106 protein-coding genes and 1 tRNA gene (1 of these 107 running past the window's edge) are annotated in these 115,343 nt (G+C 42.2%); 61 read left to right on the top strand and 46 right to left on the bottom strand.

Annotated elements, in window-relative coordinates; genetic code table 11:
- The 9 genes from LZG71_RS15480 to LZG71_RS15440 form a co-directional block, all read left to right on the top strand.
- Positions 1 to 369: the 3' portion of a sugar ABC transporter ATP-binding protein gene (locus LZG71_RS15480; protein WP_233821830.1), read on the top strand. 1,119 nt of this gene lie to the left of the window's left edge; only the last 369 of its 1,488 coding nucleotides appear in the window; its start codon lies beyond the left edge, outside the window; it ends in the stop codon at positions 367 to 369.
- Between the two features lie 68 nt (positions 370 to 437).
- A complete protein-coding gene (locus LZG71_RS15475) occupies positions 438 to 1,385 on the top strand; it encodes an ABC transporter permease (protein WP_233821829.1) in 948 nt (315 codons plus the stop codon).
- A gap of 154 nt (positions 1,386 to 1,539) precedes the next feature.
- On the top strand, positions 1,540 to 2,472 hold the full coding sequence (locus tag LZG71_RS15470; RefSeq protein WP_233821827.1) for a sugar ABC transporter substrate-binding protein: 933 nt from the start codon (positions 1,540 to 1,542) through the stop codon (positions 2,470 to 2,472).
- Positions 2,473 to 2,651: 179 nt separating this feature from the next.
- Complete coding sequence (locus tag LZG71_RS15465; protein ID WP_233821825.1) at positions 2,652 to 3,344, top strand: hypothetical protein; 693 nt, start codon at positions 2,652 to 2,654, stop codon at positions 3,342 to 3,344.
- 78 nt (positions 3,345 to 3,422) lie between these two features.
- The gene (locus LZG71_RS15460; RefSeq protein ID WP_233821823.1) at positions 3,423 to 4,427 is read left to right on the top strand and encodes a TolB family protein; all 1,005 of its coding nucleotides are present in this window, start codon (positions 3,423 to 3,425) and stop codon (positions 4,425 to 4,427) included.
- Positions 4,428 to 4,589: 162 nt separating this feature from the next.
- On the top strand, positions 4,590 to 5,141 hold the full coding sequence (locus LZG71_RS15455) for a hypothetical protein (protein ID WP_233821821.1): 552 nt from the start codon (positions 4,590 to 4,592) through the stop codon (positions 5,139 to 5,141).
- Complete coding sequence (locus LZG71_RS15450; RefSeq protein WP_233821819.1) at positions 5,138 to 5,833, top strand: hypothetical protein; 696 nt, start codon at positions 5,138 to 5,140, stop codon at positions 5,831 to 5,833. The genes LZG71_RS15455 and LZG71_RS15450 overlap by 4 nt, the downstream gene beginning before the upstream one ends.
- A 109-nt stretch (positions 5,834 to 5,942) precedes the next feature.
- A complete protein-coding gene (locus LZG71_RS15445) occupies positions 5,943 to 7,310 on the top strand; it encodes a Gfo/Idh/MocA family protein (RefSeq protein WP_233821817.1) in 1,368 nt (455 codons plus the stop codon).
- Positions 7,311 to 7,600: 290 nt separating this feature from the next.
- The gene (locus tag LZG71_RS15440) at positions 7,601 to 8,176 is read left to right on the top strand and encodes a DUF4136 domain-containing protein (protein ID WP_233821814.1); all 576 of its coding nucleotides are present in this window, start codon (positions 7,601 to 7,603) and stop codon (positions 8,174 to 8,176) included.
- A 58-nt stretch (positions 8,177 to 8,234) separates the two neighbouring features.
- Here LZG71_RS15440 and LZG71_RS15435 read toward each other — a convergent pair whose 3' ends face one another.
- Positions 8,235 to 9,026: a DUF2490 domain-containing protein gene (locus tag LZG71_RS15435; RefSeq protein ID WP_233821812.1), complete on the bottom strand. Its 792-nt coding sequence runs from the start codon at positions 9,024 to 9,026 to the stop codon at positions 8,235 to 8,237.
- 154 nt (positions 9,027 to 9,180) lie between these two features.
- Positions 9,181 to 10,635 carry a hypothetical protein gene (locus tag LZG71_RS15430; RefSeq protein WP_233821808.1) on the bottom strand — a complete coding sequence of 485 codons (1,455 nt, stop codon included), beginning with the start codon at positions 10,633 to 10,635 and terminating at the stop codon, positions 9,181 to 9,183.
- 221 nt (positions 10,636 to 10,856) lie between these two features.
- Here LZG71_RS15430 and LZG71_RS15425 point away from each other — a divergent pair, with 221 nt between their 5' ends.
- Complete coding sequence (locus LZG71_RS15425; RefSeq protein ID WP_233821806.1) at positions 10,857 to 13,811, top strand: FAD-binding and (Fe-S)-binding domain-containing protein; 2,955 nt, start codon at positions 10,857 to 10,859, stop codon at positions 13,809 to 13,811.
- Positions 13,812 to 13,833: 22 nt separating this feature from the next.
- Here LZG71_RS15425 and LZG71_RS15420 read toward each other — a convergent pair whose 3' ends face one another.
- From LZG71_RS15420 to LZG71_RS15410, 3 genes are all read right to left on the bottom strand, one after another.
- Positions 13,834 to 14,214 carry a type II toxin-antitoxin system HigA family antitoxin gene (locus LZG71_RS15420; protein ID WP_233821804.1) on the bottom strand — a complete coding sequence of 127 codons (381 nt, stop codon included), beginning with the start codon at positions 14,212 to 14,214 and terminating at the stop codon, positions 13,834 to 13,836.
- 19 nt (positions 14,215 to 14,233) lie between these two features.
- Positions 14,234 to 14,527 (bottom strand): type II toxin-antitoxin system HigB family toxin, encoded by a 294-nt coding sequence (locus LZG71_RS15415; protein WP_233821802.1) that lies wholly within the window; start codon positions 14,525 to 14,527, stop codon positions 14,234 to 14,236.
- A gap of 207 nt (positions 14,528 to 14,734) precedes the next feature.
- On the bottom strand, positions 14,735 to 14,989 hold the full coding sequence (locus tag LZG71_RS15410) for a YrdB family protein (protein WP_233821795.1): 255 nt from the start codon (positions 14,987 to 14,989) through the stop codon (positions 14,735 to 14,737).
- A 224-nt stretch (positions 14,990 to 15,213) separates the two neighbouring features.
- Here LZG71_RS15410 and LZG71_RS15405 point away from each other — a divergent pair, with 224 nt between their 5' ends.
- From LZG71_RS15405 to LZG71_RS15385, 5 genes are all read left to right on the top strand, one after another.
- Positions 15,214 to 15,975 (top strand): hypothetical protein, encoded by a 762-nt coding sequence (locus LZG71_RS15405; protein WP_233821793.1) that lies wholly within the window; start codon positions 15,214 to 15,216, stop codon positions 15,973 to 15,975.
- A 299-nt stretch (positions 15,976 to 16,274) separates the two neighbouring features.
- Positions 16,275 to 18,731: a bifunctional aspartate kinase/homoserine dehydrogenase I gene (gene thrA, locus LZG71_RS15400; RefSeq protein WP_233821791.1), complete on the top strand. Its 2,457-nt coding sequence runs from the start codon at positions 16,275 to 16,277 to the stop codon at positions 18,729 to 18,731.
- Between the two features lie 96 nt (positions 18,732 to 18,827).
- Positions 18,828 to 19,766 (top strand): homoserine kinase, encoded by a 939-nt coding sequence (locus tag LZG71_RS15395; RefSeq protein ID WP_233821789.1) that lies wholly within the window; start codon positions 18,828 to 18,830, stop codon positions 19,764 to 19,766.
- A 90-nt stretch (positions 19,767 to 19,856) separates the two neighbouring features.
- The gene (locus tag LZG71_RS15390; protein ID WP_233821787.1) at positions 19,857 to 20,183 is read left to right on the top strand and encodes an iron-sulfur cluster assembly accessory protein; all 327 of its coding nucleotides are present in this window, start codon (positions 19,857 to 19,859) and stop codon (positions 20,181 to 20,183) included.
- A gap of 162 nt (positions 20,184 to 20,345) precedes the next feature.
- Positions 20,346 to 21,245 carry a sugar phosphate nucleotidyltransferase gene (locus LZG71_RS15385; protein WP_233821785.1) on the top strand — a complete coding sequence of 300 codons (900 nt, stop codon included), beginning with the start codon at positions 20,346 to 20,348 and terminating at the stop codon, positions 21,243 to 21,245.
- A 96-nt stretch (positions 21,246 to 21,341) separates the two neighbouring features.
- Here the strand turns inward: LZG71_RS15385 and LZG71_RS15380 are convergent, their stop codons facing one another.
- The 4 genes from LZG71_RS15380 to modA all read right to left on the bottom strand — a co-directional run bounded on the left by LZG71_RS15380 (position 21,342) and on the right by modA (position 24,591).
- The gene (locus tag LZG71_RS15380) at positions 21,342 to 22,019 is read right to left on the bottom strand and encodes a GDSL-type esterase/lipase family protein (protein ID WP_233821783.1); all 678 of its coding nucleotides are present in this window, start codon (positions 22,017 to 22,019) and stop codon (positions 21,342 to 21,344) included.
- A gap of 114 nt (positions 22,020 to 22,133) precedes the next feature.
- Positions 22,134 to 23,021 (bottom strand): ABC transporter ATP-binding protein, encoded by an 888-nt coding sequence (locus tag LZG71_RS15375; RefSeq protein ID WP_233821781.1) that lies wholly within the window; start codon positions 23,019 to 23,021, stop codon positions 22,134 to 22,136.
- A complete protein-coding gene (modB, locus tag LZG71_RS15370; protein ID WP_233821779.1) occupies positions 23,002 to 23,676 on the bottom strand; it encodes a molybdate ABC transporter permease subunit in 675 nt (224 codons plus the stop codon). The genes LZG71_RS15375 and modB overlap by 20 nt, the downstream gene beginning before the upstream one ends.
- A gap of 162 nt (positions 23,677 to 23,838) precedes the next feature.
- Positions 23,839 to 24,591, bottom strand: coding sequence for a molybdate ABC transporter substrate-binding protein (gene modA, locus LZG71_RS15365; protein ID WP_233821777.1), 753 nt, complete (start codon positions 24,589 to 24,591; stop codon positions 23,839 to 23,841).
- Between the two features lie 233 nt (positions 24,592 to 24,824).
- Between modA and LZG71_RS15360 the strand changes: the two genes are divergently transcribed.
- The 4 genes from LZG71_RS15360 to LZG71_RS15345 all read left to right on the top strand — a co-directional run bounded on the left by LZG71_RS15360 (position 24,825) and on the right by LZG71_RS15345 (position 29,128).
- Positions 24,825 to 25,985 carry a pyridoxal phosphate-dependent aminotransferase gene (locus LZG71_RS15360; protein WP_233821775.1) on the top strand — a complete coding sequence of 387 codons (1,161 nt, stop codon included), beginning with the start codon at positions 24,825 to 24,827 and terminating at the stop codon, positions 25,983 to 25,985.
- A gap of 131 nt (positions 25,986 to 26,116) precedes the next feature.
- Complete coding sequence (locus LZG71_RS15355) at positions 26,117 to 26,974, top strand: prephenate dehydrogenase (protein ID WP_233821773.1); 858 nt, start codon at positions 26,117 to 26,119, stop codon at positions 26,972 to 26,974.
- 53 nt (positions 26,975 to 27,027) lie between these two features.
- Positions 27,028 to 27,597, top strand: a complete 570-nt coding sequence (locus LZG71_RS15350; RefSeq protein ID WP_233821771.1) for a Uma2 family endonuclease — start codon at positions 27,028 to 27,030, stop codon at positions 27,595 to 27,597.
- Between the two features lie 184 nt (positions 27,598 to 27,781).
- The gene (locus LZG71_RS15345; protein WP_233821769.1) at positions 27,782 to 29,128 is read left to right on the top strand and encodes a TlpA disulfide reductase family protein; all 1,347 of its coding nucleotides are present in this window, start codon (positions 27,782 to 27,784) and stop codon (positions 29,126 to 29,128) included.
- A 116-nt stretch (positions 29,129 to 29,244) separates the two neighbouring features.
- Here LZG71_RS15345 and LZG71_RS15340 read toward each other — a convergent pair whose 3' ends face one another.
- The 5 genes from LZG71_RS15340 to LZG71_RS15320 form a co-directional block, all read right to left on the bottom strand.
- Positions 29,245 to 32,418, bottom strand: a complete 3,174-nt coding sequence (locus LZG71_RS15340; protein WP_233821767.1) for a S41 family peptidase — start codon at positions 32,416 to 32,418, stop codon at positions 29,245 to 29,247.
- A gap of 222 nt (positions 32,419 to 32,640) precedes the next feature.
- Positions 32,641 to 34,038: a Gfo/Idh/MocA family protein gene (locus LZG71_RS15335; RefSeq protein ID WP_233821765.1), complete on the bottom strand. Its 1,398-nt coding sequence runs from the start codon at positions 34,036 to 34,038 to the stop codon at positions 32,641 to 32,643.
- A gap of 95 nt (positions 34,039 to 34,133) precedes the next feature.
- Positions 34,134 to 35,270 (bottom strand): mevalonate kinase, encoded by a 1,137-nt coding sequence (locus LZG71_RS15330; protein ID WP_409013633.1) that lies wholly within the window; start codon positions 35,268 to 35,270, stop codon positions 34,134 to 34,136.
- 233 nt (positions 35,271 to 35,503) lie between these two features.
- Entirely contained in the window at positions 35,504 to 36,502 is a 999-nt protein-coding gene (locus LZG71_RS15325) for a LacI family DNA-binding transcriptional regulator (protein WP_233821763.1), read from the bottom strand.
- Between the two features lie 152 nt (positions 36,503 to 36,654).
- Positions 36,655 to 39,144: a YfhO family protein gene (locus LZG71_RS15320; protein WP_233821761.1), complete on the bottom strand. Its 2,490-nt coding sequence runs from the start codon at positions 39,142 to 39,144 to the stop codon at positions 36,655 to 36,657.
- Positions 39,145 to 39,462: 318 nt separating this feature from the next.
- On the opposite strand from LZG71_RS15320, the gene pfkA reads away from it, so the two are divergent.
- Positions 39,463 to 40,437 (top strand): 6-phosphofructokinase, encoded by a 975-nt coding sequence (pfkA, locus tag LZG71_RS15315; RefSeq protein ID WP_233821759.1) that lies wholly within the window; start codon positions 39,463 to 39,465, stop codon positions 40,435 to 40,437.
- A 117-nt stretch (positions 40,438 to 40,554) separates the two neighbouring features.
- Here pfkA and LZG71_RS15310 read toward each other — a convergent pair whose 3' ends face one another.
- Entirely contained in the window at positions 40,555 to 41,328 is a 774-nt protein-coding gene (locus LZG71_RS15310; RefSeq protein ID WP_233821756.1) for a YdcF family protein, read from the bottom strand.
- Positions 41,329 to 41,433: 105 nt separating this feature from the next.
- On the opposite strand from LZG71_RS15310, the gene LZG71_RS15305 reads away from it, so the two are divergent.
- Positions 41,434 to 42,840 (top strand): TlpA family protein disulfide reductase, encoded by a 1,407-nt coding sequence (locus LZG71_RS15305; protein ID WP_233821754.1) that lies wholly within the window; start codon positions 41,434 to 41,436, stop codon positions 42,838 to 42,840.
- 102 nt (positions 42,841 to 42,942) lie between these two features.
- On the opposite strand, the gene LZG71_RS15300 is transcribed toward LZG71_RS15305, so the two are convergent.
- Positions 42,943 to 44,043 carry a lactonase family protein gene (locus tag LZG71_RS15300; protein ID WP_233821752.1) on the bottom strand — a complete coding sequence of 367 codons (1,101 nt, stop codon included), beginning with the start codon at positions 44,041 to 44,043 and terminating at the stop codon, positions 42,943 to 42,945.
- A gap of 90 nt (positions 44,044 to 44,133) precedes the next feature.
- Here LZG71_RS15300 and LZG71_RS15295 point away from each other — a divergent pair, with 90 nt between their 5' ends.
- From LZG71_RS15295 to LZG71_RS15240, 12 genes are all read left to right on the top strand, one after another.
- The gene (locus LZG71_RS15295; RefSeq protein WP_233821750.1) at positions 44,134 to 44,472 is read left to right on the top strand and encodes a tRNA-binding protein; all 339 of its coding nucleotides are present in this window, start codon (positions 44,134 to 44,136) and stop codon (positions 44,470 to 44,472) included.
- A gap of 74 nt (positions 44,473 to 44,546) precedes the next feature.
- A complete protein-coding gene (locus tag LZG71_RS15290; protein WP_233821748.1) occupies positions 44,547 to 46,778 on the top strand; it encodes a cation-translocating P-type ATPase in 2,232 nt (743 codons plus the stop codon).
- Positions 46,779 to 46,860: 82 nt separating this feature from the next.
- Positions 46,861 to 48,021, top strand: coding sequence for an alginate lyase family protein (locus LZG71_RS15285; protein WP_233821746.1), 1,161 nt, complete (start codon positions 46,861 to 46,863; stop codon positions 48,019 to 48,021).
- 97 nt (positions 48,022 to 48,118) lie between these two features.
- Positions 48,119 to 48,685, top strand: coding sequence for a Uma2 family endonuclease (locus tag LZG71_RS15280; protein WP_233821744.1), 567 nt, complete (start codon positions 48,119 to 48,121; stop codon positions 48,683 to 48,685).
- A gap of 95 nt (positions 48,686 to 48,780) precedes the next feature.
- On the top strand, positions 48,781 to 48,990 hold the full coding sequence (locus LZG71_RS15275) for a heavy-metal-associated domain-containing protein (protein ID WP_233821742.1): 210 nt from the start codon (positions 48,781 to 48,783) through the stop codon (positions 48,988 to 48,990).
- Between the two features lie 89 nt (positions 48,991 to 49,079).
- The gene (locus LZG71_RS15270) at positions 49,080 to 49,544 is read left to right on the top strand and encodes a hypothetical protein (RefSeq protein WP_233821740.1); all 465 of its coding nucleotides are present in this window, start codon (positions 49,080 to 49,082) and stop codon (positions 49,542 to 49,544) included.
- Between the two features lie 84 nt (positions 49,545 to 49,628).
- On the top strand, positions 49,629 to 51,863 hold the full coding sequence (locus LZG71_RS15265; RefSeq protein ID WP_233821738.1) for a TonB-dependent receptor domain-containing protein: 2,235 nt from the start codon (positions 49,629 to 49,631) through the stop codon (positions 51,861 to 51,863).
- A 111-nt stretch (positions 51,864 to 51,974) separates the two neighbouring features.
- Entirely contained in the window at positions 51,975 to 52,556 is a 582-nt protein-coding gene (locus tag LZG71_RS15260) for an AraC family transcriptional regulator (protein ID WP_233821736.1), read from the top strand.
- Between the two features lie 36 nt (positions 52,557 to 52,592).
- Positions 52,593 to 52,829 (top strand): heavy metal-binding domain-containing protein, encoded by a 237-nt coding sequence (locus LZG71_RS15255; RefSeq protein WP_233821734.1) that lies wholly within the window; start codon positions 52,593 to 52,595, stop codon positions 52,827 to 52,829.
- Between the two features lie 27 nt (positions 52,830 to 52,856).
- Positions 52,857 to 53,198, top strand: a complete 342-nt coding sequence (locus tag LZG71_RS15250) for a heavy-metal-associated domain-containing protein (protein ID WP_233821732.1) — start codon at positions 52,857 to 52,859, stop codon at positions 53,196 to 53,198.
- A gap of 90 nt (positions 53,199 to 53,288) precedes the next feature.
- A complete protein-coding gene (locus tag LZG71_RS15245) occupies positions 53,289 to 54,674 on the top strand; it encodes a hypothetical protein (protein ID WP_233821730.1) in 1,386 nt (461 codons plus the stop codon).
- A 59-nt stretch (positions 54,675 to 54,733) separates the two neighbouring features.
- Complete coding sequence (locus LZG71_RS15240) at positions 54,734 to 55,477, top strand: class I SAM-dependent methyltransferase (protein WP_233821728.1); 744 nt, start codon at positions 54,734 to 54,736, stop codon at positions 55,475 to 55,477.
- Positions 55,478 to 55,479: 2 nt separating this feature from the next.
- Here LZG71_RS15240 and LZG71_RS15235 read toward each other — a convergent pair whose 3' ends face one another.
- From LZG71_RS15235 to LZG71_RS15220, 4 genes are all read right to left on the bottom strand, one after another.
- Complete coding sequence (locus LZG71_RS15235) at positions 55,480 to 55,989, bottom strand: DUF6691 family protein (RefSeq protein ID WP_233821726.1); 510 nt, start codon at positions 55,987 to 55,989, stop codon at positions 55,480 to 55,482.
- 111 nt (positions 55,990 to 56,100) lie between these two features.
- Positions 56,101 to 56,679 carry a YeeE/YedE family protein gene (locus LZG71_RS15230; protein ID WP_233821724.1) on the bottom strand — a complete coding sequence of 193 codons (579 nt, stop codon included), beginning with the start codon at positions 56,677 to 56,679 and terminating at the stop codon, positions 56,101 to 56,103.
- A gap of 192 nt (positions 56,680 to 56,871) precedes the next feature.
- A complete protein-coding gene (locus LZG71_RS15225; RefSeq protein WP_233821721.1) occupies positions 56,872 to 58,254 on the bottom strand; it encodes a rhodanese-like domain-containing protein in 1,383 nt (460 codons plus the stop codon).
- A 151-nt stretch (positions 58,255 to 58,405) separates the two neighbouring features.
- The gene (locus LZG71_RS15220) at positions 58,406 to 59,791 is read right to left on the bottom strand and encodes an MATE family efflux transporter (protein ID WP_233821720.1); all 1,386 of its coding nucleotides are present in this window, start codon (positions 59,789 to 59,791) and stop codon (positions 58,406 to 58,408) included.
- Between the two features lie 315 nt (positions 59,792 to 60,106).
- Between LZG71_RS15220 and hflX the strand changes: the two genes are divergently transcribed.
- The 3 genes from hflX to LZG71_RS15205 all read left to right on the top strand — a co-directional run bounded on the left by hflX (position 60,107) and on the right by LZG71_RS15205 (position 61,828).
- Positions 60,107 to 61,348 (top strand): GTPase HflX, encoded by a 1,242-nt coding sequence (gene hflX / locus LZG71_RS15215; RefSeq protein WP_233821718.1) that lies wholly within the window; start codon positions 60,107 to 60,109, stop codon positions 61,346 to 61,348.
- A gap of 52 nt (positions 61,349 to 61,400) precedes the next feature.
- Positions 61,401 to 61,472 (top strand) — tRNA-Arg (locus tag LZG71_RS15210).
- A 113-nt stretch (positions 61,473 to 61,585) separates the two neighbouring features.
- Positions 61,586 to 61,828 (top strand): hypothetical protein, encoded by a 243-nt coding sequence (locus tag LZG71_RS15205; protein ID WP_233821716.1) that lies wholly within the window; start codon positions 61,586 to 61,588, stop codon positions 61,826 to 61,828.
- Between the two features lie 337 nt (positions 61,829 to 62,165).
- Here the strand turns inward: LZG71_RS15205 and LZG71_RS15200 are convergent, their stop codons facing one another.
- On the bottom strand, positions 62,166 to 62,753 hold the full coding sequence (locus LZG71_RS15200; RefSeq protein ID WP_233821714.1) for a DUF4276 family protein: 588 nt from the start codon (positions 62,751 to 62,753) through the stop codon (positions 62,166 to 62,168).
- 5 nt (positions 62,754 to 62,758) lie between these two features.
- The gene (locus LZG71_RS15195; protein WP_233821712.1) at positions 62,759 to 63,958 is read right to left on the bottom strand and encodes an AAA family ATPase; all 1,200 of its coding nucleotides are present in this window, start codon (positions 63,956 to 63,958) and stop codon (positions 62,759 to 62,761) included.
- A 599-nt stretch (positions 63,959 to 64,557) separates the two neighbouring features.
- On the opposite strand from LZG71_RS15195, the gene LZG71_RS15190 reads away from it, so the two are divergent.
- Both LZG71_RS15190 and LZG71_RS15185 read left to right on the top strand, forming a co-directional pair.
- A complete protein-coding gene (locus LZG71_RS15190; protein ID WP_233821711.1) occupies positions 64,558 to 65,151 on the top strand; it encodes an HD family hydrolase in 594 nt (197 codons plus the stop codon).
- A gap of 264 nt (positions 65,152 to 65,415) precedes the next feature.
- A complete protein-coding gene (locus tag LZG71_RS15185; protein ID WP_233821709.1) occupies positions 65,416 to 66,060 on the top strand; it encodes a response regulator transcription factor in 645 nt (214 codons plus the stop codon).
- A 66-nt stretch (positions 66,061 to 66,126) separates the two neighbouring features.
- Here LZG71_RS15185 and LZG71_RS15180 read toward each other — a convergent pair whose 3' ends face one another.
- Positions 66,127 to 70,359 (bottom strand): T9SS type A sorting domain-containing protein, encoded by a 4,233-nt coding sequence (locus LZG71_RS15180; RefSeq protein ID WP_233821707.1) that lies wholly within the window; start codon positions 70,357 to 70,359, stop codon positions 66,127 to 66,129.
- Between the two features lie 308 nt (positions 70,360 to 70,667).
- On the opposite strand from LZG71_RS15180, the gene LZG71_RS15175 reads away from it, so the two are divergent.
- Complete coding sequence (locus tag LZG71_RS15175) at positions 70,668 to 71,864, top strand: L,D-transpeptidase family protein (protein WP_233821705.1); 1,197 nt, start codon at positions 70,668 to 70,670, stop codon at positions 71,862 to 71,864.
- On the opposite strand, the gene LZG71_RS15170 is transcribed toward LZG71_RS15175, so the two are convergent.
- Positions 71,822 to 72,607: a murein L,D-transpeptidase catalytic domain family protein gene (locus tag LZG71_RS15170; RefSeq protein ID WP_233821702.1), complete on the bottom strand. Its 786-nt coding sequence runs from the start codon at positions 72,605 to 72,607 to the stop codon at positions 71,822 to 71,824. The genes LZG71_RS15175 and LZG71_RS15170 overlap by 43 nt on opposite strands.
- A gap of 438 nt (positions 72,608 to 73,045) precedes the next feature.
- On the opposite strand from LZG71_RS15170, the gene LZG71_RS15165 reads away from it, so the two are divergent.
- The 3 genes from LZG71_RS15165 to LZG71_RS15155 all read left to right on the top strand — a co-directional run bounded on the left by LZG71_RS15165 (position 73,046) and on the right by LZG71_RS15155 (position 76,151).
- Positions 73,046 to 73,564: a DinB family protein gene (locus tag LZG71_RS15165; protein WP_233821701.1), complete on the top strand. Its 519-nt coding sequence runs from the start codon at positions 73,046 to 73,048 to the stop codon at positions 73,562 to 73,564.
- 463 nt (positions 73,565 to 74,027) lie between these two features.
- The gene (locus LZG71_RS15160; RefSeq protein ID WP_233821699.1) at positions 74,028 to 74,594 is read left to right on the top strand and encodes a serine protease; all 567 of its coding nucleotides are present in this window, start codon (positions 74,028 to 74,030) and stop codon (positions 74,592 to 74,594) included.
- A gap of 48 nt (positions 74,595 to 74,642) precedes the next feature.
- Positions 74,643 to 76,151 (top strand): flotillin family protein, encoded by a 1,509-nt coding sequence (locus LZG71_RS15155; protein WP_233821697.1) that lies wholly within the window; start codon positions 74,643 to 74,645, stop codon positions 76,149 to 76,151.
- A gap of 106 nt (positions 76,152 to 76,257) precedes the next feature.
- On the opposite strand, the gene LZG71_RS15150 is transcribed toward LZG71_RS15155, so the two are convergent.
- From LZG71_RS15150 to LZG71_RS15120, 7 genes are all read right to left on the bottom strand, one after another.
- The gene (locus LZG71_RS15150) at positions 76,258 to 78,426 is read right to left on the bottom strand and encodes a cation:proton antiporter (protein WP_233821695.1); all 2,169 of its coding nucleotides are present in this window, start codon (positions 78,424 to 78,426) and stop codon (positions 76,258 to 76,260) included.
- Positions 78,427 to 78,431: 5 nt separating this feature from the next.
- Positions 78,432 to 79,247, bottom strand: coding sequence for a carbonic anhydrase (locus tag LZG71_RS15145; protein WP_233821694.1), 816 nt, complete (start codon positions 79,245 to 79,247; stop codon positions 78,432 to 78,434).
- 621 nt (positions 79,248 to 79,868) lie between these two features.
- Complete coding sequence (locus tag LZG71_RS15140; RefSeq protein ID WP_233821692.1) at positions 79,869 to 80,156, bottom strand: YciI family protein; 288 nt, start codon at positions 80,154 to 80,156, stop codon at positions 79,869 to 79,871.
- 182 nt (positions 80,157 to 80,338) lie between these two features.
- Complete coding sequence (locus LZG71_RS15135; RefSeq protein WP_233821690.1) at positions 80,339 to 81,256, bottom strand: hypothetical protein; 918 nt, start codon at positions 81,254 to 81,256, stop codon at positions 80,339 to 80,341.
- 2 nt (positions 81,257 to 81,258) lie between these two features.
- Positions 81,259 to 82,386 carry a ParB N-terminal domain-containing protein gene (locus LZG71_RS15130; protein WP_233821688.1) on the bottom strand — a complete coding sequence of 376 codons (1,128 nt, stop codon included), beginning with the start codon at positions 82,384 to 82,386 and terminating at the stop codon, positions 81,259 to 81,261.
- A gap of 9 nt (positions 82,387 to 82,395) precedes the next feature.
- The gene (locus LZG71_RS15125; protein WP_233821687.1) at positions 82,396 to 83,289 is read right to left on the bottom strand and encodes a DNA adenine methylase; all 894 of its coding nucleotides are present in this window, start codon (positions 83,287 to 83,289) and stop codon (positions 82,396 to 82,398) included.
- Positions 83,290 to 83,403: 114 nt separating this feature from the next.
- A complete protein-coding gene (locus LZG71_RS15120; protein WP_233821685.1) occupies positions 83,404 to 84,888 on the bottom strand; it encodes a ParB/Srx family N-terminal domain-containing protein in 1,485 nt (494 codons plus the stop codon).
- A gap of 429 nt (positions 84,889 to 85,317) precedes the next feature.
- Here LZG71_RS15120 and LZG71_RS15115 point away from each other — a divergent pair, with 429 nt between their 5' ends.
- From LZG71_RS15115 to LZG71_RS15105, 3 genes are all read left to right on the top strand, one after another.
- Positions 85,318 to 86,097, top strand: a complete 780-nt coding sequence (locus LZG71_RS15115; protein ID WP_233821683.1) for a GDSL-type esterase/lipase family protein — start codon at positions 85,318 to 85,320, stop codon at positions 86,095 to 86,097.
- A 65-nt stretch (positions 86,098 to 86,162) separates the two neighbouring features.
- Positions 86,163 to 86,435: a DUF4174 domain-containing protein gene (locus LZG71_RS15110; protein WP_233821681.1), complete on the top strand. Its 273-nt coding sequence runs from the start codon at positions 86,163 to 86,165 to the stop codon at positions 86,433 to 86,435.
- A gap of 139 nt (positions 86,436 to 86,574) precedes the next feature.
- Positions 86,575 to 87,408 carry a GNAT family N-acetyltransferase gene (locus LZG71_RS15105; RefSeq protein ID WP_233821679.1) on the top strand — a complete coding sequence of 278 codons (834 nt, stop codon included), beginning with the start codon at positions 86,575 to 86,577 and terminating at the stop codon, positions 87,406 to 87,408.
- A 23-nt stretch (positions 87,409 to 87,431) separates the two neighbouring features.
- Here the strand turns inward: LZG71_RS15105 and LZG71_RS15100 are convergent, their stop codons facing one another.
- From LZG71_RS15100 to LZG71_RS15090, 3 genes are read right to left on the bottom strand one after another with little or no spacing between them, the layout of a single operon-like run.
- Entirely contained in the window at positions 87,432 to 87,812 is a 381-nt protein-coding gene (locus LZG71_RS15100) for a DUF983 domain-containing protein (RefSeq protein ID WP_233821676.1), read from the bottom strand.
- A 34-nt stretch (positions 87,813 to 87,846) separates the two neighbouring features.
- Positions 87,847 to 88,194, bottom strand: coding sequence for an MmcQ/YjbR family DNA-binding protein (locus LZG71_RS15095; protein ID WP_233821674.1), 348 nt, complete (start codon positions 88,192 to 88,194; stop codon positions 87,847 to 87,849).
- A gap of 21 nt (positions 88,195 to 88,215) precedes the next feature.
- Entirely contained in the window at positions 88,216 to 88,713 is a 498-nt protein-coding gene (locus LZG71_RS15090; RefSeq protein ID WP_233821672.1) for a hypothetical protein, read from the bottom strand.
- Between the two features lie 159 nt (positions 88,714 to 88,872).
- On the opposite strand from LZG71_RS15090, the gene LZG71_RS15085 reads away from it, so the two are divergent.
- Positions 88,873 to 91,248, top strand: coding sequence for an ABC transporter permease (locus LZG71_RS15085; RefSeq protein ID WP_233821670.1), 2,376 nt, complete (start codon positions 88,873 to 88,875; stop codon positions 91,246 to 91,248).
- Between the two features lie 100 nt (positions 91,249 to 91,348).
- Here LZG71_RS15085 and LZG71_RS15080 read toward each other — a convergent pair whose 3' ends face one another.
- Positions 91,349 to 91,582, bottom strand: a complete 234-nt coding sequence (locus tag LZG71_RS15080; RefSeq protein WP_233821668.1) for a hypothetical protein — start codon at positions 91,580 to 91,582, stop codon at positions 91,349 to 91,351.
- A gap of 322 nt (positions 91,583 to 91,904) precedes the next feature.
- Between LZG71_RS15080 and nhaA the strand changes: the two genes are divergently transcribed.
- On the top strand, positions 91,905 to 93,080 hold the full coding sequence (gene nhaA / locus LZG71_RS15075; protein WP_233821666.1) for a Na+/H+ antiporter NhaA: 1,176 nt from the start codon (positions 91,905 to 91,907) through the stop codon (positions 93,078 to 93,080).
- Between the two features lie 199 nt (positions 93,081 to 93,279).
- Here the strand turns inward: nhaA and LZG71_RS15070 are convergent, their stop codons facing one another.
- The 3 genes from LZG71_RS15070 to LZG71_RS15060 all read right to left on the bottom strand — a co-directional run bounded on the left by LZG71_RS15070 (position 93,280) and on the right by LZG71_RS15060 (position 95,106).
- Positions 93,280 to 94,509 (bottom strand): multidrug effflux MFS transporter, encoded by a 1,230-nt coding sequence (locus LZG71_RS15070; RefSeq protein WP_233821664.1) that lies wholly within the window; start codon positions 94,507 to 94,509, stop codon positions 93,280 to 93,282.
- Positions 94,510 to 94,670: 161 nt separating this feature from the next.
- Positions 94,671 to 94,865, bottom strand: coding sequence for a hypothetical protein (locus LZG71_RS15065; protein WP_233821662.1), 195 nt, complete (start codon positions 94,863 to 94,865; stop codon positions 94,671 to 94,673).
- Positions 94,866 to 94,893: 28 nt separating this feature from the next.
- Entirely contained in the window at positions 94,894 to 95,106 is a 213-nt protein-coding gene (locus LZG71_RS15060; RefSeq protein WP_233821661.1) for a hypothetical protein, read from the bottom strand.
- Positions 95,107 to 95,497: 391 nt separating this feature from the next.
- On the opposite strand from LZG71_RS15060, the gene LZG71_RS15055 reads away from it, so the two are divergent.
- The 10 genes from LZG71_RS15055 (at position 95,498) to LZG71_RS15010 (ending at position 104,492) form a co-directional block, all read left to right on the top strand.
- Entirely contained in the window at positions 95,498 to 95,863 is a 366-nt protein-coding gene (locus LZG71_RS15055; protein ID WP_233821659.1) for a hypothetical protein, read from the top strand.
- Between the two features lie 162 nt (positions 95,864 to 96,025).
- Positions 96,026 to 96,856, top strand: a complete 831-nt coding sequence (locus LZG71_RS15050) for a carboxypeptidase-like regulatory domain-containing protein (RefSeq protein ID WP_233821657.1) — start codon at positions 96,026 to 96,028, stop codon at positions 96,854 to 96,856.
- Positions 96,857 to 96,955: 99 nt separating this feature from the next.
- Positions 96,956 to 98,173 carry a TonB-dependent receptor gene (locus LZG71_RS15045; protein ID WP_233821655.1) on the top strand — a complete coding sequence of 406 codons (1,218 nt, stop codon included), beginning with the start codon at positions 96,956 to 96,958 and terminating at the stop codon, positions 98,171 to 98,173.
- A 41-nt stretch (positions 98,174 to 98,214) separates the two neighbouring features.
- The gene (locus LZG71_RS15040; protein ID WP_233821653.1) at positions 98,215 to 98,868 is read left to right on the top strand and encodes a hypothetical protein; all 654 of its coding nucleotides are present in this window, start codon (positions 98,215 to 98,217) and stop codon (positions 98,866 to 98,868) included.
- Positions 98,869 to 98,973: 105 nt separating this feature from the next.
- Positions 98,974 to 100,053 carry a sensor histidine kinase gene (locus tag LZG71_RS15035; RefSeq protein WP_233821651.1) on the top strand — a complete coding sequence of 360 codons (1,080 nt, stop codon included), beginning with the start codon at positions 98,974 to 98,976 and terminating at the stop codon, positions 100,051 to 100,053.
- 25 nt (positions 100,054 to 100,078) lie between these two features.
- Positions 100,079 to 100,831, top strand: coding sequence for a LytTR family DNA-binding domain-containing protein (locus tag LZG71_RS15030; RefSeq protein ID WP_233821649.1), 753 nt, complete (start codon positions 100,079 to 100,081; stop codon positions 100,829 to 100,831).
- Positions 100,832 to 101,033: 202 nt separating this feature from the next.
- Positions 101,034 to 101,807, top strand: coding sequence for a Ku protein (locus tag LZG71_RS15025; RefSeq protein WP_233821647.1), 774 nt, complete (start codon positions 101,034 to 101,036; stop codon positions 101,805 to 101,807).
- Positions 101,804 to 102,343: a DNA polymerase ligase N-terminal domain-containing protein gene (locus LZG71_RS15020; RefSeq protein ID WP_233821645.1), complete on the top strand. Its 540-nt coding sequence runs from the start codon at positions 101,804 to 101,806 to the stop codon at positions 102,341 to 102,343. The genes LZG71_RS15025 and LZG71_RS15020 overlap by 4 nt, the downstream gene beginning before the upstream one ends.
- Complete coding sequence (ligD, locus tag LZG71_RS15015) at positions 102,340 to 103,239, top strand: non-homologous end-joining DNA ligase (protein ID WP_233821643.1); 900 nt, start codon at positions 102,340 to 102,342, stop codon at positions 103,237 to 103,239. Before LZG71_RS15020 ends, ligD begins: the two co-directional genes overlap by 4 nt.
- Before the next feature lie 104 nt (positions 103,240 to 103,343).
- Positions 103,344 to 104,492, top strand: a complete 1,149-nt coding sequence (locus LZG71_RS15010; RefSeq protein ID WP_233821641.1) for a glycoside hydrolase family 18 protein — start codon at positions 103,344 to 103,346, stop codon at positions 104,490 to 104,492.
- 7 nt (positions 104,493 to 104,499) lie between these two features.
- On the opposite strand, the gene LZG71_RS15005 is transcribed toward LZG71_RS15010, so the two are convergent.
- A complete protein-coding gene (locus tag LZG71_RS15005) occupies positions 104,500 to 105,222 on the bottom strand; it encodes an endonuclease V (RefSeq protein ID WP_233821639.1) in 723 nt (240 codons plus the stop codon).
- A gap of 96 nt (positions 105,223 to 105,318) precedes the next feature.
- On the opposite strand from LZG71_RS15005, the gene LZG71_RS15000 reads away from it, so the two are divergent.
- Positions 105,319 to 105,825, top strand: a complete 507-nt coding sequence (locus LZG71_RS15000; RefSeq protein ID WP_233821637.1) for a hypothetical protein — start codon at positions 105,319 to 105,321, stop codon at positions 105,823 to 105,825.
- Positions 105,826 to 105,965: 140 nt separating this feature from the next.
- Positions 105,966 to 108,743, top strand: a complete 2,778-nt coding sequence (locus tag LZG71_RS14995) for a DUF5686 and carboxypeptidase regulatory-like domain-containing protein (protein WP_233821635.1) — start codon at positions 105,966 to 105,968, stop codon at positions 108,741 to 108,743.
- Between the two features lie 155 nt (positions 108,744 to 108,898).
- On the opposite strand, the gene LZG71_RS14990 is transcribed toward LZG71_RS14995, so the two are convergent.
- Positions 108,899 to 109,108, bottom strand: a complete 210-nt coding sequence (locus LZG71_RS14990) for an alkylphosphonate utilization protein (RefSeq protein ID WP_233821633.1) — start codon at positions 109,106 to 109,108, stop codon at positions 108,899 to 108,901.
- Positions 109,109 to 109,328: 220 nt separating this feature from the next.
- Between LZG71_RS14990 and LZG71_RS14985 the strand changes: the two genes are divergently transcribed.
- On the top strand, positions 109,329 to 109,994 hold the full coding sequence (locus tag LZG71_RS14985; RefSeq protein ID WP_233821631.1) for an NAD(P)-dependent oxidoreductase: 666 nt from the start codon (positions 109,329 to 109,331) through the stop codon (positions 109,992 to 109,994).
- A 99-nt stretch (positions 109,995 to 110,093) separates the two neighbouring features.
- Here the strand turns inward: LZG71_RS14985 and hxlA are convergent, their stop codons facing one another.
- Both hxlA and hxlB read right to left on the bottom strand, forming a co-directional pair.
- Positions 110,094 to 110,726 (bottom strand): 3-hexulose-6-phosphate synthase, encoded by a 633-nt coding sequence (hxlA, locus tag LZG71_RS14980; protein ID WP_233821629.1) that lies wholly within the window; start codon positions 110,724 to 110,726, stop codon positions 110,094 to 110,096.
- Between the two features lie 132 nt (positions 110,727 to 110,858).
- Positions 110,859 to 111,443 (bottom strand): 6-phospho-3-hexuloisomerase, encoded by a 585-nt coding sequence (gene hxlB, locus LZG71_RS14975; RefSeq protein ID WP_233821627.1) that lies wholly within the window; start codon positions 111,441 to 111,443, stop codon positions 110,859 to 110,861.
- Between the two features lie 165 nt (positions 111,444 to 111,608).
- Here hxlB and LZG71_RS14970 point away from each other — a divergent pair, with 165 nt between their 5' ends.
- On the top strand, positions 111,609 to 112,469 hold the full coding sequence (locus LZG71_RS14970) for a helix-turn-helix domain-containing protein (RefSeq protein WP_233821625.1): 861 nt from the start codon (positions 111,609 to 111,611) through the stop codon (positions 112,467 to 112,469).
- A gap of 150 nt (positions 112,470 to 112,619) precedes the next feature.
- Here the strand turns inward: LZG71_RS14970 and LZG71_RS14965 are convergent, their stop codons facing one another.
- From LZG71_RS14965 to LZG71_RS14950, 4 genes are all read right to left on the bottom strand, one after another.
- Positions 112,620 to 113,225 (bottom strand): mobile mystery protein B, encoded by a 606-nt coding sequence (locus LZG71_RS14965; protein WP_233821623.1) that lies wholly within the window; start codon positions 113,223 to 113,225, stop codon positions 112,620 to 112,622.
- Positions 113,216 to 113,680, bottom strand: a complete 465-nt coding sequence (locus LZG71_RS14960) for a mobile mystery protein A (RefSeq protein WP_233821621.1) — start codon at positions 113,678 to 113,680, stop codon at positions 113,216 to 113,218. Before LZG71_RS14960 ends, LZG71_RS14965 begins: the two co-directional genes overlap by 10 nt.
- A gap of 187 nt (positions 113,681 to 113,867) precedes the next feature.
- Entirely contained in the window at positions 113,868 to 114,200 is a 333-nt protein-coding gene (locus tag LZG71_RS14955; protein ID WP_233821619.1) for a DUF6984 family protein, read from the bottom strand.
- 2 nt (positions 114,201 to 114,202) lie between these two features.
- The gene (locus LZG71_RS14950) at positions 114,203 to 115,240 is read right to left on the bottom strand and encodes a hypothetical protein (protein WP_233821617.1); all 1,038 of its coding nucleotides are present in this window, start codon (positions 115,238 to 115,240) and stop codon (positions 114,203 to 114,205) included.
- Positions 115,241 to 115,343: the final 103 nt, after the last annotated feature.

Here is a 115,343-nt window from a genome sequence, read left to right as displayed (position 1 = left end):
AATACGGTCACTGAGGCGATGGTTGAAAATTTAAAAGTGAAATCATCCGGAGTCAATCAAAAAGTGACACATTTGAGTGGAGGGAATCAGCAAAAAGTCGTCATTGGAAAAGTACTGCTGTCTTCTCCAAAGGTCATCATTCTGGATGAACCGACGCGTGGAGTGGACGTTGGAGCGAAATTTGAAATATACAAATTGATTCATGATTTGGCTGCAAAAGGCATCGCTGTCATTATGATTTCTTCCGAATTACCTGAAATTTTGGGTATGAGTGACCGAATTTTGGTTTTGTCAAAAGGAAAACAAACTGCGATGTTATCCAAGGAAGAAGCCACGCAGGAATTGATTATGAAGTATGCGGTTGAATAGCTTCTAGCTGTCAGCGATTAGCTGTTACCTGCTTTTACGAACAAGATATAAAACTAACCTAATATTTAGTGAGAAGTAACATTCAGGCACAGTTCAGGAATTTTGGTCAGTATGGGATTTTTGTGGCTTTTGTGATTATCTGTCTGGTTCTGGCATTTAGCACGCCCAGGTTTTTTACGATATCCAATCTGATGACGATCGGAAACCAGGTTTCCATCAATGCGCTGTTGGCTTTTGGAGTAACGTTTGTGATCATTACTGGCGGCATCGACTTGTCGCTGGGATCGATGGTGGCAGTTACTGGAGTGGTTGCAGCTACGTTTGCACATCCGGATACCTACCCGGTTGTAGTTCCAATTTTTATCGGACTAGCGGCTGGCTCAGCAATTGGTGCTTTCAACGGCTTGGTGATTACAAAAAGCAAGGTGCCGCCATTCATTGTAACATTAGGCACCATGACAATCGGTCGCGGTTTAGCACTCATTTTCAGTAAAGGTCGGCCCGTTTCCAATCTGTCAGACTCCTTTAATTTCATAGGTGGAGGTAATCTTTTTGGTATTCCATTCCCTATTATTATCCTGATTATCGCCTTTATCGTTTGCTCCATTATTTTGAATAAAACAATTCTTGGACGATACATGTATGCCGTAGGCGGAAACGAACCAGCTGCCAGGGCTTCCGGTATCAGAGTGAACAACGTGAAGATGTGGGTATATACCATTTGCGGATTACTTTCTGCAATGGGAGGAATTTTGCTTACTTCGAGAATCACAACCGGTCAGCCAAATGCCGGCGCAGGTTTTGAACTGGATGCGATTGCCGCCGCGATTATCGGTGGAACGAGTACATCTGGTGGAACTGGCACGATGACCGGAACATTAATCGGCGCTCTGTTAATCGGTGTGATCAGCAATAGCCTGGATTTGTTGAACGTAACATCCTATTATCAGCAGGTTGTGATGGGCGCCATTATCATTGGGGCAGTGGTTTTGGATAGTATGGGGAAGGAGGGGTAGGGCATGGGGTTAAGGGCATGGGGAAAAAGGGAGGAAGGAGGATGGAGAAATGGACAGCCCTAGCTTGCCCAACGGACATTCATCCCTGAGCATCGGGCAACGCCCGATGAACTCGTTAATGAAAAATCAATACAAATCATTCAATATCAATACAATGAAAAATATTTGTTTATCAGGATTGTTGTTTTTGTCCATATTGATGACGGGTTGTAATCAATCAAAAACAGATGATTCGGGAGGAAAAAAACTCGTGATTGGCGCCACCATGCTCAGTATGCAAAATGAGTTTGTGGTGAATGTGGCTGATGCTATGGAAGCAAAGGCCAAGGAATTAGGGGCTGAGCTTGTTTTGGTGGATGCCGAGCGATCGGCATTGAAACAGGTGGAACAAGTTGAAAGTTTTATTGCGCAAGGTGTTGATGCCATTATTCTGAACCCTTGCGAAGTAGAAGCAAGTTCTCCGGCAGTAAAACTGGCGCTGGACGCTAAAATTCCGATCATCAATGTCAACTCTGAAACATCAACAGCACCTACCGCTTTTGTCGGTTCAGACGATGAAGAGTCGGCCCGGATCGCCATGAAATACATTTCTGAGAAATTGGGCGGAAAAGGAAATATTTTAATGATGCACGGCTTTATGGGACAAGCTGCACAGATCAAACGCGATAAAGGTGCCAAAGAAATACTAAAAGCAACGCCCGGTTTGAAATTGCTTGCGGAACAATCCGGAGAATGGGATCGTGCCAAGGCAATGTCGCTGACCGAGAACTGGATTCAATCATACGGATCAAAGGTGAATGCAATTTTTGCCCAAAACGATGAAATGGGGATGGGTGCAGTGAAAGCACTTGAAGCAGCTGGATTGAAAGGAAAAATTTTGGTAGTAAGCGTGGATGCGATCCCAGATGCTTTGCAGGCTGTAAAAAAAGGGGCATTGGATGCCACGGTATTTCAGGATGCCAAACAACAGGGCGGACAAGCAATAGAAGCGGCCGTAAAAGCTGCCAAAGGAGAAAAGGTGGAAGCCAGTTTATTGATCCCGTTCAAGTTGGTAACGAAGGAGAATGTTGGGGAGTTTTTGAAGTGAAACTCTGAATTACATTCATCGGAATAAGATTTAGTCCATGTTTAACCGCATGGACTTTTTTGTTTTAGCACACTTTTCAATAGATTCTCATAAAAAAACACTGGAAAGTTCATATACGGTTACAACCAATTTGCAGGCACTTGCGTCTCCTGAATACTGATTTACTTAAACACTTAGCAATGAAAAATACAGTACTAGCAGCCATGCTTTCTTTGGCTTTTTTAGGAACAGGATGCCTTAATACCGATCCCCTAGAACCTGAAATTATTATTGATCCGGTAGAATTGATACGTGTCAGCCACGATACGATTACTGCCGGAGGGCATCTTGGGGTTGAAATTGCTGCAAATGCGGAGCAGGTTTATACCTCACTTCAAAAAATTCAGACTAGAACAGGCCTCCAATATGTGAACGTTGTAAGCAATATTTTTACGAATGTGAATCAGCTGGATAACCGCATACACCTGTACCAATCTATTTTGCTGGACGAACAAAAGGGTACGGATTCTGGTATTCAGATCACCTTTGAAGCAGGAAAAGTAAAAAGTATTTACCTCAATAGTGGGAGTAAACTCACACAATGGCCATTGAAAGAAAATGCATCAACTTCTGTTCGCATAGGTGATCAGGCAAATGGTCTATACAGCAAATTGGTAAACATTCAGGGCAAGAGCTCCTATGCCAATAAATTCGAGCGGATTTCTTTATTTACAAAGGAACTGGCGTCGGAGTACGATCCCATCATGACCCAATCACCGCAATGGTACTTCCGCTTTACTGTTGAACCTAAATTATTCGAGCATGTAGATATCAAGTTGGAAAATGGTAAGGTTAAATATCTGGTTGTGAGTAGATATAAAGATCCATCGTAGTTTATAATATCTTTTCTTTGAGCAACGGAACAGTGCTATTTTCGTAATTTTTGCAAATCATCATCAACAGCTAAGTTCATGAAAAAGTTATTTTTGATAGGCACTCTATTCCTTTTTAATGGTTGCTTTCTTGAAAGTCCGGATAAAAAGAACGGGAAATTCTTAGAGGACGTGGTTAATTTGGAAGAATTTAATTCTGCATTTGACGATTACAATTCAGATTTACCATACAACAGATATGGTCAAACGCATTTAATTTTTTCTTCGAAAAGATATAACAAAGACTTTCTAAATCTGGTGTATTTCAATGCGGAACTTACTTACAACAAGGATTTGGCGTTGAGAAAATTTTCAGGAAATGGCGCTGTTAAGTATGATTTTGCTGAGTATGGTGCTCTTTCCAGTCTTGCATCCCGCGCCAATGGAGATTTCAACGTTTATGGCCCGAAGTCGCTTTCATTTAGTCAGGATTTGGTTTCTTATGGCGATGGTGCTAAGGATTTGTTACTGTTCTATGCAGATGATTCACAGGGTGATATGGAAATAAAGTACATTAGAAGCAATAAGGACGGAATTACCGGACCTGAGAAGTTTTCTCTGCTTAATTCTCCACAGGATGACGGTTATCCCAGTTTCTCCCATTATGGTGACAAGGTATATTTTAGCTCCAACCGTGAGGGGAGCTTTGATATTTACGAGTTATCAATTCCACGAAAGGAATCGGAACGCATTACGGTAGAAAGTTTGGTCTCTCCAAAAGATTATCAATTGAGAAAAATTGAAGAATTATCAGGAGCACACGACGATAAATGCCCCTATTTCTATAACAATACACTGGTTTTCGTTTCTGATAGGCCAGATGGACAGGGAGGATTCGATATTTATTATTCAAAACTGGAAGCTGGAAAGTGGTCAAAACCTGTTAATGCAGGGAGTCGGATAAACACGCCGCACAACGAGTACAGACCAATCTTGCCAACCTTAACTCATTTCTCTTATCCTTTGATGCTGTTTTCTTCGGATCGCCCTAGCGGAAAAGGCGGGTATGATCTGTACATGACTGGTCTTAAAGAGGATTTTTGAGATAAAATTTGCTGTTCTAATTTTTTGCAAACTGCTGGTTGTGAGTAGATATAAGGATTGATAGTAGTCCATATTTAGTTATTCAGTGAGCATCAAATTTGGGTGCATTAATTTTTGATTTGCAAATCGCAAATCGTAAATTGCAAATCAAAAATCAATAAAATGAAAGATCATAAAGGAATGAGGCCACAGGACATTGTAGTTTTATTAGCAATTGTGGCAATTCAAAAAAAGAACTGGGCAGGGACAGGGGTGAAATTTATATACCCCATTCAAAACAAAAATCTGGCAGAGCTACTTAATATAAGTTCAGCAGAGATATCAGCATCTATCAATAGGTCATTTTACGCCGGTTTAATTGAAGACAGCCCGTTTAAACAAGTGTTTATGCAATCCTTTTTAGAATTTCTTATATATGGATTAAAATATGCTTTTCCTGTTAAACCGGGAATCCTTGTTAGAGGTATACCAACCGCACATTCAGCGGAACCCCTACAAGCGAAACTGTCTTTTCAGGAAGAAATAATTTGGGAATATGCCGAAGGGAATGTTCGTGGTCAGGCGATTGTTCCTCTTTATCATACAGTACCCGAAATTGTTGGCAAAGATAAGCTATTATATGAGCTTTTGGCTTTAACGGATTCGCTACGGATCGGTGGCGCAAGAGAAAGAGAGTTGGCAATTGAAGAACTAAAAAATCGCTTTTTCCAATGATCTATAACAAACATTTGTATGTTAAAAGGATTAGAGAAATTGCCGTGAGGCTGGATCATCTGTTACAGGATGTTGTTTTTGTCGGGGGAGCAGTCGTTGCACTATATGCGGATGATCCTGCCGCTGCTGAGGTAAGACCTACTGATGATATAGATATTGTTGTCGGGATTACAACAAGAGGTGCTTTTTCAATATTTGAAGAGAAAATACGTCAATTGGGCTTCAAAAATGTGACAGACTCTACTTTTATTGGACGGTATAAAATCAATGAAATAATTGTGGACGTGATGCCAATTAATGAAGACGTTTTAGGATTCAGTAACAAATGGTATACGGAAGGTATTGAAAAAAGTTTTTGGTATGAGATTGATAATGACGTTTCTATACGATTAATGCCATTTCATTATTTTATAGCATCCAAAATAGAAGCGCATAATTCACGAAACAAAGGGGATTTACGACAGAGTAAAGATTTTGAAGACATTGTTTATTCATTTGATAACAAGCTAGATCCATTAACAGATTTGCAACAGGCTTCCGGAGATGTTGGCGCTTACTTAAAGGAAGAAATGAATAATCTGATGGAAGATCTAAATTTTCATGAAGGGGTTTATTACAACATGAATTCTGCCAATGCTTCTTCAAGAACAGCTCGGCTTAAACGTATTTGGTCAGCTTTCCTGGCAGATTAGAGATGGAGAAATAATTTGCTCAAATAGTAAACCCACCCCAAAAACGTCTTTTATCAGCGGCTGCTTTTCAGTCGCTTTTTTTATTCCCAAACCAATCACACGACCTAACATGAATTCTTTCAATATTAATCGGCGTCAGTTTTTGTATGGCGCTACGGCTACGCTTGCTTTGTCGACTTTCGGAGCGCGTGGAATGGATCTGATAAACCCGGCAAAGCCTTGGCGTGTCGGACTCATTGGAACAGGCTGGTACGGGAAAAGTGACCTTTTTAGACTTATTCAGGTTGTGCCGGTTGAAGTGATCGCTCTTTGTGATGTAGATAAAAATCAGTTGAATGAGGCCGGGAAACTGGTCAGCCAGCGACAGAAATCGGGAAAAACACCAAAACTATACGGAGATTATAACAAAATGCTGGCTGAAAATGAGCTGGATATTGTGCTTGTAGGTTCACCCGATCACTGGCATGCTTTGCAGATGATTGACTCGGTGAAGGCCGGCGCTCACGTGTACGTTCAAAAACCGATCAGCGTGGATGTGATGGAAGGTGAGGCAATGGTTGCCGCTGCCCGCAAATACAAAAAAGTAGTTCAGGTAGGTACGCAGAGAAAGAGCACGCCGCACTTGATAGATGCAAAAAAGAATATTGTGGATGCGGGACTGCTCGGTAAAATCTCCCATGTGGAAATGTGCTGCTACTATCACATGCGCAACAACGGCAATCCACCTGTAAAACCAGTGCCGGACTTTTTGGATTACGAAAGGTGGACGGGACCGGCTCCATTAAGACCTTATGACGACATCCCGCACATTCGCTGGTGGCGCACCTTTATGGAATATGGGAACGGTATTACAGGTGATATGTGTGTACACATGTTTGATACGGTTCGCTGGATGTTGAAACTGGGCTGGCCTACCAAAATTAGTTCGCAGGGTGGTATTTACGTTCAGAAAGAAGGCAAGTCCAATATATCAGATACACAATCCGCTATTTTCGAATATCCTGAATTAAACTGCGTGTGGCAGCACCGTACTTGGGGAACGCCTAACAATCCGGATTATCCCTGGTCGTTTACCTTGTACGGAGAAAAGGGAACGCTGTGGGCTAGTACGATGTCGTATGATTTTATCCCGCAAGGAAAAGGAGAAAAAATCCATAAGGATGTAGTTTATGAAAAGGAAAAATATCCTGAGGATGTAAAGGAAGAGCGTATCGAATTGAATGCAGCACCGGCAACAAGACTTCACATGCTTGATTTTCTCAGCGCGATCGACAATAGTACGAAACCGATTGCCGATATAGAAGAAGGTCACATATCGACAGCAAGTTGTATTCTGGCCAATTTGTCTATGAAAACAGGACGCGCTTTGGTATATGATCCTGTTAAAAAGGAAGTGGTTGGAGATAGAGAAGCAACAGCACTATTGTCACGTGCTTACCGTGATCCTTACAAGCATCCGGATTACAGAAACGTGTAAAGCAAATAAGCAGAATTGAAAACGCAATGGAAGCAAGGTCTTTCATTGTGTTTTTTTGTTTTAGCCTTAATATACCTGGATTCTTGCCGTCGGGAATTTGCAACAATTTTAGCGTCCATTGCGTATTCAGTTGCATCCATTGCGTTGAATATTTTGGAGTTAAAATAAATTTTCGAACCCGTATACCAACAACATATGTTAGAAGTTTTATAGATATCTTTTTCAGGCGTTTAAACCTTTTGCCCTCGGGAAGTGTCAGATAATTGTTAAACCAATAATAAAACATCAGCATGAAAAACATAGTGAAGTTGACAAAATCCGCCTTGGTGGTGGTAGTGGCGGGAATTCTGTTTATGGCGTGCAGCCAGGCTCTTCAGGTGAGTTATGATCATGATTCATCAGTTAATCTTAAGCAGTTCAAAACATTTAAAGTAGAGTCGGAGCGTACCATGGAAGAAGATCCGTTACTGGGTAGTGAACTCAACAGGAGAAGACTTGGTGACGCAGTGGTGGAAGTTATGAAAGGAAAAGGTTATACACTTGACCAGAACAATCCTGAGATTATTGTTCGTTTTATGACAGACGTGAAAGATCGTCAGCAGGTTCGTTCCAATAACATGTACTCGCCTTATATGTGGTGGTATGGTGGTGGCAACAACATCTCTACTTACAACTATCAGGAAAGTCGTTTCATCCTTAACATCTATCAAAAAAGTAGTGAAAAGATGATCTGGCAGGGATGGGCATCAGGAAAGGTTAAAGCACCAACCAAAAAAGATGATAGGGAAACGATGGTCAAAAATACGATGGCCGACATCCTGAGAACTTTCCCTGAAGCTACGCAGGATACCTACACTAGAAAGTAAAATTTAGATAAGCAAAATGGAGGTGATGGAAACATTGCCTCTTTTTTTATGCTGCAATTTAATGATGCCGGGAGAAAGGATTTTGAATTAGCACATCGAAAGCGAGATAAGAAACAGGCTCAAAATGGCTTCCAGGTTTAAATTGTTCCATTACACCAAGGTCAACAACAATGTCCTGTTCCTGAAAAAAATGACGGAAGTAGACGGAAAAGCGGTCTTCTGTGAAATGGTAGTTCGACCATTGATGATCCCGGGCCGAAGGGGTATTGATCGTGTATTCGTCCACGGCGCTGAGGAACTCGTTGGCACCGATAATAAAGTTGGATTTTTTCTGATTAAGCGGAAGGCTGGCTTGCGCTTTTAGTCTGAGCCTGAGTTCAAATGGAGTTGATGAAGGTTTCCAGCCCGGCGAATAAAACGTTCTGAATTCTGGCCGGAATGAGTAATTCATAGCAAGTTTGCCGAGTTGCTGCTTGTAATATACACGGGCATAGTATCTCAATTCCCATCTGTATGCCTGATCCTGAGCATCGTAAGGAGGTTCTTCGTTGTATTTATTTTGATAACGAATACTGCTGCAAATAGATGCCTGCCATTGCGAACTGAATTTGTACTGAAATTCATGATTGTAAACGGCAATACTTTGTTTTTGTAACGGATGCCAATTATCCGGATCACTCATTCTTGCTCCGCCAAGATAAGCGGTCAGCGTCCACTTTGGATTCAATTGCTGACTAAATCCCACGGCTCCCCAGGTTGCAATTTGGGTGTCGTCCAGTCCGGGTGGAGATATTTGTGAAAAAGCTGTGAATGAAAAAAGACAGATTACGGCAATAGAAAAAAGCTTCATGCAAAATGATGTCAGGTACATTATTTTAAAACATACCTGACATCAAAAAGTTGTTCCTGAAAACGCATTTTAACCGTAAATTAATCTTATCAGGCTACTAAACCCGAATTACGCATTAGCTCATGGTCCGAAATATCATTTTGCGTAATCCGGGTTAAAGAGCCTTTTGGATCGTTGTGTCAAGAGTCTTGTTGTTTGGAAATTCCTGAGGGATCCACCGATCCACAATTTTTCCCTGTGCATCCAGCACCAAAAAAGGATAGCGGATGTCAATTGCATATTTGTCTTTGAGCAGATCAACATTTTCGTCTGAGGCCCATAAATGTTTGGTGTCTGCACGTTCGGTAGCATATTGTTTCCACATATGTAAAGGTACTCCCGAGGTTACCAGTACGTATGCAAATGTAACTTTGCCTTTATATTTTTCTTCCAAAGCTTTTAACGCAGGCTCATGCTGACCAATGCTGAATGCGAATACCATGCAAACCGGTTTCCCTTTTAACTGACTCACGGCAAAAGCAGTGCTGTCTTTATCCAAAAGCGTTATCTCAGGTGAAGCAGCTCCGGGTTGCAACGATTCTTTGGTTGTGATCAGTTTGGCGATGTACGTACCATACTCCGAATTGGGGAAAGTGGTATTATAATCCGTCAGAAGTGCTTTGGCAGTTTCAACGCCCGGTATCGCTGTTGCAGCATAATTGAGCCAGTATGTAAGCAAATATTCCTTTTGTTTCGGATTGTTCTGCAACTTTTCTTTGCTGAAAGCATATACATCTTTCAACGCCTCTGGACTTATTTCATAATTTGTAGCTGCCGTCAGCGGGAATTTTCTTGTAGACGGAATGAGTGACCAGTTACGAAGTTCGTCACGGTATGACTGGCTCAGCAAGGCATCATCAGGCAAAATTTTGAATTCGTTCAGCGTCAAATCTTCCAGTTCTTTCCGCTGAGCAGGATCCAGGGTTGTAACCCGGTTTCTCCGCATGATCTTTTCCTGAATCAATCTTCTGATTACGGCCGGTTCGGTTTCAGTGGTAGCGGTAATGTATGCATCAAAAGCGGGAATGGCCGGATTAGCAGCTTTGAATTTCTGAAAAGCATCCTGGCGAATCTGTTTCAGACTGTCGCTCTGCTGTACCACACTCTTGTTTTCGATTTGTGCAGGTTTGTAGCCGAATACCGGCAAATATTGATATTGGTTTTCAAGAAAGTGGTTTTGCAGGAAAGTCTGATATGCTGCATTTTTTCCTGTAAAAGTTACTTCTGCCGTACCCGGAAAGGTGGCAATCAGGTCGTCGCCAGGCTGTAAAAAAAGCATTCTGTTTTTGCTTACACCACCGCCGCTGTATTGCAATCGCATCATTTTAGGTTCGTTGAGCTGAACTTCTACTTTTTCAGTAAGGGTTTCCATCAGATTGACCGATGCAATTGTTTCCAGCTTTGCATCTGCAAGTCCAATGCCCAGATTGGGGTGGAAATGAACATCTTCCAGGATGAGTGTTACGGTCGCCTGAAAATTTTTGGGTGTGGTGATGGTTATGCTTGCGTTCTTCTGCGCAAATGAATGCAAACTAACAAGGCACAGAAGCAGTATACTTATCTTTTTCATTGATTTCGCAGTTGGTAATAATGGAATGAATCTATTCTGGTGTAAAAAGTGTGCCAATATACGTAACTATGTCATTTAGCAGGAGGATACTGAATAGCAGCCGTGCAGTTTGGTGTTATACAGATTCTAAATACGTCTGAAGTAAGTGATTTGTCTCACATTTTTCAGTTGGATTACCTTTCGTTCAAGTAATTTAGCTATCCAATTTTCTGAGTTTCCGGATGAACCGCATATCCCAATTTCAATTCAATAGTTTTCAATCCCAATTTGAAGGCGAACTTTATTTTGACGACTCCACTTTACATTCCGCGCAAAAGGCAATTTATGCCACTGATGCATCTGTATATCAGGAAATGCCGATGGCAGTTGCATTGCCAAGAACAGTGGATGCAATTAAAAAGCTCATTCAATTTGCCAATGAACAAAAGCTGACCCTTATACCGAGAGCAGCAGGAACGTCTCTGGCAGGGCAGGTAGTAGGAAACGGTATTGTGGTGGATATTTCCAAACACTTTGGAGCCATTCTGGAAGTGAATAAAGAGGAGAAATGGGTACGTGTCCAACCAGGTGTAATACGTGATGATCTTAACAAACATCTTGCTCAGTACGGGCTGCTTTTTGGTCCGGAAACTTCTACGGCAAGCCGGGCTATGATTGGTGGCATGATCGGGAATAATTCCTGCGGACTGCATTCCATTACCTGGGGTAGTACTCGTGACCATTTGCTGGAAGTGAAAGCGTTACTATCTGACGGATCGGAAACTACTTTTAAAAATCAGACGACAACGGAATACATTCAGCGGGTTTCAGGGAAGCAAATTGAAAGCAAAAGGGAACAGGCGATTCTGGCCGGGATGTGGGGTATGTTGTCCAATCCGGTAGATAAGGAATTGATAAGAAAGCAATTTGCCAAACCGACTGTCACACGCCGAAACTCAGGTTATGCGCTTGACGCATTGGTAGATGGTTATGAAAAAGATCAGGTCAATCTTTGTAATCTGATTGCAGGTTCGGAAGGAACATTGTGTTTTGTAACTGAGGCCAAAATCGCACTCGTCGATGTGATGCCCATCTACGTAGGTGTAGTGTGTGTGCATGCCAATTCCCTCGCCGAGTCGTTGCATGCGAATCGTGTTGCAATGAAACACCAGCCGAAAGCCTCCGAGCTGGTTGATCGCTATATCATGGATTTTACAAAAAACCATAAAGTATATTCTCAGAATCGGTTTTTCATTGAAGGTGATCCGGCCGCATTGCTGATGGTTGAATTCTGGGGCAATACAATGGAAGAAGTTCAGGCACAATCAGATCCACTTGTAGCAGAATTGAAGCAAGCCGGACTTGGTTATGCATATCCTGTTTTGTTTGGAGATGAAGCCAACAAGGCTTGGGAAATTAGAAAAGCAGGTTTGGGACTAATCCGAAATCTACCGGGAGATACGCAGCCGGTAAATTTAATTGAAGATTGTGCCGTGGCAGTAGAAGATTTGCCGGAATATATAGCAGACCTTGAATTGTTGCTAGCGGAGCATCAATTACACGCATCATATTATGCGCATGCCGGTGCGGGAGAGCTGCATGTTGAACCGATGATAAATCTCAAAACAAGTGAGGGTAAACAAAAATTCAGGGATGTACTTGCTGATACGGCCAAACTTGTAAAAAAATACAACGGGGCACTTTCCGGAGAACATGGCGATGGTCGTCTTCGGGGAGAATTTATTCCGTATATGATGGGAGAGGAGGTGTATGAGATGTTCAGACAGGTGAAAAAGATATGGGATCCCAATGGTATTTTCAATGCCAATAAAATTGTGGATACGCCTCCAATGAATGAATTTCTGCGTTACGGGCAAGATCAACCCGCTACTGTTTTACCCACAACCTTTGATTTTTCACGGCAGGAAAGCATGCTTCGGATGGCCGAAAAGTGCAGCGGTTCTGGCGATTGCAGAAAAACCGAGTTGACCGGCGGAACGATGTGCCCAAGTTATATGGCTACCCGCAGCGAACGGGATACAACCCGCGCTCGTGCAAATATGCTCAGGAGATATCTGACACCGGATACCAGCAAAAACACGTCTCAGGAAATGGTAAAGGAAGTTCTGGATCTGTGCCTCTCTTGTAAAGGCTGTAAATCGGAGTGCCCTTCCAGCGTGGATGTGGGTAAAATGAAGGCTGAGTTTACCCAACAATATTATGAAACGCACGGTATTCCCATGCGTAGTAAACTGATCGCCAATTTTTCAAAACAAATGAAACTGGCTTCTATTGCACCCTGGGCATTCAACGGTGTGTTCGGAAATACCGCATTAAGGAAAGTTGCCAATAAAATGGTGGGTTTTCATCCTGATCGCTCTATGCCGCATTTGGACAGCACAACCTTTAAAAGCTGGTACAATAAGCGGAAACGTACCCAGAGCTTAACTCCACATACCCAAAACCGAAGGGTTTACATTTTCTGTGATGAGTTCACCAACTACAATGATGCGCAGGTTGGGCAAAAGGCGGTGTTGTTGTTGGAAAAACTAGGTTATGAAGTCATTATTCCTGAGCACACAGAATCGGGGCGCTCCTATTTGTCAAAGGGGTTTGTGAAAGAAGCCCAGAAACTGGCAATCCAAAATGTTGATTTGCTGAAAGATTTGATCACTTATGATGCACCGTTGGTAGGTATAGAGCCCTCCGCAATCCTTTCATTTCGGGATGAATACATTGATCTCGTTCCTGAAAATATGTGTGATGCAGCAGTTAAAATTTCAGAAAATGCCCTGCTTTTTGAAGAGTTTATCGCAAGGGAAATTGATGCCAAAAGAATCAATAAAAGTGTATTCTCAACTGAAAAACGGTTGATTAAACTGCACGGGCATTGTCACCAAAAGGCCTTATCCACGATGAGTGCTTCGAAAAAGGCGCTTTCATTGCCGGAGAATTATCATGTTCAGCTGATTCCATCCGGATGTTGCGGAATGGCCGGTTCATTCGGGTATGAGGAGGAGCATTACGAGGTTTCTATGAAAATAGGGGAGTTGGTGTTATTCCCGACGGTACGGCAACAGCCGGAAGAAGTGATTATTGCTGCTCCCGGAACCAGCTGTCGCCACCAGATCAAAGACGGTACAGGACGCGTAGCAAAGCATCCTGTTGAGATTTTGTGGGAAGCTGTGAAAGAGTGAGTTATTAAATAATTTAGAGATTTTATCTTAGTTCATATTCTGCGATTAATGCGTCAGCAGGTATATGGAGTAATTTACTGAACTTACGAACCATTGTAAGGGAGAGAGCTTGTTTATAATTCAAAACTTTGCTTACTGTACCTTTATCACCGTACTCGTTTGCCAGGTCAACAGATTTGTAACCAAAATCTTCCATTCTGATTTTGATTAATTCTATCGGATCAACCTCGGGTAGGTCGCTCGTTTTTTGTTCATAGTCAGCAATGAGATGAGCTAATAACATCTTCTCTTTATGCTCATTTGAATTATGAAGGGCATATTTGATTTCCTGATAGCGGGCAAGTGCATTTTCGTACTCTTGGTCGGTCTCAATTAAAAACCACTCTGATTTTATCTTTTTCATAAATGTAATGGAAAGGTGTTCATATAGTTGAGGCATCAACACGATCATACTCACTGTGTGTTCCTATAAATCTCACTTCCACTATTGCATCCTGATAGTCTATTTCAACAATCAACCGATATTTATTACCAACTATCTTGAATCTGGCTCTGTTACCTGGAATTACAGACGCCTGAGGAAAATCTTCCAAAACGTCGGATCCTTTCTTCCAACTAGCGCTTTTGACAACTGTTTTCCAACTTTGTAAGCTTTTTCCAGAGTCGGAATGCTTCTTTGCAAATTGATCTAGTTTGCGAGCCTGAATAATGATCATCTCGTAAATGATTTAATTACTGGTGATTTCGAGCTTGTAATCGTTTAACTGACTTTCAGTTTCATTTAAAAATCACATTACAGTAACACCAAACAAATGTCTTCAATAGTTGGTGTTTTACCAACTATTGAAGACATTTTTATTTTCTAACTTGCGAGAAGTGCAATCTTTAAGAATTTATATTATTGTCGGCTAATCACAAAGTTTCTACTTCGTTCCCCGCACACTTTGCATGATCGTATCTGCTTTTACTACACCAATGGTGTCAGAAGCAACCGTGTCTGAGGCTGGCGCATTGGTTTCTGATGGTGTTTCAGATTCTGTGAAGTTTTCGTCGTGATTAAAAAAACCTCCCCAAAATGCAATGATCATCAAAACAATACCTACGCCCAAAATCCATTTCCAAACATTTTTGGTGTTCTTGGTAGCTCTGGCTTCTTTATCTGTTTCTTGCCTGTTCATGACGTTACTGATTTAGTTTGCATAACACAGCTACCATTTTTGTACCAATCCGGTTTTCTGCGTATACAGGATATTTTTGTGAAATTCTGTTGATAAAATTACCCTACGCGAAGTATTTGAAAAGAATCATACTAAAACAACTTGGATTGAAGTTACTTTATGGAAAAATTGTCATCAGGAAGAGCCAAGGCTTTTGTCCAAACTAAAAAATAAGTTTACCATTTATGAAATTTCGCCGTTACCACATATTTCTATTTGTTTTATCTGCATTGTCCATATCTAAAAGTTTTGCACAGAATGATAAAAGGAGCTTTTTATCTGTAACGGCAGGGTACAGTCTGCCGGTTGGAGAATTGGCTCGTGAAAAACTCGATGACCCCTTCGCCGGGCTTACTGGTTCAGGATATTACGGACAGGCCAGTTACGATTTTAGGGTTACACGCTGGCTTGGTTTGAAGCTTTCGGGAAGTATGAATCTCAACAAAACAAAGCCAGAACCAATTATAGAACGTGCAAATGAATCGGTAGAGCAGATTAAACCGTTGATCAATGAAACCAGCAATCACAGTTGGCAATCCAACGTTTCGAAATGGAAATTTAATGCTGTGATGTTGGGGCCGGCTTTGTATCTGAATTTTAATAAGGTACAGTTTGAGGCTCATGTTCAGGGTGGATACGTACAAGTTACTTCCCCAACGGTTGACATGACCGGGGCTTTTGAGTCCGGACAAAACAACATTACAGTTAGATTATCGCCGGCCTCCACAAAAGATTTTGGTGTCGGAGCAGGAGCAAGCCTCAGAATACCGATGGGCAATACATTGTATTTTCATGTTTCCGGAGATTTTCTGGCAACCGAGGCGGAGTTGAAAGATGTTGCAATCGCAGTCAATGTGGGCAACTATCCTCAATTTGCTGTACCGATCAATGAAAAACGTTTTGTCGGCGTAGCCAATGTTGGAGTCGGTTTTGGAATTATGTTCTAAAAATATAGCCATTCATTTGGTGTTTAAAAGCGGATCAGTTGTACACTGAATCCGCTTCATTTATTTAAAGTGGCCTGTTTAGTTTTGATTCTCCATCTCTTTCAAATGACTATCTGCTTATAATTTCATAGGAAAAACCTTGTCATAAGCTATCAACTGATAGTTTTAGTTGAACATTGCATTTCAGCTGCGTTATGAAGGTAGCGGCGAATGAATTGTTATATTTGCAGAAAATATTTAAGCAAAGTGGCTGTTAGCCATTTATTTCTCAATCTGCGATAATTCGAATATAGCTTTAAATGAAGGTTCTCAAATTTGGCGGCACATCTGTCGGTACTGTTGACAGTATAAAAACGGTCATCGATATTCTTGAAAATAATCTTGCAAATGGCGAACAGGTAGCCGTAGTTTTTTCAGCAATGGGAGGCGTAACCAACCGCCTGATCGAGATTGGGAAGATGGCTGCTGCCGGGAATGCCGAATATATAGAATTCCTTAAAGTAGTTGAAGAACGTCATTTTGCGGTGGTTCGCGGGATGATCAACGTGAAACATCAGAGCAGTACATTCGCTGCCGTTCGCGGACTTTTTAATGAACTGGGAGATATTCTCAGGGGAGTTTCCTGGATCAGGGAATTGTCAGAACGGACGCTGGATCTGATCATGAGTTTTGGAGAAAGGCTATCTACGCTGGTTATTTCAGAGATTTTGAAAAGTCGCGGTGTTTCTGCTGAATTCTGCGATGCGCGTAACATCATTCACACCAATGCCACCTACGGCATGGGCGATGTGGATTTTGAAATAACCAACAAACAAATTCTGGAATACTTTGCCAAAACCACTGCTCTGCAATGTGTAACAGGTTTCATTGCGTCTACCGGAGACAGTATTACTACAACACTCGGAAGGGGTGGATCTGACTACACGGCATCTATTATAGCTGCTGCTTTGGATGCCAGTGTGATAGAAATATGGACTGATGTGGATGGCATGATGACCGCAGACCCGAGAAAGGTGGCAAATGCTTTCACAATTCCTTCTATTTCCTACGCTGAGGCAATGGAATTGTCGCACTTTGGAGCCAAGGTAATTTATCCACCTAGTCTGCAACCTGCATTTGCTAAAAATATTACATTAAAAGTTCTCAATACCTTTAATACAGACTTTATTGGCACATTTGTACAAAAAGCTGCTGATAAAAAAGACTATCCAATTACAGGGATTTCGTCGATAGATGAAATTGCATTGGTTAATATCCAGGGAAGCGGGATGATTGGCGTTGCTGGTATTTCCGGTCGGCTTTTTACGGCTTTGTCGGTGAACGATATCAGTGTAATCCTGATCTCTCAGGCATCTTCCGAGCATTCCATATGTTTTTCTATTGATCCGAAAAATGCTCTGAAAGCACGTGAAGTGCTTGAAAAAGAATTTTCTCATGAAATTTCAGTAGGTCATATAGATGGTATTTCCATCGAAAAAAATCTTTCCATCATTGCCATTGTCGGTGAGGGAATGAAAAAAAGCACCGGGGTATCTGGTAAACTTTTCTCTGTTTTAGGTAAAAACGGTATAAACGTTGTCGCTACGGCACAAGGGTCATCGGAGCTAAATATCTCTGTGGTGATCTCGAAAAGCGATTTGTCCAAGGCGTTGAACTCCATTCACGGTGTATTCTTCCAGTCAGAAACCCGCTCGTTGAACCTTTTCATTGTAGGGGTAGGTCTTATTGGTGGAACACTTCTTGAACAGATTCAAAATCAGACTCAATATTTGCGTGAAGAAAAACTGCTGAACCTGAATATTGCCGGACTTTCGAATACCAAAAAAATGCTTCTGGATCCGGATGGTATCGGTTCCGAGCATTGGAAAGAGCGAATTAGCGAGGAAGGTGTAAAAACCAGTTTGCCTGCTTTTGTACAGCGCATGATCGAGCTTAACCTGCCGAATAGTGTTTTTGTAGATTGTACCTCCGATAAGGATATTGTACAATATTATAACATGCTTCTAGATGCCAGTATTTCAGTAGTTACGCCTAACAAAGTGGCAAACTCAGGCACATATGCTGAATACATCGCTTTACAGCGCACGGCTCTGAAACGCGGCGTTAAATTTTTATACGAAACCAATGTAGGAGCTGGTTTGCCGATTATCAATACCATTCAGGGATTGATGGCAAGCGGTGACAAGTTTTTAAAAATCGAGGCAATTCTTTCCGGAACGCTTTCATTTATATTCAATTCTTTCGGGCCGGGCATTCGATTTGTGGATGTGGTGAAAGAAGCAAAAGCAAAAGGTTTTACCGAACCTGATCCAAGAGATGATTTGAGCGGTGCTGACGTGGCCCGGAAAATTCTTATTCTGGCAAGAGAAGTCGGCGTTCCTTTGGAAGCTGCTGACGTTCATGTGGCTCAGCTATTGCCACCCAACTGCCTGGCTGCGCCCACAGTCGAGGATTTCTTCCAGGAGCTGATTGTTTCAGATGGTTATTTTGGAACACTGCAATCGGAAGCCGAAGCGAAAGGTGAAAAATTGAGATACATTGCCACGCTCGAAAACGGAAAAGCAACTGTGGAACTGAGGACCGTGGATGCGGCACATCCTTTCTACACCTTGTCGGGAAGTGATAATATTGTGTCGTTCACTACGGAAAGATATAAGGACCGCCCGTTGGTGATCAAAGGTCCGGGTGCCGGAGCTGAGGTAACAGCCTCTGGTGTCTTTGCGGACATTATGAGTATCAGTAGCTATTTGGGGTAGTTTGATAAGGTTGAAATTCGTTGCGGTCTTTGCGTAATCTTTGATGCTTTGCGTGAAACCTTGAAATCTTAATTTCAGTGTATTAACTAGTTTACAGTGAACTATATAAAAGCTTTTGCACCTGCTACGGTGGCCAATGTAGCCTGCGGGTTTGATATTTTTGGTTTTGCAATTCAGGAACCTGGTGATACGGTTGAGATACGTCGTAGAGATGAACCTGGCATCGTTATAAAAAACATCACCGGAGACGAAGGAAGATTACCTCGGGCTGCTGAAAAAAATGCGGTTACGGTGGTGATGCTTCATCTGTTGAAACATCTGGGCATTACAGATTTTGGCTGCGAGGTAACATTACACAAAAATATGCCGCTAGGCAGTGGAATGGGATCCAGTGCTGCAAGTGCGGTAGCAGGAGTAGTGGCGATGAACGAGCTTCTTGGCAATCCTTTGACTCGTGAAGAATTACTTCGCTTTGCCATGGAAGGCGAACGCATTGCGTCAGGTTCCGCACATGCCGATAATGTTGGTCCGTCTCTTTTGGGTGGTTTTGTGGTGATTAGAAGTTACACACCACTGGATATTTTTTCAATTCCGGTGCCGGAAGATCTGTATTGCACCTTGGTTCATCCTGATATTGAAATCAATACAAAAGACGCCCGGTACATTCTTCGTAACGAGGTGTCTCTGAAAAATACGATTGCTCAAATGGGGAACGTAGCCGGATTGGTAGCTGGTCTGATGAAATCGGATTATGACCTGATCAGCCGCTCCATGGTCGATGTGATCATTGAGCCTGTAAGGTCTATTCTTATCCCGGAATTTAATGAGGTAAAAAAGGCGGCGATTGACAATGGAGCATTAGGATGTAGCATTTCGGGAGCTGGTCCGTCCATGTTTGCGCTTTCAAAAGGAATGGATAATGCCAGGAAAGCAGGTGAAGCAATGAAGCAAACTTTCGCGAATGCAGGGATAGATTCCACCATGCATTTGTCGGGAATAAATCAGGGTGGAGCGATTGTGCTGGAAAGAAACTAATATCGAAAAATCACTTTTTTGAGCTTCCTGTGAACTTTCTTAAATGTTAAGGACGTTTATATTTTGCAATCATAAAACAATACATTGATTATGGTAACTGTAAGCGAAACAGCCAAAAATAAAATTGTAGAATTACGTAACGCAGAAGGCCATCAGGACGATTATCAGATCCGCGTTGGTGTTCTGGGCGGCGGGTGTTCAGGTCTTACCTATAATCTTGAATTTAATTCAGCCACACAACCGAATGATATGATTTTTGAAGACAAGGGTGTAAAGATCATTGTCGACAAAAAGAGCATTTTATATCTGGCCGGTACTATACTTGAATTTTCAGATGGTTTGAATGGCAAGGGTTTTCAGTTTGTGAATCCAAACGCTACCAGAACATGTGGCTGCGGTGAAAGTTTCGCCGTTTAACATATTTTAAAAATATTTATTTAATGAAACGCGCCGTGAAATTTCACGGCGCGTTTCATTAATAGGAATGAATCCGGTTAATTTGTGCCCGCTAATCAACGTTAGTGGATCAATTCGTAAAATGTTTTTGCACTATACGCAATTCTCAATTATTTGAAATTAATGAAACCAACACTTTTAATTCTGGCAGCCGGTATTGGCAGTCGTTACGGAGGTATCAAACAACTTGATCAGTTTGGCCCAAATGGAGAAACCATTATCGATTATTCTTTATATGATGCAATAAGAAGCGGTTTTGGAAAGGTAGTTTTCATCGTGCGTGAAGAAATACTTGAAAGCTCGAAAGCGCTTTTTTCTCCAAAACTGGAAGGTAAGATCGACTTCGATTTTGCAATTCAAGGCGTACAATCCTATGTTCCGGAAGATTTGGGTAAGGTGGATCGTGTAAAACCATGGGGAACCGGGCATGCGACTTTGTGCGCATGGGAGCAGACGGACACGCCATTCGCTGTGATCAATGCAGATGATTTCTATGGTCGCGAGGCTTTCGAAACCATGGCAAATTTTCTTCAAAATGACACAAATGATAATCAGCATGCCATGATTGGCTACGAGCTGAAACGTACACTTTCGGAAAACGGTACGGTATCAAGAGGTGTGTGTATAGAGAGAGCCGATCAGAATCTTGAATCTGTAATTGAACGTACCAAGATTTTTGAAAAAGATGGTAAAATCTATTTCGAGGAAAACGAAGAGCTGACAGAACTTGCGCCGGAAACACCCGTTTCTATGAACTTCTGGGGTTTTAAACCTTCTATGTTTCCGATTACCAAGGATCTTTTTGAAATATATGCAAGAGAGAATTTGAACACACCTAAGGCTGAGTTCTACATTCCTACGGTCATGACACATATCATCAAAAATGGTCTGGGCGACTGCCGTGTATTCAGGAGTAAATCCGACTGGTTTGGCGTTACTTATCCGGAGGACAAACCGACTGTACAAGCTGCATTGACGCCTTTACACGAAAATGGTGTTTATCCTGCCAAGCTTTGGGAGTAGTTTAAAGTGCTTATAAGCAAAACTTAGTTGAGTTAAAAAGGGAGAATCGGGTGCTGAATCCGGTTCTCCCTTTTACTTCCTGCTTTTTAACAAATTTTACTTCTTCAAAAGCGCTTCCATCATTCTCTCCGCCAGAAACTTGTTTCCTTCATCCGTCAGGTGAACACGATCAGAAGTCAAAACACCTTTTTCTTTATTTTCAGGATTGTTTTTAAGCAGGTAATCACCAAAGTATTTTCTCAAATCACAAAGTTCTACACTGTTTTTAGCTGCTATATCTCTGATCAGCTTTGAATAGTAATTCAAATCACCATCCTGAGCGTTGGAGTTGTCATTTCTTTCACCGATCACCGTAGGCGTACAAATGATTACCCGAATGTTTTGTGCTTTCATTTTTTTGATCAGTGCATCGTAGAACTTCACATATTTGTCGGCATCGGTACCGGTTCCATGAGAAGTTTTATGCCAAACATCGTTGATTCCCACATAAATAAATACCACGTCAGGCTTTTTGGAAAGAACATCATCTTCCAGACGAAGGTATAAATCATATATTTTGTTGCCGCCAATACCGGCACCACTTAACTCATATTGACCTGACTGACCTTTTGCTTTCAGCGTTTCCGTCATTTGGGTGATGTAGCCAGTCGGACCCACACCTGCTTGCGTTATGGAGTCACCAAAGAAAATAACCTTTAATGGTTTATCCTGACGCATGGCTAACAATGGCACAGCAATAAGGGCAATTTGAAGTAGCTTGTAAAAGCGTTGCATAATGTAATTGTGAGTTTAGTTTTTGAGAAAAGACGTGTTGGTTGAAAAGTTACCCTGAGGTTTAACGATGAATTCGCAACGATCTACTGCTTAGAAGGCAGTTGCTCTATGCGTTCAGATGATCCGGATTTTGTTAACATCAAAGTGATACGGAATGGTAAATGAACAACCCGGTTGTACAACTGATGCCTGACTTAGTGGCAATTCAAATCGATGTATCTTATGGTTGACTAATGCGTGAACGAGTAAATGATCTTGCATAGGCTCAGTAGAAATTACTTCGCCATAAATTGCAATATCATTTGAATCAGCTTGTTTAGACATGTAAACTTCCGAGGGCGTTCCGCGGCTGACAATTTTGCCATTATCAAAAACAGCAACCTGATCTGCCATCCGAAAAATCTCGGCGAGGTCGTGTGTTACAATAATCATTGTGAACCCGAATTCCCGGTGGAACTTCAACAGCAAATCTTGCAAATTTCCGCGCATGGAATGATCGAGCGCGGACAACGGTTCGTCCAAAAGCAAAAGATCCGGCTTGCGGACTAATGCTCTCGCCAGGGCAACACGCTGCTGCTGACCACCAGACAGCTGATGTGGTTTCCGGTCAGCCAATTGTTGAAGATCTACTGCTTTCAGCAAATCATTTACTATTTGGTTGTCTTCCCCTTTTTCCAGTGCAAAAAGTAAATTCTGCTTCACTGTAAGGTGCGGAAAGAGCGCATAATCCTGAAATACAAATCCGATATTTCTTTGTTGGACAGGAACATTAATTCTTGCTTTGTTATCAAACCAAACAATATCAGCGTGTTCAATGTATCCGGATTGAGGTTGTGCCAATCCTGCGAGTTGTCGTAGAAAAGTCGTTTTTCCCGAGCCCGATTGTCCGGTTACAGCCAGTATGCTACCAACGGGTACAGACAAGTCGATTTCCATCGGCAAGATTCCGCTGGCTGTATTAAGCGTATGGCTAATGTTTATATCAAGCAGTTTGTCGGACACGCAGCAGACGGTTGTTAATGGAGTAGACGATCAGGAGAATAATAAACGTGATGATAAAAAGCACCAAAGCATACTGATTTGCAAGATCATAATTCAGGGCTTCTACCTCGTTGTATATCGCCACAGAAGCTACTTTGGTAACGCCCGGTATGTTTCCTCCGATCATCAGCACAACACCAAACTCGCCGACAGTGTGCGCGAAAGTGAGTACAAAAGCGGTGAGTATTGCCGGTTTGCAGTTTGGTAACAATATTTTATAAAAGGTCTCGAATTTGCCTTTGCCTAGTGTATAAGAAGCTTCTTGCAAAGATTTTGGCAATGATTGCATACCTGCCCGCAAAGGATACACCATAAAAGGCAGACTGTAAATAATCGAAGCAATGACCAGTCCGGGAAATGAGAAAACGAGGCGTAATCCAATCATTTTTTCTATCCAGGCACCAAACCAATAAGACGGGCTAAATGCGAGCAATAGGTAAAATCCGATCACCGAAGGCGGTAAAACGAGAGGCATTCCAATAATGGCTTCCACAATTCCCCTTGCTTTAAACCTGCCAAACGCCAGCCAATACGCCAATGGCAATGCAACCACCAACAAAATCAACGAGGTGATTGAGGCTAGTTTGAAAGTTAAAAGGAGCGGCTGCCAATCCATTTTTGGGAGGAAGAAGTTAAAGGAGTTAAGAATTAAGAATTAAGAATGAGGAGTTAAGAAATTAAAGTTCGACCGGGGTTGCTTGTGATAGTTCTGAATAAGGATAGCGATCAGGAATTAACCATTAATACTTAACAATTAACAATTGCTGCGAATTCTTCATTATCTATAACCATATTTCTTAAAAATTGCTTTTGCTTTGGGTGAAAACAGGAAATTGTAAAAAGCTTCGCTGGTTTTCTTTTTTGGCGAGTTTTCACTGTGCCGGAGTAAAATGGCGGCTTGTGCAATGGGTTTGTACAAGGACGAATCCACCACAACCCAATTTCCTTTTCCCTTCATTTCAGGAGAAAGTACGATAGACAAGGCATTGAAACCAGCTTCTACCGTGCCCGATGAAATGTATTGTGCCGTTTGTGCTATGCTTTCGCCATATACCAGTTTGTTTTTGATCAGCGCAAAGGACTGGTGATTTTCCAAAACCTGAATCGCAGCTTCTCCATATGGTGCCACGCGTGGATTAGGAATGGCAATTTTTTTTATTTTTTCAGTTGCTAAAATATCAGGATTCAGCTCAGTTGCCGGGATGTCTTTTGACCACATGACCAAAGTACCGTAAGCGTAAATCTTTGGTGCTTCTTCCGAGCCACCTTTTTCGAATATCTCCTGAGGATATTTGGTGTCAGCCGATACGAATACATCGAAAGGTGCGCCTTCGCGGATTTGTGTTGTGAGCTTACCTGAAGAACTTACCACAATTTCAATAGGCTTACCGGTTTCTTTTTCAAATTCCTTTTTTATATCCTGCATCACGTATTGCACATTGGCGGCAGTCGCAATGATAATCTTGTCGGATGGTTTGGAGCAACCAGTAACCAACAAGGAAAGGAATAGAATATAGCGTTGAAAGTTCATGTTGCTAATTTAAGAGATTAAAGGCAATTCACTACCGGAATTAAAAACTTGCTTTTGAAGACTCCCAATTTCAAATCAGGAATATATACCCAATACTTTTAAATACATCCAAGATTGCACCGGGTTCCCTTATATCTGTTGTACTAAAAAGTAGTAAATTGCGCCCCGTTTGACATCATCCTCAATTGAATAGAGATTATGATACCGTCAAACAGTATAATTTTCTGAATATAATGATTATAGAAACTGCACAGCGAACCCGGCAAACATCGGAATATTACTTTTCCGTAAAGCTGGCTGAGGTTCGTAAACTCATTGCGGAAGGGCACGACGTAATACATTTGGGTATAGGAAACCCGGATATGATGCCTTCTGAACAAACCATCGATGCTTTGTCCGAAGCGGCTCGTAAGCCATTGGCGCATGGTTATCAGCCTTACGTAGGCACGGTTACATATAGAAACGCAATTGCAGCTTATTATCAGAGAACTTATGGCGTAACCCTGAACCCGACTTCGGAAATCCTGCCCCTCATTGGCTCGAAGGAAGGCATAACACATATATCGCTCACATTTCTCGATCCGGGTGATGAGGTTTTGGTGCCCGAATTGGGTTATCCTGCTTATCGTGCGGTGAGTAAAATGGTGGGCGCTGAGGTGAAGGAATATCCGTTGCGTGAAGATTTTGGCTGGCAGCCCGACTGGATCGCAATGGAAAAACTGGTGACGTCACGGACAAAAATTATGTGGCTTAACTATCCGCATATGCCTACTGGTGCACCGGCGACCAGGGAATTGTTTGAAGAAGCTGTTGCTTTTGCAAAGAAGCATAAGATATTGCTATGCCACGATAATCCATATAGCCTGGTGCTGAATAAAAAAGCGCCACTTAGCATATTGTCAATAGAAGGCGCCAAGAATGTTGCAATCGAACTCAATTCTATGAGTAAGTCGCACAATATGGCTGGTTGGAGAATGGGTTGGATGGCTGCTGCAAAACCTTATATTGATGCGGTGCTTACAATCAAAAGCAATGTAGATTCAGGGATGTTCTGGGCTTTGCAGGAAGCTGCTTCGGCAGCCCTTGGAAATAGTGATGAATGGCATGCGGAGCGTAATGCAGTTTACCAGGGAAGACTCGAAGCCGCAGAGGCATTTCTAAATACACTAGGCTGCACCTGGGATCAATCCCAGGAAGGAATGTTTCTATGGGGGAAACTTCCGGATTCCGTCGAGTCAGCTGAGACGTTGGTGAATTCACTGCTTATTGAAAAACATGTGTTCATCGCTCCCGGATTCATCTTCGGACCAAAAGGACAGCGGTATATCCGACTGTCTCTTTGCATGCCTAAGGAAAGGATTTGGGAAGCAGTGGAGCGGGTTAGGGGAAATTAAGAATTGACCGGGGGCGTGGGCGACAGTTAAGAATGAGAAATTAACCGGGGTCACGCTTGACAATTAACTGGGTTGCTCGGTTGATAATTAAGAATTACGGCTCTGTGGGAGTCTGCTAATATAGAAATACAATGGTTATCAGTATAATAGGTGTTGGTTTGCTTGGAGGCTCGTTTGCGTTGGGACTTCGTGAAAAGTATCCGCATGTTAAATTTGTCGGGGTTGATAGTTCTGTTGTGAACCAGAAAATTGCATTGGCAAAGGGAATTGTTGATGAAATAGTAACGCTGGAAGAATCACTTCAGATAGCGGAGCTTAATGTGCTTGCTACACCTGTGGACGTGATCACTACTTTGCTTCCATACATGCTCGACAGGCTTCCTGAGGGGCGTACAATCATGGATTTGGGATCAACAAAAGAACAAATCTGCAAACTGATTGAAAATCATGCGAAACGAAGTCAGTTTGTTGCTGTTCATCCGATGGCTGGTACGGAAAATTCGGGCCCGGGAGCTGCTTTTAAGGAGCTTTTGGAAAACAAAAACGTGATCATCTGCGACAGGGAAAATACACATCCAGATTCACTCGGACTTGTAGAAACCTTCCTTCGGGATGTTGGCATGAAAATCCATTACATGAAACCGATCGAACACGATCTGCATCTGGCTTATGTATCGCATTTGAGCCACATTAGTTCTTTCGCTCTTGGGCTAACCGTTTTGGATAAAGAACGTGATGAGAGAGCTATTTTCGATATGGCAAGTACCGGTTTTTCGTCTACCGTAAGGCTTGCTAAAAGCTCACCTCAAATGTGGGCTCCGATCTTTGATCAGAATAAACAAAACGTATCCAAGGCACTGGGCGACTATATCGAATTGCTGAAAAAATTCAAAGACGCCATTGATAATAAGGATATTGACACCAGTTTGTCGATCATGAACCGCGCCAATGATATAGGAAGAATTTTGGCGGGTATTGAGAAGAAATAGGGGTTCTGTTTCTAAAAAATTGTTAACTTTCTGTCTGTTAAAATGACGATGTTATGGAACTACCATTGAAAATCAATTCCATTGCGAAGTTTACAGATGATATGTTTTTTGATCTCTGTCAGGCTAATTCGCAGTTATTATTAGAAAGGGATAAAGAAGGTAATATCATTGTTATGGCACCAACAGGATCTGATACAGGATTTTACAATTCAGATATAAATGGTCAGATCTGGCTTTGGAATCGTCAGTCTAAAGCAGGCTATGTTTTTGATTCTTCTGCCGGATTTACACTGCCTGACGGCGCCGTGCGTTCACCTGATGTATCCTGGATAGCAAAGGAACGGTGGGAGGCTATTTTGGAAGCCGATCGTACCAAGTTTGCTCCTATATGCCCGGATCTTGTTGTGGAGGTAGTGTCAGCAAGTGATAATCTTTCGGATTTGAAAAGAAAAATGGAAGAATACCGCTCCAATGGCTGCAAGTTGGGTTGGTTGATAGACCGCTTCAATAAAACCGTCTATATCTACCGCAACGCCGGATTGGTTGAAACGAAAGTTGGAGAAAATACACAATTGAGTGGGGAAGAATTGTTGAAGGGATTGACTGTGGATCTTCACTTATAATATTAAGGCAGTAATAAGACTGGCTACCGAAACAGAAATTTAAATTTTCTGACGGTAATCAGTCTTATTTTATTAGTAGCTTTCAGTAAGAAATTTCTTCTTTTTAAGTAATGCCCGTTCTATCCTAAGTGATACTTGCCGTTACTCATAAGTTTCAATCTTGTAACGTTACTCTAATCAGGACATGAAAGGATTCAAATTTTTGTCATTGCTATTGCTCATTTTTCTGCTGAGTTGCGAAGGGAAGGAGGAGAGTAAGCGGATAAGCTTACCTTTTGAATATCACCAGGGTTATGGCCCATTCATACCCGGGTGGTCTATACTGAATGGAGAGCGTAAAGGAGATCCTGAGCAGGATGAATGGTTACGTATTCGTTTGCCAATCAAAAATATTCCAAAAGGGTGGTCTCATGTAAAAAAGGAACAGGTGTGGCTTGATCATCGTCAGCTGCTATATCAGAATTACAAACAAGGGAAACTTAGCAAAGGATTTTATGAAGGGTTACAGAAATCATGGAACTGGATTCCAGATGAAAAGAACCTGTCGGAATCGCCGATAAAGAGCTCAGTTTACGTGATTTGGGGCGTAGATCAGAACGGGAACTGGGCTGCGATGATCGATACGAATAATAACCTTGATTTTGGAGATGAAAAGCCGTTCAACCCGGAAGTGATAGGGAATGGTAGCGTAAATAGTTTTAAAAAGTACACGGAGCCTTTTATAGTAAAGTATGAGAAGATTCGTAATGGAAAGGTTGTAACGGCTCAGGTACCGATGCTGATGAAGCAACTTCATGGAGATTTTGTATATAATTTCCCCAGATTTGCATCAAGTAAGCTGACTGTGAATGGGAAGGAGATAGAGATACTCATTTCTTCCACCGGTTTTACAAAGCCAAGTTTTGAAAGAACTGCCATTGTTGCCGCTCCTGCGAGAATAGAGGAAGTAAATCTGGCCAAGAGTGATTTAGTAGAAGTTGATCAGGTAATTAGTCTGGGGAATTTGTTAGGTGGTAAAAAATATAAAAACCTGGGAGTTGACTGGTATAGTGAAGTTCTGATGTTGGAGGGATTTGATCCTGGCGATACAAAAAATGAACATATTATTCAGGTAGGAAACATGTTGGAACCGTTTGAGGCGAAGGAATTTTTATCCCAAAAAAATATTGCCTCAAATTCATTGAAAGGGAAATATGTCTTCATCGATTTTTGGGGAACCGGGTGTCGGGGTTGTGTGGCTGCTCTACCCAAGCTCAACGAAATTTACAGTAGGATTGACAAAACCCAGGTTGAGTTTGTTGGAATAGCAGGTGATAAGCCGGTCACTTTAACGAACGGGATTAGTAAATACCAGATTCAATGGCCGCAAATACGATCCGATTCTGTAAATACATTGTTTGAAAAATATAAAATTACAGGCATCCCAACCAGCATATTAATCGATAAAGAAGGAAGGATTTTGGATATGAATCTCAGTCCGGAAGAGTTAGATGAGCGGCTGGAAAAATTATTAATTCCACAAACTCTTTGATTTTCGATCATCCTTTAAAATGCAATAAGACCGGAAACGCACATTTGTTCCCCCAAATCATGCCATTCTTGACAGATTTGGGAGAATTTAATTCTAAGATGCTAGTAAAGAATTCCTTATTTCAAATCCTTCATAATCTCGTCGATCGCACGTTGAAGCTGTGGATCTACGTTGTTTAGCCTTTCGGAGAATGTTTGTTTGACATAAATGTCAGGTGTAACTCCTTCCTGTTCAAGGTTTTTGCCGTCAAGCGTGTAACATCCCCATGCAGGCAGGCGATAAAAAGAGCCATCGACCAGTCCTTTGCCGGATGTGAATATAATCCAGCGGTAGGTTTCCGTGCCGATAATTTTTCCAAGTTTAAGTTCCTTAAAACCGGCAGCTGTTACTTCTGCATCGGAGAGCGACTGTTCATTAATCAGCAGCACAATAGGTTTGGCTGCTACGCCAAAGTTTGGCTGTGTAGTGGCTGCTCCTTCCCGATATTTCCATTTCATATACGGTTTTCTGGCTAAAAAATCCAGTACAAGATCATGGACATTTCCCCCGGTATTGTTACGTAAATCGAAAATCAGTGCGTCTTTTTTGTACCAATCGCGAGTCATGTCGACTACGAATTTCTCATACTCAGCCAGTCCCATGTTTTTCATGTGTACGTATGCAATCCGGTTTTTGCTGTTTTTGTCCACATATTCCTGATTCCAATCAATCCACTCATCATACAGGTTTCCGTTTAGCGAAGCCTGTGGATGGATTTTTACCGTGTAAGTGGTATCAACGCCTTTACGTTTTAATTTTAATTCAACTTCACGAACGGAAGAAGGTTTGGTGAAATACCAGTCACGGTTTTTGGTAGTATCCACTGCAATTCCGTTGACATGCGTGAGGATATCACCCGTAAGGAATTTTTTATCTTCCTTATCTGCAGCACTCCTTTTAATAACACGCTGAATCACATACGGTTTCCCAGGTTCAAAAAGCAATCCCGTTTCTATCGTGTTGGTTTTGTAGTAAACCGACTCCTCTTTGCCAGTGGAACGCAACCCGAGGTGTGAAGCATTTAGCTCACCCAACAAATCATTGAACAAAATACGGAAGTCATTCCGACTTGTCAGGTAAGGCAAAAAGTACGCGTACTTGTCGCGGAGCGCTTTCCAGTCCGCTTTATGGAATGTTTCATTGTAAAAATTTTCTTCCACACCAGCCCAGGCTTCATAAAACATTTGATGAAACTCATCAGACAGGTTTTTCTGAAAGGTGAAGCTCACGTCTATGGCCTCTGTTTTCCCTTTGTCAAAATCAAGGGTTTTAATTTTTCCATCAGCCAGGATGTAATACTTGTCGCCCGCTGCCGCCACTTCAAAACCGTTTGCATCATCCACTTTTTCGGTTTTGGTGGGTTCGAATGGCTCATAGGTTGTTTTCCAGATCGCTGTTTTTCCCTCGCCGTGGTCGGAGGTATAAAATACATAGGTTTTGCTGTCCTTCTGGATCACGTACGGCGCTCCCTGGCTTCCAAAAGACGGACTAACCAGTTCAAGCCGATCCATAATATCGGCCAAATCTATTTTTATCGGGACCAATGGTTTCTCTTCTTTTTTCTTGGCTGCTTCTTTTGTCTTTTTAGTTTCCTTTCCTTTTTTATCCTTGTTAGAATCTTCGTTATCATCTTTCTTTTCCTCTTTTTTGAAGAGCTCATCAAACTTATCTGTCCTGTAAGGTTCGTCCAGTTTGGTTAGCTCAAGGCGGTACACCTTCGGACTTTTTGGACCAAACGGGTAAGACGGGTTCATCCTGTCCGATGTAAAATAGAGATACTTGCTGTCGGATGACCACACAGGCCCATTTTCTGAGATACCGGTTTGGGATAAATTGATCGTTTCGTTCTTCTTGATATGATGCAGGAAAATATCGGTTTCAAAATCGCGGTAAGCGGTGAACAAAATGTATTCCCCGTTTAGCGAAAAAACCGGAGTATCATTATAAAGCCCCCACAGTTCCTCTTTAAGGAGTGTTTTGCTCTCCATTGTTTTCAGATCCAGGATTCTCACTTCATTACGCCCGCTGAGGTATACTCCTGATGTTTTGTCTTTGTTCAGACTAAGAGCACGGTTGCTTTGCGTATCCTTCGTGATCTGTTTTTCCTTGCCTTTTCCGTCAGCAGCGATCGTAAACCAGTTCTGATACCCACCCACGGTCTGGCTGAATACCAGTGTAATGCTGTCCGAAAGCCATTTAACCTCCAAAGCCCGTCCATTGGCACGCGTTGGAAGTTGTTTGACAAATTTCCCTTTGATATCCGAAACAAATAGCTGTCCTCTGGATGTGAAGGCGATTTTCTTGTTATCAGGACATACATCAAATGCGGAGATCTCATTTTTAATGTCAAAATCCTGTAATTTCGGAAGGGTTATATTTCGCATCAGGTCTGGTTTTATCTGTTGCGACTGCTTTGAAGCAACATCATAAATCCAGAGTTGATAATCTTTTTCGAAAATAACCTTACTACCGTCCGCACTGACCTGAGGCCGTTTAATCGACTCCGTGAACTGGGTCAGCACTGTCTTCTTTTGGTTAATGAAAGTATATAAATTGTAGTTGCCATTCTGTTCGTCAGAAACGAAGTAAACCTGGCCGTTTTTGTCGGCGGTGGGCCACATGTCTTTTCCACGGTAATCTGTATACTTTTTATATTCTTTTGTTTTCAGGTTGTACGACTGGATGTCGGGATTGAAGTCGCCTTTGTATCCTTTACGCATCGCCTGGTTGTCACTTTCCCAGGTATCATTGAAAAACACTTCGTCACCTGCCAGAGCCACATTGTGAACCCGGTTGAAATAATGAGAGAAAACCCGTTCCGGCGTTCCGCCATTTACCGAGATTTTAAAGGTTGTACCGCTGTTTTGGGAACCAGATTCGAAATAAATGGTTTTGGAGTCCCATGACCAGGCTTCTACCAGATCGTAAGTGCTGTGATAAGTAAGCTGACGGATAAGCCCACCCGTGGAAGCAACCACATAAACGTCGCTATTACCGTTTTCGGTGCTGCTAAATGCGATCCATTGCCCGTCGGGGGAGAAATGTGCATTGGTTTCTTCACCCTGCATGGCGGTTATGCGGGTGGCCGCACCAGAGCTTATATCAACCTTCCAAAGATCTGAATCAAAACTGAAAACTGCTGTTTTGGCATCCGGACTTAGTGAAGGGTAGGAGGTGAAATAAACTCCTGAATTCTGCGCGGTAACATGAAGTGAAACCAGCAGTGTAAAAGCAAGTAGTAAATGTTTCATTGGGATAAGAAGAGTAACTTGTTTGTCGCCAATAAAATTGCAACTAGTATTTTGTTTTACAAAGCGCAGCCTGGTCTTTTGAGTTTAAGGGGTGTCATGGACTGTTTTAATGTGCATCGAAAATGATTTCGGTATTAAAAAAAGGAAGTGTGGTCTGGTAGCGGCTAAATGATTAGCGCCGTAAAAAACCGGTAGTCAGGTTAATTTACGGCGCTAATTTTCTTACAAACTCTTCATAATCCCCAAATCCCTTTTCTCTTTCCATTTACCTCTGGTAAAGTCGGGGAATTTAACAGGAACGTTTCCTTTATTTACCGAAACTTCGGAAAGCGGAATTACTGAACTCCATGTTGAGGCATCGTAAACGTCCATGTCCATAGGTCGACCGTTGTTAAGTGCGTCTATGATCCTGTATATCAATACAAAGTCCATTCCGCCGTGCCCGCCATTTACTTCAATTTCTTTTTTTAATTTATCCCAAATCGGATGTTTGTATTTGCTTTTGTATTCGCTGTAATCCGCTTCTTTAAGGAAAGCATGACCTTTGTCGATGATCGAAAGTCTGCTTGGATAACCTTCATGATAAGCATGTGTACCAGCCAGCGCATTGATACGGTCATACGGACGCGGAGACACCACATCATGTTTCAGCGTGATCATGCGCCCTTTATTCGTTTTGATCATTGAAGTATTCATATCTCCATGACGAATCGTTCCTTTAAATCCGGAATAAGGATGCCCCGAAGGAAGTTTCTTGATACTTTCTGACAGGGATGCTTCCAGACTACTCATGGAAACGATGTGCTCAAAGCGGTCGCCGCGAAGAATCTCCAGATACTGTGCAACTGGACCGAGTCCATGCATCGGATACAGGTTTCCGTCGTGTGCTATATTTTCCTTCAATCGCCAGAAATCGTAATATCCTTTTTCACTCAGCATCAAGTCGGTCAGGTTGTGGATATAGGCCGCTTCTGCATAAGTAAGCGTTCCAAACACTTCTTGCTGCACCATGTTTAGCACCCACAACTCTTCGTCGCCGTAACAAACGTTTTCCATCATCATGCAATTCCGCTGAGTTTCTTCGGCGGTATTCACAAGTTGCCAGCATTCGTCGATGGTCAGTGCAGCAGGAACTTCTATCACCACATGTTTTCCCTGTTTCATGGCATAAACGGCCATAGGAACGTGGTCTCTCCAGGGCGTTGCAATCACAACCAGATCAATATCGTCGCGTTTTACCATTTCCTTCCAGGAGTCAATTTTCCCTGAATAAGTAACAGCGTCCTGACCTTTCTCTTTCAGCTTTGCAGCCGATTTTGCTACACGGTCAGGCTGAATGTCACATATGGCAGTAACCTTTGCTTTGTCGGGAAACAAGGCTGCAAATTGGCTCACATGACCACTTCCACGAGCTCCGATACCGATCAATCCAACCTTCACTTGTTTGATGGGAGCCACTTTCAGGTCAATTACGGATTTACCCGTAGCTGGTGGCGCCTGGAATCCTGGATATTGCTCACCATCCAAACTAACAGGATCGTGTTGCGAAAAACCATAAAGGCCCATACTGCCCAGCAGACCTTTTTTTAGAAAACTTCTACGTTCTTGACCTGAGTTCATTGATATGAAAGATAAGATTAGGAATAGTCAGTACTGCTGGTTCACAGCACTTTGTTTTAATTTATGGGTTAGGAATAGTCGGTAATTCAATGATATTATCTTGTCAGCAGTCGCTTATCTGTACCTTCTGCTACTTTAATCAAATAGGCAGTACCTCCTGCTTTTTCAATTGCCTGAGCCACGAGTTCGGGGTTTTCAGGTGCGTAGGCAAACATACATCCTCCTCCTCCGGATCCGTTGATCTTGGCTCCAAACGCGCCTGCGGCAAGTGCGGCGTCAATCATTCCGTTTATTTTTGGTGTTGATACCTTCTTGGCATCTCGCAAACTTTCCTGGTGAATACTTAGCAGCTGACCAAAACGCTGATGATCTATGTCGTTAGCCTGAAACATCTGCAACGCCTCTTTTAGAACGTCTCTGTCAGACAAGTTACCTTTCAGAAGTGTATATTCAGCTTCTGTTAATAAAGCTTTAAAATCAGAAGCCAAATCTGCCGGGAACGTATGCAAAGAGAATGTCGGGTCTTTCTTTTTTATCTTATCAATGGCATCCAGCATACCGAATTTCACATGTTTTAGCACGCCAAGCGTGTCTTTTGCCTGCCGTGAATCTCCAAGCACAAAGGTGCCCAATGCCGGTTGGAATACTTCAAGCTTAATGGTTGGAGTGGATTGTAGGTAAATCACTTCGCCTACCGAAGTAGAATAATGATCCATCATACCGCCCGGCTCACCAAATTCCAGCACTTCGGCACGGTAAGCAAGTTCACCTATTTCTGCGCGCGTTTTGCTCACAGGAACATCAGCCATATTGGTCAGAAAATTGATCCAGGCAACTAGTAATGCAGATGAACTTGATGTTCCCGAATTAATGGGAATGTTGCCATGCACTGTTACCTCTAAGCCTCTTGAAAAGTTGAATCCATCGCGTTTAAGAACGTTGATTGCGCTTTTGAAATAATCACGCGGACTTGTATAAGGTATTTCAGGTAAAAGTTCGAATGATTCCTGCTGATCGATATCTGGCAGGTGAATTACGATCTGATTGTCGGGTCGGTAGCCGCCCGTTATTGCTATTCGTCTCGAAATAGCTGCTGCAATGACTGGTAATCCCAGATAATCCTGATGCTCGCCGAAAAGACATATTCTGCCAGAAGCAGAGGTTGTCAGAATGGGACGCATCTTGCTGATAGGGTATGAAGGATTACTTATAATTGATTTGTCAGAGCTCATGAACAAATTTAGATTGCTAATGTCAGGAAAAGAATAATTGTGGTATCGAAAAAGGTTACTGACTGTTGCGCAACCGATTGCGCCATTCAGCCAATCGTTTGCGCAAATTTGCGCAGTAATGTAAATGTAAGAGTTGTTCGGAATTTATAAGGTGTAAGATTGCACTTTTGTGAAATTTTACACCTGTCAGGTTTATTTCATACGAAATAAAAGGGAGCTGTCTGCGGTAGGTGTTATCGGATGATCAGCTTCGGTTCAATCACAATTTCCCTTGGTTCGTAGGTATCGGGAGTTTCCATTGCTTCAAGTAAAAGTTGGGCTGCGCTGCTGCCGAGTTCGCCGGGGAATTGCTCAACCGTAGCAATAGGCGGGTTGTCAAGATAGGTGCAAAATGACAAATTGGAGAACGTGACGAAACTGATGTCCTGATTGATTTTTAAACCTCTTTGTTTGCATACTTCCATGGCATCAAGTGCGATGTAGTCATGAAAAGCCAGAATAATTCGTGGCCTGTTTTCAAGATCCAAAAGCTCATTTATTTTCAGTACTGTATCTTCTTTGGTGAGGTTCAGATTTTTAACATACTGAATATCAACAGGGATATTGTATTTTTTTAAAGCATCAACGTAACCTTTCTCCCTTTCCGAGGTTGCCTGAAGCGAATTCGGTCCGTTCATCAGGGCTATGTCCGAATATCCTTTTTCAATCAGGTATTCCATGGCATCAAATGCTGCTTTGGTGATGTTTCCATAAACCGCACTGTAACGGGGATGTTTGAGAACTCGGTCAAAAAATACGATTGGTACCTTATGCGTAGCATTATTGAAATGGCTTTTGTTATAAGTTTCCGAAGCCATTGAAACCAATATTCCATCCACACCATGCCGGATCAATGAGTCCACAGCAGCAGCTTCCCGCTCATAATCGTTTTTGGACTGCATCACCACCACACTATATCCTTTCTCCATCAGGGTTTCTTCTATGCCCGAAAGTGCTATTGAAAAGAATTGCTCAGTAAGATAGGGCAGCACCACTCCCACGTTGAATGACCTGTTGTTTTTGAAGTTTATAGCCCTGCTGTTAGGCTGATAATGTAATTCTCTGGCTAACTTCTGCACCTTTTCGGTAGTAAGAGAGCCGATTCTGGGATGATTTTGCAATGCGCGCGAAACCGTAGAAACAGAAACACCAAGTTCTTTGGCTATTTTCTTCATGGTCAGGTTTGCTTGCATATCGGTATTGTTTTATCAAAAGCTGGTTTTACTCCAAAAGGGTAGTGGTCATTTCAAAGGTACGAAATTAGCGATCTTTTGAATTAAGAGACCTGAGACGAAAAACAGCAGATGCATTGGCGCACCTGCTGTTTTAAACGACTTTTTTATACCTAAACTTCTTTGTCAGCTTTCTTTTTCGCTCCAACAAAACAAGCCCCGGCTATCAGCGCAACCAGAAGTATAGAGCTCACAAGGTCGATTTTTTTTCCGGTTGTTACCGAAACAGGTTCAAATTTGAACACGATCGTATGTTTTCCGGCCGGTACTCTTAGTGCACGTAATACATAGTTTGCACGCAACACGTCGGCTGGTTTACCATCAATGGTTACCTGCCATTCGTTACGAACATTGTAGTAGATTTCAGAGAAAACAGCCAGTCCTTCATTTTTAGAGTTGCTTTCGTAAATCAACTCGTTAGGCTTATAGCTGGTTAGTCTGATGTTATCCGTCGAATCCTTTTTGAGGGTCAAACCCTGCAATTTATCAGCGAATTTTTGGTCCAGGACTGCCTCCTGTTTTGTTTTTAAAGAATCCAAAGCGGCCATTTCTGCGTCAGCATTCGGAACAACTTTGAAACTTTGAACAAACCATGCATTTCCGTTCGCATCCGGATTTGGTTGAGCGATCTTATTGCCTTGTTGGTCGGCGGTGATGATATACTTTGCATTAAGCATATTAAGTATATCTGGATTTGAATTTTGTTTAAAAACCTGTCTTTCGAACAATTCTTGATATCTCCTAAGCTTTGCTCCATGATATCCACCAAGAGACTTATGAAAATAGGAAGCGTCGGCACTGTTAAAAGTTGTCTGAGGCGAAGATGCATCAAGCACCTTATAGTTTGGATCAGGATCTTTCATGATTTGTTCGTCAGCAGCACTTGGTGCCACTTTGGCCTCCGCCGCAAAACTGCTTACGAAGTCGTCATTATTCAGATAACGTTTGTCAATGCCGAACATATCAAAGATCATCAGCAAAATCAGGGAGGTGTATAATACAATTGGTTTTATTTTGTCTTTCATCCAAAGCCAAACGAGTGCGGCTGTCAACAGAATGAAAATAAGACTCCTGAAAGCATCACTTCTCATCAGACCGGCACGATCCTGCACAATGGAATTTACAATTTGCTGTGCAAATGTTGCATCCTGAATATAGTAGGTTTGGATGGTTTGAAGGTCTTTGGGTGACTGGAAACTGAAAAACAGCGTTGGCATCAGGGCCAGTATCAGCATTAGTCCTCCCGTAATTCCCAGACTTGTCAGGAATGGTTTTTCCAGTTCTTTCCAGGTTAGCTTCTTCTTAACAATTTCAGATAATGCCAGTACAGCCAGTACGATCATCAGCAATTCCGCAAGGGAAATCACCATCGTGACCGCCCTGAATTTGTTGAACATCGGGAAATAGTCAAAGAACAGGTAGTTTATACCTGCTACTGTTTTTCCCCAGGCCCATACAATGTAAAGTGCAGTGACGCCAACAATCCAGTATTTTAAAGGGGTTTTTACAATGAAAATTCCTAATACAAACAAGAAAAATACGATGGCTCCGAGGTAGTATGGACCACCCATAATAGGCTGCTCGCCCCAGTATAATGGTAATTGCTTTATTACATTTTGGGCTGTGGCAGCGTCTATACCGCGATCCACAAGTAATTTATAAGTTTCAGAAGTATTGCTTAATGGTCCTTGCGATGCCCCGCCATAGGCGTTCGGAACCACAAGTGTTAGTATCTCACCTATGCCGTAGCTGTATGTAAATGCATATTCTTTGTCCAGACCGTCTTGCGCTGGTGCATTTTGTGTAGGCGTTACGGGAGAAAGTTCCGATTTGCCACGTATGGTTTCTTTGGTATAATCGGATGCATTCCAAAGTCTTGTAGTGTGTGTTCCCACAGCAACTACACCTGCAAATGCCAGACCGGCAAGTATAAAAGTAAGCTCCTTTATTGCTCCTTTTTTGATGAGGCCAATACTTTCGATAATCACCAGTATTACTATGCCGACACCCAGATAATAGGTAATCTGGACGTGATTGGCATATAATTCAAGAGAGAGGAAGAGGGCGGTGACAGCTGCGCCGGCGAGCCAGTTTTTTCGGAACGCCACAAAAATGCCCGCTAAAACGCCCGGAGCGTACATTACTGCGATGATCTGGGAAACGTGCCCGGCTTCCAGATTGATAATATTGAATGACGAAAAAGCAAATCCTATTGCTCCCAAGGCGGAGATCCAGCCGCCGGCTCCTAATACCAGAAAGAGGATGTAGGCTGATACCATTCCGGTAAGCAGGTAATTGGCAGGTGCAGGTAATATTTTATTTACGATCTGGCCAATTTTGGTAGGTAAACTGGTAGAGTAATCGGTACCGATCATGTAAGCTGGCATTCCTCCAAACATGCTGTTGGTCCATTGCGACCATTCTCCTGTTTTTTCATGATACATTACAACCTCCCTTGAAGCAGCCTTGGCTTGCTGGTCGTCATGCATATTTAGTTTTTTGCCTTGTAATACCGGGGACACATAGGCAATTGATAAAATCATGAAACCAACTACCGCGATCAAATGCGGCCAGATACGTTGCCAGGAAATCAAATTTTTCATTTTATTAATATTAAGCTGAATCAGTCTTTATACTGGAATGGAATGTGAATACGTATTATTTTACAAATATGACTTTTCAATCAGGAATACTTGATATGAGGGCCTGTTTTGCATGTTAAATTTTTATTAAGGCGCACAAATATAAATGTATTGATATATGTTTGAGATGTTAAAATTGAATCTTCTTTTGGTATTTTTTTAATAGAATTCTCAAATAGGTCGTATATTTTAGGAAAATACCAGATAAATTTGCGGAAATTGTGCCTTTAAGGTTAAAAAGGAATAAAAGCGATTGAATAGAAGTAACCCCATAAATAAATGAAGAGAATTGGAGTTTTTACCTCAGGAGGAGATGCACCAGGCATGAATGCGTGTATCAGAGCCGTTGTTAGAGGGGCTGTTTATCATGGAATAGAGGTGTATGGCATAAGAAGGGGATACAACGGAATGATTAATGGCGACGTGTACAAAATGGATTCACACTCTGTTAGTAACATTGTACAAAGAGGAGGTACCATACTTAAGTCGGCGCGTAGTAAGGAGTTTATGACGCCCGAAGGAAGGAAAAAAGCATACGACAACCTGATGGAACTGGGCATTGAAGGCCTTATCGCCATTGGAGGAAACGGTACATTCACGGGTGCTATGATTTTCGGGAATGAATACGGTATCCCTACCGTAGGTGCACCAGGAACGATTGACAACGACTTGTATGGAACAGATTATACCATCGGGTTTGATACTGCTGTAAATACTGCCTTGGACGCCATCGACAGAATCCGTGATACAGCGAGTTCGCACGACCGTATATTTTTTATCGAAGTAATGGGTCGTGACTCAGGATATATCGCCGTACAGTCGGGTATTGCAGGTGGTGCTGAGCTTGTGATGGTGCCGGAAGTACTTACGCCGATTTCAGAAGTGGTAGAAACGCTGAAACAAGGTTGGAGCCGTTCTAAATCATCGTCTATCATCATTGTTGCAGAAGGTGATGAAGAAGGAAGCGCAGTGGAAGTTGCTGAGAAAATCAAACAGCAGGTAAGCGAAGACGCGGATATCAGAGTAACAACATTGGGACATACCCAGCGCGGAGGTCCTCCATCTGCTTATGACCGTATATTGGCAAGCCGTTTGGGACTTGGTGCTCTTGAAGGACTTATGGCCGGACAGAAAAATGTAATGGCGGGAATCATTAATAATGACCTCGTTTACACTCCTTTTGAAGATACCATCAGATTACCAAAGCCAATCAATGAAGATTTGCTTCGAATGGTTAAGATTCTGAGTGTGTAGTAAAAGAATATAATATCCAGATCCTCTCCGGATCCGGAAGGTTTTAGCAATAGTCAGGGATAGTCATTGAGAAATGGGATTCCATTCTCAGATGATTATATCCTATGACTATTTTGGCTAGCAGTAGCCCATCAGCTTATACATTACATAGCCAACCCACTCGTGCCAGAGTGCGTCGAAATCGGATAAGGCCTGTGTATCGGGAATAAAGAAATTTTCAAATGTAAATGCGTATTCGCGTCCGTTGAAATCAGCGGGGAAAATATCCGTTTGCATCCCCACTTTATCGAAGCACTTTTTAGAACGTTTCATGTGTGAAGCGGACGTGATAAGCAGCAAACTGGCTTTTGGGAATCGTGCGTTCAAAACCTGCCTGGAATTCAGGGCATTTTCTCTGGTATTTCGCGCCTGCTCCTCAAACAGAATGTCTTCGGGTTTCACGCCCCATTTTACCAAAAAATGAGCAGCCTGCCGGGTTTCTCCCATTTTAATAGCCATTTGCTGTGGAAGGCTAATTCCGGTGATGAATATCTTTTTTATTTTACCCGCTTTGTATAAAAGAAATGCTTGCGTGAATCTGTCGCCATTAGGTCCCATGCCGGCATGATCAGCGCCCGCAGGCATAGCAGCCGTCATTCCTCCCGACAGCACAATGCCAACATCATAGGTTTTTTCAACAGCACTGATGTTGGAGAAAGGCCATTCCCACCACTTAAAAGCCTTACTTACAATCCAGGTATTCGAAATCACGAACAGCCAGACAAAGGCAGTGATCAGCAAATTTTGCTTTCTTTGTCTTTTTTTTGTGAGGAGTGCAGCAACAAACAAAATAAAGAAAATGCTGAAAGGCATGATCAGGAAAACAATGGCTTTGGATAGAAAATAAAACATTTGGATAAGAACCTGACCGAAGTTGTCGTTTTGAAGTTAATTTTGCCGCAAGATAAAGGTTGGATTATTAAATATAACAGTCACATACAAACAGGATTTTTTCTGATGAAATACTTTTCCCGCATATCGGTTTTATCACTGTTCATTACGCTCGCTTTCGCGGCAACAGGTTACAGCCAGGGATATGAGATCGAAGCACGCATAAAAGGTATCAGAGATTCGTCGCTGATCTTGGGTCATTACAGCCGGAGCAGTACGCAATTTGTTCCAAAAGACACAGCCAAGGCCGATTCGCAGGGCAAAATCATTTTCAAAGGAACTACTGATCTGCCGGGTGGTTTGTATGTGATACTTTTTCCGGGAAATAAAAATTGGATTGAATTCCTGTATTCCGGTAACGAGCGCAAGTTTTCTATGAGTACCGACACGAGTGATGTGGTCGGACAAATGCAGATAACCGGCTCAAAAGAAAACGAGCTTTTTTATTCGTACCAAAAAGAATTAAAGAATAAATCAAAGCAGATCGAAGTCATCCGCAAAGGAGAGGGAAGTGATGTTCAGAAAAAACTGATGGCATCTCAGACAGAGTTTAAATCTTTCAGAGATAAACTTTTGACGGAAAACAAGGATTCTTTCACAGCACAAATTCTCAAAATGTCGGGTGATCCTGAGATTCCTGAGGCGCCAAAGCTGGCCAATGGCAAAACAGATTCAGTGTGGGTGTTCAATTATTACAAAGCACATTACTGGGACGATTATAATTTTGCAGATAGCCGGATCATGAATACACCATTCGTGGAGCCTCGTTTGGAAAGATATTTCAAAAACCTGGTGGTGCAGGTGCCCGATTCACTGATCAGGGACGCTGATAAACTGATAGCTAAAACCGAAGCAAACAGCGATATGAAGTCGTTTGTTGTTTGGTACATAACCAATCAATACGAAAACCCGAAGACGGTGGGTACAGAGGCGCTTTGGGTACACATGGCGGAGAAGTATTATCTGTCAGGGCAGATGGGCATAGCGGATGATACCAAAAGACGTATCGGAGAAAAGGTGGCAACGCTGAAACCGCTCCTGGTTAATAAGACATTCCCTGCACTAAACCTGACCGACCCGGATGGTAAAAAGGTTAGTCCGCAAACCTTGGCGGCGAACTACACCGTATTGTTCTTTTATGCACCCACCTGCGGACATTGCAAAGAAGCATCACCAAAACTGAAAGAATTTTATCTAAAGAACAAGGAAAAAGGAATTCAGGTAATGGCGATATCGATTGAACACGACGAAAAGGAATGGAAGTCGTTTATCAATACATATCATCTGGATGGTTTGATAAACGGATTTGATGCCTTGAAACAAATTGATTTTAACAGAAAATTTGATGTGATAACAACACCAACGGTTTATATTCTTGATAAAAACAAAAAGATCATTGCAAGGAAAATGCCGGTGGAGCAGCTGGAAGATTTTATGAATTACTACCAGAACAAGGTAGCCAAAAAGATATAGTATTGAGTTTTAGTGAAAATTTTACAGTTAAAAGTTAACTGTAAAATGTACGGCTGCAAGAAAAAAAACTCCGGATGATGGAAAAATCATCCGGAGTTTTTTTTATAAAAACGTAATACAAATCGGAGTTTTTACAGAAACACTTTCATGCAAAAATGTGAGCTTGCCCGTTTTGGCATCAGCAGTATATACAGTCAGGTTATTTTTATCCTGATTGCCGATGATCATATATTTCCCCGAAGGATCGAAGTTGAAATCGCGGGGAATTGAGATTGCCAGCGTAATCTCTTCAATTGGTTCAAGCGTTCCATCAGGCAGGATTTTAAATCCACTTATTGAATTGTGTCCGCGGTTGGACACATAGACAAATTTTCCGTTGGGGTGAACGTGAACCGCTGCACTTGTATTGCCGGTAAGACCGGCCGGAACGGTTTCGTATGTTTTGAGTTCAGAAATTACGCCGTTTTTGTCAATCCTGCATGCTGTGAGTGTTGCATCAAGTTCATTTAAAAGAAAGAGCGATTTACCTGAATTCCCAATGGCAAAATGCCTGGGTCCGGATCCCGGTTTTGCCTTAAAAAATGGTTGAGCAGGATTTGGTATCAACTTTCCTGAGCTGATGTCAACTGTATAATTGAGAATTTTGTCACTTCCCAGATCTACCACATACACATACTTCCCGTCAGGACTGGTGGTAACAAAATGTGCATGCGCCTTTTCCTGACGCTTTTCGTTCGGTCCCGATCCTGTATATTGTTCGGTATAAGTAGCTGCATTAAGTGAGCCGTCAGCTTTAAGGGTATATGCAGAAAAACTTCCGCCAGTGTAATTGGCAAGGAAAGCCATTTTGCCAGATGGATGAACCGAAACGTGGCAAGGATTCGCACCTTCGGACGGTTGGCTGTTCAGTTCTTTGAGCCTTTTGTCTGCCATCACTGCAAATGCCGTTATTTTATTTTCTCCTGAAACCGCATACAGATTTTTTTTATTTGGTGAGAGCGCCAGATAACCAGGTCCCATTGCATTTATAGTTGAATCCACAACTGAAATTTTGCCTGTTGTCAGGTCCAGATTACAAACTGTGATCACAGAACCAGACCGTTTATCACCTGTTCCAACATAAAAAGTAGCGACTTTTTGTGCAAAACCTGTGTTTGTAAGAAGAGAAAACAGAACCATAAATGTTAAACTGAGCTTTTTCATGTGAAGTTTACCTTTCGGAATGATGTTCTTTGGGTAAAGACCATTTTTGGGTTATTATAATGTGTAAACAAATATTAAAGTTGAATGGATATGAATACGATTACGTGGCAGGAATTTGAAAATGTTGATTTGAGAGCAGGAACCATAGTACGGGTGGAGGATTTCCCCAAAGCAAGAAAACCGGCGTTTAAGCTATGGATAGACCTTGGTGAGGAGATTGGCATCAAACAGAGCTCGGCGCAGATTACAAAACGCTATACAAAGGAAGATCTGCTCAATAAGCAGATTTTGTGTGTGATCAATTTTCCTGTTAAACAAATCGCTGATTTTCGATCGGAAGTACTTACGACAGGTTATGTGCTGGATAATGGAGAAGTGATTCTTTCCTCGCCGGATTTTCCGGTACCAAACGGAACCAGGCTTGCCTGAAACATGTATGTCCCGGCAATAATTATGTAAATGCAGGCTGGCTGAATGGTAGTATTTTTGCGAAAAATTTTACTATGGAAACGATCTCAGATTCTCATAAGATAACGCTTCCGGTAACTGGTATGTCTTGTGCATCCTGTGCCGTGAGTGTGGAGTCGATGCTGAAACATACAGCGGGAGTTGCAGATGCAGGTGTGAACTATGCCAATCAGTCTGTATGGATAGATTATGATCCGGGCGTAACCACATTGCCCGAACTGGACAAAGTATTACAGGGAGTGGGTTATGGATTGATTATTCAGGAAGACGAAGAGGACGCATCAGCCGAGCAGGAGAAAATACAGCAGGAGCATTATCAGCATATCAAAAAAAGTACGATCTGGGCAGGGATTCTTTCTGCGCCAGTGGTGGTAATCGGCATGTTTTTCATGGATCGGTTTGCTGCGGGAAATTACATTATGATGGCGCTTACGCTGCCTGTGCTAGCCATATTTGGCCGTGAATTCTTTGTAAATGCATGGAAACTGGCAGGTCATGGAAAAGCCAACATGGATACACTTGTTGCGCTAAGTACCGGCATTGCTTTCCTGTTTAGTGTTTTTAATACATTTTCCCCTCAATTCTGGCATGAAAGAGGACTTCATCCACACGTCTACTTTGAAGCGGCTGCGGTAGTTATTTTCTTTATTCTACTTGGGAAATTGCTGGAAGAAAGAGCCAAATCGAATACTTCTGATGCATTAAAAAAACTCATTGGTTTACAGCCTAAAACGGTGAGAATGAAGCGAGACGGCGTAGAAAGTGAAGTAGCTATCCGTGAGGTGCTTATTGGTGATGAGATCATTATTCGCTCCGGAGAGAAAATTCCGGTTGACGGCAAAGTAGTAAGCGGACAGTCTTTCGTGGACGAGAGCCTGATGACGGGAGAACCGCTTCCAGCGGAAAAGAAGGCAGGAGAACAGGTGTTTGCGGGCACGATCAATCAGAACGGAAGTTTTAATTTTCGGGCTGAAAAAGTTGGAAAGAATACGGTTTTAGCACAAATCATCAAAACTGTACAACAGGCACAAGGAAGTAAGGCACCTGTTCAAAAGCTGGTAGATAAAATTGCAGGTGTGTTTGTCCCTATTGTCATTGGTATCGCGATTCTGACTTTTATATCCTGGATGTTTTTTGGGGGAGAAAACGCACTGACGCATGCTTTGCTAACTTCTGTATCGGTGTTGGTCATTGCTTGTCCCTGTGCACTCGGGCTCGCAACACCAACGGCCATTATGGTAGGAGTTGGAAAAGGGGCGCAAAATAACATCCTGATCCGTGACGCGGAAAGTCTGGAAAAGGCACACGCTGTAAATGCAGTCATTCTTGACAAAACGGGAACACTTACCGAAGGTCATCCTCAGGTGACGGATTGGCATTGGGCAGATTCAGTTGAAAACCGGAATATACACGAAGCCGCTATCCGTGCTTTGGAAAACCGTTCGGAGCACCCGCTGGCGCAAGCCGTAGCAAGATACATTTCAATAGATTTGTCTGTAAAAGTTAAGGACTTTCAGTCGGTGACAGGCAGTGGTGTCCGTGGCAGGGTGGAAGATGGAAATTACCTGATCGGGACTTTTGGTTTTCTTGAAAAGGAAGGTGTTGTGATCAATACAGAACTGATAGAGCAAGCTGAAAACCTTAGAAATGCAGCCAAAACCGTGGTAGGTGTAGCACACAACGGAATACATATTGCGCTCATTGCGATTGCTGATAAATTGAAAGCAACATCAGCGGAGGCCGTAGCCCAACTCCAAAAACAGGGAATTGAGGTTTATATGCTTACCGGCGATAACCAGCAAACCGCAGCGGCAGTTGCAAGGGAAGTTGGGATAACGGAATATCAGGCAGAAGTGAAACCGGATGACAAAATGCAGTTTGTGAAAAAATTGCAGTCGGAAGGCAAAGTGGTAGCCATGGTTGGCGATGGCATCAATGATTCTCAGGCACTTGCTCAGGCCGATGTGAGTGTTGCGATGGGAAAGGGGTCGGATATTGCAATGGATGTGGCAAAAATGACGCTGATCACCTCCGATCTGATGGTATTGCCAAAGGCGCTCAAACTTTCAAAGAAAACGGTGAAGACCATCAAACAGAATCTTTTCTGGGCATTTATTTACAACGTAATTGGCATTCCGGTTGCTGCCGGAGTATTGTACCCATTCAATGGTTTTCTCCTGGACCCGATGATTGCAGGTGCCGCTATGGCGCTGAGTTCCGTATCGGTGGTGACAAATAGTTTGCGGTTACGGGGAGCGAAATTGTAAGTGATTTAAGGGAGAAGGAAAGCAGATGGAGTCGTAGAAACTGGCGGAGGTTTTCTCTTCATCCTAATTAATCCTAAATCCCATGCTTTACAGATTATTAGTTCTGGTATTTCTTTATTTACCCATTCAGGTTCAATCTCAGTCCTTCGTTAAAGAGATTGAACAGACACTTCGGAGTAAAATACTGGATGACGCCAATTGGGCAATTAAACAAAAACCACTTACGGTAACATCGGAATCGAGCCCACGCAGCGCAGGGACCAAACATGATTTTTATTCCGAGGGTGACTATTGGTGGCCGGATTCGCTCAATCCGGATGGGCCGTATGTACAACGTGATGGGCTTACCAATCCGGATAATTTTGTGGCGCACCGGATACTGATGATCAGATTCAGCAGAATTGTAGGTGCGCTGGCTTCTGCATATAAAATTACCGGTGACAGTAAATACGTTTCGAAAGCATTTGAACACATCGACGCCTGGTTTGTAAATCCCGAAACGCGGATGAATCCTTCATTGCTGTACGCACAGGCGATAAAGGGAAAGGTGACGGGACGTGGAATAGGCATCATTGATACCATCCACCTCATGGAAGTGGCGCAGGCGATACGCATCATGGAAAATCATAAGTCAGTGAATAAAACGCAGCTTGCTTTGGTTAAAAACTGGTTTGATGAATACATTACCTGGCTCACCACGCATTCTTACGGGAAGGATGAGATGGAAGCTAAAAATAACCACGGTACATGCTGGGTGATGCAGGTTGCTTCTTTTGCTACTCTAACGGGGAATCGGCCGGTGATCGATTTTTGCAGGGAGCGGTATAAGTCGGTTTTGTTGCCGAACCAGATGGCAGCGGATGGGAGTTTTCCTCTGGAATTGAAACGGACTAAGCCGTATGGTTATTCAATTTTCAATCTGGATGCAATGGTGATGATCTGCCAGATACTTTCCGACAAGCAGGACGATTTATGGCTGTATCAGACTGCGGATGGAAAAAGTATCAGAAAGGGAATAGAATACCTTTATCCGTTCGTTACTGATAAAAATAAGTGGGCACTAAAACCCGATGTCATGTATTGGGAAAACTGGCCGGTTGCCCAGCCATTTCTCGTATTCGGATCTGAAAAGTTCCAAAACAAAAACTGGCTCAATACCTGGAAGGGTTTAGACCACTCGCCTAAAGTGGAAGAAGTGATCCGTAATGTGCCGATCAGGAACCCGTTGATCTGGATGAAATGAGGTTGGTATTTTCCTGCTTGACAACCAATAAGCTGTTGTAATGAAGAGATAAAAATATTAGATTTGGAATAACACTTCATCTGTTAAAGAAACATTTATGCAAACAACAACTCTTGTGACACACGAAGAATATTTTGATCTTCTTGCAAAATCGGAAGTTAAACTGGAATACCACGGTGGCGAAGTTGTGGCTATGGCGGGCGCTCAGCCGGCACATAATATGCTGGCAGCTAACTTTCTTTTGAGTCTAGGGTATTGTCTAAAAAAATTGGGATGTTACATTTTCACAAGTGATCAACTGATCAGGGTAAACAAATGCGACAAATACATTTTCCCTGATCTGGTTATTGTTTGCGAAAAGCCGGTTTACGAAAAATCGCCGGGAGGGCTAGACGCTTTGCTGAATCCGGAAATCATCATTGAAGTACTTTCAGATTCTACAGAGCGTTATGATCGAACTGAAAAGTTTGATTGTTACAAAACCATTCCTTCGCTAAGGGAGTATGTAATGGTGTCGTCGAGAAAGCAAAAAGTGGAAGTTGTTAAAAAACTCAGCGAGGTAGAATGGCTGAGCCACACTTATACCAAAAACGATGAAAATGTGCTGATAAGAGATTGTATGGTAATGATGTCAGATATTTATGACATGGTAGACCTGATATAAAACCAAAAACTTTGTAAGCACTTTTTCAAATTGTGTAATACTTCTCTCTTCCATACGGGCTTTCTTTGTATGTCGTAAATTCAATTTATAATTACATGGAAACTTTAAAATTCAAGACCAATATAAAATGTGGTGGCTGCATTGCCACTGTAACGCCATTCCTGAATGGTGATGAAAATATCGAAAAATGGCAGGTTGACCTGGAAAGTGCGGATCGTATCCTGACAGTGGAAACAGTTCATTCTGCGGATGAGGTAACCGAGCTTGTAAAAAAAGCAGGCTACAACGCCGAAGAAATTAATTGATATACAGTAACTTTGTGAAAAGTAAGGTTACTAAACCAAGACATTCGAACTGCGGCTAATCGCTAATCGCCAAAAGTTCAAAGCTGATAATGAAAAATAAACTCCATCAATCACTCACCATTTTTATGGCCATGCTCGTGTTGCTAAGCAGCACCGGGTTTGCGTTCATAGAGCATGAGTGTATGATTTGGGGTAAATCGTTGCAGTTTCAGGCTGAGAAAAAAGTTGATTCTGATACTAAAAAGATAGTTTCTTCTTGCTGTGCAAAAAGCAAAGCGCAGAAAGAATCCAAAGGGACATTCTTTAAAAAGACCGATTGCTGTAAGGAAAGCCAGAAATTTGAAAAACTGGATGTACCTTCACAGGCTTCTCAATTGCATGCCAAGTTTATCAAGGCCCTTGCTGATGGCGTTATCTGGTCGACTACATCGTTTACTTTTTTGCAGGCAGAATGGAATTATCCTGTACCTGCATTTTCTTCTGACACCATCTCATTTTCTTCGCTTTTTCACGGGCGGAGTATGCTCTCTTTCGTACAGTCTTTTTTAATTTGATTCATTGATTTTAAGTTTTACAGTCCAGTTGACGATGTCAGAATGGACTGATCTTAATGACTTTCAATCAATGATTTAAATAAAATGATACGTTTTTTTTCGGGAGCTTTTTTTCTCCTTTTATCCTTCTCCATATCCGCACAGCGGATCACCGGTTCGGTCAACGAACAGGACGCGACGTCCAAAACTTTGAAACCTATTACTGGTGCAAATGTATACTGGGCAGGTAGCACGCATGCTACTTCCACAGATACCGCCGGACGTTTTAATATTCCAAGAGTAAGTCAGACCAATTTACTGGTGATCAGTTTCGTAGGTTTTACCAATGACACCGTTAAAATTGGTCAGGAAAGTGAACTGGAAGTGGTTCTCCGCAGCGACCAGACTTTGCAGGAAGTCGTAGTGCGTGGCAACGCCAATGCGATAGACAGACTTTCTCCGCATCAAACCGAAATCATCACAACCCGTGCTCTTGCCAAAGCAGCGTGCTGTAACCTGTCCGAAAGTTTTGAAACCAACGCTTCGGTATCTGTATCATACAGTGACGCCGTAACTGGTTCCAAGCAAATCCAAATGCTGGGATTGAGTGGAAATTATATACAAACCAATGTTGAGAATATACCGGGTTTGCGTGGACTGGCATCTACTTTTGGACTCAATTTTATACCGGGAACCTGGATTCAGTCCATCGATATTGGCAAGGGTGCAGGTTCGGTTGTGAATGGTTACGAATCAATGACCGGACAAATCAATGTGGAATTACAAAAGCCGGATTCGCAGGAGAAATTGTATCTGAACACCTATGTCAACAGTTTCGGAAGAGGCGAATTGAACCTCAATCTGGCACATCAGATCAATGAAAAATGGAGCACCGGACTTCTGACACACGCAAGTACGCTGCAAAACAGGATTGATAATAATAAAGACGGTTTTCTGGATTTGCCCTTGTATACACAGTTCAACGGAGTGAATCGCTGGAAGTACCAAAGCACCAAAATGATGGCTCAGTTTGGTGTGAAAGCACTGTACGAAGACAGGTTGGGCGGTCAAAAAGATTTTCAGCGTGATATGAAAGGCACAACGGAAGCTTATGGTTTTGGTGCAAAAGTGGGGCGTTATGAGTTCTTTTCCAAAATTGCCAAACTCTTTCCTGACAAACCTTACAAAGGCCTTGGGTTAATTGTAAACGCCTCTCTTTACGATTCCAAATCTTATTTTGGGCTGAACAAATACAACGGTCGGCAAGAAACTTTGTATGGAAATCTGATCTACCAGTCGATTATCGGAAGCACCAACCACTCTTATAAAACGGGTGTGAGCTACTTGTACGACAATTACAATGAGCAATATGTAAACCTTCCAATCCTTAGAAAAGAGTCTGTCCCAGGTGCCTTTTTTGAATACACTTTCAATCATTTGGATAAGTTTGTGGCTGTTGCGGGTGGACGTGTTGATTTCCACAATTTGTACGGAACACAATGGACACCAAGGGTACACCTGAAATATAACCTCACAGACCAGACTACCTTACGCGCATCGGCAGGAAAGGGTTTTCGGGCATCTAATCCGCTGGCCGAGAATTATGGAAATCTGGTCAGTTCGAGGGCAGTTGTTTTCCGTGAATCGATTCGCCCTGAGGTTTCCTGGAACTATGGAGCCAGCCTGACACACGAATTCAAATTAGGAGAAATGGCGGGAAGTTTTATCACGGATTTTTATAGAACCGACTTTGAAAATCAATTGGTTGCTGACCTGGAAGATCCCCGTTACATGTATTTTTATAACTTAAAAGGAAGGGCTTTTGCCAATAGTTTTCAGGCGGAAATCAATCTGGTTCCGGTAAAACGCTTCGATTTGAAGCTTGCTTACCGCCTTTTTGATGTGAAGCAGACTTTGGATGGTCTGGAGGATCAGAGTACATTACAGCCTAAAATGATGGTGAGCCGCGATCGTGTTCTATTCAATGCGGGTTACGCCTTGCCTTACGACAAATGGAAATTTGATGCAACGCTGCAATGGAATGGCAAGAAACGGATTCCTTATATGGGTGATATGACCGATCACTCTGAACATGGAATGGTAACAGAAAGGCTGTCAACCATGGCGCCATCATTCTTCAATCTGAATGCGCAGATTACGCGTACTTTTGTCAAATGGGATTTGTATGTAGGAGGGGAGAATCTGGCGAACTTTACACAAAAAGATCCAATTATGGGTGCCAGTCATCCTTTTCATCAGGGATTTGATGGCGGCATGGCGTGGGGACCTGTTACCGGACGAATGATTTACGCCGGAATGCGTTATAAGATTGTGAGGTAGGGAAAGAAAATCCGGTCTGAACGCTTCGGCGGTCTGAACGGATTTACTGCAACTGAACAGGTGGAAGGAGCCGGATTCAAGAGAAGCAAAATTCAGAAGAATTATTCTTTTATGAAATTACAAATCAAAAATATGGTCTGCGACCGCTGTAAAAAGGTGGTGCGCGATGAAATGGAGAAGCTGAGTATCGTTCTTAACCGGGTCGAATTGGGTGAGGTGGAAACTGAGAAGGAATTGGATGCAGACAAATTGAGTGCAGTAAAACAAATGCTGGAAAGCAACGGGTTCGCCTTGCTTGACGACAAGAAAGATGCTTTGGTGGAGCACATCCGTACACTTATTATCGAGGAAGTGCAATATTTGAAAGGGCACAAACCAACTCAAATGAACTTCTCGGATTATCTGTCGCAGAAAACAGGATACGAATATTCATACATCAGCAACATGTTTTCAACTGAAACCGGGCAGCCAATTGAGCAATACATCATCGCTCAAAAGGTTGAGAAAATTAAGGAGTGGTTGTCGTACAACGAGTTATCACTTAGTGAAATGGCGTGGAGATTGTCTTACAGCAGCGCTGCACATTTGAGCAATCAGTTCAAAAAAGTGACGGGGATTACACCCGGAGAGTTTAAAAAAAGTAATTCTCTTGCCCGCAAAACACTGGACAAGGTTGGAGAAAAAATAGCTTAAATCATCTATAATCATCAATTCAAAACCTTCAATTCTATGACCAAGTTTATTTATGCATCTCTGTTTTTACTCCTTACAGCTTGTGCCGGGAATAGTGAAAAAGCTGAAAAACAGGAAACTGAAACAGAAGCGGTTGCCGAAGCAAAGTACGCATGCCCAATGAAATGTGAAGGTGAGAAGACTTACGCGGCGGCCGGAACTTGTCCGGTTTGCAAAATGGATTTACAGGAAATAGCCATGGCCGAAACGGATTCTACCGGACATGCACATTGATAATTTGAAATTTTAAACGAAAAAAATATGAAAAAGACACTGGTAACATTTGTAGCCGCCATGCTTGTGATGTTTAATGTTGCATTGGCAGATGGCGATAAGGTGGTCAAAATAAAAACGACTGCGGTTTGTGAAATGTGTAAAGCACGTATTGAACGCACGCTTGGTCTTTCAAAAGGTATCAAAGAATCCAATCTGGATTTGAAGGATAAGGTGGTTACGGTGAAATACAATCCGAACAAAACTTCACCGGAAGCGATTCGCGAAACCATCATTAACACGGGTTACGATGCCGACGGCCAACTGGCCAACATGAAGGCACATGACAAACTGCCAAGTTGCTGCAAAAAAACAGTAGCACCTCATTGATTCTACACAGAGAAGTCAGCTTTTAAGTTGGCTTCTCTGACTCAAAATATACAACCCTACTTCACCGGGTTTCCGTTTTAAATTTCAAACATGATGAAAACATCAATCAAAGTATTGGCATTTGCCGGTATGCTAGCCACAGCTTTGCCCGCTTTTTCTCAACATGAGCATCATGCGGAGCCGGCAAAGGACACTACAAAACAGGAAAGAAGTCATGAAAACACTGGTCATGAAATGCATAACATGAAGGAAGGACATGATATGAGCAAACACATGACCCATAACTTCTCACTTAGTTTGCCCATGACCCGAAACGGTTCCGGAACAGGATGGCAACCGGATGCAACACCTATGTACGCCTATATGAAACATGGTGGAAAATGGAATTACATGTTACATGGGAGTTTGTTTTTGAGATATACTGGTCAGAATTTTAACAATAAGGGTAAAAAAGGGCAGGATTCGAAAGTCAGTCTTCCCAACTGGGTAATGGGAATGGCGCAACGCCAAGTTGGTAAAAACGGACTGCTGACTTTCAGGGCGATGGTTTCGCTGGATCGCCTAACCGACGGAGGCGCAGGTTATCCGCTGCTTTTTCAATCTGGTGAAACCTGGAAAGGGGAGGCGCTCATTGACCGGCAGCATCCGCACGACTTGATTTCTGAACTGGCAGTTGGTTATACGCAACGTGTTAATGACAAAATTGACGTTACGCTTTATGCGGGATATCCGGGCGAACCCGCTTTGGGGCCAACGGCATTTATGCATAGAATGTCGGCATTCAATAATCCGGATGCTGTTTTGGGCCATCATTGGCAGGATGCAACACACATCACTTTTGGCGTTGTAACGGCGGGAGTTCGTTATGGGAAATTCAAGCTCGAAGGTTCATCTTTTACAGGAAGAGAACCGGATGAAAATCGCTTCAATTTTGACAAGCCACGGTTTGATTCCTACAGTTATCGACTGCTTTTTAATCCATCAAAAAACTGGGCAATACAGGCTTCAAGAGGTTTTATCAAAAGTCCTGAGGCTGGTCATGCAGGGCAAAATGTGAATAGAACCACAGCTTCCGTTCAACATTCAGGGAAACTGAGTGGAGAAAACCGTTGGGTTGCGTCTTCCATCGTTTGGGGTTATAACGATTCTCAGGGGCATAGCGAACATTCGTTTCTGGCAGAATCCAACCTTCAGCTAAACAAATGGGCAATATATGGCCGGTATGAGTTTGTGCAGAAGAGCGACCATGAACTGGGAATTTTATGGTATGACAAAGTAGAGAAAGAGAAATTTCCTATATCACTTTCCTCTGTTGGAGTGAGTAGAGAGGTTGCTTCGTTTGGCAATACCATTGTGCAGGCAGGCGCGCAGATCGGGTTTTACAGTATTGATAAGCTTTTACACGGCATTTATGGCAAATCACCGGTTTCCGGCCAGGTTTATTTGAGGGTTACGCCGGGGAGGATGCGGATGTAACTTTTAATTGAAATAGTCAATTTCTATTTACTTTTGCCAATCAACTAACCCAAACAACTTTGGCCTGGTACCATACTTATTTTAAAGGAATTCCTCAACGCGCCTGGAAATTGCATCAGGATGAAGAATATACCGAATTCGAAGTGGATTTTCTTCGTGATGTGCTCGAATTGCAGGAAGATAAAAAAGTGCTTGATCTGCTTTCAGGCTATGGTCGCCATGCTATACCTTTGGCAACCGAAGGAATTGACCTTACCTGTATTGATATTTCAAGTGAATACTGTGACGAGCTTCAATCTGTTACCAGAGAGCATAAATTGCCCATTGAGGTGATCTGTGACGATGTACTTGATCACGATTTCGGTTCCCAGCAATTCAATGCGGCTTATTGTTTTGGAAATAGTTTCAGTTTCTTCCCAAGAACTGATTTGCAGCGACTGATACAGAACGTTTCAGATGTGCTTCTGCCAGGTGGATATTTCGCAATACATACCGAAAACCTGGCCGAAAGTGTATTTCCGAATTTTCAGACAAGAAACTGGATGCCTGTTCCGGGAGATATCGTGTATCTGGCACAGAATGAATACAACGCGGAAGGTGGATATATTGAAGCAGAACAGACATTCATTTCCGGCTCCGAAAAAGTGACTTATGATGTGCGGCAATACATTTACACACTATCCGAATTGTGTGCAATGTTCGGAAGGGCGGGCTTCGAAGTTACAGCCACGTTTGCCAATCTGGAAGCGGATCCATTTCTATTAGGGGATGACCAACTCTATCTGATCGCTAAGAAAATATAAAATCAATGCGGGAGTTTTGGGCGTAGCAAGCCGTACGTCCAGGTTCCCGCAATGGCACTTAATAGTGTAATGATGATTGCTAAAAATCCGCTTCCGATCTGAGCGAAAAGGGGACCCGGACAAGCTCCGGTAATTGCCCATCCGATTCCAAAAAGCAGTCCGCCATAAATTTGCCCTTTGTTAAAAGTCTTGCCTGGTATGCTGACCGCTTCCTGGTCTATTGTCCGCAGTTTGAATCTCTTGATAACCTGCACCGATACCAACCCTACCAATACAGCCGACCCGATTACACCGTACATGTGAAAAGAATCTAAACGGAACATTTCCTGTATCCTAAACCAGGAAACGATTTCGGCTTTTACAAAAACGATTCCAAATAAAACGCCTACAATCAGATACTTAATATTGGAAGTAAAACCTTCCGGATTGCTTTGCTGGTTGGTACCATCAAACCCATCCTCCTGAATTGAATCCGGTCTGGTGCTTATAGGGTTTACATTGATATTGCTCATTTTGAGAAAATTAGAATGTATTGTTTTTTATGAAATATTATTCCCGCTCAGCATGACAAATGTCAATTTACAATGACAGAGCTAATCGCTAAAAGCCACAAGCTAATTGCTTTATTTGATCAGCTGAAAAATAACCGGAAACAACAAATGTGTGCAGGCAAAACCACCAACCATAAAACTGATGGTAGCAACCAGAGACGGCCATTGCAGGTTGGATAGTCCCATAATCGCATGTCCGGATGTACATCCACCTGCATAACGTGTTCCAAAACCAACCAGAAAACCTCCCAGTACCAGAAAAATAAATCCTTTTAAAGTGAATATGGAACTGACGGAAAATAGGTCAGCTGGCATTAATCCGCTAAAATCTGTTATCCCTAAATGTGAAAGTGTTTGTTGTGTTGAGGTAGAAACAACAATCGTGTTCGGATTGGAAAGCCAGTGAGTAGCAACAAAACCGCCAATGGTGATACCACCCACAAAAAACAGATTCCACGCTTCCTTTTTCCAGTCATATTTGAAAAATGAAATATTGGCAGGAATTACCGCTGCACAGATGTGGCGCAATGAAGACGAAATACCAAAGGATTTGTTACCGAGTAAAAGCAAGATAGGCACGGTAAGTCCGATCAACGGTCCGGCAACGTACCAGGGCCAGGGTTTGCGTATCAATTCGATGAAATCCGCCATGTGCTTTAAAGTTAAGGTTGGTAAATGATGTGGTTTACAGTCGCTGTTAGTGTATGCTTCTTTAACACCACAATAGTACATTCTGGTTTTGTATTTCCCGATAATATTTCGGTACCATACAACTAAAAAACGAGCGCAACCGACATGTGAAATGAGTGATGCGCTCGTTTTAGTTACAAAAAGATGATGTGGTTACTCCACAGGTACATCCGTCCTGGCAACTTCTCCATATCCGCCTTCAATATTTACCACATCTTCAAACCCGCGTGATTTTAGTATGGAAGAGGCGATCATCGACCGGTAACCACCGGCACAGTGGATGTACAACATTTCATCTTTCGGAAATTCTTCCATCAGATCGTTGATGTTATCCAAAGGCAAGTTTTCAGCACCTTTGATATGTCCCGTAGCAAATTCTTCTGGTTTCCTGACATCGATCACATTGATATTGCCGCCTTTGAAATGGTCGGCGAACTCTGTGGCCGAGATGGAAATGACAGTATCTGTTTCTTTTCCGGCGTTTTTCCAGGCCTCGAGGCCACCATTCAGATATCCTATTGTGAAATCATAGCCGACCCTGGCCAGCCGGGTTACAACTTCTTCTTCCCTGCCCGGTTCCGTAACAATAAGCAGATTCTGTTTAAGGTCGGGAACAAGTGCGCCAACCCAAGGAGCAAAACCCCCGTCGATCCCGATGTTAATGGAATTAGGAATAAAACCCTTTGCAAAGTCAGCTGCCTTCCGTGTATCAAGAACCAAGGCTCCTGTATTGTTGGCTTTGGCTTCAAATGCATCCGGAGACAATGCCTGATCACCGCGTTCAAGCACATCATCAATGCTTTCGTAGCCGTCCCGGTTCATTTTTACATTTTCGGGGAAGTATTGCGGAGGTTCGGGAAGTCCGGCGGTCACCTCTTTAATGAATTCTTCCTTAGTCATGTCCGCACGCAGGGCATAATTGAATCGTTTCTGATTACCAAGCGTATCGGAAGTCTCTTTACTCATGTGTTTGCCACAAGCAGAACCTGCGCCGTGTGCCGGATACACGATTACGTCATCAGGCAAAGTCATGATTTTAGAACGGAGGCTGTCGAAGAGAATTCCCGCGAGGTCATTCATAGTCAGATCGCCTTTTTGTGCAAGATCCGGCCTTCCTACATCACCTATAAATAGGGTATCTCCGCTAAAAAGTGCAGTCGGTTTTTTATTTTTATCAAAAAGTAAATAGCTCGTCGACTCCATCGTATGTCCCGGTGTGTGCAGCGCTTTAATAGTAATTTCGCCCAACTGAAAAACTTCTCCGTCTTGTGCTATATGTGCTTTAAAGCCCGTTTTAGCTTCCGGACCGTATACAATTTCCGCCCCTGTTTTTTCCGCAAGATCAATGTGTCCGGATACAAAATCGGCATGAAAATGAGTTTCGAAGACATATTTGATTTTCGCCCCAATCTTCTCGGCTTTCTGTATATACGGCTGCACTTCACGCAACGGGTCAATTACCGCTGCCTCACCGTTTGATACAATGAAATAAGCTCCCTGAGCAAGGCACCCTGTATATATCTGTTCAATTTTCATGATGAATTTCGTTGGTTAAGAATCTTTTAAGTCATTATCCGATTCATATGTGAGTGCAAACCGGCTGACAAGGTAACAATACAAACCACGGAAAAGGTTTTTTTAGTTTCTTCCCGTTTACTGATTTCTGTCATCAATGGTCTGGAATCCTTTATACCTTCACCAGTTTCCAATGTCCGAGTCTGAATCGCCAGATACCCAGTAATGCTAGAATTGCCTCTGCTGCGGGTACTGCAATAAATACGCCAAGAGGACCCATTTTTATGGTAATGGCAAGGAAATAGGCCAGCGGGATCTGGAATAGCCAAAAGCAAACGAGATTCAAAACAGTCGGCGTTTTGGTATCGCCTGCCCCGTTGAGCGACTGAATCACAACCATACTGTAAGCGTAAAATCCGAATCCTAAACAAAGTACGCGTAAAGCAAGTTTGCCTGTTGCAATCACAGCCACTTCCGATGTAAACCATCCGATAATCATCTCAGCCCAGGTGAACATGAACAGGGATAATCCAACCAGAAAAATCAGGTTAAAAAATGCACATCGCCATACCGATGCTTCGGCGCGATCGGGTTGCTTCGCACCCAGGTTCTGCCCCACCAGTGTGGCGGCGGCATTGGCCAACCCCCATGCCGGAAGTAAGGTGAACATAATTACCCGGATGGCGATGGTATACCCTGCGACTACGTCACTGCCAAATTCTGCCAGGATACGTGTAAGGAAAATCCAGCTTGCCGAGGAGATCAGAAACTGAACCGTTCCGCCGGTTGCTACTTTAATAAGTGTTGCAATGGTTTCGCGGTGAGGCCGCAGATCTTCCCACACCAGTGCCAGCATCTTATTCACCTTCGCCAGTGAATACAATTGATAACTTACCCCGATGGTACGTCCCATTGCAGTCGCCAAAGCGGCACCCGTTACACCAAGTTCAGGGAACGGACCCACTCCGAAAATGAGAACCGGTCCCAATATCATGTTAAATACATTGGCAATGATCAGCGAACGCATAGCCGTTGCAGCAGATCCCGCCCCACGTAAGGCACCGCTCAAAGAATAGAGAAGCACAACTACCGGGCTGCTTATAAATTGGATTCTCGCAAAAGTGGTACCGGTTTCTATCACTTTGGCATCAGCCCCCATCAGGCTGAGAATATCTCCGGCGAATATGGTTCCGATGCTGCCGATGATGGCGGATATAACCAGCGAGATTACGAGCACCTGCCCGATAGCACGTCTGGCCCGGGCTGTATCGCCCTCACCAATACGCCTCGCGATGGTGGCGGTAGCGGCAGTACTTAATCCTATGGCAACGGAATATACAAGTGTCACGACCGATTCGGTGAGCCCCACAGTGGCAACCGCTTCTATACTGACTTTGGATACGAAAAATATATCGACAACGGCAAAAAGTGACTCCATGACCATTTCCAGGATCATGGGGACTGATAATAAGAATATGGCCCGATTGATGCTCCCTTGAGTAAAGCTTTCTTCGGAGCCGCCCAGAGCCTGCCGAAGCAGTTGCAACCACTTTTTCATTAGTTAAAAATTGAAGTACAAATATTGAAATGGTGACCCGGGATGGACCACGATAATGTCCTTGCGAAAGGCAGAATGGCTATGGTTAGCCGATGTGAAGAACCAACATATTTCCAAGAATTTTCGCAAAGGTAGCAAACTGGTATTTAATTATTCAAACAAAATACTGGATTTATAAAAATGGAAAATGTACCTTCACCAGATAAGTGTATGAACTTTTGGGAATATTAAACCGTTGCCAATCTACACTTTGAGAATAATTTCAAGGAGTTAAGGGCAGATTAACTGCCATTTGCAAAATATAAAGATTAGTGCATGATTGAGAAGAAGAAGTCATATTCAACGGCAGTAGAGAAGGAAACAGCAGTGCTGGTTGCCGTGAGTACACAAAAACAAACTGCTGCAAAAACCCAGGAATATCTGGACGAGCTGGCATTTTTAGCAAGCACGCTGGATGTTAAAACGCTTAAAACTTTTACCCAGAACTTAGAACGTACTGATATAAAGACCTATACCGGAAAAGGTAAACTGGAAGAAATCCTGATTTACGTTACGGCGAATCCGGTCGATATGATCATTTATGATGATGACCTTACGCCATCGCAGGTACGTAACCTCGAAGCCGTTTTTAAAGATATAAAGGTCATTGACAGGAGCTTACTGATTCTGGATATTTTTGCCATGCGTGCGCAGACTGCCCAGTCCAAGTTACAGGTTGAGCTTGCGCAATACCAATACATGTATCCACGACTGACCCGCTTGTGGACACACTTAAGCCGCCAGTCTGGTGCTGGTGTAGGTATGCGTGGTCCTGGTGAAACGGAACTTGAGACGGATAGGCGAATCATTAAGGAGCGGATCGCTTTCCTGAAAGAAAAGCTTGAAAAGGTGGATCGCCAGAGTACAACCCGCAGAAAAGAACGCGACAGGCTGGTACGTGTTGCCATTGTTGGTTATACCAACGTAGGAAAATCGACACTGATGCGTAGTCTTTCAAAAGCGGATGTTTTTGCGGAGAACAAGCTTTTTGCAACCGTAGATTCTACGGTTCGTAAAGTAAATATGGAAAACATTCCTTTCCTGCTTACCGACACGGTTGGTTTTATACGCAAGTTGCCCACAACGCTTATCGAGTCGTTTAAATCTACGCTGGACGAAGTCCGTGAAGCTGACATTCTGATGCACGTGGTGGATATTTCACATGCTTCTTTTGAGGAACATCTGGACGTGGTGAATAAAACACTCGTAGAAATTGGCGCGGCAGATAAACCTACCATATTGGTCTTTAACAAAATAGACCTTTACAAGCCAGCCTACAACGACGAAGAACTGGAAGATGAAGATCAGCCGGTGGCATCTGCGGAAAGTATTTTGGAGCAGCTGAAAAAGAGCTACATAGCAGATAAAGGCGATAACGTCGTTTTTGTTTCTGCCGAGAAAAAGGAAAATATAGACGAACTGCGTAACACCATATTCAAGCTGGTAAAAGCAAAACATTTTGCTATTTATCCAAACTGGCTGGATCTTGGTTACACACCCGTTCAAAATGAAGAATAAGCGTTTGTTATTTAAACGCTTATTTCGCATTTTTGCACCCCGATTGGGCACTGACTGCGTAGTTCAACGGATAGAATAGGAGTTTCCTAAACTCTAGATATGGGTTCGATTCCCGTCGCGGTCACTAAAGGTCAGGCTCTTGCCTGGCCTTTAGTGTTTTTATTGGCAATTGGATAGAGCGGATCGCCGCCCGATAGGAGTTGTCGAGCGCGACCCCGGCGTAAACTCTAGATATGGTTGGAGTCGCACACGACCGGGCGGCCGGAGCCGTTCGATTCCCGGCTAGGAGTCGCGGTCCCGAAAGGTCGGGCATTGAGCCTGGCCTTTTTTGTTTCAGGTGTGTCGAAGTTTATTGGGAAATTAAGAGGTACAATAGTGGAAGATCCGGATCGGGAGGTCAAGAGTAGTATCACCTTTTCGGCAAGAGAATCTTACCATGATGAAAATGGAGATTTGAAATTCCGGACAGTGAAGTATTAGGCTGTCAATTTTTAAGAAGTCAAATAGCAAGCTATGTTTTCGCCTGGTAAAAATGCACTTCGCTTCATTTTTACCAGGCGAAAATGGCTTGCCCTTGGGGCGTTAATTCGCCTTACGGCTTATTTGGGATTTTGACAAGTAAAGCAAAAAGGGTAAAATATCCATCAATGAAGTTGCTTTAATGGATGCGTTGAGCCGCATGATCAAAGCGGCTTAATTGGCCGGTATCGCTTTTTAGGGCGATGAGATCAGAAAATGGTTAATGGTATTATAAAGAAGCCGTTTGGGAATGTGCTTCTTTATAAAAATACATCGGATACTGTCGGACAAGTAGGGTTTATCTATACAATTTTGCAATTGCCTTAATGCCGTTCTGGAGATCAGTACACGTATCATAGATATTGTCGATATTAAGATTTTTTAAAAGTCCTTCAACCCTTTTGCCCTTTTGATATTGGTGACCAAATGTTTTAAACAATTTGGACATATCTAAATGGTTTAAGCCTTCATAGTTCTTGTACTTGTGAGGCACTCTCTTTGATTTTGGTGCGCGTAAATGCTTATAGATATTGTCAATTTCTATGAATAGCCAGCTTTCGAAATCCTGTGTAGCCACAATTAACTCTATCGTCTTCAAATGTTTTGAGCCAACTGTTTTTATAATATTTTCAGTATCGATTGGTGGTGGTTCTAGTTTGGGCTTGTCTCTGTCAAGGGCCACGAACACGTGTAAGTCCGTGTTTTTATTTTTATTTATAAAGTTATAGATCTCATTAGCAACCTTAGAGTTTATATTGAAATTGCCCTCTAGGCACTGTTTTGAAAACTTCATTGCACAACGTTCAAGTTTACTCTTAAAAACTAGGGGATAGAATTCACCCTCGGTTTCGCCTTCATATAAAAACAATATTGCTTTGCTGGCCATAGTTTCTAAAATGCGTCTTCAAAATCACGACCTTCTGCTAAATCTTCAAACAAAAGGTCACCGAAACTTATAAAACCTTTATTGAGCTTGGTTCGAAGCTCCTTTGCATTTTGAACCGCAGAAATCGTAGATAAACCTCTGGAATCTATGTGAGATACAAATACCTCGGAAGGATCTACGAGGTTTAACAATGCGGAAGAGTGAGATGTGATAATAAATTGCTTAATAGCACTATTCTGACGCACGAAATACATAAAGTTTTGTAGCGCCCTTGGATGAATTGAGTTTTCCGGTTCTTCAAGAAATATAATGCATTCATTAAAGGTTACTACCTTCAAAATTAAACCAATCATTAAAACCATCCCATCCGACAATTCATGCAGTAGGTCAGTTTTGCCAAATGACAGGAAATTCACAAAACTATGTTCTTTCCCATCTTTGTTCTGATAACTCTGAACTTCTATATCATCGAGATTTACAATTGTACGAATAGCATTAATAAAGGGAGCCCACTGATCCGTCTCGTATAGCTCGATTATCTCAGCCTCCAAATCATAGGATGCCAGTCGACCATCAAAGAAAGCACCTTGATTTGCCATAACAGATTTCATACCATGGGGCGAAAGATAAAATGTTTGAGTATCAAGAACTCTGTTTAATGCTAAAATGGCATCCCGAAATTTCGAGTCTATCGACTCTTGGAACAAAGTTAATGGTCGTAAGCCACTATTATGGTCAGCAAGCTGAACTAGTGGGATGATCTTTTTTATTGCAGAATGAAAATGCAAATCTTTGCCATTTCTCGTAAAAATGCTTGCCCAAGGACCTGTATTAGATCGCTGCTTCAGAGTAAACTCTTCCCGCGAGATCACAAATTTTCTCCTACTCCTTGAAGTCGCAGAGAGTTCTATTAAATAGTGATAAATCATATCGGACTCTGTATTTCTAAAATCCAATGAGATCTGACAATCATTGGCTTTTTCTGAAAAGAGGTCAGAAAATCTTAGGTTATAATCTCCGTCAAAAAACTTCTCAACGGAATCTGTTGATCCCCGAATAATGAATTTCAGGAAGGATGTAATCAGTAACAGATTGCTTTTACCAGAGCCATTAGGTCCGACTATCACATTTAGGGGGGATAGTTCAAGTTCGGCGAGGTACACGTTTTTGAAATTTTTTACTACTATGCTTTGAAGCTGTATCATCTCAAAATTTGCTTTGTATTATGCGATAAATCTACGAAATGTATGTCATTCTTTTCCTAAAACACCCTAAATTCAGTAAACATTGCACAAATACAGGAATATTATTTCTGAGTCTTGTAACGTTTAGTCTTACTTGGATTTTTTTCATTTGCTACCATTTCGTTACCTACTTGGGTTTGAACTATAAAATGGTCTAATAATCAACATATTACAAATTTCCGTTGCGGTCACGAAAGGTTAGGCTCAGTGCCTGGCCTTTCGTGTTAGTACGGTTATTAGGCCCAATCATTACAGTTTTTGTCGCATGATAACCACATAAGGTTGATGGTATATCGATGTAAGGATCAGTTGTCTCAAAACGGTTCCCATTACTAGCGACTAAAGTGGTGGATGCAGACGGCTTCATTTGCATATACTTCGTAAACGTTACGCTGGTAGTCGGGAGAACAGGAAATGATGACTGTAAAAAAGTTTACAGTTGCTTTTGTATTTCGAATGGCCGGCAGTATTGCACGCCAGTCAGCCTTTGCCATTTTTATTGGCTGCTTTAAGTTTTTGATCTTACTTTTGCACGGACTTAATATTTAAACTTTGTGAAGATGCTGAATGATGACTTATTAAAGCAAATCGAGTTTATCAAGGAAATTGATAAGTTGAAGTACATCCAGCGTAGAACCAAGTTGCTCAATAGTGACAGGTGTGAGAATGATGCCGAACACAGCTGGCATCTTGCCATGATGGCCATTGTGCTGGCAGGACATTCAAACGCGACCGTAGATATTTTAAAAGTGGTAAAAATGGTGCTGATCCACGACATTGTGGAAATTGACGCCGGGGATACTTTTATTTACGACACTGCCAAAAACCATACGAATACTGATGAAGAACTGCTCGCTGCCAAGCGGATCTTTGGTCTGCTACCAACGGAACAGGCAGCCGATTTCATAGCCATATGGGAAGAATTTGAGGCAGGCGAAACCAGTGAGGCTAAATTTGCAAGATCAATGGACCGTCTGGAACCTTTGCTTCAGAACGTGTCTAATAACGGGGGCACCTGGCGTGAGTTTGATGTGGATTACGCCAAAGTCTATCATAAAAAGAAGGTAATAGCTGATGGAGCCGAAGCCATCTGGCAATATGCAGATCAGCTACTTAACGAGTCTGTTGACAAGGGTATTCTTAAAAGGCAGTAAGCAGGAAGCTGTCACTCTGGCCTGATTTAATAGTACATGGTGCAGGGTCTTTATTTGTCTGAGTATATTTCTGACAATGAGGTATATACATATGTTTGTAGTATTTTTTTTGTCTATATTAGTGTAAATAATACTAAATTAACAATGAATATTTTAACCATATCTATGTAGAAAATATTACATTTGTTTGGCGCATATATAGTATTGCTACTCTATTGCATAGCGAGCGCTTACCACTCAACTTTGCATAAAAGACGTTACATAATGCTGAACGATGCTTCTGATTTTCCTGCCAACAGAGTGATGCTGCTCGATGACCACGACCTATTTGGGGAATCGTTAGGCCTTATGATTGAAAAGATGGTGCCCGGCGCACAGGTCAGTTATTATAAAATTGCGTCAGAAGCACTGCAGGAGCTGGAAGTTAATAAGTATCGATATCTGCTAACAGATATCACCTTAGGTGGAATGGGCGTTGAAGGCTTCATTTCGGATATAAAAAAACATGCTCCCGATCTGCTCATTATTATTGTAACGAGTGTGGTTGATCTTCGTGCCGTAAAAAAATTCATGGATTTGGGTGTGGATGCCTACCTTTCGAAAGCTACAAATAGTTATGAATTAAAAGTGGCAATGGAAAAGGTTGCCGTGGGTAAAAAATTTATAAGTTCAGACCTTAGTGCAGAGCTGATATCGGGTCCGCAGTTGTACCAAAATAATAACCTCACACAAAAAGAACTGGAAGTTTTAAAGCTGATCGCCGCCGGACACAATGTACGAGGCACTTCTGAAACCATGGGCATAAGTCCTTACACCGTGATGGCCCACCGCAGGAATATCATGAAAAAGCTTAAACTCCATTCTGCCGCCGAGCTGGTGGGATATGCTTATAAAAATAAATTGATATAGGCAAAACAAAAGCAGGCTGTGTAAACTTCTAAAAGATACACAGCCTGCTTTTGATGTTAAGATGCACTACTGCTTGATAATTTTAAAAGTGTTCTTTCTCCCTTGCGCCTCAATTTGCAATATGTAAATGCCCGAGGCAAGTTTGCTCACGTCAATATTTTCTTCCGCTTTGCCTGATTGAAATGAATTGATGCTCACTCCCTGCATATTAAACAAGACCAGATTACGTCGTTTTGGTGAATCGAATTTGATGTTTACAAAATCTTGAGCAGGGTTGGGGCCGACTGTAACTGTCATTTGATCTGGTAAAGGCTCTCCCGTAATCACCTCAACTCTTACTGTTGCAGGGGTTCCTATCGTTCCCGCTCCGCAACTATTCCAAACCTTGAATAACTTATAATATTGGCTTGGAGAGGCCTGAAAGAGTGTTATTGTATCAGATGCATTGGTTGTATAGCGGTTGAATACATTTAAATCTGTACCGTACTGATATTGCCACTGAGTACCTCCTTCCAGCAAAACCACTATTTTAGGATTGGTAACGCCATTATATAACACCGATTCGGATGCGAACCGTGCAGTGGCTCTATGGTTGAATACAGATGGATATCTATTCGTTCCGCTTCCTGTATTCGGATCCGATGCAAGGATTCGAAGTCTGTAATTTTTACCTGCATAAATGTCCGCTGGAATAACTGCTTTTAGCGGAGATGAAGAACCCGAAGTAAATATGGATCTGTAATTTTTTCCTGTTGTATCCGATACCTGTACCGTAAATGTGTTTCCCGCCGAAAAACTTCCTTTGGTTTCATATTGCACCAAAATTGTATCACCAATACAGGTTCCGCCTGAGGCATCAGTGCCGGTAACCGTAACTGTACGGCTGCTTGCCGGATTCACTTCCACGCTGGCACTACCGCTCATAAAGCCTTCTCCACATCCGTTGCTGGCAGAAACGAGTGTGTAGGTGGTGTTTTGCGTCGGACTCACATCGGCATAATAGAACTGCGACCCGTAAATCTGGCCAGAAGTACCGTCTGAAAGCCTGAAATTGATTATTTCCGGGGCGTTAACCTTTTTATTTTTTATAATAACCGTTGTTCTCTCACCCGGATTAATGATGCTGTTTCCGCCTATCGAAAGGTCCGCTTTCGTAGAAACGTTTACACTTAATACTGAATTGACACCCAGGGACTTCACTGTTGCACGAACGGAGTAATAACTACCCGACAACACAGCAGGAATGTTGAGCGTTTTGCGTCCGGACAGTGTTTTTGTAGAGTCGAGAACAATAACCTTTTGGTTGCCGGAATCTACCAGTTCGAATCGGATATAGTCGCTGCCAAGCTCCGCATCGCCCCGGAGCGCATAGGTAACATTAAATGTAGCTCCCTGGCAAACACTGTAACTATCCGAACTGATAGCAATACTTGGCTTAACCTTCACAGATACTTTTCCAGACACTGTACCATAGCCGCAGCTGTTATACACCGTTTGTAATTCGTAATCGCCGGACTTTGTCGGTTGTATATAATGGTTGGTAGGGCTACTGGAAGTTCCATGTCGGAGTCCGTTCTGGTATACCAGCATCCATGGAGCGGATCCTGTGAAAGTGGTTTTAAGATTTACAGACTGTCCGCTTTCAATTGTGACAGGATGTGGCATGTCCGAACTGAGAACTGCCGTCGGTAGTGCGCCTATTCGTATCATTCTATTTTCTGATACGCCTCCATCTGAGGAAACGATTCTTAAAAAATAGTAGCCGGCTGCCAGGTCATTGGGTACAGTCACATTAAATTGCCTGGTGATTTGATCTTTGGCTAATGTGATAATGTCACTGGATCCTTCTTTGATCAGTTCGAGCGAAAATTTTGAGTTGGTCGCATTCGACTTACTCACTGTAAACGGTACGGAGAACGGAACGCCAGGGCAAAATGAGGTGTTTTCGTAATCAATGTAAATGGGTGAAATGTTGTAAGGAATCTTTTTAATAGAAACCGACTGATTTACAGGTTCCGTTCCACACATATTTGTTGCCGATTTGATCGTGTAGGTGGTCATAACTCCTAGTGGAGGTGACACTTTTACACGCTGCTGATAGGCGTCAATTGGAGCGTTTACGTCCGAAGTTCCGTCTGTATATACCAGCGAGGTAAGGTTGCCGCCAGAGTTTGATAATGAGATGTATACTTCTTCATCGGAAGAGATATATGGTGAAGAAGAGGTCCCCTGCGGATAAAGATAAAAGTTGCCAGGTTTTTGCTGAAACTGAATGGAAATCTGATCACTGAAAAATACAGGGTTGGATGATGCTACCCTAAACTGGGCATAAGTCAAGGCGTTGGAAGGTAGTTTTACTTTATACTTCCCACCCGACTTCACAACAGCAAGGGTCTGATAGTTACAGCAATCCAAATATCCCTGAATATTGAAAACGTTGCCGTCGTTAAAATTACCAGTGGTCATAAAAGAAATTTCTACGCTGTCTCGCTGGCAAATGGACACTGCAGGCTGTTCAACATATACACCGGTAGTAAGGTTGGAGTTATTCAGGTTCAGTCTTATCGGAGCGATATTGTTATTGGAAAAGCATGCATTGGAAATCGATTTAATCTTTAAATCCATACTTTCTCTCAGGAAAACTCTTGTATTCCAGGAGTTATCGTCTGTGTTGTATTTCTGCCCGTTCCAATCTTCCAGCACCATAGGACCGCGGCCCTTTAAATTGATGTACACGTATTGATTTCCAGGTGCAAAATAATCGAAGTTCTGACCCGGGCGAACGTCCGGTTTACTTTGAACTACAAAATTGTAATGTGAGGTGCTGGAAAGAGATGCGGGCGATTCGGTCCTGATTGAAATTCCGTAAAAGGTATCGTAGTCGATCTCAATTCCATTTGCATAGTGAGTTGGTAATGCAAATTCCATAAATCCGCCATTTCTGGTAGCTGAGATGGTGAGCGGGTTGCCATCTTCACCGCTCAAATACATATTGACAAAGTATCTCGTTGAAGCGTTATAGTCAAAGTTGGATAGAAATGGCAGACGAAAAGTTGATCCCTGGCAAACAACTTGCCTTACCTGTGGACTAGGAATAATCACACCCGGGTTCACGGTTACAACCATGGTCTGATTGCCCGGTTCTGTTGTCTGTCCACATCCTGAGCTGAAAGATTTGATGTTATAGGACGTTGTTTTCTCTGGTCTTAGATATATATAAGCGCTTCCCTCAGACGTAGATGAAAAGGTTTGTCCATCCTGCATCTCAGCAGAAAATGGCGGCAGTCCGCTGAAAGTAACATTGGCATAAAAATTATCGCCTATGTTGATCGTACCGCTGGAAGATGTAAACTCTACACTTGCTTTTGGGTGAACGTACAAGATGAAATCAGACAGTGAACTTACAGAAGAGGGGTGTTCCGTAACAATCTGGACTCTTACGGCAGTTCGGCTTGTAATGTTCAGAGATTTCGGGATTTGAGCTACCAGCACATTGTCTTTTATTACAGCAGTCACTTCTGCCTGACGAGGTGTTTTCTGGTCAGTGTAATACAATTCTTCTTTGAAACGTAACCTGTATTTGGTTTGGGAAGAAAAAGGAGTTCCCTGTGCGGAAAAGCTCACTTTTATTTCTCCATCCAGACAAACCGCAGCTGGTGTAGTGGCAATAGGTCTGAGAGCGGCAGCATTAACTACGGGTTTGATTAATCCCCTCACAGTCATTGCTCCACATTGGTTTTCAGCATGAGCTATAAATACGGGATCATTGCCATTGGTGGGAGTACTTAAAGTTGTAATGTATGCCTGACTTAAATACGAAGAGACCGAATGTCTGGTGCTATCGTTGAGGGTGATATTAACGTGTGAATCACTTATTGTGAGAAGTTTTATTTTAATATCTGCACCAAAGTTGATCGTATCCGAATCTGCCGAGGTTAATTCAATGTAACCTCTTTTGTTAATTTTAAAGGGTGCCCAATTACTTTCCGACTTGGGCGAAGAGGTGACAACACGAAGTACGAGATTAGACCTATATGTCACCAGCGTATCAGAATGAACAACTTCAATGGAACCGTCTTTTAGTACAGCCGGTAACTCACTAATAATTTTTGTATCGTTTTGCTCTCTCACTTGAACGGTAAACTTGTTATCGCCATTGAAAGCACCATTGGTACTAACTGATATACGTTGAACTGATCCGATGCATGCTTCATTGATGTAATTGATGCTAATGCTTTGCGCAAGAGCTGCCTGGCAAAGGCATAATAAAACTAAGATAACACTGTAATTTTTTTTCATAGAGGATTAAATTTACTTCAAACTTAATGGAAACTAAAATGATTTATGTAACCGATGAGCTGCTAATTGAAAATATTTTTTCAGTGAATAATCTCCGTATATAGCCCAGGGTATGGATAAGCAAGAATGGCGTGGAATAAGCATACAATTCCCGCTGATATTGTTCTCAAATTTCCACAGTCCTGTTTAGCGGTTTGTAATATTGAGTCATTGGTTATGATTTAAGAATGATTTGGTATACTACAATTGAATTAGGGGCGCTAGCATGAAAATTGTACGTCTAGCTACAAACCTAACCGTTCTGTCAAATGCAAATGTTTTCTGGCCTGGGTAAATCCAGGTATGTACCTCTTCTGATACTATTCGTACTCGCATTGGTTCAATCCTGTAAAAAGGATCCCCGCCAAATGAGCCGGGAAGAAATTACAAAGGAACTTGGCGATAAGAAAACCTATTCCAAGATGCTGGAATATGCGAAATTATCCGGAGTTGACTCGGGTAAGTTTGCCGGGAAAGATGGGGAAGCACCCGTGTTCGCTTTGCTGGAAGAACTCGCTTACGGGCATAAACCAGCTTTGAAATACCTGGAAAAGAAGATGAAAGCAGATACGTCTTTGCTTCGTGCTGCGGCGGAGGAGCTTGTGAAAGGACAATCAGCTGACAAGGCGATGCAAAAGTTGGAACCGCCATACCCTGTTTATCAAAATCTGAAAATACATTATGCCCGTCTGATTAAAGACAATGAGAAAGATAGTGCCGCATTGGTGGCCGAAACATTGAACGCATATCGCTGGATGCACCGCCAGGCTCAGGGAGCACCGCGAATGGTAATGGTGAATATCCGGGGAGCATACCTTACTGGAATGGATTCTGCCGGAAAAGATGTGATTACCATGAGGACGATTGTAGGTAAAGGGGATACACCAACACCTACTATTGATACCTATGCAACCAGCATTGTGACACACCCTTATTGGAATGTGCCTAAGAGCATTGCCATTAAAGAGCTACTGCCGAAAGCAAAAGCGAATGCATCTTATCTTGCCAATAATAAAATTGAAGTGATTGATAAAAAAGGAGAGGTCGTCGATCCGGAAAATCTGGATTGGGATGAGCTTTCTGCTGATAACTTCCCATACCGTTTCAGGCAGGAAACCGGAGAGGACAACTCTCTGGGTTTGCTAAAAGTAGAGATCAAAAATCCACTAGCGATTTACCTGCACGATACCAATGCGCGATATTTGTTCGATAGCGACAAAAGATTTCGGAGCCATGGCTGTGTGCGGGTGCAAAGACCAACAGATCTTGCCAACTTCATGGCAGGAAAAGAACTGTTGAGAAGCGATTTCCTGACTGAACCGGATACTGTTTCGACTCCTCCAAAATGGAACAAGCTGGAAAAGCGGATTCCTGTGTTTCTCTTTTATCTGGGAGCAGACTGTAATGAAAAAGGGGATTTGCTTTATTTTGAAGATGTATACAAAAAGGGAGTTCCCAAAGTCTGATTTTCTTCCTGCTCGGTAAGTCCTGCCAGAAGCTGTGAAGATTTGAAATACTTTTGATCCATAGAATAGATAAAAAGTCCTGCCCCGTTGTACAACATGTTGATCAGCTTTTTGCTGTCTGCAACTGATACGGCGGGGCAGCCCTGGCTACGTCCTAACCTGCCGGTGTTTTTGATAAACGATTCGCTCACATAGTCTGCGCCGTGCATCACGATGGCACGTTCAAAAGCACGATCGTTGATTCCTTTCTCTACACCTTCCAGCTTCAGCGAAAGTCCGTGTTTTCCAACATAAGTACCAAGCGTACGATAGAAACCCAGACTCGACTGGAACGACTCATTATTGTTCGAGAATTTCTTCGCATACTCTTCTCCGGAATTCCGTCCATGTGCTACATAGGTGTGCATCAATATTTTCTTTTTGATGACGTCAATCACATAAAGTCTTTTGTTTCGGGACGACTGGCTGAAATCTGCAATGGCCATGATCGGATTGTGCAGGTTCATTTTCTGAAATCCAAACCAGGCGGTATGAAACGCACTTTGAGACAGACCTTTTTCTCCCAGATGCAGAGAATCATACAAGGCTACCCATTCAGGTTTAAGCTTTAAAGAGTCTGATTTTATTGAAATGGAATCTGTATTCGTAGATTCTGAATAGGAAAGTGGATTGATTTTTTGGAAACCGAATGAAGCACTAAGGGCAACTATTACTGCTACTAACACAACCTGAGCCTTTGTCATTACGTATCGTTTAATTGGACAATCGTTTCATGAATAGGGAATCCGGGAACAACTGGTTTTAGCAAAACGAGTATTAAAACATTAAGTTGCCCGGATGCAGAAGAATTTAGCTTCTGCAAGGTATGTTGATTAACAGATGGTTACATTGAAATGGTTCCATGGCCGGTTCAAAAAGGTTGATTCTGAGCTGAGATTTAACCAGTATTAGAAGGGTACACGGAGTCAGGGAGAGAGTCACGGAGATAATTTTCGCGATGTATTAAAAAGGCTTTTTACCACTGCTCTGATTTTTTCAATTGCTGATATTATTAAGCTACGAATACACGCATGTTCACGAATATGGAGTGAGTTATTTATTAAAAAAGTGTCGTGCATTCCTAGCGTAGAAAGATTACAACCATTTTTTACTGTAAGTTTGAAATGCTAATCTCCAAACATATGACAGACAGACAATATCCTATTGGTCGTTTTAATCTTCAAGATGACTATTCCACCGAAGAATTTACTGCCTTAATTGATGTAATTCGGGCTGCGCCGGCGCAATACCGTGCGTTGGTGGGAAATCTTTCGGATGACGATCTTACCAAAATTTATCGCGAAGGAAGCTGGAATATCCGTCAGCTGGTACACCATGTATCGGACATTGGTTTGCTGCATTATTACCGCATGAAAAAAGCGATTACAGAGCCAGGCTCAGATATGGCTGTGATCAATATGGATGCCTGGGCACAAACAACTGATTCTTTGCAAATGCCTGTTGCAGATTCAGTGTTGCTATTTGAAGCGATAACAAACAAATATATATTTCTCATTACTACATTAACTGTGGAACAGCTGAGTATATCCTACTATCATCCTGTCCGGAAGCTTTGGCTTACTCAAAAACAAGCTGTTGCGATGTCGGCATGGCATGTGGAGCACCATCTGGCGCATATTCGGTTGGCGTTAGGGGAGTAAAGGTTTCATGTAGACAACAGGTTTCACGCGAAGGAAAATAAGATTAAGGCAAAGAGCGCGAGGTAAGTTTTATTAAAGTTACACAGAGCGATACAGAGGTGAAAGGAGCGGACGCTGCCCGGGTTCACAGAGAAAACAATAAACTCTGTGGCTCCGCGCGGCGTCCGCTCTTATTAACTCTGTGCAACTCTGTGTGACAAAAAACCTTCGCGCCCTTTGCTTTTCACTTCCCTTCTTTGCGTGAAACTTTTTCCTGGACAAACTCAATTTCTGTCTCACTCATTCAATAGTAAGAGTTGTCTGCCCAATAATTTTTTCCTATATTTAGAATATACGTAAACAAGAGATACTGATCTTCTCTATACTACCGCAGGTTACATTAAAATTCTTCCGCGGGTCATTGCCAAACGGCACTCATGTAAAAACTGATTAGATCAGGATCTTAAAAAATACATTTGTAAGTATGGAAATACTAGACAATTTAGACCCATTGCTCAGGACGTTCTGGTTTATAGCCATTCCCGCGAGCCTTATTTTTATGATCCAAACCATCTCTACCTTTATTGGAGCAGATGCAACGGACGGACTTGATGCGGATTTTGACAGCAATCTGGACGGAACAGACGAACCATTTCAGTTATTCTCGTTCCGCAACCTCATCAACTTTCTGCTGGGTTTTAGCTGGGGCGGTATTTCGTTTTACGGAATTGTTTCCAGCCCGATGTTGCTGATCGTTTTAAGTCTGGTGATAGGGCTTACGTTCGTCGGTGTGTTTTTCATGATTATTCAGCAAATCAGAAAACTCGCGGAAGACAATTCGTTCAAGCTCTCTAACACAATCGATAGAACCGGGGAAGTATATCTCACCATTCCGGCTGCAAAAACGGGAACAGGAAAGATTATGATCAGCGTGGGCGGTTCAGTCCACGTACTCGACGCAATCACGGAATACGAACAAATAGAAACAGGATCCGTTGTGAAAGTAACCCGTGTAGGAAATAACAATTTTCTGACAGTAGAAAAAGTCTAACAGCTGACCGCCGAAAGCTCAAATAGCATTTAACTAACCCCCGCACATATGTCTCCAATCATTATCATTGTTGTATTAGCAGTAGTCATTTTTGTAAGTATTACCGCCCTGGTTTCGCGCTACAAGCGTTGCCCGTCTGATAAGATCCTTGTTATTTATGGTAAAACGGGTGGAACATCTGCCAAATGTATTCACGGAGGCGGTGCGTTTGTCTGGCCGGTTATTCAGGACTATGCGTTTTTGGATTTAAAACCATTATCTATTGAAGCCAACCTGACTAACGCACTAAGTCGTCAGAATATCCGTGTGGATGTACCCTGCCGTTTCACAATTGCTATTTCCACTGAAACGGACAGCATGAATACAGCTGCTGAAAGGTTGCTGGGATTGAGTTTTGAACAGATTCAGGAACTGGCAAAAGATATTCTTTTCGGTCAGCTTCGTTTGGTGATTGCCACGATGACGATTGAAGAGATTAACTCGGACCGCGATAAATTCCTGGAAAATATCTCGAAAAACGTGGACAGCGAATTGCGTAAAATCGGTTTGAAACTGATTAACGTAAACGTGACGGATATTCGTGATGAATCGGGGTACATTGAAGCACTTGGTAAAGAAGCTGCTGCAAAGGCGATCAACGAAGCAAAGATCAGCGTCGCAGAACAAGAGAAAATAGGGGAGACCGGTAAGGCGCTTGCTGACCGGGAAAAGGATACGCAAATCGCAGAAACGCACCGTGATCGTGATGTAAAAATCGCCATCACACAAAAAGACCGGGAGATCAGCATTGCCGCAGCAGCCAAAGACGAAGCGATTGGACGCGCGGAAGCACAACGTGATACAAGGGTAAAAACTTCAGAGGCTAACGCAATCGCCATCCAGGGGGAAAATGAGGCAAAGATCGCTATTGCACAATCCGACGCGCTACGTAGGGAAAGAGAGGCGGAAGCTTTGCGTACTGCCCTTGCATCCGAAAAAGTACAACAGGCAAGAGCACTGGAAGAATCTTATGTTGCAGAGCAAAAAGCAGAATTGGCGCGTTCGGAAAGAGAACGCTCTACTCAGATTGCTAACATTGTAATTCCAGCAGAAATCGCCAAACAACGGGCCATCATTGAAGCTCAAGCAGAAGCGGAAAGAATCCGTGAGCAGGCGAAAGGTGAGGCGGATGCGATATTTGCCAAAATGGAGGCGGAAGCAAAAGGTTTGTACGAGATTTTGACCAAGCAAGCCGAAGGTTACAAGGAAGTGGTTGCCGCTGCCGGTGGAGATCCAACCAAAGCGTTCCAGTTGTTACTTATTGAGAAATTACCTGAACTGGTGAAAACGCAGGTTGATGCCGTGAAAAACATCAAGATTGATAAAATAACGGTTTGGGATTCAGGAAACGGAGAAAATGGAAATGGCTCAACAGCCAATTTCGTATCTGGCATGATGAAGACGGTACCTCCATTGAATGATCTGTTCAACATGGCCGGACTGAACTTACCGACCTATCTCAAAGGAACGGACAATCCCGAAGCACCTGCGGTAACGGAAGTGAAAAAGGAAGAATAAAAAAGGTTTCACGCAAAGAAAAATAAGATTAACGCAAAGAGCGCGAAGGATTTATTACCCTTCGCGCTCTTTGCGTTTTGACTTCCCTACTTTGCGTGAAACTTTTTTAACTTGGCCTAAGAATATTCTTCAACTTATCCCCGGTCCTCCCAAGCTGCGTCATTCCCTGCTGCAAAAACTCACCCGTACGTTCAAACTCAGCACTTGGGTTTTGGGAGAAATCTGACCGTAGATCCGGGTACATCAGCAGGTAATTGTAGTTAGCAAAGTATTTGGCCAAATGTCTGGGTACATCGGCGAGTCCGTTGTGGTAACTGGTATTGCCCGGGCGTGCTGATATCACGATAAACAGATCTTCTTTGCTTACATCTCTCGCCAAAATCAGGAAGTCGTTCCAGTTATCGAAAATGGTGAATTTAGCATCCGGACCCTTATTTTCTTGGTTTTGCCTTTTGATCATTTTCAATGTCGATGCTGAACTATAATAGTGAATGTCACAATTGAGTTGTTTGGCAATGGTAGTGATCCGTTCCAGCAAGATCGGGAAAGAAGGCTCCATTTCAGCTCCGTCGGGGCAAACAATCGTCATATTCCTGATCGTGTTCAGCGGTTGCATACCGTGGATGAGGTAAATGATCTGAGAGCATTTGTCGAGCAGGTTTCTCGATTTCAAACCCGTCGCCGATTTGCCATCGTCTTCATATTTTTGCTGACCAATGATCACCTCATGAATCCGCTTTTCTTCCAACGTATGTTGTATCCCGGACACGTAGTTGACGTCGTAACGGATCAGCGGCGTCAGAATTACGTCCGTCGCTGCGGCAGTTACAACCATCTTGTCCTGATACGTTTTGAGCCGTCGTTCCTCCGACTCCCGGTCATCGTTATCCGAACTGATTACCGACAACACGAATATATTCTGTTCCTGTTTCCGAGGCTGCATCAGTAATGCAAGTTCCACCATCGGGTCTATCGTATCTTCTTTTGAAGCTGCAATCAGAATATTCCTTGTGTCTTTATCTTCTGAGTCCGTTTTGCCGTCGTTCATTTCCTGCGCCATTTTGGCCGAAGCACTTGCCGTAGCCACCGAAGCAAGCGAACAGGTGATCAGGATCATAATGATGGAACCATTGAGTACATCCTCATTCAATAAACGAATCGGTTCACCCAGCTCATTTTGACCCACGATAATGTTGTAACCCACCAAAACCGTCGCCAGCGTAGCAGCAGCCTGGGCAGAACTGAGCCCGAAGATCAGCGTACGTTCGTGGCTTTTCATGCCATAAATTTTTTGTGTAAAAAATGCAGCAATCCATTTTGCCGCAATGGCTACGGCAGTCATTACACCGGCCACTTTCAGCGATTCCCAGCTTTTAAATAGCACCTTAAAATCAACCAACATGCCTACACCAATAAGGAAAAAGGGGATAAAAAGTGCGTTTCCCACAAAATCAATCCGGTTCATAAGTGGGGAATGGTGCGGGATCAGCCTATTGAGTGCCAAACCTGATAAAAACGCTCCGATGATGGCTTCAATTCCAGCAAGTTCGGCAAGAAAGGATCCGAGGAAAACCATCGCTAATACAAAAATGTATTGCGAAATACTGTCGTCAAAACGTTTGAAAAACCACCTTGCAATAATTGGAAAAACAAACCAGACAATGGCTGCAAATACCAGTACCGATACAGTAAGTTGTATCCAAAAAGCCTCATTTACCTCACCCTGGCTCATTTTGGCAATAACAGCCAGCACAAGAAGTGCGAGTACGTCTGTAATAATTGTTCCGCCGACGGCAATGGTGGCGGTCAGGGTTTTGTGTACATTAAAACGTGCAGCGACCGGATAGGCAATGAGCGTGTGTGAAGCGAGCATACTGGCAAAAAGTATACTCGATATCCAGGTAAAATCCATCACGTATCGTGCCGCAGTCCCTGCCAAAATCATTGGAACGGAGAAAGTGAGCAATCCAAAAACAAGACTTTTACGACTGTTTTTCTTAAACTCTTTCAGGTCTATTTCCAGCCCGGCCAAAAACATGATGTAGAGCAATCCCACCGTTCCAAAAAGCACAATACTGCTGTCTCGTTTGAGCAGGTTGGCGCCGTGTTCGCCTATGAACACCCCGGCCAGAATGAGCCCGATTACATATGGGACGCGTATTTTGTTGAGCAGAAGCGGGACGAAGAGGATGATAAACAGCACCAATGAAAATATCAGTACCGGATTGCTGAGAGGAAGCTGAAACATCCCCCCGGCATTGAGTAAAACATTCATAATATCTAGTTTTTTGTCAATGAATTGAGGGCGTTCTTCTGTTCCAGTATGATTACAGAGCCTTTTGCTGCATCGAAATAAGCACTCTTAAGTACAACCTTTCCACTGTCCGACAGCGTTTTAAGGCGTGGGCTCTGAGCCAGAATCTGGTTAAGAGAAATATTTGCCTGGTTCTGCGCGATGTTGTTTACGTAATCTTTGTTGGCCGACGAACGGTCAGCAAATTCCTGCGTGGTGGTCATTGCCTTGGCCAGTTCGCGGGTTATGCTGCCAAAATTTCCCGTCTGTACATTGTCGCAAGCCGCTCCGATCATACGGCTGTTGCTATTTGCAAGCACCATAATCACCTTCGTTCCACTGTACATCACCGCGTATTCCATCACCGCAATATCCTTCGGATCCAGTAAACAGGCGGGGCTCGACAGTTGCATAAACATCGACTTCCGCAGGTCGAAAATCCGGTCGGGCGATTGTGGGAGATCTACGTCGGTGAGAAGAAAAAATGGTTTCTTTCTCAGCAAACTATCCGGAATCGATTCCGTGGAACGGTACACCGATGCAGAGTCGCGGGCAAAGCGGTTATTTCCCGCTGTCAGAGCTGCATATACGTTTTTTGCATTGCCCTGATACACCGAATCCAACGCTTGTTGGAAGCTGAATCCCGGTCGGTTTTCTGCCAGCGAGTCCACAGCCAGCGAATCCGTTGCCAAAGTATCGGTAATGGCAGTTTCATTCGTATCGCCGTCCGTTTTGCAGGAAATTACAGTGCTGAATACGAATAAGATGACAAGCAATAGTGCCGTTTTTCTTAAATAAACCATGAGCATGAATTGTAAAAATATATTAGTTTAAGTTGCCAATGAATGGATAATATAAGACGATTTGCCCGGAATATTGCAATTTGGGTAGTGGAAATAGATAATTTTTTCCTTGTAAAGAGTGGTTTTGATCCGTTTGATTTTAAATGAATGGACGGCTGCATGCTAAGCAAATGTCTTCGGAGCAAACAGTCTCGCTACGACAACTCGGCTGAAATTACCATAATCTCTGTCAGGTTGAGCGGACGGCCCCCCCCCCGATCGGTCGAAACCCGGGCAACCAAATCAGCATTGATAATCAGTAAATTGATAAATATTTCGATGACAGCTTCCAGTGCTCTTACTTTTTTCTTGACAAAAAAGTAACAAAAAGTCAAGACGAAAAAATGCTTCTACCCACAAACCGACGCACACCCCGCTTTTTCGTCGGGCCTGCGCACGCATTGTGCTTGCCGCTGCTTTGAAGCTTACGCGTTCATCCACTGCTGTCAATTTTTTCTGATCATACGCAGTTAAAAGTGTTAATGGTAACTCCGTCGAAGGATTGTTTGCTCTAAAAATAGTTACCGCGGCGGACAGTTCAGTGTGATATGCGCCTTCGGTCGAAAGTTTTCAATCGGAGTACTATCTCAAAAGTGTTTCCAGCGCCGGATGCGACTGAGAAGCCAGGAATTCCGTCACCTTAAATTCTGCCAGTTTGAGTTTGTAAAACGGATCTTCGCTGATGATCTTATTCACCTCCTTTTCGGACTCCGCAATACACAAAATGATCCCACCCGTCCGCGGCACCTTCCGCCCCGAAGCCAGAAACAGATTTTCTTCGTAATATTTTTTCAGGTACTGCACATGATCAAACATATGTTTGTCAAGTTCTTCCAGCGGAGCAACGTAATTAAGATCGATGATGAACATGGTTTTTGGGATTGGTTGGAGATTGTTGGTAAAGACTTTACATTACGGTAAAATTTGTGCCAGGGCGGCTTGGGGATAATTTATTGCGGTTGCCTCTGTAAAGAATAAAGTCTTTGTCAGTAAGAATGAAAGGCTTGATTGACTAAGGGCCAAGATGATAATTTAACTAGATTAGGGGCTAGTTAAGAGAATTTTGCCTCAATTGCTGAACACCAAGTTTTGATATCCTGTAATAAGTCATCATTCAGTGTGTCAGGAAGGTAATCCAGAATTCTGAATCTATCGAAAACTAATCCTGCTTCATTAGCTCTTGGATGCCAAATTTCTTTGGGGAAGTATTGAGCACAAAAGAACATTCGAATAGGTGTAACAACTGGTTGTCTTGAAAACCAAGTTTTACAGAAAGATTCAGTATTGAGCTCAGATAATCGATCTTGCCAAGATGTACCGGTTTTACATTGAGCAAATGCAATCATCTGAGATGGAAGTTTGTCAGAAAATCCCTTCCAGATAATGAGGTCTACGTTATCATCCTGAGGTTTATAACCGTGGTTTTGATGAATGTCACCCCCTTCTTTCATTCTTTTGGTGATTTCCAAAAGTTTGGCACGGAATCCTCCAATGTGTGATTTACTGGTACCTAAAATATCGACTTCTGCATTGTTGCCAAAGAAGTTTAGTGCTACTTCTGCTGATAGACGCTCAAAAAGTTGAGTTCCATCTAGTCCAGATTGTATTTTTTCGTCTTTCATATTCAGTCTGGTGCATAGTAGCAAGAATTTATAAACCCATACGTGAAGAGAGTCGGTTAGCAAAAATTTTATGGAATAGTCAGAATCAGATGTTTCAAAGGGATATTTAAATCCAGTAGTACTTTTTCTATTGTTTATCTCTGCTGAGATTTCATCGGCCTTATTAATGAATTTATCTGTATCATCCTCAATACCATCAACAAGAGTTTCATCCGATATAAGAAGTGGTGTTTTAACAAGACTTAGGATTGACAGATTAGTTTTACTCAGTACAGAGTATTCTGCGTAATCAGCCCAGTCTTGGGCGGAATTTCTTAGGGAGGGGAGACCATTAGGGAGTTTAAACATCGTTACTCTTCGCTAAAAAGTCTTTTTTTTGTAGAACCGTTGTCTTGTAATGATTTCCATTTCTTTTCCATTGTGTCATAAAGCTCGTCAGCCATTTTAGCGACTGTTGCCGCTAATTTTAACATTGCAACATCCTTGCCGTCAAAGCCTTCGGTTTGAAATGATTGAGCCTTCTGTAGAGCTCGCTTTGCTTCTAGCAAGCTTTGCTCAAATGTTTCATTTTTAGGTTGACTAAGTTCATAAGCCTGAATAAGGGGCACGCCATCTCTTAGAGCATAAGTTGCTTCTTTATTTCTAATAACAGCATCCAACCTCCGCAAGTCTGGATTTTGTGAAAGGATAACAGCATCAACTTCTTTTTTTCTACTGCCAAACAACCAAGTCAACAACTCTTCTAGATGATCCCATTTATCTTCTGGAACCGGATTCTTGGTGTCTTCGGAAATATCTTTGATGCCAAGATAATCTTTGAACCCTTCATAAGTTAGGCCAGTGTATAAGTGAGAGAAATACAGTCGGTTTGCACTTATATCCGTTCTATTAAATTTCCCCAGTTGTTCCGCTTGTTCAATAACTTGTAGACCTTGATAGAGTTTTTGCACGGTTTTGTGCGTATCACCTATCTGAGAGGCAATTTCCTCTAAAGGAATATCGTATTCGTTTTTGATTTGGGATATGTACTGTGCTTTTGCATAGCTACCCCATTTAGCTGGGCCATTAATATGCTTGAATCCAATAAACTTCCATGCGTCTTTCCTTTCTTCAACAAGGATTACCGGAAGATACTCAAGGCTATCTTTAATTTCAGGAGAGACAGAAAGCTGGTTTTTGTTAATACCTATATAGTCTGCAATTTCTCTGTTAAGAATACATTTTACTGCTGCCAGACGTCTATTGCCTTCAATAATAATCAGTCTTCCATCTTCCTTTACAGCAAGTAAAGGCTCATGCTCAAAAAAACCACTGGCACGTATGGATAGAACGATCTCTTCCACACCCATTACATTCCAAAGAATTTGAATAATCTCTTGTTCGGTTGTTTTAGTAGTTATGCCAAACTCAGCAATCCTTGGATTTTGATAATCGAAGGATAAATCTTTGGTAGCTATTTGTTCTATTTTCTGTTTCATAATTATCTGTCAGAGTAAAACTAACTCACTACTTCGACTATTAACTTTAATGTTTTTGCTGGTTCTGAGGTTTTTCGAAAAAACGAGCAATTCACTTCCGAATTTTTTGCTTTGCAAAGTATAGTTTAAATCAAAGGATGACATTCTGAAATTTTTATACATTTCTTTGATTTCTACAGTATTATCATATGAAATGAGCCACTTTACATCAGTCAAATTACTGACTGCCTCAGAGAGTCGAAGATGGTCAGCATGATTGTAATTATTCAAGTATAAAAATTTGCCCTTTTTGTAGTAAGGTGGATCAAGATATAGAAAAATTTCTTCGGTAGTGGGATGATGTGTTTCTATGTTCTGAATGATTTCAACAGCATCAAGATTTGTAAGTTTGATTTTGTCACGATACGAAGCAATTTTTTGAATTCTTCTAATTAGATCATCTTTATTGAAGCGTACATCAATTTTGTAGCTTCCAGTCTGGTCAATTCCACCGATAGGTCCCGCTTTGAAAATTATTCCCGATCTGTTAGTTCGGTTAAGGAAAAAAGTTGCAAACCCAAGATCAAAGATGTTCGCCGATTTTCCCTGTTTATAGATTGCTTGCTGTCTGTGCCATTCATCAATAGAAACCTCAGTTTCGATTATGCGACTAGCAAAATCCTCCGAATGGTTCAGAATGGAGTACCATAGGGAATACACATGATAATCAAAATCATTGATATGTATACACCTAAAAATACCGTTAAAGAGCATGTTTAGGGCTGCTCCGGCTCCTCCTGCGTACAATTCTACGTAAACTCCGCCATGAACACCGTTTAAAACTGCTAGTTCTGTAATGAAGTTGGTCAAGCAGGCTTTACCGCCAGGATATCTTAGGGGGCTATGGTTTCTTAGATTGGCCAAGGTAATTAGTCTAATTATGGTAGCAAATATACTAAACCAGATTTTACAAATAGAATTCAGGGGTGAATGACGTTACCAATAGTGCATCAATCATTTTAAACTACTATTTTGTCTTTATTTTTTTTCTTTAATATCGAGCAAAACTTCCAGTAAAGGGAAAAGGAAGTCCCAAAACCTATTGAGGAAACTTTTGTCGAGGTAATGTGAGTCCTGACTATGTACAAAACCATTCAGAACATCTAAACTAAATTCTTGATTGGGATCGACAAGCCTAGCAGCTACTTTTTTCGCTTTGTCGGTCAGATGATTTTGTTTAAGATATTCAATTCGGTCTTTTAACGAGATGTCTTTGATTTGTTTTTTATAATAAGCACATAAAGTGCCTTCGATATTTTCAGTCTCAATATACTTAAATATGGCTAGATCAATAAAAACTCTTAACGAGGCGCTGATTGAATTTTTATATTGATGGGGTATTCTTTGAAATTCGTTGAATAGCCCGCTTAGGCGGTAACTGTCAGTGTTAATCTCATAAATTGGCAAAACGAGCCTCGAACGCTCTGGATTATTTTTTAACTCAATTCCACTTTGTTTTGGGTTTTGAGCAGAGGCCTTGGTATTGTCACTAGTTTCTGCTAACGTGATAGCATCAATCTGATCAAGGGTGATGTTAGATTCTTGATTTTCGGGATTAGTGAACGACACCTGAGGCAAACTTTGCAAAATTTCCTCAAGGCCGGTGGTAATTGTTCTGGTATCAATTTTATCTTCTCGGTGTTTATTCTCTAGAATCCGTTTGATTAAGGCTGTGTAGGCATTTAAAAAACTTTCTCGGTTAGATTTTAGTTTTATGAGAATTCCGTCATATTCTAGCCCCCATGCCGATCTAACTTTGGAATCAGAAAAGAAGCGCTCAAGAATTGTGATAGGGAATTTGTGAGAGGATGCTTTTTCAAATTCTTCCTTCGTAAGTAGTGATTTGACAGAAGAGTCATTGATCATATCCTTGATTCTAAGTATTCGAATGGCGGATTCAAACTCGCCCTGTTCCATTTTAGTCGTGGACTTAATTTTTTCAATATCTCCGTGATACTTTTCGTACAACTCGTTAATCCATCTCTGTTGTTGAATACGTGACCAAGGGCGTTGTAAAGAAGACGCATTATTTCTTTGGTTAATATACCATTCTGCATCTTCAAAAGTTGGGGCTACATTTACTAATACCTTTTCTATCTGCTGTTTGTCTATTTTTTCTGAGTACTTTCGAATCGAACTCCTAATACTTTTTGGTGCTTTTTCAGGATCTCGGAGAACCTTAATCGCTGCTATTCGTCGATTGCCTTCAGCGACATAAAATCTGCCATTAATCTCATTCTTCCATATAACGATTGGATCAGCCGGTATAAATCCGTCAGTAGCGATAGATTTAACTAAGTCAATGAAGTGACCTAGTTCTGAGGGGGTTGAAGTAAAATCTTCAATAAAATCATTCAAAGAAACGTGAGATTCCTCTGGATTTAGCCTAGGATTTTCGGGCCATAATTTTAGTTGATCAACTGACCTGGGTGTCTTTTTGTTTAACCAATCGTATTTTTCCATGAATGCTAAAAAGAGGGCTTAGTTGTGTAGGGTTTTGCAAGTCTAAGGAATAATATTTGAAATCAAAATAATTATATTGTCATCTTTGGTGCAATCTACCAACAGATTCGAGTTAGCAAATGACTATCGTTAAATCTGAGTTTTGACAATCTGAATGGAATACAAATTGGTTTGAGGCAATCTCAATCTAATAGGAATGAATAGTTAACCTTCAAATCAACGATAGTCCGCAATCCTCCACAATTTCCCGTACAAATTACTGTGGAGTAGATCCTGGAGGTGAGATTCTCGAAAATTTTCCTGATTTCTGTTGTTTCAGAATCATTGACATTTATTTATTCTCCACACAAAGGATATTTTGCCGCAAAACCCCTTTCACTAAAATGACTCCATATTCTCAGACAAGCTTTTCAAATCAACCCAAATCCAATGAAAACCAACATTACGGCAATCTTACTTCCTCTGTTTTTAACAACGATCACGTTGGTCCAAGCCCAAAACAAACCCAACCTATCCATTGTCTTCATCGGCAATAGCATCACCCAGGGAAAGGGCGGTGACAAAGGACTTCCGCCGCCGACGCATGCCGTCAATTATCTGAAAGCGCAAAAGAAAGCTGGTGATATTGCTTTTGTCAATGTGGGGAAAAGCGGATCTACAACATTGGACTGGTTGCCGTCGGGTCCCGTTGGAACCGGAAAATGGTACGGCCTGGCAAAAAAAGCTGCAGATAGTTTGTATCAATTGAAAGATCATCAACTGGTATTTTCCATGAAACTGGGTACGAACGACAGCGCAATTGAAGGTCCTAATGGTTCGCCGGTTTCCAAGGAGCAGTACCGGAAAAATATACAAACGATCATTTCGGAATTGCTTACCAAATATCCGGGCAGCAAGGTGGTGATACACCATCCGATCTGGTACAGCGAGAATACTTACAACCGCTCGAAATATTTGAAGGAAGGCCTGGAACGGCTAAAAACCTATATCCCGGAAATCGACGGGTTGATTTCGGAATATAAATCCTCGGAACCTGGCCGGGTTTTTAAAGGTGATACAAAGGCGTTCAAACATTTTAAAAAGAATGCGGTCAAGCTGTTTAAACCCGAAAACGGCCAAGCGGGTACGTTTTATTTGCATCCGAATGAAGAAGGTGTGAAGGTTTTGGGAACGTATTGGGGTAGGGCGATTGGAAAGGCGGTGTTGTAGGTCGTGAAGGGTTTCACGGGAGCGCCCGCCGCGCAAAGGTGCAAAAGTTTAAACGCAGAGAGAAAATGAGTTGGAACGATAAGCAATTTGCGGAGCTTCAAAAGCACAAGCCCGGAGTAATGGAAAGAGATATCGAAATAAAGTCGTACCCGTATTCGCCGGAAACTTCTTCCGAATGGCGAAGGAGTAAAATAGATGTGGATTCCTCCTTCACTTTTATTCTCATTGGCAGAGACGGCGGTGAAAAATACTGCTCCGTGGTACCAGTGTCCGCTGTGACACTTTTTGAGCAGATTGACGCCATGCCGATGCGATGTAGTGAGATGAGGAAAAAATAACACTGAGCAGAATTGAAAGAAGTATTTCCCAGATAAGCTGAATTAATTTCATTCATGAAATACCGGAATATCCTGATTAAATAGTGTTATTATAATTCAATTATTTTATTTCTTTGGTGTTGTCAAAAAATAGAAATTAATGATAAATGTTAAAACCTTAGAGACTACGGGACTAGCTATAATTGCTGAGGTGTTTAATGCCGCTTTTGCCGATTACTTTGTTCCATTTCATGTCGATCAGCACTACTTGTACAAACGTTGGAAAGCCGCGTCTGTCGATTACAAATTGTCTTTTGGAGCATTCGATGGCGACCAGTTGGTTGGTTTTCTGGTGTTCGGTGTAGACCAGCGTGATGGAAAGCGCACAGCTCACAACGCCGCAACGGGGGTTGTGCCTGCGTACAGAGGCAACGGACTGGTGCGACGCATGTACGAAGCGGCTTTGCCGTTGTTAAAGCTTGCCGGCGTTCAATATTCTACATTGGAGGTGATCACCAGAAATGAAATAGCTATAAAGGCGTATACGGGTATTGGTTATTCGGTAAGACGAACCCTATTATGTTTTTCAGGAAAACTTAATCTGACGGGTGAACAGCATTTACAACTGACTAAGATTAAAGAAATACCCGCAATTATTCCGGAGGAAATTTACACCTATCCTGATACCTGGGAGCAGTCGGAAAAGGCATTACGCATAGCAAACCCGGACTATGAATTCTGGTTTATAGAAGAGGCGGCGAAAATGAAAGCATATGCGATTGTCAATCCTGAGAGTGGTTATATCGCCAGATTCGGTTTTGCGAACGGGAAAGTTTTGCCTTATGGTGAACAACTATTTTCGGCTATTGGTACTGAATTTTCGCTTGTAAAAATCAACAATGTAGACAGCACAGAGTCTGAGCTAGCTGATTTCCTGTCTAATGCGGGGTTGAGTAATCACATCAATCAATACGAAATGGTTATGGAGCTTTAACGGTTTTTTAAGACATGCTTCACCTAAACATCATCTTTTCTGACCGCGTTTTGTTCGTAGTCAACAAAAATGTTGATCCATATTGCCCGGGCAAGCCTGATGATGATGGGTTGGAGAGAAAACAGAATGGCCGTAATAACTACAAAAAACCAGTTCATATCCATTTTTAGATAAGCCAGGAAGAAAATTGAAAGCAACGTCATGATGAATATGACAATTGGGAAGCTTGTCCATAGGGCGCCTATGTAGAACCCTGGTTCAATTTTGAAATCCTGATTGCATTCCGTACATCGATCCGGCATGTCAAGTGCACCTTTGAAACTGTACGGATTCCGAGTTGAAAAAAGGTTGCCTTTGTGGCAGCGCGGGCATTTCATTCTGGCAACACTATATAATTTTGACATCGTCGTTCAGCATTGTTAGCATGCTTTGTCCATTTCAGTTTTGATCCAGTTCTTTAAGCAATTTTTTAGTCGCCCTGCTTTTCCAGGCTTCTGCGAGCAGGTTTTTTAAAATCGTTGGTTGTACCAAGCTCAGGTCAATAAGCATGTACTTATAATTTTGGTAGTGGTCGGTAATGAAAAATGTCTCCGGATCCTGCTGCATCCATTTGCCCCTGTTTTCAGTATAAACAACCAGCGTTTCGCCATCCTCTTTGAGTCGCGCAAAAAGTTTACCGGCCACGTAAAACGCAGGTGTATCGAAGCATAGCTTTTCGGTAACGCCAGGCAATATTTCCACAGCCTTGCGAATAAATTCCAGATAGGGAGAGAAGAATAATTGCATGGCTGATGATAAACTCCGTTTTTAAATCTTTCTGACTGGTTTTAATCCTTTCATTGCCTTGGTGCCAATTGTCGGCAGGGGAGCGGGAATCTTTAAAAGTGTGTCGGCAGGTTTCGGATATTCCTTGTAATTGGCCAAATATCTCTGAATTATAAAATCAACTTCCGGTTCAAAAACGATTTGTTGCTCTCCGTCATAAGCCGACATATCATAAAGCTTTTTGTGCCATATGGCGGCGTCCAGGTTAGCTTCCAGTGTGTAGAGGTTTTGGAAACCCTGATCAAATTTAAAAAGAATACCTTTTTCCGCATTGGCGATCAGGCTTTCTGGTTGCCCGGTAAGTGTAATGGGCATGTAAGTTTGCTTGTCATAAACAAATCCGCCGTGGCTTGCCTTGATGTATTCGCGCATTTTCCTGGGTGCATCGCCAACATTTAGTACATCAACCAGTAATATCTGACTTGCCGAATGAAACTGTCCGAGGTTTATGATGAGGGGAAGAGATGAGATTCTGATCATTTTTTTAAATTTTAACGATAACAATGAAGGTTCACAATGTGTTTCAAACCGGCGTGAATCAGCAGATCTTTTAATTGAAGATTCTAACCAATTTAAGTATAATTAATATTAAGTTTACTTAAATATAAAATTCGCATACCAACTTAAATATTAATTGCTATGATAAGAAATTACTTCAAAGTTGCGATCAGATCAATTCTAAGAAATCGCATTTCTTCAATAGTTAGCGTTGTGGGTCTGTCGCTTAGTATGGTTGTTGGTGTTATGATTTTTGCATGCCTCAAAAGTAATTGGGAAACCGATCACTTCCATCCTTTCATTACACAGACCTTTCGTATTACTACGAAGATTGATAAAGAAACAAACGTTTCGCGATGGGCGACTTGTCCGGAGCCTGTTGCCGACGAATTGAATAATATGAGTTTTGTAAACAAAACCACAATTGTAAGGAATGGAGGGAATATCAAAATTCTGGCGCGCAAACGCGAGATACCACTCGAGGTTACTTTTGTCGAGTCATCATTTTTCGAGGTGTTTGGTTTTCGGCTGTTGAGCGGAAATATAAAGTCCTTTTTTAGTGCGCATAATTCAGTAATGTTAGGTCAGGAAACTGCAAAGAGACTTTTTGATAACCGTGATCCTCTTGGAGAAAGGGTGACTATTGATGGATGGGGGACGTTCCAAGTTGCTGGAGTAATTGAACAGCCATCTTTAAAAACGCATATTCCTGTGGAAGTAGTACTGTCCCTGGATGTTGCCGTGGCTTTGGAAACCAAAGGTCTGATTGAAAAGGTATCCGGAAATTGGGATGCATACAAAGATGCGTCTGTTTATGTTCTTACAAATTCAGAAAACGATTTATTCAAGTTGAACTCGGGACTAAGTGAAATTTCAAAAAAGCTTAAATCTGATGTTAATAATTATACCTTCTTGGCTCAAAAGCTGGAAGATATCACACCTTGGGATCCTGCAATTCAGAATGATACTCATGCAGGTATGAATTGGACAGGGATCATGACATGGGTATTCCTGGCGTTGGCTCTCACCATACTTGCGGCTTTCAATTACACTGCTCTTTCGGTAGCTCGTATTTTTGCCAGAGCGAGGGAAGTAGGAATCAGGAAAACAAACGGAGCGCTCCGGAAACAAATTTTTTTGCAGTTTACAGTAGAGTCGATACTGCTGTCTTGTATCGCATTGTTGATCGCCTACGTAGTAATTTTAATTTCCAGGAAGTCGGGATGGATTGGGTTAGTGAAGGAGGTGAATGTATTTCCTGATTTTCAGTTTGTTGGAGTCTTGCTGGGTTACACGATTTTAACGGGCTTTGTGGCTGGGGCAATTCCGGCGTTTATACTATCGAGATTCAACCCGATCGAAGTATTGAAAAGTTTGCAAACGATCCGATTTGTACAGCGGATTAATATTTACAAAGCAATTGTAGTAGTGCAGTTTTCAGTAACAATTATGTTGATGGTTTTTTTTGTGATTTTAAGAGACACAGGGTATAGTGTGCAAGAAAAGCTGATGACTAAACTACCTGAAAATATCACCATCATTGACTTAAAAGGTAAGCCAGCAGATCGTTTAATGGATCAGCTTATGGAAATCAGCCAAGTTGAGAAAATATCTGTATCTGATCATTTGCCGATACTGAACCCAATGGGAAAATGTGTTGTGAAAATTGCCGGGAAACAGACTGACTTAATACTGAACTCGGGATTTGTAGATCATAATTTTATTGATGTATTCAATTTGAAATTAGTTGCCGGCGCTAATTTTTCGGAAGATCAGCCTCAAAAAATCGAGCAATCGATATTAGTCAATCAGTCCGCAGGGCGCATGCTTATCAATGGAGAGAGCCAAGAGAGTAACTTGATAGGGCAAATTGTTAAACTGGACTCAATTCCTGTTCAGATTGTTGGTGTTCTTGCAGATGATTCGTTCCAAATGCAGGAAATTCAGCCCACTGTATTCAGGTTAAGTAATTCCAGGGGGCGATTTATTTCATTAAAGGGTGTAAAAGATTCCGATGATATAGTTGATTTTAAAAGCGAGAAGGCATGGGTTGAGAACTTCCCGGACTTGATACCTGAAATCTACAATTTCAAAGACAGAAATCTTAGTGAATATAAGGTAGAAATGAGAAATGTTAATTTGTCATTTGGCCTTGTGTGCGGTATTGTAATATTTGTTTCTTGTCTTGGTATTTTGGGAATGGCAAATTATGCTGTTGGTTCCAATCGTATGCAAATTGGTGTAAGAAAGACATTTGGAGCTAGCAATGTCCAGGTGATAATGTCTGTAACTAAACCCTTTATTGGGATTTTGGTTGTAGCCGGAATTATTGGTATTCCGTTAGGCTGGCTGTGCGGTAGCTTGCTTGAACGAAGATTTGGATTTCATGTCGATCTGGGGATGTATAATCTGGTTATGGGTTATACACTTGTTGTTCTTGTGGCATTGATGGTAGTTGTATCTCAAACTTTACGGTCCGCATACATTAATCCTGTTGAAGTTTTAAAAGTAGATTAGGTGGAAATGTTATGTATTTGGTTTTTATTATACATAAAGCACAAAAAAAGAGGAATCAACCGTTCCTCTTTTTAATCCCAACTTAACCCTTACTAATTTCTTATTTGCTCACTGACGATAATTTCAACTCAGTGATTGCTGCTTTTTGCGCCGGGCTGTACTTCTGCGCTGCCGTTGGCTTGGTGCGTTGCGGTGCAGGAGTTTCGATGGCTGGCAAAGAAGCCGGTAGTGATTTTACAGAAGATACTGTTGCTTTTTCATCTGCATTGTTTCCAAAAGATATGGTTGTGCTTAAAGCAAAGGCGAAAACGAATATTGTTGCTAATTTTTTCATGTCTTATTTATAATTGATTTCTTGTATTTGTCTTATTTGATGATACAAATGTAAATACTAATTTTGGATTATTCTAATATTTGTGAAGGAATGTTATTTTGGTATTATGAGTGGTATTTATTGATGATGAGCTGTTTGTTTGGTTTTTGAATGAATAATTCAAGTTGACTGACTTTGTTTTTATAAGATTAATACAATTTGAATAATATTGGTATAGTGCAATGTTTTGTATTGCGGATAAATGTTTAGAGAAACATCTGTTGTGAAGGGGAAAAACAACTTAATAGATGGTTCATAAGGCCTTTTACCTATTTTTGCCCGCATGGCTGCAAAAATCAATCTCAAACCATTCACCGAATTTCTGAAATCGGGCTCCCTGGGGGGAGTTATACTCATTGCTTGTGTTGTCATATCGCTTTGCCTTGCAAATTCACCGCTAGCCAAGCCTTTTGAAGACTTGCTGAATATACAAATCGGTTTTAATACGGATACTTTACACCTGCGTTACCCGGTATTGATGTGGATCAACGACGGGCTCATGGCTATCTTTTTTCTGATGGTCGGGCTCGAAATAAAACGTGAACTGATTGAAGGAGAATTGTCATCTTTAAGTAAAGCTGCTCTCCCGGTTTTTGCAGCATTGGGCGGGGTGATTGTTCCGGCTTCTATTTACGCCTTTTTGAACAGGGGGACAGCAACCGCTCCCGGCTGGGGAATTCCGATGGCTACTGATATTGCCTTTGCCATTGCAATTGTAACCATGCTTGGTAAGAAGGTACCTGCTTCACTCAAAATTTTTCTGGCTGCATTCGCTATTGTCGATGACCTGATGGCGATTCTTGTTATCGCGGTGTTTTATTCCTCAGATCTCCACTATGTGTACTTACTGTATGCAGGCGGTATATTTCTCTTTCTTCTGGTGCTAAATAGGGCAGGGGTGAAATCTCTTGCTGCGTATCTGATCCCCGGCGTTTTTATATGGTATTTTATACATCATTCAGGGGTGCATGCCACCATTGCAGGGGTACTCACAGCGCTGGCGATCCCAACCACACCCGACGCGAAGGAATCTCCATTGGAAAAATTGGAGCATATTTTAGTCAATCCGGTAAACTTTGTAATAATGCCTTTATTCGCACTGGCAAATACCAATATTCGTTTTGAACCGGAAATGATCGGCGGTCTCACCACGACGCTGGGAATGGGAATCATCGCCGGACTTGTGTTGGGCAAACCTCTCGGAATATCATTGGTTTCCTGGCTTGCAGTGAAAAGCGGCATTTGCGCCATGCCAGATCGGGCACGTTGGAGCCAGATTATCGGTGTGGGAATGCTGGGCGGTATTGGTTTTACTATGTCCGTTTTCATAGCGTTGCTGTCGTTTCCAGGTCAGCACCTCATTTTATCCGAAGCGAAGTTTTCTATCCTTTGTGGTTCTGTCCTGTCAGGAATATTGGGGTATGTGGTGCTTAATCGGATTAGCAAGAGGAGTGTTTAGTGAGTGGAAAGAGTAAACAGTTAGAAGTTAACAGGTTACTTCACAATCTAATCTTTAGATATCTTATGTCAGAAGTACAAGACTGTATATTACCTTCTACAGACTGAAAACTGAGTGTCTGTGAACTGTTTTACTCTAAACTAAAAACTCACTCTTCTACTGTGAACTGTTTACTAAAAACTGTCTACGCTCTCAAATACTAATGCAAAACACCCGCATCAGCACCCTGTTGTACGCCAACTTCCTCGGTAATGGTTCGCTTTCCTAATTGCAGCACCATTAACGCCAGGGCTGCTGAGCCGGCCATGGCGGCAACCATTGGTGTTGCAGACGGAACTTCAAACATGCTGATCAGTACTGAAATGAGTGTTCCCATCCCCATTTGAACGGCACCCATTAATGCGGAAGCACTTCCTGCATTTTTAGAAAATGGTGCTAATGAGAGTGCAGCTGCATTTGGATTGGTAAATCCGATACAGCACAGGAAAAGAAACAGAAAGCCGATTGTGATGGGAAGGGTAAGCAGTCCATTCAGCGCTGCCGCCAGAAAAATACTACCAACAGCAACCTGACATATTAACGCCGTATTCACAATTTGCTGGCTGCTGTATTTTCTCAGAAAAAGCGTGTTAAGTTGACTGGAACCTATAAAACCAACGGAGAGAAAGGCGAAGATCCATCCATAAACTTTTTCATCGGTATGAAACACCTCCATAAACACCAGCGGTGAACCGGAAACGTAGGCGAAAAGGCCTGCAAACGCGATAGCGCCTGTGAAGGCATAAGTATAAAATTGTGGCTCCCGCAACACAGCCCAGAAATTGAGCAGAATAGGACGGGGTTTCAGTGATAGACTTTTGTCCGGCTTATAGCTGTCGGGCAGCCAGAGGACGGTTGCAAGTAAAATGGCGATACCCATTCCGGTGAGAATAATAAATACGGCCTGCCAGCCAAATGCAGCTGTCACGTATCCACCGATTGTAGGGGCGATCATTGGCGAAACGCCTACTACAAGTAACAATAACGAGAAAACTTTTGCATTATCCTTCACCGGAAACAAGTCACGAACCATGGCCACGGAAGCAACCGCAGCAGCACAGCTGCCAATGGCCTGTATAACCCGCATCACAATGAGGCTGTCGATGGTAGTTGCATAAGCGCATCCCGCAGAGGCAATAATGTATACAACCAGACCTATGAACAGTGGTATTTTTCTGCCGAAACGGTCCAGCAATGGGCCATATAAAAGCTGGCCGACAGAAATTCCTATAAAGTAACCAGAGAGTGAAAGTGAAACTTTTGCGGCTGTAGTGTTTAAATCCCGTGCTATGGCTGGAAAACCGGGTAGGTACATGTCAATAGAAAACGGACCAAGCGCAGTGAGACTTCCTAACATCAGGATCAGGAAGAAATATGTTTTTTTGGACATTGGGAGTGAATGTGGTGTAGCAATTGTCTGGGACTGCTAACAGCAATTCTATCTTGCGGGTTCGTTGAAAAGTAATTTTACAGTTGTCTGCAAATGAAAAAGCAGCAAAGATGTTCTCCCTGCTGCCTAAATATGTTATCACTTTCTACTACGTTTCCAGCTCAGGCCGACATTAGGTTCAGCTTTTTGTATACTTCCCGTTCACTTTCACTCACAGTATACAACACTTTGTTTTTCAAATGAATAACAGACCCACGGCCTTTTTTGATCGGTGCTACTTTGACGACGTCTGCTCTGTGGATGATAATGTTAATGAGTTTTTGACCCAGTAGTTTAAATGTACCTGATTGTACCATATCTTTTTTTGTTCTTGGATTGAATACTTTATGCAATTCCGTGTGCTGAACTACCTGATTTCAAATACAATAAGAAATAGTCTTTCGAAATGAGAAAATATCCCAGGTCACTTCTTTCGCTGGATGCCAGGAAATCGGCCACTTCTCTTTTCGCATCGTTTTCATTGTTGGCGCCAGTAACCGTTAAAACTGCACCTGGTTTCAAAGTAATTGCTGCGTTGTTTTCTAAGGAAGCTATCATATTGTCGTTATTTAAAATATCAGTAGGTTGAGAATTGTTATTTTCAAGGAGCTGATAAATAAATATGCCAGAAAAGTCCATGATGCTAAACGTATAAACATTCCGTGGCTGACAAAATGATTCAAGTAGTTGAAAGTATGTAATTAAAAAGTTGATTACAAGCATATTAGTCGAAAAAATATTTTTTTTGAAATTTTAGTTCAAAAAATGATATTAATAGGATTTATTTGCGATTAAATTTACTCATAATGAGATTTAGACTGTTGTGTAAAAATAGGATGAAGCGGGTTTTCTACACAGGTTCCGGAAAATAATGTGATCCTGAAGAAGCATCGGTTACAACTAATCTTCCAATGAAAGCATTTTCAAAGCAACTTTAATAAAACTCGACATGAACAAAATTATACGCTGGTTTTCGCCTCTGCTCGTTTTACTTTTTCTCTCTGGTTGTTCCCGGGAAGATGCTCTAAAACAAGATTGCATGAAAGTGGAATATGTAAGTGCATCCGATTCATTTTGTGGAGGTCCGCATAAAATCCGGGTTTTGGAAGGAGCAGACAATCTGAAAAAACTATATCCCAGTTCTGCCATTTTGAATGGCTCAATCATCACAACCCTTGTTCCTGAGGATTTGCGTAAAACTGGTCAGGTTTTTTATTTTGTTCCTGAGGCAGCAAAGCCTCGAATTTGTACAGCAGATCAAATGTGGTATATGGAAGTAGGAATAAAGAACCTTTCCAAAACTACCTGTCCGTAAGTATGTGCAAGCAATAAAGTCTTATCAATTTCTTTGTTTATCAAATACGTCTATCGTTTCATCCGTAAATTCTGAACTTCATCTGGTTTATTCTACACTTGGGTAAACATCAGTTTTAACCCTTCCTCATCCTGCTCAATTTTGATTCAAACATTGAGCAGGATGAAAACAATATTTACATCATTTCTATTACTCGCAGCATTCATTGTTTCGGCACAAACGCGGATTTCGGGCAACGTAACCAACCAGAAGGGGACTGTGATACCCGGTGCGAACATCTACATCAAAGGTACCTACGACGGCACCTCTTCCGATTATAACGGCAGTTTCAGCTTTTTAACAGAAGAAAAAGGAAAGCAAATTCTGGTGATTCAGTCAATAGGATACAAATCCCGTGAAAGCGAAATAGCATGTGCAGATCAGCCGGTTGTTGTCAATCTTACACTTGCCGAAAGCATTAATCTTCTCACAGCCGTCACCATCACTGCGGGTGCAATGGAAGCCGGAGACGAGAAAAAATCGGTGGTTTTGAAACCGATTGACATACTTACAACTTCGGGTGCCATGGGCGACATTACAGCCGCATTTCTAACCCTTCCCGGTACATCCACAGTTGGTAATGATGGCAGGTTGTTTGTCCGGGGTGGCGATGCTTCCGAAACTTCCATATTTATCGATGGTTTGCAAGTGGGCAATGCATTTGGCAGTACAGCTTCAAACGTTCCGACCCGTAATCGTTTCAGTCCCAATCTTTTTAAAGGTTCATTTTTCAGTACCGGTGGTTATTCAGCAGAATTCGGGCAGGCGTTGTCGTCTGCTCTGGCGCTTAATACGCTGGATATGCCATTGAGAAATCAGGGAGATATCAGTATCCTGACACTTGGAGGCGGCTACGCGCAAACTTTGGTAGGGAAGAAAAATGCACTCACGGCGTCTGCGAACTACTTCAATCTTGCGCCGTATCAGGTTGTGGTAAAACAAAATTTTGATTGAGAAAAGAGTCCTTCGGGGTGGGATACAGAAATTGCCCTCAAACAAAAATGGGGCAAAACCGGATTTATAAAGGGTTATTTTCACACGGAGGGCAGCAATATGACGATATGGCAAAAAGTGCCCGGAGAACAAGGAAGGGGACAGAAAGTGAAGCTGGATAACCGCTATTCTTATGGGAACATTTCCTTCCGGCAGACTGCAAAAGGCAACTGGTTTTTCAACGGAGGTGCATCATTTTCACACAATCGCGATGCAATTAGCCTGGATAATACACCTGTTAAACAACTCACTCAGCTCGTTCATTCCAAAATTGTAGCAACCAGGGATTTCAGCCCTGGGTTTTCACTTAAAAACGGATTGGAATGGTACGTGAAATCGTATACGGAATCATTGATTGAAGAAAACAAAAAACGCAGCATAACCGATCACCAGTTTAACCACTTCATTGAGGGTAATTATTATTTCAACAACAATCTGGTTGCAGTGGCAGGGATTCGTAGCGGATATAGCTCGGCAGCGAAAGAATATTGGCTTACACCCCGTTTTTCGCTGGCCTACAAACTGAAACAAGGACAGGTTTCTTTTGCGGCGGGGAAATTCAAACAACTGCCGGATGAAAAGTTGCGCGTGCTCCAAAAGAATCTTCACAATACAGAATCGGCGCATTATGTCCTGAATTATTTCTTAGTGAACAACAACAGAACCTTTCGTGCAGAATCATTTTACAAGGTGTATGATCAACTTGTCACCTACACCGGTACAGCTCGTAATCCGCAAAATCTTGCGCAAAACGGCTCCGGTTATGCAAGAGGTGTGGATTTTTTTTACCGTGACAGAAAAACAGTGAAAGCAACCGATTTCTGGATCACGTATAGTTTTGTAGACAGCAAGCGCAAGTTTGCCGCTTATGAGAACAGGGTACAGCCTTCATTTGCTCCGAAACACAATGGTTCGGTAGTTGTCAAACATTTCGTAAGTAAGCTAAAATCTCAGCTTGGAACATCCTGGTCGTGGAACAGCGGCTACCCTTTCACAAATCCCAACCTGGCCGGTGAAATGCAGCAGTCCACCAGAATGTACAGCGAGCTGAGCCTGAGCTGGAGTTGGCTTCCGAAACCGAATATGATTGTACATGCGGCATGCTCCAATGTGCTGGGAAGAGAAAATGTATTTGGTTATCAATACGCAGGTAAGCCCGACGAAACGGGTGGTTTTGCGAGCCTTCCAGTTGGTCAGGGTGCTAAAAGGTTCATGATGGTGGGTTTGTTCATCACACTTTCCAAAGACAAAAAAGCCAATCAACTCAATAATTTGTAGTCTGTTTCAAATCATTTATTCCAATCAAAACCATATTCCAAATGAAAAAGTCATTGTCTCTTATCGCCGTTTACCTGTTGACCATTACGTTCGTTTTCGCTCAGGATTCACCTTATCAAAAAGCTATGAAAAAAGAAATTGCCAGGGTGATTGTGGCTGATTCTATTTCTCAGTTACAGCAGTCCGCCAATGCTTTTTCACGTATTGCTGAGCTGAATACAAAAGAATGGCAGCCGTTGTATTACGGGGCACTTGCCTACACCTATCAGGGGTTGAATGGCTCCCTGACGTTGGATCAAAAAGATGCAGCTCTGGCAAAAGCAGACGAACTGGCAAACAAAGCGGATGTGCTGTCGCCTGACAACGCCGAAATTATTACTTTGAAAGGGTTTATTTTAATGGCAAAAGTAAGCGCAGATCCTGGCAGTCGCGGTGCAAGCCTTTCCGGTCAGGTTATGGCTACTTACGGGAAAGCGCTTTCTATTGATGGAAAAAATCCGAGAGCGTTGGGTTTGCTTGCCCAGATGGAGTTCGGGATGGCGCAGTTTTTCGGTAATGGTACTGAAAAAGCCTGCGGTTTAGCCAAACAAAGCATGGCTGTTTTCGCAGGACAGGATGAAGAAGCCTTAAAAGCACAAATGCTACCTACCTGGGGTAAAGGCATGACGGAGCAACTGTTGAAGCGTTGCAAGTAACCATTTTGCTTTACTCATCATATTGAGTAAATTAACTCAGTACATTGAGTTAATTGTAAATTGATATGTAGTACGCTGATATGCAGAATTTTATACTGAACATTAATGAAACAAATGATTGGATCCGGCCTTAAAGATAACACCCCAAACAAATTCTGGAATTTCTCCCCGGGTTTTATAGGAGTCAATTTAGTAATCTCGTTTGTGCTTGCATTCAGTTTTTGTCCCGCCTGTTTTACGAGTGTTGAAGGATTTAAAAAAATATGGGATAGTCTTCTGCTTACTTTCCTTCTGTCATCAGCACTGAGTTATGGTGGATCTGTTGCTGAGGATTATTTCGACAAACGAATGCCCTGGATACATTTTCCGGCAAAACGTCTGGTGTTCGAAACGGTGGCATATATGGTTTATGCGTTTTGTGTGTCGTACGCACTTATAGTCATTTTCGTGGTGTGGATCAGGCCAAGATACACACTCGAGACGTTGCCATGGAAGCTGTTGGTTCAAGATACCAAATTGCCGATGATCCTTGCGTTTATCATCAGTGCCATTCTGATCAGTCGCTCGTTTTTGGTAGAATGGCGCAAAGCAGCAATAGAAGCGGAACAGTTGAAGACAGAGCGTTATGCGCAGCAATATCAGTCACTTAAAGATCAGCTGAATCCGCATTTTTTGTTCAATTCCCTGAACGTTCTCAGCAATCTTGTTTACGACAATCCGGATACAGCGGCAAAGTTCATAAGTCAGTTGTCTAAGATTTACCGATATGTGCTGGATGTGCAGCATGAGGAACTCGTGCCGCTGGCAAAGGAATCGGAATTTGCTGAGAACTACCTTGCACTTCAAAAGATACGGTTTGAGGAAGGACTTCAATACACGATTTCCATTGATAAAGATGCCACTGGTTTTCTGCCGCCGTTGTCCTTACAACTATTACTCGAGAACGCCATTAAACACAATGTTGCATCAAAAGCCAATCCTTTGAAGGTTGACATATTCGTGAAAGATGACGTGCTGGTTGTAAAGAATAATCTTCAGAGCAAAAGCAGTATGCCCGGGGAATCTGCCGGAATAGGTCTGGCAAACATTCACAAACGGTATGCGTTGTTGAGTAACCAAAACATGATGGTTAAAGAGGATGGAGCATATTTTGAAGTAAGTTTGCCACTGTTGAAAATGAACTAAGCCAAAGTACTCATCGCTGGAAAACATGAAAATCTTAATCATAGAGGACGAAAACCTTGCCGCCAAACGCCTGATCACATTGATTAAAACGCATTTGCCGGAAGCTCAGATCTTTGGTAATCTGGACACCATCACATCTTCTGTGGACTGGCTTCAAAGCAATCCTGAACCGGACCTGATTTTCCTGGACATACAACTTGCTGACGGAATCAGTTTTGAAATATTTGACAAGGTAAAAGTCAGAGCGCCCATTATATTCTGCACCGCCTATGACCAATACGCAATCAAGGCATTTAAACTTAACAGTATTGATTACCTGTTGAAACCGATCGATCCGGATGAATTGCAACAAGCTATTGCCAAGTTTAAAGCAGGTAAAAAGGAAACGGTTTTCAGTATTGATCAGATCAGAAACTTATTGCAACCTGCTCACAAAACTTACAAAAGCAGATTTCTCGTAAAACAAGGCGAGCGTATTCAAACCGTGGACGTTCAGGAGATAGCATTCTTTTTCAGCGAGGATAAAGTTTCACTGCTGCAAACCAGGCAGGGTAAGAAATATGTTATCGATTACACCCTCGACGAAGTTGAAGACATGCTTGATCCCGGGTCTTTCTTTCGTTTAAATCGCAAATACATTACCTCTGTTTCTGCGATTAAAGAGGTATTCACTTATTCCAACAGCCGCCTGAAAATTCATCTGGAGAACTCCACAGACAATGATATCCTGGTGAGCCGCGAAAAAACTGGTCCGTTTAAAAACTGGCTGGGGCAATAAATTTTGCCGCGGATGCACGAATTTTTTACGAATATTTTTGTAGACAGGATTTAACTGCTACATAATTTTCTAAGTGGATTCCGAAATAATAACCATTCGTGACCATCCGTGCATCAGTGGCAATCTTTCTTATTCCTCCGCGGCACGGATTTTTAACGTGTTGATTCCGTAACATTTAGTGGCGATCTACACAGCGAAAAATATGAGAGCAATATGGACTGGGGCCATTGGATTCGGCCTTGTTAACATCCCGGTGAAACTTTTCAGCGCGGTTCAGGCGAGTGAGCTCGATCTTGATATGCTTGATAAGAATGACAGTGCAAACATCAAATACCAACGCGTGAATGCAGCAACAGGCAAAGAAGTAGCCTGGGAGGACATCGTGAAAGGCTACAAAATTGACGATAAATACGTGGTGCTGGACGACGACGATTTCGAAAAGGCAAGTCCCGAAAAAACCAGGCTGATCGAGATTACCGAGTTTGTTGATGAAAAGGAAATTGACAGCATCTACTACGAAACACCATATTATCTTCAACCCGAAAAATCGGGAGGGAAGCCATATGCGCTGCTACGCGACGCATTAAAAGAAACCAAAAAAGCTGGCCTTGGCAGCTATGTGCTCAGAAACAGAGAAAGTTTGGTTCTGATAAAACCTCAGGGTGATCTATTGATACTGAACAAAATACGCTTTCAGGAAGAGATCAGGGATACGGAAGAACTGAACGTTCCGAACGTAAAGATCAAACCAGCAGAAATGAAGATGGCGGTACAGCTCATCGAATCACTCACAACTGAGTTTGACATCGGTCGCTATAAGGATACCTACAATGAAAAGCTCTTGAAGCTGATCATGGCCAAGGCTAAGGGCAAAAAAACCAAAACGCCTAAAATGGAGATCGTACATTCCAAAAGCCGGGATCTGATGGCTCAGTTAAAAGAAAGTCTTAATTCTTCTAAACGGAAAGCGTCATGACAGCACTTACCACCTACAACAAAAAGCGTGATTTTAAGGATACGCCCGAGCCGAAAGGGAAAGGAGAGAAGGAGAATCAGTTCCGCTTTGTAGTGCAACGCCACGACGCTACCAGGCTGCATTACGATTTCAGGCTCGAACTCGACGGCGTTCTCAAAAGCTGGGCAGTGCCGAAAGGGCCTTCTATGAATCCGACGGACAAGAGGCTCGCTGTGATGGTGGAAGATCATCCGGTGAGTTACATTGATTTTGCCGGTACAATACCTGAGGGGAATTATGGTGCAGGAGAAGTGGAGGTTTGGGATGAAGGTAAATACTTTCCTGTGGATGAAAACCTGGAAAAGCTGACTGAAAAACAGGCGCTTGCAGCACTCAAAAAAGGTGAGTTGAAAATTTTTCTTAAAGGCAAAAAACTGGAAGGTGGTTTTGTTCTGGTCAAATTCAAACAGGAAGGTGATAACTGGCTTCTTATCAAACATAAAGACGAATATGCATTTGATAAAAAGTATGACATTGAAAAACACAGAAAATCATGAAAAAGCAAGCAGAACTGACCAATCTGGACAAGATTTACTGGCCCAAAGAAGGCATCACAAAAGGTGATATGCTGGAATATTACAGCAAGGTGGCACCCTATATTTTACCATACCTGAAAAATCGTCCACTGTCGCTATTCAGGAGCCCAAACGGTATTGAAGAAAAAGGATTTTTCCATAAAGACGCAGGGGACGATGCGCCAAAGTGGGTTAAAACGAAAGAAATTTATTCTGAATCAACCGATAAAATGGTTAATTATCTGGTGTGTAACGATTTGGAGAGCCTGCTTTACATTGGGAATCTGGGTTGTATAGAAATGAATCCCTGGAACTCTACGATCAGCAAAATTGATCATCCGGATTACATCGTGATGGATATCGACCCTTCGGATAAAAATACGTTCGACGACGTTGTCGATGTTGCCTTGGTAATCAAGGACATTCTGGATGAAACCGGAATGGATGGTTACTGTAAAACGTCGGGTGCGAGCGGGATTCATGTATACATTCCTTTTAATAAAAAATATACATACGACGAAAGCCGCGGATTTGCCGAGGTATTGGCTACCATTGTGCACGACAGGATGCCGAAACTCACAACCTTGGAAAGGTCGCTTTCCAAACGTAAAAAAAATCAGATTTACATCGACTATCTCCAAAATCGCATCGGTCAGACGCTTGCGTCTGCATACAGCGTAAGGCCAAAACCGGGCGCTACGGTATCGGCTCCGCTGGAATGGAACGAAGTAAAACACGGACTAAGGCCTTCGGATTTTACAATACAAAACATGCCTGGGCGACTGGAAGAAAAAGGTGATCTTTTTAAGGGTGTGTTGGGAAAAGGAATTAACATCAGCAAAATCATCGAAAAGCTGGAAGTGGTGACCAGCGCCTGATATGGGATTTTAATCCTGAAAAATGGGCAGGTAAAGCGATAACATCAGGGATGCTGTTAATTTTGCGGCAATTCTGTCATTTACCTACACCAAATTCCTGAACCATGCGATCTCCTAAAGGCCTTTACTTATCATTTTTATTTAGTGCCTGTTCTCTGTTCCTATTTGTCAGCTGCAAAAAGTCGGAGGAGGGTGGCGCAACGGAGAAGTCAAAACCGGTAGTTATCGGTTACGTGGGTGGTTTTCACGGGCTGCTGGATGTAGATAACATTGAGGCTAAAAAGCTTACCCATATTAACTACGCATTTGTTGATATTAAAAACGGAGAAGCCTTCCTGACAAACGAAAAAACAGACTCCACAAATTTCAGAAAACTGAACCTGCTGAAACAGCAAAATGAAGATTTGAAAATCTTGATTTCCGTTGGCGGATGGGCGTGGAGTGAGAATTTTTCAGATGCCGTTCTCACTGACTCCTCCCGGAAAGTATTTGCAAAAAGTTCTGTGGATATCATCAGAAAGTACAATCTGGACGGGGTTGATATTGATTGGGAATATCCTGCACTGGCAGGAGAAGAAGGAAATGTATTCCGCCCGGAAGACAAGCAGAATTACACGCTGATGTTCGAAGAGATTCGTAAAGAACTGGATGTGCTCGAAAAGGATAGCGGGAAATCTAAATTGCTTACTACCGCGGTTGCCGGCTGGGTAGAGTTCCTCGATGCTACCGAAATGGGAAAAGCACAGCAATATCTGGACTATGTGAACCTGATGACTTATGACCTTTTTCAGGGCGATACGGTTGTAAACCATGCCCCGATCTACACGACGGATGTTTATCAAACACAGAAATCGGCTGATGCTGCCGTGAAAGCGTTCGTAAAGGCAGGGGTTCCGGTAGAAAAACTTGTGATGGGTATTCCGTTTTACAGCCGGAAATTTACCGTTGCAGGCAAGTTGGAAAAAGGTTTGGGACAAAAACAGTCAGCTCAGGAATATTTCAAAGGTTATACATTCATCAAGGATAGTCTGGTGAACCAAAAAGGATACAAGGCTTTCAGAGACGATGTTGCAAAAGTACCGTACCTGGTTAATGAAACAACGAAAGAAATTATCAGTTATGAAGACGAAGAGTCCATTAAGGAGCGCTGCAAGTATGTGCTGGAAAACAAAATGGGCGGTGTGATGTTCTGGGAGTACGATTCCGATCCAAAGCTATATTTGCTTAACGCAATTGACCAAGGTCTCAAATAAGCCATTTTCAAAACAGTGTCATTTTCGGAATTTCAAAATAACCTTCCTTTAATGCATCTGTTCTGAACAAGTTCACAAATTCATGCGCCTTCCTGGTTGGTTCAGGGAGGCGATGTTTGTTTATACAGTGAAGCGTTACGGCTCTGCTGTCTTCCAGATTCATAAAGTTTCCCGGAGAAATAAAAACAGGTTTTACATTTAGTTTGGTCTGCAGAGCAAAGCCAATTACTTCATTTTTGTCAATTACGGGGCTGTAAGCTCCTTTCAGATTTTCGGGCTCTTCGTATTTTCCTGCAAGTTTTTTCTTGGCGCAACCCAGAGTTGCAGTTTGAGTGAGCACACCAAAGTGCGATGCAATGCCCATTCTGCGGCTGTGGAGAATTCCATTGCCGTCGAACATAATCAAGTCCGGACGTTGCCTTACAGGTATTTGTTCGAACGCCTTCACAATAGCCGGGATTTCCCGGAATGCGAGATAACCGGGAACATATGGAAAAGTGTTGGTGGATTTGATCAATGAATATCCAATCGGCTGCAAGGATTCATAATCCAGAATAACGATTCCTGCATACACAATATCGCTATTTAAATTTAAGGAAATATCTGCTCCGCCAATTGTCCTTACCGGCTGACTCATAGGTCGTAAGTCGAGCTTTTTTCTCAGCACATTTTGTAAACTGGTGGCTTCTGTAATATTGAGATCGTTGTAGTGCGATATAGGCGTGTCCATGTTCTAAGATAGTAAATAAAGTTCGCAGACCGATCCGTGGCATGATATTCTTATGAAGGTCCTTATTAATCATACCTAAAAAATCGAACCACTCTAATGGAAAACGCTACGTTTAAAAGGAAATGGTATAATTGGAGAATGCTGGTGATTGCAGTAATCCTTCTGGCCATTTTTGTAAAATTTTATGTTTTGAAAGATCATGATGAAAATGCCCCGGTTGTGGTAGAAATGGAGCTTTCAAAAGTAGCATTCCGAAGCCAGCAGGAAGTGGAGGCAGTACTGGGCAAAGGCGAGCTGCTCAGCTATTTCCGCGACGATCGTGCAAATTGCGAGAAATGCCCTAAAATGAGTTATAAGGAAGGAAAAGTTGAGATCATCTATATGAACGAAATAGCCGATCGCATTATGATCAACAAACTCACGGATTACAACTTTGAAGACAGGGTGATACTCGGCTTGCTTGATCTCAAAGAAAACATCAAACCAACCATCGATAACCAGGAATTGAAGCAATGGGATAACTATCAAAAATACTCCCAGATATCTGCTTTTAACCGCGACGGAAAGATTGAATATATCCTTATTAAAGCTAAAACCATGTAACCAGGTTTTCTGGCTATTGTTACTGGAATGGTATTATTTCACCTACTTTTGGTTAGCGGTGCAACCCAATCCCTGTTTTATTCATCCTGATAAAACAGGGATTTTTTTAATTTAGCACCTGATCAATACATACCACCAATATGTTCAGACATTACTTTTTAATCATTGCCATTTTCTTTGCTTTTTCTGTCGATAGTTCCGCTCAGTCCATTTCAGGATTAAAAGGCATGGTTAAAACTAAAAGTGGTCAGCCGCTGCCGTTTGCCGCCATCGCCGTGAAAGGAACCGAAATAGGAACCATATCCAATGAAGAAGGCAGGTATCAGCTCGATCTCAAACCCGGATATTATGAAATCGTATTTCAGTATTTAGGTTTTAAAACCGGTATGAAGGCATTCACCATCGAAAATAAAATGCAAACATTCGATGTGACGATGGAAGAGCAGGCGCTGAACTTAGGCGAGGTTCGTATCGGCAGCAAGGATGAAGATCCGGCGTATACCATCATGCGGAGAGCTATTGCCAAGAGCCGCTATCATTTCCTTCAGGTAGAAAGTTACACGGCAAAGGCTTACAGCAAATCGTCCTTTGTGATCACGGACCTTCCGTTGGAATTCATGTATAAAAAGGAATTAAAAGAGATTGAGAAAGAGTCTAACTTCAAGAAAGGAGTGCCGATACTGAATGAGAGTGTATCGGAAGTAACTTTTAACCAGCCCAATTCTTACAAGCAAAGGGTGATTGCAGCCAGAAACAGTCAGGATAAAAACTTCGCCAATGCAAACGCTTATTTCCTCACAAGCTTTTATCAGCCTGAGGTAGTGAATGCCGTTTCACCATTGTCGCCCAAGGCTTTCGGATATTACAAATTTGAATATCTGGGCGCGTTCAGGGAAAACGGGATTGAGGTTAATAAAATAAAGGTCATTCCACGCTCCTATGGCGAGGGAGTTTACCGCGGTACGATCCACATCATCGAAGGCGAATGGAGTATTTATAGCCTTGATCTGGAAACGGTTAACACGGGTTTTAATATTGGTATCAAACAGGTTTATAGTCCGGTGCAAAATGTATGGATGCCTGTAAATCAGCAGTTTCATGTACAAGGCGGGATATATGGATTGAAAGGGAAGGGTGATTTGGTGATCTCGCAAACATTCTCAAAACTGAAAGTCAATCCTGCATTCCAGCCTGATATTGTAGTCTTGGACCCCAAAAAGGACAAAGAGGATGCCAGGCGTGTGAAACTGTCCAATCGTGAAATAAAGAGCGGAGATCTGGAAGCGGTGGTCAATAAGCAAAAGGAATTTTCTGCAAAAAACCTTCGTAAAATAATGAAGGAATATGAGAAAAAAGAGCTGAAAGAAAAGAAGGAAAAAGGGGAAGATGTTGACCTGAACTTCACCAGAAAAGATTCGACCATTGTAGATTCGCTGGCGGGTAAGCGCAGCATGGCATTCTGGGATTCGATCCGGACGGTGCCTTTGACTGTGGCTGAGGTTAAAAGTTACACGCGCCTGGACAGCATCATTGTGATTCAGCAGGGAACAAAAGGGCAGCGGGATAGTCTCAAAGTTTCAAAGTCGGATTCTTCGAAAATAAAAAAAGGAAGTGGAGCGAGAAGCGTACTGGGCAATGTTTTAACCGGATATACATTCAGTTTTGGCAAGAAAAGTCCTTGGCAACTGCAGTATGTGAGTCCGCTTTTAGGGCTCTCAGCAAATACGGTGGAAGGCATTGTGCTCAATGGAGGAGGCTTTAGACTGAAATATGAAAAAGGTGGGCAAAAGGGTAAGAATCTGGAACAGATCGAGCTCTCGTCAGCAGGAATAAAACGGACGTCGACCAGGGAGCGTAACAGTTTGTCCATCAACGGACTTACCCGATATTCTTTTGCAAGAAATAAAATCATGGCAACCGGCGGTGTCGACTACAATTGGAAACGGAGTGTAATCAATATATCTGGCGGTCAGACGGTTTCGCAGTTTAATGCGGAGAATCCATTTCATCCGATTCTGAATAGCCTTACTACATTATTATTGGAGCAGAATTTTATCAAACTCTATCAAAAGAATTTTGGAAGGATTGACTTCAAAACGAAACGTGAAAACGATCATTTTGAATTAAAAGCGAACATAGAATACGCCGACCGTTCACCACTTCGGAATTTGGGGAACACTGACCCGTACCGCTGGATTGACTGGAAAAGAAGGGAATTTACCTCTAATGCTCCTTTTAACGAAGAGTTGCCCACAAATGAAAATTCCCGTCAAATGAAGCAAAACCGTGCATTAACGGTTGGCGTGTCGGCCTCATACAAACCCTGGCAGAAATACAAGATCAGTAAAGGGAAAACGAGTTTTTACAATGACGATTCCCCTAGGCTCTTTGCTGATTACCGCAGAGGTTTCCGGATTTTTGGGAGTGATGTGGATTTCGATTTCCTGAAAGTTGGTATAGCGCACGGTTTTGAAACCGGTGTTAGAAGCAAATTGAGTTACAAAGTAGCGGCAGGCGCATTCCTGAATAATGATTCGGTAGAATTTCCTGATTTTGAGCATTTTGCTGGAAACCGGTTTTTCTTCCAATATGGAGATCCGGTGGGTACTTTCAGAATGCTTGATTATTACAGATTCAGTACCGCAGAGCGATTCGTAGAGGCGCACGCTCTGGCAGAGTTACGCCAGTTTTTGCTAACGCAAATTACCTGGTTCCGGATTATGGGAATTAAAGAAAATTTCTTCGTGAATTACCTCGCTACTCCCTATTCTGACCACTACGGAGAATTGGGATATGCGTTGGATATTGGAATCCGGTTTCCCCTGCGTTTGGAAGTTGTAAATAGTTTTGAAGGATTCAAATACAAAAACACCGCGTTCCGAATTGGCACGACGATGAATTTGAATTTTGGCAAATAGGAGGAAGGAATTAGGAATGTTGAATTGAGAATTACTATTGCGAAAGGCAACTTATCGGATTGTATTCCCAAAAAGTGTCAACTTTTCTGGAATGTAATCCAGGAAAGTTGACACTTTTTATATTTTAAGGAAATGATGAAGTATGTTTATAACAACTACATCTTCTGCAAGTACATCGTCTTTAACACCATTACGGTCTTCTCAACTTTGCCTTCAATTTCTTCGGCATCGCCTGTAAGTTTTATATTTTTTACCACGGTTCCTCTTTTCAAAACGGATGAACTGCCCCTTACTTTCAGATCCTTAATCAGTTTTACTGAATCTCCGTCGGCGAGGGTTGTGCCGTTGCTGTCCTTTACTTCCATTGTTTACTTCTTTGTTTAATATAAACTTTTACACGCTGTAAAGGTAAGGAAAATGAATCGGCGTTGACGTTTACAATCGAAAGTACCTATCTTTGAGCCATTCAAATCAATTTGTAAAATATCAGAATCATCGTTACAGCATGCCCCGCAACTGTAACATCCGGGTTGCCTTGTAGCTGCCTGGTGTTAATTCGTATATCACATATTTTACAAATCAGAAATGAAAACATATCATAAAATAGCAGTCATCGGTGGTGGCGGCAGAACAGGGAAATATCTGGTAGATCAACTGCTGGATCGTGGATTTCAAATAAAATTACTCCTTCGGAACCCTGAAATTTCAAATCAAAATCTTCCGTTACCAAATCCGGCAATACAGGTGGTTGAAGGAGACGTGCTCAATTATGAGGCTGTATATGCATTGATCGAAGGCTGCGATGCGGTGATCAGTACGGTTGGTCAGCGAAAAGATGAACCTTTGGTAGCAAGCCAGGCAACAGCGAACATTCTGAAAGCCATGTCCGAAACTGCTGAAAGTGAAAATGCAGCGAAACGTTATATTCTGGTTGCAGGTTTAAATGTGGATACACCTTTTGACAAAAAAGGAGCGGAAACATTAGTTGCGACAGAATGGATGAAAACCAATTTTCCGGTTATTCATGAAGACAGGCAAAAGGCGTATGAGGTTTTGCAGAAAAGTGATGCAGACTGGACACTGGTACGGGTTCCCTACATAGTGTTTACCGACGAGCTAAGCGAAATAGGTGTGAGTCTGGAAGATGCTCCGGGACAGAAGATAAGCGCGGCCAGTATCGCAGGTTTTTTGATTGACCAGCTTTCTGACGAAAACTACATTAGAAAAGCTCCTTTCATTGCGAACATTTAACACATTTTAGAGACATAAATTAAGTCTCTTTTCTATTGTTTGGATTAATTTACCATAGTTCCCGGATTGTTCATGATCCGGGAACTATGGTATTTGAAATTATGCAGCATTCAGTGCTTCACGCAATTCTTTCGCAGCAGCAGCGGGATCAGCAGCTCCATAAATAGCAGCTCCGGCCACAACAACTTTAACACCCGATGCTTTCACTGCCGCAATGTTGCTCAGTTTTACACCACCTGCAATAGAAACCGGAACACCTGCGCGCGCAGCTTCGTCAATCAAAACCTGAATGGAATATCCTGGCTGAGCCTGTTCATCCAATCCTGCATGTAATTCAACAAATTCTGCACCAAGTGCGGTTACTTCCTGAGCGCGTTTTACACGGTCAAGCACGCCGATTGTGTCTACAACTACACCTTTACCATGAGCTTTTGCAGCTTTAACAGCACCAGCAATTGTTGCATCACCAGTTGCGCCCAAAATTGTAATCAAATCTGCACCTGCTTTGAAAGCCATATCTGCCTCAAGTTCACCAGCATCGGCAGTTTTGAAATCGGCAAATACGATTTTATCAGGAAAAGCTTTTTTCATAGCCGTAATCACCGCCAGTCCTTCACTCTTTATAAGTGGCGTTCCCAACTCTATGATGTCGATATAAGGTGCAACTTTTGTTGCCAGTGCCAATGCGTCTTCGGTGGTCAATAAGTCAATTGCGACTTGTAATTTTGCCATGTTTGGATATATTAATTGTAAATTATTGTAATTGAAATTCAGATTTTCTACTTAGAGTCTTCTCTAGGATAAGAGAACGGTCACCGTCGACTCCTGAAAGCTAACAGCCGATCGCTGACAGCCAACAGCTGCTTATTCCAGATTCGCATGTCTTTTCCAAAGTTCTTCTGCCGGTGTTCCATCCATTGTCCATAAGGTTTGTATAATGGCATCGGTCAGCAGCAATACCGACTGTTCAAATAGACTTCCCGCATATTGCTGCGAAATAGCTGAACCGTGATCCTGTTTTTGTGCTGCCGGAATGACGGTGACGTGATTGCTCAAAGCCGCGAGCGGCGATTGTGTGGTAGTGGAAATGGCAATAACTTTTGCACCAGCTTTAACCGCTTTGTCTGCTGCACTTACGATACTGCCGGTTGTTCCGGAGCCTGATCCCGCAATGAGCAAATCGCCTTTTGTAATAGCCGGTGTTACAATTTCTCCTGTTACGTAAACCGTGAAGCCCAGGTGCATAAGACGCATCGCAGCAGCTTTTAAAGCGAGACCAGTTCTTCCGGCTCCGATGATAAATATCCTGTTTGCAGTCTGTATATATGGTATCATCTCAGACACCTGTCCAAAATCTATTCCGGAAATCAATTGCTCGTTTTCAGCAATAATCATTTTCAGGTTAGCTTCAATGTCTTCGGCAGGGTCAACGGTACTTTCTTTTTGCATTTTTTTTAGTCAAAAACATCCTCATTATCTGGATGTAAAGGTACCGTTAACGAATAGGCGAGTGGTTATACAATCAGCACCATATGTTGTACTATTTGCTAATCAGAATACTTTTAGTTGCATTATTTGCTAATTTTGGTATCTAATTCGGAATAGGATAACAAAATGAGTGCAGTCGAACAAAATATAGGTCTGAGTAATACGCCGATTTTTATCAGGAATCTGGATAATTGTCCACCCAGTTATCTGGACGATCCGGGACGGAAAGAGTTCTTTGAAATTGTATGGTTGAAGAATGAAAATGCATTGCATACAATAAATGGAGCCGAAGCCATGCGTGGAGACTGGATTTACCTCATTCCACCATATCGTGTTCATCAGCTGAACAAGGCTGGAAAAAAAGGAATTTTACTTTCTTTTAAAAGGGACTTTCTGGATGAGGACGTAAAGGAATTTTTACTTGATGTGTTTAAGATATTTAACATTCAGGGAGAATTTTCCTGTTTGCAACTGGATGCAGAAACGGCTGCTCAGCTTGCTAAGGTTTACGAAATAATGGAGGAGGAGTATGAGAGAGACAGTACCAGCCTGGTTATTTTGAAAGCACTGTTGAAGGTGTTTTTGCTGCAACTCGTACGGATTAAAGAACAGGAATTTACAGTTCAGGATATCAACCAGAAGCGGGTTTATGAGTTTATGGTATTATTGGAGATGAATTATCAGTTGGTAAGAAACACCGACTTTTATGCCGGAAAGCTGGGTATCAGCTCCAAACGCCTGAACCAGATTTTGAAAGAAAAGCTGGACAAAACCGGAATGCAGCTCATACACGATCGCATCGTATTGGAGGCAAAAAGGCAGATCATTCACAGCGAAAGCACGATAAAGGAAATCGCTTATGATCTTGGTTTTAAAGACCGACCTTATTTCAGTCGTTTTTTCAAACAGCACACCGGGCAATCGCCCGAGCAATTCCAGAACGAAGCCAAAAATCACATTATTTCGAAATTTAATACGTTGGTTTAAATGCTGTTATTTTTGAAGATTGTATGGCCATCGCCCCGAGAATCTATGTTAGTGATTGCGGTATGGGTGCAGTAATGAAGTACCACGGAAGAATTACTTGGTAACATTTAGATATACTTTGACGATGTGAGCTTCGTGCTAACTGTAAACTTAACCTCTTGCAAATTTTACCAACAAGTCATAATTGCCTCGGTCGGCGGCACGGATAGCGATGAGATATTGTGACCGTGGCTCGCCGCATTGAATCAAATTTTGGCTACTCCAACTAAACAGTTTCTCTCCAAATATTTTCTCAATTATTACATCAGCCATAAGTCTGGAATGACGACCGTTGCCATTAGAAAAGCAATGGATAGCAACAATACGATGTTTAAAACGAACAGCGATTTCATCCGAGCTAAAACTCTGATTAGCAATCCAGAACTTGCAATCATCCAAAAGCATACGAAGTTCTAAACCAACCTGATGTTTGTCGACACCAATATTTTTATTGGTAGTACGAAAAGATCCTGCCCACTTCCAAACATCCCCGAACATACGACGATGTAACTCTTTGATGAACTGTTCTGTGAGAATTTCTTCCGCTGTGAAACGCTTTCGGCGCTGAATTGTCCACAACATAGCATCTTCAATATTTCTTTGCTCAACTTCGTCCAGTTCACCCTTGGTAGTTACAGATGGAATAAGAAGCCCGTCCTTTTCGTCTTCATCGAGTGGAGTTTGACCTTCCTCGTATGTTAGGCTAATTAATCCCATAGGCTTTTTGGTAGTTCTCGTAAAAGCTGTTCTGTCATTTCTTTAGCCGCCTCATTTAGCCTTTCTTTGGAATTCTCCTGATCTTCCAATTTCATGGTCAATGAGGTGCGTTGAATGATTCCTATAGCTATTTTACGGGCACGACGTTCAATCATTTTTTCAAGAGACTCATCTTTGGGTACAAATGCATATATCAATTTCATTTCAAGGCAATCGGCTGCCTGACGTAAAGTATTGATGCTAACTGTTCCCTCCTTCTCTCGTAATTCCATATCACGAATGCTTTGCGGAGTGATAGACATACGGTTTCCCAATTGACGGAGAGACATATTGAGAGTTTTTCGAATCGTAGCAATCCAGCCCTCAGGTGGTTGCACCAAACCTTTTAATGGCTGTAAGATTTGAATTTTCTTATCAAGTTGTTGAATGACAAGTTTATTGTTTTTCTTATCCATAAGCTTATAGTATTAAATTTACAGTACAAATATAAGCTTATAGGCTTAAATATATGAAATGTATTTAATATTAAAGGCTTAAAAAATTACAGGTAATTGCATAATTTGATTTAGCTGCAAGATATTGCTGACCGGATTGGCGGCAGTATAAGGCCCAAGTGGATGGGTTTATATAATTTGACGATTTTTAAATCCCAAAAATAATCTGGTCAGGAGTCGGGTAGTCTAACAGTTTTGAGAAATCGACTTTCCAGAAGTCCAGGTCAAGCAAGCGTCCCTGGTCGTCTTGTGTGAGTGTGATCACCACCGGAGTTTGGTCAGAATCAATGTATTCAACCCGAATGAGATCGCCGGCGTAAGCATCAGGATTGCCTCCCAGGCTGATACTGCCCATTTTGCCACCTTCGTATTCATCAACCAGATCATCAACGGGATAATTGTCCGGGTTGAGATCAAGTGATTTTAGTAAGGCATGAATCAGGGTTATTTCGTTTTCCCTGACTGGTCGTTTTTCTCTCATCTCTAAGCTGTTTTCCTGTCCTTGTTACGCCATTGTTCTGCTTTTCTGGCTACGAACCAGAATGACAATGCCATTAACGCAAAGAAAATTCCTTTATTGGTTCTGTCCCAAAAATATTCAAAATACCGGGTATAAATATTAAGCAGGAAAAATACGAGTGCAATGTCTCGCAAGGTGTCATTGTTAGTTTGAAATGCATAAGCAATCATTCCCGCCAGCACGAGCGTAAAACCCAGTGACCAATACCAAAAGTGGCTTTGTTTGATCAGGTTCCAGGCTTGGTAATCGTCGTAGTTCCCAAATATGGAAAGCGTCCAGGCGGCGATCAGAAAGAGCAACAGGCCAGTTGCGTAAGTTGTATCAGCAAATGCCCCAAGTTGTTTCACCTGGCGAACGATCCAGTAGGAGCCCCAGATTGCGAGACCGAATACGGTCATTCGAAGCGGGTAATTCATGCCGGCAAACCTGAAATTACCGCCTGACCAAAGGTGTGTTTGAGCACCCCACCAGCCCGCCAGCGACATGATCATGACGAGCCAAAGCAATTTGGATTCCAACAATACGGCTACAATACCGTAAGCAATTGCAGCGATCAGTAACGGAAGAGCATAATTGCCGTCAAAATTGGCAAAACTGCGCGTCCAATAGGTGACTGCAATTCCGATAGTAAGTGCAACTGTGATGTTGTAGGTTTCATTACTGGCTGCGGCCTCAGGGAATTTCACTTTTCTCCTGCGAGCTAAAACAACGAACAGAAGGGCAAGAAGACTAAATCCTATACCAACGATTGTTTCTGAAAATCCCCATCTCTTTCGCAATAATTCAATCCATTTTTCATCGATGACAAGAGAGCCAAACGCCAATAAGCCGCAGGAAATGGCGGATATAAGGGCATACATCGCAATGGCATCAACATTTGTATTTCTTATTTTTAAGCTGGAACGCAATTCATCGGCAAGCTCAGGGGTTATTTTATTGCTTTTTTCCCACGAACCTATTGCGTTGTTAACCACAGCTGCATCTTTTTTATCGAGTTCCATTTAGTCAGAAGTGTTGAAATCTTAATCGGTTGGCAATATATTCATACCAGCAATTTTTTCAATGACAAAAAGATAACGGATTGTGACCTTATCCTGCTCCAAT

Origin of the sequence: Dyadobacter sp. CY312 (genome assembly GCF_021390535.1) — a bacterium.
Taxonomy (GTDB): domain Bacteria; phylum Bacteroidota; class Bacteroidia; order Cytophagales; family Spirosomataceae; genus Dyadobacter.
This window is presented reverse-complemented; position numbering and strand designations above follow the sequence as displayed.

What these genes read in the sequence shown, in the direction of transcription:
- LZG71_RS15470 (WP_233821827.1), top strand. Translation starts at nt 1,540, where the DNA reads ATGAAAAATATTTGTTTATCAGGATTGTTGTTTTTGTCCATATTGATG.
- LZG71_RS15465 (WP_233821825.1), top strand. Translation starts at nt 2,652, where the DNA reads ATGAAAAATACAGTACTAGCAGCCATGCTTTCTTTGGCTTTTTTAGGA.
- LZG71_RS15460 (WP_233821823.1), top strand. Translation starts at nt 3,423, where the DNA reads ATGAAAAAGTTATTTTTGATAGGCACTCTATTCCTTTTTAATGGTTGC.
- LZG71_RS15455 (WP_233821821.1), top strand. Translation starts at nt 4,590, where the DNA reads ATGAAAGATCATAAAGGAATGAGGCCACAGGACATTGTAGTTTTATTA.
- LZG71_RS15450 (WP_233821819.1), top strand. Translation starts at nt 5,138, where the DNA reads ATGATCTATAACAAACATTTGTATGTTAAAAGGATTAGAGAAATTGCC.
- LZG71_RS15445 (WP_233821817.1), top strand. Translation starts at nt 5,943, where the DNA reads ATGAATTCTTTCAATATTAATCGGCGTCAGTTTTTGTATGGCGCTACG.
- LZG71_RS15440 (WP_233821814.1), top strand. Translation starts at nt 7,601, where the DNA reads ATGAAAAACATAGTGAAGTTGACAAAATCCGCCTTGGTGGTGGTAGTG.
- LZG71_RS15435 (WP_233821812.1), bottom strand. Translation starts at nt 9,026, where the DNA reads ATGAAGCTTTTTTCTATTGCCGTAATCTGTCTTTTTTCATTCACAGCT.
- LZG71_RS15430 (WP_233821808.1), bottom strand. Translation starts at nt 10,635, where the DNA reads ATGAAAAAGATAAGTATACTGCTTCTGTGCCTTGTTAGTTTGCATTCA.
- LZG71_RS15425 (WP_233821806.1), top strand. Translation starts at nt 10,857, where the DNA reads ATGAACCGCATATCCCAATTTCAATTCAATAGTTTTCAATCCCAATTT.
- LZG71_RS15420 (WP_233821804.1), bottom strand. Translation starts at nt 14,214, where the DNA reads ATGAAAAAGATAAAATCAGAGTGGTTTTTAATTGAGACCGACCAAGAG.
- LZG71_RS15415 (WP_233821802.1), bottom strand. Translation starts at nt 14,527, where the DNA reads ATGATCATTATTCAGGCTCGCAAACTAGATCAATTTGCAAAGAAGCAT.
- LZG71_RS15410 (WP_233821795.1), bottom strand. Translation starts at nt 14,989, where the DNA reads ATGAACAGGCAAGAAACAGATAAAGAAGCCAGAGCTACCAAGAACACC.
- LZG71_RS15405 (WP_233821793.1), top strand. Translation starts at nt 15,214, where the DNA reads ATGAAATTTCGCCGTTACCACATATTTCTATTTGTTTTATCTGCATTG.
- thrA (WP_233821791.1), top strand. Translation starts at nt 16,275, where the DNA reads ATGAAGGTTCTCAAATTTGGCGGCACATCTGTCGGTACTGTTGACAGT.
- LZG71_RS15390 (WP_233821787.1), top strand. Translation starts at nt 19,857, where the DNA reads ATGGTAACTGTAAGCGAAACAGCCAAAAATAAAATTGTAGAATTACGT.
- LZG71_RS15385 (WP_233821785.1), top strand. Translation starts at nt 20,346, where the DNA reads ATGAAACCAACACTTTTAATTCTGGCAGCCGGTATTGGCAGTCGTTAC.
- LZG71_RS15380 (WP_233821783.1), bottom strand. Translation starts at nt 22,019, where the DNA reads ATGCAACGCTTTTACAAGCTACTTCAAATTGCCCTTATTGCTGTGCCA.
- modB (WP_233821779.1), bottom strand. Translation starts at nt 23,676, where the DNA reads ATGGATTGGCAGCCGCTCCTTTTAACTTTCAAACTAGCCTCAATCACC.
- modA (WP_233821777.1), bottom strand. Translation starts at nt 24,591, where the DNA reads ATGAACTTTCAACGCTATATTCTATTCCTTTCCTTGTTGGTTACTGGT.
- LZG71_RS15360 (WP_233821775.1), top strand. Translation starts at nt 24,825, where the DNA reads ATGATTATAGAAACTGCACAGCGAACCCGGCAAACATCGGAATATTAC.
- LZG71_RS15355 (WP_233821773.1), top strand. Translation starts at nt 26,117, where the DNA reads ATGGTTATCAGTATAATAGGTGTTGGTTTGCTTGGAGGCTCGTTTGCG.
- LZG71_RS15350 (WP_233821771.1), top strand. Translation starts at nt 27,028, where the DNA reads ATGGAACTACCATTGAAAATCAATTCCATTGCGAAGTTTACAGATGAT.
- LZG71_RS15345 (WP_233821769.1), top strand. Translation starts at nt 27,782, where the DNA reads ATGAAAGGATTCAAATTTTTGTCATTGCTATTGCTCATTTTTCTGCTG.
- LZG71_RS15340 (WP_233821767.1), bottom strand. Translation starts at nt 32,418, where the DNA reads ATGAAACATTTACTACTTGCTTTTACACTGCTGGTTTCACTTCATGTT.
- LZG71_RS15335 (WP_233821765.1), bottom strand. Translation starts at nt 34,038, where the DNA reads ATGAACTCAGGTCAAGAACGTAGAAGTTTTCTAAAAAAAGGTCTGCTG.
- LZG71_RS15330 (WP_409013633.1), bottom strand. Translation starts at nt 35,270, where the DNA reads ATGAGCTCTGACAAATCAATTATAAGTAATCCTTCATACCCTATCAGC.
- LZG71_RS15325 (WP_233821763.1), bottom strand. Translation starts at nt 36,502, where the DNA reads ATGCAAGCAAACCTGACCATGAAGAAAATAGCCAAAGAACTTGGTGTT.
- LZG71_RS15320 (WP_233821761.1), bottom strand. Translation starts at nt 39,144, where the DNA reads ATGAAAAATTTGATTTCCTGGCAACGTATCTGGCCGCATTTGATCGCG.
- pfkA (WP_233821759.1), top strand. Translation starts at nt 39,463, where the DNA reads ATGAAGAGAATTGGAGTTTTTACCTCAGGAGGAGATGCACCAGGCATG.
- LZG71_RS15310 (WP_233821756.1), bottom strand. Translation starts at nt 41,328, where the DNA reads ATGTTTTATTTTCTATCCAAAGCCATTGTTTTCCTGATCATGCCTTTC.
- LZG71_RS15305 (WP_233821754.1), top strand. Translation starts at nt 41,434, where the DNA reads ATGAAATACTTTTCCCGCATATCGGTTTTATCACTGTTCATTACGCTC.
- LZG71_RS15300 (WP_233821752.1), bottom strand. Translation starts at nt 44,043, where the DNA reads ATGAAAAAGCTCAGTTTAACATTTATGGTTCTGTTTTCTCTTCTTACA.
- LZG71_RS15295 (WP_233821750.1), top strand. Translation starts at nt 44,134, where the DNA reads ATGAATACGATTACGTGGCAGGAATTTGAAAATGTTGATTTGAGAGCA.
- LZG71_RS15290 (WP_233821748.1), top strand. Translation starts at nt 44,547, where the DNA reads ATGGAAACGATCTCAGATTCTCATAAGATAACGCTTCCGGTAACTGGT.
- LZG71_RS15285 (WP_233821746.1), top strand. Translation starts at nt 46,861, where the DNA reads ATGCTTTACAGATTATTAGTTCTGGTATTTCTTTATTTACCCATTCAG.
- LZG71_RS15280 (WP_233821744.1), top strand. Translation starts at nt 48,119, where the DNA reads ATGCAAACAACAACTCTTGTGACACACGAAGAATATTTTGATCTTCTT.
- LZG71_RS15275 (WP_233821742.1), top strand. Translation starts at nt 48,781, where the DNA reads ATGGAAACTTTAAAATTCAAGACCAATATAAAATGTGGTGGCTGCATT.
- LZG71_RS15270 (WP_233821740.1), top strand. Translation starts at nt 49,080, where the DNA reads ATGAAAAATAAACTCCATCAATCACTCACCATTTTTATGGCCATGCTC.
- LZG71_RS15265 (WP_233821738.1), top strand. Translation starts at nt 49,629, where the DNA reads ATGATACGTTTTTTTTCGGGAGCTTTTTTTCTCCTTTTATCCTTCTCC.
- LZG71_RS15260 (WP_233821736.1), top strand. Translation starts at nt 51,975, where the DNA reads ATGAAATTACAAATCAAAAATATGGTCTGCGACCGCTGTAAAAAGGTG.
- LZG71_RS15255 (WP_233821734.1), top strand. Translation starts at nt 52,593, where the DNA reads ATGACCAAGTTTATTTATGCATCTCTGTTTTTACTCCTTACAGCTTGT.
- LZG71_RS15250 (WP_233821732.1), top strand. Translation starts at nt 52,857, where the DNA reads ATGAAAAAGACACTGGTAACATTTGTAGCCGCCATGCTTGTGATGTTT.
- LZG71_RS15245 (WP_233821730.1), top strand. Translation starts at nt 53,289, where the DNA reads ATGATGAAAACATCAATCAAAGTATTGGCATTTGCCGGTATGCTAGCC.
- LZG71_RS15235 (WP_233821726.1), bottom strand. Translation starts at nt 55,989, where the DNA reads ATGAGCAATATCAATGTAAACCCTATAAGCACCAGACCGGATTCAATT.
- LZG71_RS15230 (WP_233821724.1), bottom strand. Translation starts at nt 56,679, where the DNA reads ATGGCGGATTTCATCGAATTGATACGCAAACCCTGGCCCTGGTACGTT.
- LZG71_RS15225 (WP_233821721.1), bottom strand. Translation starts at nt 58,254, where the DNA reads ATGAAAATTGAACAGATATATACAGGGTGCCTTGCTCAGGGAGCTTAT.
- LZG71_RS15220 (WP_233821720.1), bottom strand. Translation starts at nt 59,791, where the DNA reads ATGAAAAAGTGGTTGCAACTGCTTCGGCAGGCTCTGGGCGGCTCCGAA.
- hflX (WP_233821718.1), top strand. Translation starts at nt 60,107, where the DNA reads ATGATTGAGAAGAAGAAGTCATATTCAACGGCAGTAGAGAAGGAAACA.
- LZG71_RS15200 (WP_233821714.1), bottom strand. Translation starts at nt 62,753, where the DNA reads ATGGCCAGCAAAGCAATATTGTTTTTATATGAAGGCGAAACCGAGGGT.
- LZG71_RS15195 (WP_233821712.1), bottom strand. Translation starts at nt 63,958, where the DNA reads ATGATACAGCTTCAAAGCATAGTAGTAAAAAATTTCAAAAACGTGTAC.
- LZG71_RS15190 (WP_233821711.1), top strand. Translation starts at nt 64,558, where the DNA reads ATGCTGAATGATGACTTATTAAAGCAAATCGAGTTTATCAAGGAAATT.
- LZG71_RS15185 (WP_233821709.1), top strand. Translation starts at nt 65,416, where the DNA reads ATGCTGAACGATGCTTCTGATTTTCCTGCCAACAGAGTGATGCTGCTC.
- LZG71_RS15180 (WP_233821707.1), bottom strand. Translation starts at nt 70,359, where the DNA reads ATGAAAAAAAATTACAGTGTTATCTTAGTTTTATTATGCCTTTGCCAG.
- LZG71_RS15175 (WP_233821705.1), top strand. Translation starts at nt 70,668, where the DNA reads ATGCAAATGTTTTCTGGCCTGGGTAAATCCAGGTATGTACCTCTTCTG.
- LZG71_RS15170 (WP_233821702.1), bottom strand. Translation starts at nt 72,607, where the DNA reads ATGACAAAGGCTCAGGTTGTGTTAGTAGCAGTAATAGTTGCCCTTAGT.
- LZG71_RS15165 (WP_233821701.1), top strand. Translation starts at nt 73,046, where the DNA reads ATGACAGACAGACAATATCCTATTGGTCGTTTTAATCTTCAAGATGAC.
- LZG71_RS15160 (WP_233821699.1), top strand. Translation starts at nt 74,028, where the DNA reads ATGGAAATACTAGACAATTTAGACCCATTGCTCAGGACGTTCTGGTTT.
- LZG71_RS15155 (WP_233821697.1), top strand. Translation starts at nt 74,643, where the DNA reads ATGTCTCCAATCATTATCATTGTTGTATTAGCAGTAGTCATTTTTGTA.
- LZG71_RS15150 (WP_233821695.1), bottom strand. Translation starts at nt 78,426, where the DNA reads ATGAATGTTTTACTCAATGCCGGGGGGATGTTTCAGCTTCCTCTCAGC.
- LZG71_RS15145 (WP_233821694.1), bottom strand. Translation starts at nt 79,247, where the DNA reads ATGGTTTATTTAAGAAAAACGGCACTATTGCTTGTCATCTTATTCGTA.
- LZG71_RS15140 (WP_233821692.1), bottom strand. Translation starts at nt 80,156, where the DNA reads ATGTTCATCATCGATCTTAATTACGTTGCTCCGCTGGAAGAACTTGAC.
- LZG71_RS15135 (WP_233821690.1), bottom strand. Translation starts at nt 81,256, where the DNA reads ATGTTTAAACTCCCTAATGGTCTCCCCTCCCTAAGAAATTCCGCCCAA.
- LZG71_RS15130 (WP_233821688.1), bottom strand. Translation starts at nt 82,386, where the DNA reads ATGAAACAGAAAATAGAACAAATAGCTACCAAAGATTTATCCTTCGAT.
- LZG71_RS15120 (WP_233821685.1), bottom strand. Translation starts at nt 84,888, where the DNA reads ATGGAAAAATACGATTGGTTAAACAAAAAGACACCCAGGTCAGTTGAT.
- LZG71_RS15115 (WP_233821683.1), top strand. Translation starts at nt 85,318, where the DNA reads ATGAAAACCAACATTACGGCAATCTTACTTCCTCTGTTTTTAACAACG.
- LZG71_RS15110 (WP_233821681.1), top strand. Translation starts at nt 86,163, where the DNA reads ATGAGTTGGAACGATAAGCAATTTGCGGAGCTTCAAAAGCACAAGCCC.
- LZG71_RS15105 (WP_233821679.1), top strand. Translation starts at nt 86,575, where the DNA reads ATGATAAATGTTAAAACCTTAGAGACTACGGGACTAGCTATAATTGCT.
- LZG71_RS15100 (WP_233821676.1), bottom strand. Translation starts at nt 87,812, where the DNA reads ATGTCAAAATTATATAGTGTTGCCAGAATGAAATGCCCGCGCTGCCAC.
- LZG71_RS15095 (WP_233821674.1), bottom strand. Translation starts at nt 88,194, where the DNA reads ATGCAATTATTCTTCTCTCCCTATCTGGAATTTATTCGCAAGGCTGTG.
- LZG71_RS15090 (WP_233821672.1), bottom strand. Translation starts at nt 88,713, where the DNA reads ATGATCAGAATCTCATCTCTTCCCCTCATCATAAACCTCGGACAGTTT.
- LZG71_RS15085 (WP_233821670.1), top strand. Translation starts at nt 88,873, where the DNA reads ATGATAAGAAATTACTTCAAAGTTGCGATCAGATCAATTCTAAGAAAT.
- LZG71_RS15080 (WP_233821668.1), bottom strand. Translation starts at nt 91,582, where the DNA reads ATGAAAAAATTAGCAACAATATTCGTTTTCGCCTTTGCTTTAAGCACA.
- nhaA (WP_233821666.1), top strand. Translation starts at nt 91,905, where the DNA reads ATGGCTGCAAAAATCAATCTCAAACCATTCACCGAATTTCTGAAATCG.
- LZG71_RS15070 (WP_233821664.1), bottom strand. Translation starts at nt 94,509, where the DNA reads ATGTCCAAAAAAACATATTTCTTCCTGATCCTGATGTTAGGAAGTCTC.
- LZG71_RS15065 (WP_233821662.1), bottom strand. Translation starts at nt 94,865, where the DNA reads ATGGTACAATCAGGTACATTTAAACTACTGGGTCAAAAACTCATTAAC.
- LZG71_RS15060 (WP_233821661.1), bottom strand. Translation starts at nt 95,106, where the DNA reads ATGATAGCTTCCTTAGAAAACAACGCAGCAATTACTTTGAAACCAGGT.
- LZG71_RS15055 (WP_233821659.1), top strand. Translation starts at nt 95,498, where the DNA reads ATGAACAAAATTATACGCTGGTTTTCGCCTCTGCTCGTTTTACTTTTT.
- LZG71_RS15050 (WP_233821657.1), top strand. Translation starts at nt 96,026, where the DNA reads ATGAAAACAATATTTACATCATTTCTATTACTCGCAGCATTCATTGTT.
- LZG71_RS15045 (WP_233821655.1), top strand. Translation starts at nt 96,956, where the DNA reads ATGACGATATGGCAAAAAGTGCCCGGAGAACAAGGAAGGGGACAGAAA.
- LZG71_RS15040 (WP_233821653.1), top strand. Translation starts at nt 98,215, where the DNA reads ATGAAAAAGTCATTGTCTCTTATCGCCGTTTACCTGTTGACCATTACG.
- LZG71_RS15035 (WP_233821651.1), top strand. Translation starts at nt 98,974, where the DNA reads ATGAAACAAATGATTGGATCCGGCCTTAAAGATAACACCCCAAACAAA.
- LZG71_RS15030 (WP_233821649.1), top strand. Translation starts at nt 100,079, where the DNA reads ATGAAAATCTTAATCATAGAGGACGAAAACCTTGCCGCCAAACGCCTG.
- LZG71_RS15025 (WP_233821647.1), top strand. Translation starts at nt 101,034, where the DNA reads ATGAGAGCAATATGGACTGGGGCCATTGGATTCGGCCTTGTTAACATC.
- LZG71_RS15020 (WP_233821645.1), top strand. Translation starts at nt 101,804, where the DNA reads ATGACAGCACTTACCACCTACAACAAAAAGCGTGATTTTAAGGATACG.
- ligD (WP_233821643.1), top strand. Translation starts at nt 102,340, where the DNA reads ATGAAAAAGCAAGCAGAACTGACCAATCTGGACAAGATTTACTGGCCC.
- LZG71_RS15010 (WP_233821641.1), top strand. Translation starts at nt 103,344, where the DNA reads ATGCGATCTCCTAAAGGCCTTTACTTATCATTTTTATTTAGTGCCTGT.
- LZG71_RS15005 (WP_233821639.1), bottom strand. Translation starts at nt 105,222, where the DNA reads ATGGACACGCCTATATCGCACTACAACGATCTCAATATTACAGAAGCC.
- LZG71_RS15000 (WP_233821637.1), top strand. Translation starts at nt 105,319, where the DNA reads ATGGAAAACGCTACGTTTAAAAGGAAATGGTATAATTGGAGAATGCTG.
- LZG71_RS14995 (WP_233821635.1), top strand. Translation starts at nt 105,966, where the DNA reads ATGTTCAGACATTACTTTTTAATCATTGCCATTTTCTTTGCTTTTTCT.
- LZG71_RS14990 (WP_233821633.1), bottom strand. Translation starts at nt 109,108, where the DNA reads ATGGAAGTAAAGGACAGCAACGGCACAACCCTCGCCGACGGAGATTCA.
- LZG71_RS14985 (WP_233821631.1), top strand. Translation starts at nt 109,329, where the DNA reads ATGAAAACATATCATAAAATAGCAGTCATCGGTGGTGGCGGCAGAACA.
- hxlA (WP_233821629.1), bottom strand. Translation starts at nt 110,726, where the DNA reads ATGGCAAAATTACAAGTCGCAATTGACTTATTGACCACCGAAGACGCA.
- hxlB (WP_233821627.1), bottom strand. Translation starts at nt 111,443, where the DNA reads ATGCAAAAAGAAAGTACCGTTGACCCTGCCGAAGACATTGAAGCTAAC.
- LZG71_RS14970 (WP_233821625.1), top strand. Translation starts at nt 111,609, where the DNA reads ATGAGTGCAGTCGAACAAAATATAGGTCTGAGTAATACGCCGATTTTT.
- LZG71_RS14965 (WP_233821623.1), bottom strand. Translation starts at nt 113,225, where the DNA reads ATGGGATTAATTAGCCTAACATACGAGGAAGGTCAAACTCCACTCGAT.
- LZG71_RS14960 (WP_233821621.1), bottom strand. Translation starts at nt 113,680, where the DNA reads ATGGATAAGAAAAACAATAAACTTGTCATTCAACAACTTGATAAGAAA.
- LZG71_RS14955 (WP_233821619.1), bottom strand. Translation starts at nt 114,200, where the DNA reads ATGAGAGAAAAACGACCAGTCAGGGAAAACGAAATAACCCTGATTCAT.
- LZG71_RS14950 (WP_233821617.1), bottom strand. Translation starts at nt 115,240, where the DNA reads ATGGAACTCGATAAAAAAGATGCAGCTGTGGTTAACAACGCAATAGGT.